This window comes from Agrobacterium sp. 20P9.1.2 (assembly GCF_057799395.1).
On sequence record NZ_JBYOKI010000002.1, the window covers coordinates 574,200 to 689,542 of the forward strand.

Sequence of the window (115,343 nt, forward strand, 5' to 3'; positions counted from 1 at the left end):
GGGATCGACAATGACTTCGGCAAGAACTTCCTGCGCCTTGGACTTGGCTTCATCCTTCAGCAGCGGGAAATAGAAAGCGTCGCCATTGGCCGTCAAATACTCATTGAGGCCTAGCCCTGGGAGGCAAGTATAGTCCGTGCCAGCTTTCTGGTTGGCAAGCTGAAACTCGCCCTGCGCCCAATCGCCCATGATCTGACCGCCGGCTTTACCGGTGATGACCATGTTGGTTGCCTGGTTCCAGTCCTGAACATTCGAACCCTTGGTCAGTTTACGGGCTTCATCGGCAGCAGCGAAGATTTTCTGCATGTCCGCGCCAGCGGCGACGTCAGCGTCTTTATCCTTATAGACTTTTTCGTAAAGATCTTTACCACCCAGCGAAATCATCAGCGTGTCGAACAGACCGTTGGCCTGCCAAGCCTGCCCACCCAGGGCGAGCGGCTGAATGCCAGCCTTTTGAAGCGCTGGAGCTGCGGCAATGAATTCAGTCCAGTTTTTCGGAACTTCAACGCCAGCCTTTTTGAATGCAGCATTGGAAAGCCACAACCACTGCCAGGAGTGAATATTGACAGGCGCACAGTAAATCTTGCCATCTATAGTGCAGCTATCCAGCAAACTGGCCGGCTTGATGACCTCTTTCCAGTTACCTTTTTCCGCAACATCCGTGAGATCCCGCATCAGACCCGACTGAACGAGTTCTTCTGCCTGACGCCCATGGTTGAATTGGGTTGCACCCATTGGGTCACCGCCGGTGATGCGGCTGATCATAATTGGCCTTGCGGTACCACCGGAACCAGCAATTGCGCCATCGATCCATTTATTTCCAGTTGCATCAAACGCCTTGGCCAGTTCTCCCACCGCTGCGGCTTCACCACCCGATGTCCACCAGTGCGTCACTTCAAGGTCAGTGGCTCCGGCTATACCTGCCGGAAGCATGACACCAGCCGCCAGGGCGGCCAAAATAGAACGAATGCGCATGAGTCTCCTCCCTCACTGAAACGTTGCCGTAAAAACCTATGCGAAACACCATGGTTCTGCAACAGCATGATCGATAAAAAAACCGTGCGCTCAATAAGTAAATTAAATCAACATTTTAGATGCATGCTTTGGCCCGGCATTGCTATAGCAGTGGTGGCAAGAAGGCGAATTCGAGCCGAGATCACAACAAACACGATGAGAGGTCGCTGGTTCTAAAATTCCATCATCGTGCGCCCATCTATTTTAAGAGGAGTTCAAATTGAAAACATGTATTGCAGCAGATTTCACCGCATTGGAGCGGCTGTAAAAACCCGACAATACAAATCAAATTTAAACAACCAAACTCAGACTTGATGTATATCAAAAGTAGTGAAAAACATATTTTTAAAAGATTTCAATAAATTAAGGCAATATCGCCACAACTCTTAAAATACGTGCGACTAATCGCAACCGCAATTAACCTTGCCTTAACCAATCGAACGATATCAATAAGCTAATATGATAGCTATGCAAAACACATAATGACGACGGTCATGAGTGTGCCGCTATCGTGACGAGTTGCATGACGCCAACTCGAATTTCAAAAAATGTATCGATTTGGAACGCTTTCTTGCTTTGGCAGGGACGGCGAAGTCGTGGACGTTTCTGAATTTCATTGGGCTCTACCAAAGACTTACTTTGGTGGCGAAAGACTTGTCTTTCACTTCGTGCTCGCCGCCCCGTGCCATTCCGCTTGAGACCCGACCTACCGCCGCAAGGCCTCCAGAATGCAGCCATTGCAGGATCGCCGGACCGCGTCCGGCGTCAAGCAGCATGCACGCGAAAATAGAATCGAAGACGATCGAGGATGTTTAGGAAAAACTGATGACACCAGAACTGCTCTCTTTACCTCCCTCGCTTTCCATACGCGGCGCGGCTGCCGTGCATGAAAGCCTCCTCGACGCTTTGAAGACGAACAAAGCCATCACCGTCGATATTCCTGACGATGCTCAGGCCGATCTGAGCTTCATCCAGCTCATCGAGGCATCCAGAGTCTATGCCCGGACGGAAGGCAAATACATCACACTGACGAAACCAGCCTCTCCCGGCATTGTCGATACGCTTCGGCGCGGTGGTTTCCTCACGAATATGGATGAGGCGTCTCGCCTCTTCTGGCTGCATGGAAAGGAAATTCAATGAGCGCCAACATTCTTACCGTCGATGATTCTGCAAGCATCAGAATGACAACGAAGATCGCCCTGACGAATGCCGGATATCAGATCACGGAAGCGGTCGATGGTGCAGATGGTCTGACCAAGGCAAAAGGCGGCTCGTTCGACCTCATCGTTACCGATCTCAACATGCCGAACATGAACGGCCTGGAAATGATCGAGGCACTGCGCCAATCGCCTGCGCATACGGGTATTCCTATCATCTTCCTGACCACGGAATCCGATGCGGATATGAAAGCGCGCGCCAAAGCCGCCGGTGCCACTGGCTGGGTTACCAAGCCTTTCGATCCGGAAAATCTCGTCAAAATCGTCAGGAAGGTTCTTGGTAGATGACCATACTGGACCCCATTCAGGTTTTCAGAACAGAAGCAGCCGAGCTTTTCGAACAGATCGAAAGCGGCCTGCTCGACCTGTTGCATGACCTGTCCAATCAAGGGCAGATCGACGCCGTATTCCGCGGCCTGCATACCCTAAAGGGGTCCGGAGCCATGTTCGGTTTCGAGGCATTGGCCGCCTTTACCCACCATTGCGAAACCGCATTCGACCGCGTGCGCAAAGGCGAAGTTCCTGCGACCAGTGAACTGATCGCAGCCGTCCTTGAGGCGCAGGATCACATGCGCCGCCTCGTCGACAATCCTGCAACCGCTTTTCCTGAGACGGGTGATCGCCTGCTCGCAAAGCTGGAAGCAGCAGTCGGCACTGGCGCAAGCACTGTCCAGCATACGTCCCAGAAAGTCACAATCGCCAAGGCTGACGAACCATCCGTCGCTACATGGCAGATCGACTTCAGCCTGCCTGCCAATGCCATGGCCAACGGCACCAACCCGCTAGGCCTTCTAGACGAACTGGCAGAGCTTGGAGAGTGCACGATTGCTGCGAACACGGCAGGCATTCCCGCGCTTGATACGATCGACCCGACCAACCTCTATCTGTCCTGGTCGGTTACGCTGACGACGGATCAGCCGCGCTCGGCCATCGACGACGTTTTCATCTTCGTCATGGACGACATGGAAATCGACGTCAAAAAAATCTCGAGCGAGCCTGCACCCTCCACCGAGATCGTGCCGCCACCGGCACCGGTTGAAGAAGCAGCCAAGGCAAACCCTGCCGCCGCGCAGGCCAACGCCGATGGCAAGCAGAATAAGAGCGCCGAAAACGTTCGTGTTCCCGCCGAGCGCCTTGATGAATTGATGGACCGCGTCGGCGAACTCGTCATTGCCCAGTCGCGTCTGTCGCAGCTGGCCAACACCAGCGTCGATATTCAGCTTCGCTCCGTCTCGGAAGATGTGGAACGCCTTTCGGGCGAGCTTCGCGACACGATGATGGTGCTTCGCATGGTGCCCATCACGCAGCTGTTCGGACGCTTCCGCCGCCTCGTCCACGATCTTGCACGCGAAACCGGCAAGCAGATCGAGCTTGTGACCGAAGGTGAAAGCACCGAAGTCGACAAGGCCGTCATTGAACGTCTCGCCGATCCGCTCGTGCATCTCGTGCGCAATTCCTGCGACCATGGTCTTGAGACACCGGATGAACGTATTGCAGCGGGCAAGAGCCCTGCCGGTCAGGTAACCCTGATCGCACGGCAGACCGGCGGCGATGTGACCATCACCATTCGTGACGACGGTCGCGGGATTGATCGCCAGCGGGTACGGGCAAAGGCAGAATCCTCCGGCCTCGTTGCAGCGGGCGCCACACTGACGGATCAGGAACTTCTGCAAATGATTTTCGAGCCCGGTTTTTCAACCGCTGCACAGGTCACCAATCTGTCCGGCCGCGGCGTTGGTATGGATGTGGTGAAGAAGACCATCGAAGCCCTGCGCGGAACGATCAACGTCACCAGCACGCCCGGCGCAGGTTCGGAAATCACGCTTGCCATTCCGCTTACGCTGGCGATCATCGACGGCCTCCTCGTGCGGGTGGGCTCCGGCTGCTACGTCATTCCGCTGTCTGCGGTGGAAGAATGCCTTGAGCTTTCTCCTGAAAATGACGTCAAGTCGCGTGGCCGGTCGTTCATTTCGCTGCGGGAAAGTCTCGTTCCATTCATTCGCCTTCGCGAGCTTTTCCATACGGGTACCAAGCCCGACCAGTTCCAGAAAGTCGTCGTCATCTCCACCGGATCGGAGCGTGTCGGTCTCGTCGTCGATCAGATCATCGGCGACCACCAGACGGTCATCAAGGCGATGTCGAAACTGCACCACGATGTCGCGACCTTCTCGGGCGCAACCATTCTGGGTGATGGCAGCGTCGCCCTCATTCTCGATGTCGGACACCTCGTGGCCGCAGGCCAGCACCAGGAGGCGCAAATGCGTATTGCCGGATGAACCAGCCCCTTTTGAAACAGCCCGAAGACGTGTGGGGCAGCAGCGACGATCTTGAAGTCCTGACCTTCAGCATCGAAGGCGAAACCTTTGCCATCGAAGCCGTGCAGGTTCAGGAAATCCTCGATCTCCTGCCTGAAACCGCCGTTCCAGGCAGCAAGCCATTCGTGGCCAGCGTCATCAATTTCCGTGGCAAGGTCATTCCACTGGCCGATATCCGTCTGGCCTTTGGCATGGGCGCTGCTGAAAAAACCATCGACAGCCGCATCATCGTCATCGAACTCCCGATTGAAGGCGAACGGACGCTGGTCGGCCTGCGCACGGACAAGGTTTACGAGGTCACGACCTTCTCCAAATCCGCCAGCGAGCAGCCGCCAAGCGTCGGCATGCGGTGGAGGCCGGACTACATCAAATGCCTCGTCAAACGCGGAAGCGAATTTGTCATCCTTCCCAATCTCAATGCGATCTTCACGTCACAGCCCGACACATCCGTGAAAGGCACTTCCCGCAACAACATCGTAGAACTCTAAGGAATTCTGAAATGCGATTCACCATCAAAATGAAACTAGCCGTCGCGTTCGGATTCCTGATCTTGATGCTTGCGGGAACTGCAACTTACGGCATTCTCAGCTTGGGCGCCTCCAAAGCGGCCATGGATCAGGTTGTCGAACGCACCGTTGTTCGCCTCGACAAGGCCCACCAGATGAACGCCTTGTCTCTGGTTACAGTACGCGCTCAGAAAAACCTGATCCTTTCCAAAACACCTGCCGAAGCACAGACAGTCAAGCAAGTCGGCGACGAAAGCCGCGCGCGCCTGCATCAGATTATGGATGACATGGAGGCGACTGCCAGCGAAAACACACGTAGAGACTGGGCCGAACTGCAGTCTGCTGCCAAGGCTTTCGATGCCAGTGATGATCGCGTCCGGGCCTATATGGAACAGGGCGACACAGCCGCAGCGGCAGCCTATTCCTCTGGTGAAGGTCGTGCCGCAGCAAACCTGCTGACGGAAAAACTGGACGGGCGCGTGCAATTGAACCGCGACCTTCTCAATCAAGCCAAGCAGGCAGCCAATAACGACTACGAGCAAACCCGCTTGCTGCTGACGTCCTTATCTGTAGCAGCCGTCATTATTGCTATCGGCACGGCACTCTGGATCGCTGTCGGCATCAGCAATGGCCTGCGCAAGATCATGGTTGTTGCCGAAGCCGTCGCAGTTGGTGACCTCAATCAGGATGTCGATATCAAGACCAATGACGAGATCAAGGATCTGGTCAATCGCATCAACATCATGACCGGAAATCTGCGCAATACCGCAAGTGTTGCCAACGAAATCGCAGACGGCAATCTGACGATCACGCCGAAGCCGCTCTCCGACAAGGACACACTCGGCATTTCCCTGGAGCGAATGGTCGAACGTCTGCGTGGCGTTGTAGGCGATGCACTCGCAGCCGCCGATAACGTCTCCTCGGGTAGCCAGGAACTGTCTGCAAGCTCTGAACAGCTTTCGCAGGGTGCGACCGAACAGGCATCGTCCGCCGAAGAAGCATCCGCTTCGATGGAGCAGATGGCTGCCAACATCAAGCAGAACGCCGATAACGCCGCCCAGACCGAGAAGATTGCTCGCCAGTCTTCCAAGGACGCGGAAGCCAGTGGCGAAGCCGTGGGTCGTGCTGTTTCGGCCATGCGCACCATTGCCGAGAAGATTTCCATCGTTCAGGAAATCGCACGCCAGACCGACCTTCTCGCTCTGAATGCTGCCGTGGAAGCCGCACGCGCCGGTGAACATGGTAAGGGCTTTGCGGTCGTCGCATCTGAAGTTCGTAAGCTTGCCGAACGCAGTCAGGCTGCCGCCGCAGAAATCTCCTCGCTTTCTGGCGAAACCGTTCAGGTCGCGACCGAAGCTGGCGAAATGCTGAATCGTCTGGTTCCAGACATCCGCAAGACTGCCGAACTCGTATCGGAAATTTCTGCCGCATGCCGCGAGCAGGATATCGGTGCCAGCCAGATCAACGAAGCGATCCAGCAGCTCGATCTCGTCACGCAGCAGAACTCCGGTGCATCTGAAGAAATGTCTGCAACATCCGAAGAACTGGCTGCACAGGCAGAAGAGCTTCAGGCAAGCATCGCCTTCTTCAAGGTGGACCGTGCTGGCGCGAGCCATGCTCCAAGGGCACAGGCTCCTGCACGCTCTGCGGCTCCCGCACCTCGCCCCGTCGCAAAGTCGGCTCCAGTGCGTCGCCCGGCTCCAGATCATTCTGTTCAGTCACAGCAGGCACGCGCCAAGGGTTTCGCGCTTGATATGTCGATGGGCGGACCGGATGCCGGCGACGCTGACTTCCGCGAAAGCGCGTAACGCCCAAATAATCCCCGCTTCGTATTCATTTTTACGAAGCGGGTTCCCAATCGGCAGCCAAATTATGATGAGGGCTGTATTTTAGATAGTATTATAAAGGATCTGTTTCATGCGCCTTACCATCAAACTTAAGCTAGCAATTGCATTTGGTGTCATCATTTTAATGATGGCCGGAACGTCAGTTTACTCGTTAAACAGCCTCAACAACCTCAACAACGCGATCACCGATCTTATCGCTGGCCCAGCCGCTCGCCTTGAGGCGGCTCAAGAGGTGGGCAGAATTCAGCTTCGCCTGACCCGTTCGCAAATGAACATGACAACGGCCGACAACCTGACCATCGCTGAAAAGTCCATTCAAAACAGCGATATATATCGCAAGGGATTCCTCGAAAAAGTTGAATGGCTTGAAAAGGCAGCATCGACAGACGAGGGTCGGGCGCAATGGCGCGAAGTTGAAGCCCTTGGAAACAATCTTTTCCAGATCGATGACCAGATCCGCAAACTTGTCCGTGCTGGCGATATGCAGGCTGGCTTGACCATGGCGAAAAATGAAGGCCGCCAGGCCAGCGACAAGATCGGCGGCATCATCGATCAGCGGGTGGAAGCTAACAAGGGCCAGATGAGAAAGGCCGATACCGACACCAACACCCTTTACAGCGACACCTGGACGATGATCACGACGATCTCTGGAGTAGCCATCGTCATCGCAATTGTAGCCGCATTCTTCATTGCCTTTGGTATCAACCGCGGCCTTTCCAAGGCAATCTTCGCCTCACGCAATATTGCCATTGGCGATCTGGATCAGAATATCGAAATCAAAACGAATGACGAAATCAAAGATCTCGTCGATAGCATGAACGTCATGACCGCCAATCTGCGCGCTACCGCCAACGTCGCCAACACGATTGCTGCTGGCGATTTGTCGGAAGATGTCAAGCCATTGTCCGACAAGGACACCCTCGGCCTGGCGATGCGCAGCATGGTCGTTAATCTGCGGAAAACCTCTGAGGTTGCCGACCTCATCGCAAATGGCGATCTGACGATTACGCCAAAGCCACTTTCCGACAGGGATACACTGGGAATGGCGCTCCAGCGTATGGTCGAACGCCTGCGTGGTGTAGTTGCCGATGCGCTGTCGGCAGCCGACAATGTTTCTTCCGGCAGCCAGGAACTGTCTGCCAGCTCTGAACAGCTTTCACATGGTGCAACCGAACAGGCGTCCTCTGCCGAAGAAGCATCCGCTTCGATGGAACAGATGGCCGCCAACATCAAACAGAACGCCGACAACGCCGCCCAGACAGAAAAGATTGCGCGTCAGTCTTCCAAGGACGCCGAAGCCAGCGGCGAGGCTGTTGGCCGCGCCGTCCACGCCATGCGCACCATTGCCGAGAAGATTTCCATCGTTCAGGAAATCGCCCGCCAGACCGACCTTCTCGCTCTGAATGCTGCCGTTGAAGCCGCACGCGCCGGTGAACATGGTAAGGGCTTTGCGGTCGTCGCATCTGAAGTCCGCAAGCTGGCAGAACGCAGCCAGGCCGCAGCCGCTGAAATTTCTTCGCTCTCTGGCGAAACGGTTCAGGTTGCGACCGAAGCCGGTGAAATGCTGAACCGTCTGGTTCCGGACATCCGCAAGACTGCCGAACTCGTATCGGAAATTTCTGCCGCATGCCGCGAACAGGATATTGGCGCAAGCCAGATCAACGAAGCCATCCAGCAGCTCGATCAGGTGACTCAGCAGAACTCTGGCGCTTCAGAAGAAATGTCCGCAACATCGGAAGAACTGGCAGCGCAGGCAGAAGAACTTCAGGCAAGCATTGCATTCTTCAGGGTGGAGCGCAGCGACGCGCGCCAGGCACAAAACACCTATGCTGCCCCACGCGCCGCTGCTCCTGCACATCGTGCCGTAGCAAAGCCCACAGCCGCCGCGAGCCGTCCAGATCAGTCCATTCAAGCACAACAGGCCCGCGCGAAGGGTTTCGCGCTTGATATGTCGATGGGCGGCCCGGATGCTAGCGACGCCGACTTCCGCGAAAGCGCGTGACAACAACTAAAAAAAAGGGTTCGGAGAGCTTTTCCGAACCCTTGGAAACAATGCGACGATGACTGTCGTGCAACCTGTCGCGGAGAGTGAGTGTATCACTTAAGCCGCGATTTCGGGGTGGCAAACACCCGGATGTTCATCGTCTCAATCGTTGCATAGAGGACCTACCATGCGGCTCACAATCAAACTGAAACTCGGCCTGATATTTGGACTTCTCGTCCTTCTTATGGGCGCATGTGCTGTCTTCGGCATTAACGGCTTAAGACAGATGGACGGTCTCAAGGACAGCATGATCAGTGGCCCGATCCGTCAGGATGACATCGCCAATGATATTGCAGGCGCGTTCGACGGCCTTGGTCTTGCCGAAAGCGATTTGCTTCTTTCGACATCGTCTGAGCGCATGCAAAACGCGTTGAAGATGATCGAAACCGAGCGCAAAAACTTTACAGACGCCCTTACAGCTGGCGAGCAGAGCGCGTCTGACGAGTTCAAACCGAAATGGGCTGAGATCCGCGATTTTTGGGGTGACTTCACAGCCCTTCAGGACCGCGTCATCAATTTGGTGAAAGCCAACAATCGTGAGCAGGCACTGGAACTCAACCAGAACGACGGAACTGTTGCGTCAGAAAAGCTCGATGCCATGACCGAAAACCTCGCCGTCTTGACGGAAGAAGGTATTACGGCATCTGACAAGCTGAGCGAAGACGCTTACAACAACACCTTCACGACACTTCTCAGCCTCGCTGTCGTCGCCGCCATCATCTCTGTGATTTCAGCAGTCCTGATTTCCATCTCCATCAGCCGCGGCCTTAACAAAGCGATCACGTCCGTTCGCAATGTTTCCGAAGGCGATCTTACGAACATGGCCGTTATCACCACGCGCGATGAAATCGGCACGCTTCTTGAACACGTCAACACGATGATCGAGCGTCTGCGCGGCGTCGTTTCAGACTCCATCTCGGCTGCAGAGAACGTTTCCACCGGTAGCCAGGAACTGTCTGCAAGCTCCGAACAGGTCTCCCAGGGTGCAACCGAACAGGCATCCTCCACGGAAGAAGCATCCGCTTCGATGGAACAGATGGCCGCCAATATTCGCCAGAACGCTGAAAACGCTGCACAGACGGAAAAGATCGCTCGTCAGTCCTCCACGGACGCGGAAGCCAGTGGCGCCGCCGTTGGACGGGCCGTTGTCGCCATGCGCACGATTGCTGAAAAGATTTCTATCGTTCAGGAAATTGCGCGCCAGACAGACCTTCTCGCCCTGAACGCAGCCGTTGAAGCCGCACGCGCCGGTGAACATGGCAAGGGCTTTGCGGTCGTTGCTTCAGAAGTTCGCAAGCTTGCCGAGCGCAGCCAGTCAGCCGCTGCGGAAATCAGCTCCATGTCCAGCGACACGGTAAAGGCTGCCGCCGATGCCGGTGAAATGCTGAACCGTCTGGTGCCGGATATTCGCAAGACCGCAGAACTGGTTGCCGAGATTTCTGCAGCCTGCCGCGAGCAAGACATTGGTGCTGGCCAGATCAACGAAGCGATCCAGCAGCTGGACAAGGTGACACAGCAGAACACCAGCGCGTCTGAAGAAATGTCCGCGACATCCGAGGAACTGGCAGCACAGGCCGAAGAGTTGCAGACGAGCATCGCCTTCTTCAAGGTCGAGCGTAGCAATGGTCGTGCAACACCACCTGCTGCAAAGCAGGCTGCATTCCAGCAGCATAGAGCGCCTCAGAAGGCACCAGCTCGCAAGGCTACCTACGATCATACCGTGAGGACACAACAGGAACGCGCAAAGGGTTTCGCACTGGACATGTCCATGGGCGGTCCTGATGCCAACGACGCGGATTTCCGGGAAAGCGCTTAAACCATGGCTATCACATCTTCTGACACCCAGTATGTAACGTTCAGTCTCGGCGAGGAGGTCTTCGCCGTCCCCGTCGATGTCGTGCGAGAAATTCTCGACCATGAAGAGGCGTTCAAAATCCCCCATGGGCCGGATTACCTGCTGGGTCTCAGGGATGTGCGCGGACACGGCGTGCCCGTCATCGACCTGCGCCTGCGTCTTGGCATGAGCAGAACGGTCAAGACGCCGCATACCCGCATTCTGGTGCTGGACATTCCCGTGGGTGGCAAATTTCTGGCACTGGGGCTGGTGGCCGACAAGGTCTTTGAAGTCACCCCCTTCCGGCACGAAAACATCGAAACCGCGCCTGACATCGGTGTGCGCTGGAATTCGGCCTACATCGCTGGCGTGGTACGGCGCGAAGGTGACTTTGTCGTCATCATCGACCTTGCCGAGCTTTTCTCCAGCGAGGCCGGTAGCCTTGCCCAAATCAACAATGGCCCTGTTCGCGCTGCTTAATGGAGTAAAGACATTTGAATGCCCCCGCTTACAGTATGTTCGACGACAATCTGAGTTCGCGAGATTTTCGTCAGCTTGCCGAGTTCATTTACAATTATTGCGGCATCAAAATGCCGGACAGCAAGCGCTCCATGCTGGAAGGCCGCTTGCGCAAACGGCTGAGGGCCACTGGCTGCCCAAGTTTCAGCGCCTATTGCGATTTTCTCTTTCGCCATGGCGGTATGGAAACGGAATCCGTATTCCTCATCGATGTGGTGACGACCAATAAAACCGACTTTTTCCGCGAACCGAACCATTTCGACTTTATGGAACAGGTCGCCATGCCCGCCTTGGCGGACAAGGGGCATCAGCGCATTCGGGCCTGGAGTGCCGCCTGTTCGACCGGAGCGGAACCCTATACCATGGCCATGGTCATGGCTGAGGCTGTCGAGAAAAAAGTAATTTCTGATTACAGCATTCTCGCAACCGACCTTTCCACAGATGTGCTGAAAAAGGCGCATAGCGGCATCTATGCCAGAGATCTGGTCGAACCCGTCCCCTCGGATCTCGCACGAAAATACGTGATGTCTGCGAGAGACAAGCAGCGCGACGAGGTGCGCATAACACCGAAGCTGCGTTCGAAAGTCGGTTTCGCCAGGCTCAACCTCATGAACCCCAGCTATGATGTGGGCGATGCTTATCAGATCATTTTCTGCCGAAACGTATTGATCTACTTTGACAAGAAGACGCAGGCGCATGTGCTGACCCAGCTGTGCAAATGCCTGATGCCCGGCGGCTATCTTCTGATCGGCCATTCCGAAAGCGTGACCGGCATCAGTCTTCCCGTCAAGCAGGTTGCCAATACCGTATTTATGAAACAGTAATGGCGTAACATGGTGAAAAAAACGCGTGTCCTGATTGTCGATGATTCTGCCAGTGTGCGTCAGACACTGACGGCAGTGCTTCAGGCCGACCCTGCCATAGAGGTGATCGGCGCAGCATCCGATCCCTATATGGCCGCCAAGAAGATACAGGAAGATCTGCCTGATGTGATCACGCTGGATGTGGAAATGCCGCGAATGGACGGCATTACCTTTCTGCGAAAAATCATGTCGCAACATCCAATCCCCGTGGTCATGTGTTCGTCACTGACAGAAGCGGGCTCGGAAACCCTGCTTCAGGCACTGGAAGCCGGGGCCGTAGACATCATTCTGAAACCACGCATCGGCGCTGCCGATCATCTAGCAGAATCGGCCCTGCGCATTTGCGAAGTCGTGAAAAGTGCTGCCCATGCGCGGGTAACGGGTGTCAAGGCCGCCCGGTCTGCGGCTGCGAGCGGCCCGCAGGCCAAACTGACCGCAGATGCCGTTCTGCCCCCGCCCTCGGGCCGAGCTATGGCGCGAACGACAGAAATGGTCGTCTGCGTTGGGGCCTCTACCGGCGGAACGGAAGCCTTGCGTGAGATGCTGGAAAAACTGCCTGCCAATTCGCCGGGCATGGTCATCGTCCAGCATATGCCGGAAAAATTCACCGCCGCTTTTGCCAGACGCCTGAACACGCTTTGTGAAGTCGAAATCAAGGAAGCGGAGGATGGCGATCCAGTTCTGCGCGGTCATGTGCTAATCGCTCCCGGCGACAAGCACATGCTGCTGGAACGGCAGGGCGCGCGCTATTATGTTTCCGTTCGAAACGGCCCCCTGGTCTCCCGTCACCGCCCATCGGTGGATGTGCTTTTCCGTTCGGCTGCTCGCTCCGCAGGCTCCAACGCTATGGGTGTGATCATGACGGGAATGGGTGATGATGGCGCGCGTGGGATGCTTGAAATGCATCAGGCTGGTGCTTTCACCGTCGCGCAGGACGAGGCTTCGTCCGTTGTCTTTGGCATGCCCAAGGAAGCGATTGCGCACGGCGGCGTCGATAAAACCGTTCCGCTAGATCATATCGCCCGTGAAATCCTCTCGGAAGACCGCCGCCGCTGACCGGAAGTAGCCCTGCAATCTTCAGTCCCTGTTAACCATATTGGTTAATGATTGATGAGCGCCATGATTCTGGCGCATCACATGGGCGATGAGCGCCGCACCCATTACGGGATATGGTTATGGCGGTTATTACTTTCGCAAATACTAAGGGCGGCGCTGGCAAAACGACGGCAGTTCTGCTGCTGGCTTCGGAACTGGCACGTCGCGGGCTGAAGATTTGCGTTATCGATACCGATCCGCAGCGCTGGCTTTCCAAATGGCGGGAAGCAGCCGACTATCGTGTCGATCTCTCCGTCATCACCTATGTTTCCGCATCCAGCCTGCAGCAGCATGTTCTGGACAACCGCAGAAAATTCGACCACGTCATCATCGATCTCCCCGGCGCCCAGTCTCCCCTTCTCGCAACAGCGGTCGGCCTTTCAAACCATGTGCTGATACCCGTTCAGGGAAGCACCATGGATGCACAGGGCGGCGCACAGGTTCTTGAACTCCTCCGCTATCTCGACGACCGCGCCTCCATCAAAATCCCCCACTCCGTCGTCCTTTCCCGCGTCAACTCCATGGTCACGACACGGGCGCTACTGGCTGCAAAGGCACTCTTGGCAAAACGCGACGTGAATGTGCTGAACACCCCCATCATCGAACGCGCCGCCTTCCGGGACATGTTCGAATTCGGCGGCTACCTTCACATGATGAGCCCTTCTCAGGTCAGCAACCTCGACAAAGCCCTGCAAAATGCAAACGCATTTGCCGAAGACGTTCTGAGGCTTCTGCCATCGCAGTCAATCGCGAGATATTCCTCGGCGGCTTGAGGTTCGCCGGATCGGGCACACCCTTTGCTGGCTAGACTTAAGCGTCGACTAGAACCGGCTCGTCTTTTCCAGAACTTTCGGGAAGTTCAAATTCGCCTGTATCGATAATCGATTTCAGGAGAAACCGCGCGTGTTCGGCAAGGTGTTTTCCACGCCGCGTGATGACCTGCGTGTGGGATGTGATCTTTGCGGGGTAATCCAGTGGAAGAAACGTCAACTCGTCACTCAGTTCGCGCTGCGGGGACGGCCTGTAAGGCATGAGAAAAACGCCTTGCCCAAGCGCGACGAACGAACAGGCCACCCCGTAGGAATTGGCAATAAGGGCAGGCCTCAACGTGATTTGCTCAGAACGGGCAATCATGTCGATGATCTGCCGCCCTCCAAAACTCGGCAGCAGCATTGCATGCGGATATTGGATCGTGTCACTCAACCGCGGTGATCGCTGAAGACGGGTGAGCTCATGATCGCGCTGCACCACAACGCAAATCGGCACTTCCGAGCGGGCATGAAACACCAGCGACCTATCATTCGGAGCGAAATAAGTGACGGCGATATCGGCCGCATTCTCCAGCAGGGCATGAACGGCTTCCTGAGTGGGATGGATCATCACTTCCAAATCAATATGGGGATAGGTTTCATTGAACTGACGCATCGGCGCTTCCATCAGCCAGTGTGCGAAGCCCTCCCCTATGGAAATTCTAAGACGTGTGCGGCGTGAGTGGCGAAAGCTCTCCAGGCGCTCCTGCAACTCCATTTCCGCGGATTGCTGTTGCCGGTAATATTCACACAGGCTGAGGCCAATCTCGTTCATCACCACGTTGCGACCGCGCTTTTCAAGCAATGTTAGGCCAATATCCGATTCCAGTTGGGCGATCTGACGACTGACCGTAGACGGTGAAACATCCAGCCGCTCTGACGCAGGGCGGATACCGCCATAAAGGTGCGTTAAGAACAAATAGCGTAGCCGGGCTGCGTCAATCATCTCAAATCTTTCCAATGTGCCGAATTCAGCGACATATTGTTGCGCCAATTGCTATTGATTGCAACATTCCAGTTAAGGATAGCTTGCGTGTCCGGCGCCGCACGTCGATGCCTTCAGGACCAATAAGCCAATTACCTTCAGAGGAGGTTCGCGTGAAACTGAAATCCCTGCTTGCCAGTGCAGTCGTCGTTGCAGGTGCAACGTTTTTATCATTGCCAGCCCAAAGCTTTGCCGCAGACAATGTCTTTCGCTTTGCCAACCAGAGCGACCTGAAATCCCTTGATCCTTATGCGCTTTCCGAAACCTTCTCGCTCGCCATGATCGGCAGCATGTATGAAGGTCTTGTCGCGCGTGACCCCGATCTGAAACTTGTGCCAGCGCTTGCCGAAAGCTGGGATGTTTCCGAAGACGCCCGCATCTGGACCTTCCACCTGCGCAAGGGTGTGACGTTCCAGGATGGTTCACCCTTCACCGCAGACGACGTCATTTTCTCCGCCGATCGCGTTCGCTCGTCGGGGTCCGACCTCAAGAGCCGCGTTCCTGCTGATGCCGTTTTCACCAAGGTCGATGACCACACGGTTACCGTAACCACGCCCGAGCCTTCGCCGCTGCTCGATGCAGTGTGGGATACGTGGTACATCGTTTCCAAATCCTGGGCAGAAGCTCACGACGGCAAGGACGTCAAAGTCGGCGGCACCGCACCATCCTACATGGCTCTGAATGCCAACGGGACAGGCCCATTCAAGCTGGTTTCCCACCTGCCGGGCGTAAAGACCGAATGGGTTCCGAATCCGAATTGGTGGGGCAAGCCGGTCCACAATCTGGATCAGGTCGTGTTTACACCTATCAGCTCCGGCGCTACGCGAGTGGCCGCACTCCTCTCGGGCGAAGTCGATATGATCGAACCCGCGCCGCTTCAGGATGTTGACCGGATCAACAACAGCGGCAAGGCAACCGCCCTGCAAGGCCCTGAAGTCCGCGTCATCTATCTCGGCTTCGACCAGCATTCCGATGTATTGCCGCGATCTTCGCTGACGAAGGGCAATCCCTTCAAGGATTCGCGGGTCAAGATGGCCGTCTACAAGGCGATCAATGAAGACGCTATCGTTCAGAAAGTCATGCGCGGAGCCGCAGCTCCAGCATCGCTGATGGTTGCCAAGGAGTTGTTCCCGCTTGCCGATCAGTTCAAGCGCCCCGCCTATGACGTTGACGGTGCCAAGGCGCTGCTGACCGAGGCAGGTTATCCCGATGGCTTTACGGTTCAGCTCGATTGCCCCAATGACCGCTATGTCAACGACGAGAAGATCTGCCAGTCTATTGTGCCGATGCTGTCCAAGATCGGAATCAAGGTCAATCTCAACGCAGAACCAAAGGCCACCTATTTCAGCCGCATCTTCGCAAGCGGTGGATACGACACGTCCTTCTATCTGCTTGGTTGGCAGACCAATGGCTCTGGCAGTGTCGGCGTTCTGCGTGACCTCTTCCGTTGCCGGGATGAAAAGGGCAACGGCGGCGGCAACAATGTCGGCAATTATTGCAATCCGAAGGTCGATGCTCTGATCGAAAAAATCAGCAGCGAGCCGAACGAGACCAAGCGCAACGACATGATCGCCGAAGCCTACAAAATTGGCCAGGAACAGGAAGTGGCCTATGTGCCGCTTCACCAGCAGACGCTGGCCTGGGGTGTTGCCAAGAACGTGAAGGTGGTTCAGCGCGCCGATAACGACTTCCGCTTCTACTGGGTCACCAAGACCGCTGGCCAATAAGGCCTTCCGAACCAAGAAGAGAGCGCGTGACCAACAGTGTCGCGCGCTCGTCGGGAGCGTAAAATGTTAAGTTTGATTATTCGCAGACTGATACAGTCATTCCTCGTGATGCTGGCGGTCACTCTGATCGCGTTCATCATGTTCCGTTTCGCAGGCGATCCCGTCAACCAGATGGTTGGCGTCGAGACGACACAGGCCGAACGACAGACATTGCGAGAAGACCTAGGACTGGATCAGCCGACCATCGTTCAATTCGCCCACTATATCGGTCGCGTGGTGCAGCTGGACTTCGGCATGTCCTTCCAGTTTCGACGTCCGGTGATGGATCTTCTGGCAGAGCGCCTGCCTGCAACTCTGGAACTGGCCTTCGTGGCAACGCTGTTGTCGCTGAGTGCAGGTATCGTGCTTGGCGTCTATTGCGCGCTGAAACCGCGCGGCATTCTGTCATCACTGTTGCAGTCGGTATCGCTCGTCGGTGTCAGCCTGCCGACGTTCTTGATCGGCATTTTGTTGATCTATGTGTTCTCGGTGACGTTAGGCTGGCTGCCCTCTTTTGGTCGAAACGGGCTGGTTCCGGTGACAGATCATTGGTCAACGGGGCTTCTGACCAGCGATGGCTGGAAATCCTTGATATTGCCAGCCGTCACCCTCGGAATGTTCCAGATGACCCTGATCATGCGTCTTGTCCGCTCCGAAATGCTGGAGGTTCTGCGTGCGGATTTCATTCGTTTTGCGGTAGCCAGAGGACTACCGAAGTCACGCATCTATTTTCGCCATGCCCTGCGCAACACGCTGATCCCGGTCATCACGGTGGTTGGCTTGCAGATTGGCTCGATCATCGCTTTCTCGGTCATCACCGAAACGGTGTTCCAGTGGCCCGGCGTTGGACTTCTGTTTTTGCAGTCGGTGCAAACCGCCGATGTGCCGATCATGTCCACCTACCTGCTGCTCATCGCCTTTCTTTTCGTCATGATCAATCTCGCCGTCGATCTGATTTACAACGCCGTCGACCCTCGGCTTAAGCAGAAGAATAGAACATGACGCCTCTCTCAAATCCTTCGAAAACCCCGAGGTTTCCAAGGCTGGCAGCCCTGTTGGAAAGCGATCTTGGCTATGATTTCCGCCACAGCCGTCTCGTGATGATCGCAACCGTGATCTTTTTCCTGTTGATCCTTGCGGCTTTGATTGCACCGTGGATCGCGCCCATGAACCCTTATGATCCGGCTTCGCTGGACATCATGAATTCCAGTCTGCCGCCCGCCTGGTATCAGGATGGGTCCGTTGCGTTCCCATTCGGCACGGACGATCAAGGACGCGATATGCTGTCTGCAACGCTCTACGGGCTGCGCACGTCCATCATCATCAGCATTCTGGGCGTGGCTCTCGCCTCGGTCATCGGCATCACACTTGGCGTCATTGCCGGCTACTTCGGTGGTATCATCGACACGATCATCATGCGTGTTGCAGATGTCCAGCTGAGTTTTCCGGCCATTCTCGTCGCGTTGCTGATCGACGGTATCGTTCACACGATCATCCCGTCCGCCACGCGTGAATACAGTGCCGCTGCGATCATCGTCCTTGCCATCGGAGCATCGTTCTGGGTGCAGTATGCCCGCACCATTCGGTCTTCGACCATGGTGGAAAAGAACAAGGACTATGTGAGCGCTGCCAGACTGTTCGCTCTTCCCAGCACAACGATCATGGTGCGTCACATCATTCCGAATGTCATGGGTCCGGTGCTGGTCATTCTGACCATCAATTTCGGTCTCGCCATCATCACGGAAGCCACGCTTTCCTATCTGGGCGTCGGTCTGCCGCCCATGCAGCCATCACTCGGCACACTCATTCGCATCGGTCAGGAATATCTGTTTTCCGGGCAATGGTGGATCGTTGCCGTTCCGAGCATCGCACTTGGTGTGCTGGTGCTGACGATCAACCTTTTGGGCGACTGGCTGCGTGACGCTCTCAACCCGAAACTGCGCTAGGAGGAGACCATTGTGACAGAGACAATTCTTTCCGTGCGAAATCTGCGCGTCGAGTTTCCGACACGCCGGGGCCTGCTTGTCGGCCTTGATGACGTGTCTTTCGATATCCGGGCCGGAGAAGTTCTGGGCGTCGTCGGTGAATCCGGTGCCGGCAAATCGATGACCGGCGCTGCCATCATGCAGCAGATCGCAAAACCCGGTCGCATCGCGGGTGGCGAAATCCTGCTGAAGGGAAAGAGGATCGACAATCTTTCCCCAAAGGCGATGGAGAAGGTCCGTGGACGCCACATCGGCATGGTCTTTCAGGACCCTCTGACGAGCCTCAATCCCCTCATGACAGTTGGCGATCATCTTGTCGAAACGATCCGCATTCATACGGATCTGTCGCGCGATTCCGCGCGCAAACGCGCTATTGAGCTTCTCGATGAGGTTGGAATACCCGATCCGCAATCCCGTATGCTGCGGTATCCGCATGAGTTTTCCGGTGGACAGCGGCAGCGCGTGGTGATCGCTCTGGCACTGTGTGCAGAACCTGCGCTCGTCATCGCTGACGAACCAACGACGGCATTGGATGTTTCGATCCAAGCACAGATTATCGCTCTGATCAGACGCCTTTGCGATGATCACGGCACCGCCTTCATGCTGATCACCCATGATATGGGCATGATTGCCGAGACAGCCGACCGTGTGGCTGTTCTCTATGCTGGCCGTGTCGCCGAGATCGGAACGGTGAAAGACGTCGTCACGCAGCCGAAGCATCCCTATACACAAGGTTTGATGGCGGCCATTCCAACACTGGAAGCCGATGTCGACAGATTGCGTCAGATTCCCGGATCGATGCCGGGTCTCTCGGCCATACCTTCCGGCTGCGCCTTCAGACCACGTTGCGATTTCGCGATGGACATCTGTTCCACCTCTCGCCCGCCCTTGAGTGGCGATGCGGCGCATGTTGCTGCCTGCCATCTTATGCAGAAGGAAATGGCATTTTGACCGAGCAAACAAAAGCCTTTGTCGAAGTTCGCAATCTTTCGCGCAGGTTCGATGTATCCAAGCCATGGCTGAACCGCATGATCGAGCGTGAACCGCGCAAGTTCCTGAACGCAGCCAGCGACATTTCCTTCTCAGTCGAGAAGGGAAAAACCTTCGCGCTCGTCGGCGAAAGCGGTTCCGGCAAATCGACCGTTGCACGCATGCTCGTCGGCCTCCTAACGCCGGACGGCGGCACCGTCACGATTGACGGGCGATCAATCACCCAACCGAAGGGCCGGGCAGAATTGCGTGCCATTCGTAGCCGGATTCAAATGATTTTTCAGGACCCCTATGCCAGCCTCAATCCGCGCTGGCGCGTCGGGCGGATCGTGGCGGAGCCGATGCTTGCACTCAAACTCGTCGAAGACGTTTCTGAGGCGGAAACGGAAACCGCCAAGCTTCTGGAGTTGGTGGGGCTTTCACAAGCGGATATGAGAAAATTCCCGCACGAATTTTCCGGAGGCCAGCGGCAACGCATCGCCATTGCCAGGGCTCTGGCGGCCAAAGCGGAGTTCATCGTCTGTGACGAACCAACCTCGGCGCTGGACGTCTCCGTTCAGGCACAAATCCTCAACCTGATGCGCGACCTGCAGAAAGAACTTTCGCTGACCTATGTGCTCATCAGCCACAATCTGGCGGTAGTGCGTTACATGGCCGATACGATCGGCGTCATGCATTACGGCAAAATGGTCGAGATGCAGCCACCTTCGCTTTTGTTTGCCTCACCCAAAGACGACTACACGCGGATGTTGATCGATGCTGTGCCCCAGATGTCTGCGGCCGTGCGCCGTTCTGGCACCAACTGACGATCTATCAAGCGTCCAGCCTATTCATACTTAAGGAGAATCCTAATGCCCGTTCTGGATCAAGAGCGTCTCGAAGCCATGCTCCCCGATCTCATCGCAATCCGTCGCGATTTTCATGCACATCCCGAGACAGCTTTCGAGGAGGTCAGAACCGCTGGCATAGTCGCCAAGCTGCTGCGTGAGTGGGGACTGGAGGTGCATGAAGGCATCGGACGCACGGGCGTCGTCGGTGTGTTGCGCGGAAAGCGGCAAGGGCAGCGCGCCATCGGCTTGCGGGCAGACATGGATGCCTTGCATATCACTGAGGCCAATGAGGTCGATTATGCCTCACAGGTTCCCGGTAAGATGCATGCCTGTGGTCATGACGGTCATACGGCCATGTTGCTGGGTGCGGCGCGCTATCTCTCGCAAGACCCCGATTTCGCAGGCACCATCAACTTCATTTTCCAGCCCGCCGAAGAAGGCGCTGGTGGCGCCAAGGCAATGATGGATGACGGCCTTTTCGAGCGTTTTCCCTGCGAAAACGTGTTTGGCCTGCACACAGACCCTTTGCAGCCGGTTGGCAATTTGGCAACGCGCAAGGGTGTGGCATTGGGCGGCACCATGACGTTCCGGGTAGATTTCAAGGGCTCGGGCGGCCACGGCGGCGCATCCCCGCATGCGGGCACTGATCTTACCATTCCGGCAGCCCAATTCGTTCTGGGCCTTCAATTGATCGTAGGCCGCAATATTCCGGCTCAGAAAGTCGGCGTAATTTCAGTCGGCCATATCGCCGGTGGTTCAAGCAGTTCACCCAATGTGATGCCGACCCATATGACCGTCTCCGGTACGGCACGCTACTTCGAGAATGAGGTCGCCGATATCATCAGCGAGCGGATACGAGAACACGCTGTGGCTGCAGCACAGACCGCACATTGCACCGTCGATATACACATCAGCCGCAACACGCCCCCGCTCGTCAACGAAGCATCCGCTGTCGATGCAGCGCTCAGCGCTGCCAGGAAAACGCTGGGTGACGACAAAATATCTGACCAACGGGCGCAATCCACGGGCGGTGAAGACTTCGCTTTCTTCAGCACGGACCGCCCCGGAGCTTACTGCTGGCTGGGTGCAGGTGCCGGACCAGACGGCAAAATCCATGATGTTCATACTGATAGGTTCAACTTCAACGATGAGACGCTGGGTTACGGCACGTCCTACTGGATCAATCTTGCATTTCAGGAACTGACGACCGCCTGATTCAAAAGCCTATGCTCGGAAACCGGCAAGCCCTTCGGGGCTTGCGACCATCTTAACCTGCGCACCGTGACCCCCTTGTGTATCTCACACGTGTCGAATCACTGACCTCGTTGGGTGAACGAGATCAGTGCAGTTTTCACTGCTTGGTTGGTACATGGTGGATCACTCTTACCATTCCTCATCCGATGTTGCTTACGAGCCACGTTTTCTCTAGCCTACCGTTACATAGCGTTACATTTGCTACGAACGAAAAAATCGCTTTTTTCAATGACTTGGGCAAAAATAACCGTATAGCGCGAAGGGACTCGCGCATGGCGGCGGGTGCCGTCTGGGCTTTGTATCAGGGGACATAAATGCTTGAGAATTTGATTGCGCCGACCAATGGGTCGCAGCGGGTAAAAGATGTGGCTGCGGTAAGCCGAGGCATCCTGCTGGCCTCTACAATGCTGTTGACTTCGCCGCATTTCGCTTGGGCGGAGCCAGCGTTCAGCGTCTACGATGGTCCAGGTAATGTCGTTAATACGAACACCACCGCAGTTGGAAATGGCAGCATCTATGTAGGCTACGGTTCGAACGGCGAACTAACGATTTCCGAGGGTGCATTATTAAGCGGCGTAGAAGGCTACGTTGGAGAAGTGAGCGGCATTACTGGCGAGGTTACAGTCACAGGCCCTGAAACGACATGGAATAATTCGAACAATTTCTATGTGGGCAACAGTGGCAAAGGCACGCTCAACATCGAAAATGGCGGGCTGGTCGAAAGTCAAATCGCTTATGTGGGCTATAATGCCGATAGCGAGGGCACTGTGAAAGTGACGGGTAATGGCGCCCTGCTACAGACCACGAATGAACTCTATCTTGGATATCACGGCACAGGCACACTCATTATCGAAAATGGTGGCGTTGTAACAAACAAGAACGGGTATGTAGGAGAGAATGCCGGCCAAACGAGCACCGTCAGTGTAGCAGGTTCTGGCTCCAAATGGACCAACACGAATACTCTGCATATCGGTTCAAATGGTGATGGTACGTTAGACATTAAAAATAGCGGCCTTGTCGAAAGCAAATACGGCTACATCGGAACCAACGTTGATGGCCGGGGCACAGCAACGGTTACAGGTGCTGAATCCACATGGCGAAACAGCATGGGTCTTTATGTCGGCTTCGACGGTATCGGCACACTCAACATTGAAGATGGCGGAGTTGTGGAAAGTCAAGAAGGCGATATTGGCGTTTTTGCAAGTAGCACAGGCACAGTAAATTTATCCGGCGCAGAATCTGCATGGAAAAACACCTTTCTATATGTCGGGACGAGCGGAAACGGCACGTTGAATGTCCTAAGCGGTGCCACTGTGGAAGATTCGCAGGGCTACGTCGGATACAATCTTGGCAGCACCGGTAAGGCGACGGTTTCCGGTTATGATTCAAGCGTTGCCGGTTCTAGATCGACGTGGCGCAATAGCACCAATTTGACAATCGGCGAGAGCGGCAATGCCATGTTGACGATTTCCGACGGCGGCGTGGTTTCTGTCGGATCACAGAAGGAAAACGGTTTTTATGATGGCACCACCTTTATTGCCACGAACGCAAGCGCGATAGGCACGCTCAATATCGGCTCTGCCGCGGGCGAACGTGCCACATCGGCAGGCAGGCTGGACGCCGCCGCGATCCAGTTCGGTAATGGAACGGGCAGCATTGTCTTTAACCATACAGATTTCAACCATGATTTTTCAGCCAATATCAGCGGTTTTGGTCATATCCATCAGTATGCTGGTGTCACAACTTTGTCCGGTGACAGCTCCGAATTTACCGGCACAACCAATGTTAGTGGCGGCACACTCAAAGTGACCGGCACGCTCGGTGGCACACTTAACGCTTATGATGGGGGTACCATTGCCGGCACGGGCACTATTGGCACGACGACAATTGGCAACGGCGGGATTTTGTCACCGGGCGGGTTGAACCAAATTATTTATAGCCGGTCTCCCTATTCCATGATGGGCGCTTCAGGCGTGGTCGGAACTCTTAAGATCGACGGCGATCTCGTTTTGAACGCTGGTTCGACCTATGCGGTCGATCTGAGCAGCGAAGTTGCGGATACATCAGCCAATGTTTCGTCTCTGTTTAAGAGCGACATGACCATCGTCAACGGGCTAGCAACCATAAACAAGGACGCTGCCGTACAGGTCACCGCCATTGATGCTGAAACAAGCTACAAAAAAACCCAGACGTACAAAATTTTGACGTCCGAAGGGCTTACAGATGGTGGCTTCTCCATCGTAAACAATAACTCCGCCTTTCTGAACGTCGGAACATATACCGAGGGCGACGACGTCTATCTCAAGGTAGGACTGAAGTCGGATGCTCCTTTTACGCCCATAGCCAATACCCCGAACCAGCGTTCGCTCGCTTCGGCGCTTGAAACGCTCGATCAGACCTCCGGTAGCGCGTCGCTCGAGTTGTATAACAGCCTACTGAACCTAGACGAAGCGCAGGCACAGCAAACCTACCAGCAGCTTTCCGGCGATGTCTACGCCACAGCCCAAGGGGCCTTCGTCCAGACCAACCGTGCCGTCAACACGGCGCTCAACAGCCGTGTGCGGGCAGTGACGGACGGCGTTGCCGCCCCGTCTTCCATGGCACTCGGTTATGCCGAAGAAAAGGAAAGCCCCAAGGACGGGCAATTTGCTGCCTTCGAGCCAAAGAAATCCTTCGATCCCGACCGTTTCGCAACGTGGATCAACGGCTTCGGATCCTGGGGTAAGGTCAGCGGCGTCAATGGCGAGTCCGATACCGACATTTCCAATGGCGGTGTGCTTGTCGGTGGCGATGTCGCTGTTGGCAATGACTGGCGCGTCGGCGTTCTGGGTGGTTACAGCCGCTCCTTCTTCGATACCGACAGCAGCAATGGCAACAGCACCAATTATCATATCGGCGCCTATTCCGGCACCAAATGGGGTCCTGTCGCCTTCCGCTCCGGCATGAACTACACATGGCACAATGTGGAAACGACGCGTAATGTCACCGCTCTCGGCCAGACGCTGTATGGCGATTACGACGCCTCCAGCTTCAATGCCTATGGCGAACTGGCCTATCGTCTGGATGTCGGCAAATCCGCGCTCGAGCCTTTTGCCGCACTGGCGCATTCCCGCACCAAGACAGATGGCTTTAGCGAAACCGGTGGCAGCGCGGCTCTGACGGTGGATTCGTCCGCGATGAACACGACGTTTACGACCGTTGGTCTGCGCACCTCCACAGACTTCGATCTGGCGGGCGTTGCCTCCGTGGCGCGCGGCACCATTGGCTGGATGCATGCTTATGGCGATGTTGATCCCGTCTCATCAGCGCGCTTCCTGACCGGCGACAGCTTTGCCGTGTCCTCGACGCCGATCGACCGCAATGCGGCTCTTCTGGAAGCCGGTGTGGACTTCACCATCACCCCGGCCTCGACGCTGAGCTTCACCTACAACGGCCAGATCGGCTCCAACGCCTATGACCACGGCGCAAACGCCAAACTGCGCGTGAAGTTCTGATCAGTCGATGCAACAATGAGAGCGGCGGGTTCCGCCGCTCTTCCTTCACATGCCCATTCGAAGTATGCCGCTGCCAGAAGCAGGCTGCTTGACAAGATGAGAAACCAGAGCGACGTGAGCCAGCCCGCATCTGCCATGACTTGCGAGAAGTTGGGTGGGAATGCAGTGAAAAGGCCTTTTTAGCTTATGTCCGTACTGAAGCTTTTTTTGTCCCTTGTGACAGCGCTGGTTATCAGCACCACATCTGTGAATGCCGCTGATGCCAACTCCGAAATGCGGGTGCAGCAGGTGTCCTCCGGGCTCTATGGTTCCGTCCTGCTCGATGGCTTCATCGATGTCGCGCGCATCGATGGTACGACGACGAAAACGCTGCAGGATATGCTTCAGCAGCCCACCTTGTTTGCCCCCATTAAAGGGCACGACATCAATCTTGGCTTCGTGCGGACATCCGTCTGGATGCGATTTGCTCTCACCCCGTCTCCAGACACAGCAAAGCCGCAGGATTTGCTTCTATCGATCATGCCAAATTTCACGGATGAACTCGAAGCCTATGTCGGTGTGCTGAAGAGTGAAATGAATGCGGGAGATTTCGAGCGTTATGAGATGGGCGACCATTCGCCGCGTTCTAACGCCAATCTGAACACCTCAGCGAATATTTTGCCAATCGAACTGCATCCAGGCCAGACGACTATCATCTACATTCGCGCGCATAATCAGGATGCCAGCCTCAACGTTTCCGCCGAGTTGCTGTCGCCGGCCTATTACGAATACAGGTCTATCGTTCAGAACATTGTCAGAGGACTGTGGTTCGGAGGAATGAGCGTTCTGCTCGTTATCCAGTTCTTCTTTTTCTATTTCGACCGAAAGAAGTTCTACATATTTCTGATGCTGGACATATTGGCGGTCAGTTCGACCTATTTCGGCAGTCTCGGTTTGGCGAGACTACTGTTTTTCAACAATGGCGGCCTCGGCAACGACTATTTGACCAGCATGTCCTCCTGGTTCGGGCTAACAGCCGGCGCCTTGTCGATTGCTGCCATCCTCGATCTGCGGACGCGGTTCCCAAAGCTAAACCTCTATTTCCAGTTTGCAGCGACAATCGGCATTCTTGGCGTTTTCTGTGTCTTACTTGGTATAAACCGCTACTTCGTACTTCTGGCCGGCCCGGTCATCCTGGTCCTCACCACATTGGCAGCGACGGTCGCCCTTCTGGATTTCAGTCGCAAACCCAATGCGCAGACTGGCCTCAACTTCGCGGCATTCGGTCTGCTCTGGGCTGGGCTGATTGCCACAAACGGGCAGCGTTACGGCATATTCCCGCTCCCAAGCTGGGTCGCGGGCTCTTACGCTGCAACGAGCATTATTCATTTCACCTTGCTAACGGGCTCTCTGGCCGTGCGGCTCCGGAATGCGGAAACAGCCGCCCGCAATGCCGACCGCCGCGCTTTACTGGCCGCCAATGCTGCCGAACAGCATGCCAATGATCTCGTGCTGGAAAGAACCCGAGAACTCGTGGAAGCCAAGCGCGTAGCCGAAAATGCCCTTTGTGCGGAATTGCAGGCGCAGGAACAACAGGTTCGGTTCATGGAGGTCATTTCCCACCAGTACCGCACACCTCTCGGCGTCATCCGCACGAACCTACAAAGCATTCGGCTCACACTGCCAAAGGGAGATGAGGCCAATCGCGAAAGGCTGGATCGTGCACATGTCGGCATCTCCCGCCTTGTCGAAGTGCTTGAGGTCAACCTGACGCGCAGCAAGCTTCAGGGCCCAGCCTTTCAGCCGTCATTCTCCAACATTTGCATGGCCGATATCGTTGGCCATGCAACCAAGAGCGCGCGCGATCTCCTGAACGGCATCACATTGAATGTTGCAATGGCCCCTGATGTCGAGCAGATCATCATTCGTGCAGATACTGAGATGCTGCGACTGGCCATCATCAATCTTCTGGAAAATGCCTTCAAGTTCTCAGCCCCCGTCGGATCGACCTCGGTGTGGCTGGATGTGTTTGAGCAGCAGGATGAGGCGCATTTGCGGGTGAGAGACAAGGGCATCGGTATCGCCACGGAATCCGTCGAGACCCTCATCGCAAACCATATGCGCGGTGCCAACTCTGCACATATCGAAGGTACCGGCGTGGGTCTTTCGCTCGTCAAACGAACGACAGATGCTCACGGAGGACGTTTCACACTCGTAAGCGGCGCAGAGGGCGGCACCGAAGCGACGATCATTCTGCCGATTTCACGATCAGTCTGATCATCCAATCCGACACGTTTTAAGTGTCAGCGGTTGCGGTTAAAATCCGTGCGGGTTAATTGTTGCGGTGTCCGCTTCGCACGGTTGCAGAGTTAGAAGTCAGTTCAATGCCCCATCAATCCACCTCACGATCCCCCGCCCAACGGCAGAGCGCACATGCGCCGGTTCGCGTGATCCTCGTGGAAGACGATCTCGACCTGAGACAAGGCTTGACGGATTTTCTGCGCCTCAACGCCTTCGCAGTGACTGCGGTTGGAAGTGGCAAGGAATTCGACCTGGCATTTGGCACAGAAGTCTTCGACATCGCCATTATCGACGTCAACCTGCCAGATGTCAGCGGATTTGAGATCGTGCAGCAGGTCAAGAAAACCACGAATCTGGGCATCATCATGCTGACGGCCAGAACGTTGCGGGACGACAAGCTTCGCGGTTACGCTGAGGGGGCCAACCTCTATCTCACCAAGCCGGTCGACGGCGACGAGCTTGTTTTTGCCATTAAAAATCTGGCGGAGCGTCTGAAGCCAACAGGCAAACTGTCCCAAGCCCCACTCCAGCCGACACGCAATTGGTCACTAGACCGCATCGGGCAACGCCTCATCTCTCCGCAGGGAGCGGCCGTCAAACTCTCAGGCCGTGAGGCGGCGCTGATTTCCAAATTGGCGGAGGATAGCAAGCGTATCATTTCCCGGGCCGACCTCGGGCTTGCTCTGGGCTACGAGACGGTGTCCGACACCCGGAGTCTCGATGCCGTCCTACAGCGGCTGCGGGTAAAAGCGCGGGAAGCCGGGAGTGAATTGCCCATCCAGGTCATTCATGGCTCCGGTTTTCAGCTTTCCAGCGATATCGTCATACGGTGATTTCGAAAATGACTGTTGGCCGCCATCTCGATCATCCCCCGGGCTTGAATTGAGCTGTGACCACATGGCGATTGCCCGGATAGGTCAGTTGCACATAGGTCACCGGGCCGTTCGGGCCCCAGGTCAAACGCTCGATCAGAAGGCACGCATCTTTTGGGGAAATGTCGAGGTTCTTCGTCTCTTTTGGTCCTGCTGTAATTGCCTGAATGCGATGTTCTGCTGTTGTCCAGGGGATTTGCGACAACAGCCAGGGCCCTGGCGCCTGGCTTTCGAAATCGAAATCGGCGGCTTGCGGCACCGCTGCCAGACTGATGAGGCGCTCCTCCAGGCAAAATGGCTGTTCACCTGCATAGTGCAGGCATGTCACCTCAATCACGGCATGCGGCTTGGACAGGGTCAGGCGGGTGCTGTCCTCTGCGCTTGCCTGCCTCTTTTTCAAAGACAGCACCTTGTAGCGATAGGCCAGATTGAGGGTCCGGACTTCCTCCTTGATATCATGGATATCGAGAATGGCAGATTGGGCGCGTGGCTGCGTTACGAAGCTACCGGATTTCTTGCGTCGCTCGATCAGTCCGGATTTGGCAAGCTGGCTCATGACCTTGTTGACGGTCATGCGGGAGCAGGAATAGGCCGCAGCCATGTCCACCTCAAACGGAAGCCTGTGGCCGGGCTGCCATTCGCCGGACATGATGCGACCTTCGATGTCGTTCAATATGCGCTGGTGAAGGGTTTCATCCCTGCCTGTGTCTTTTGTCACGCGTGGTCGCTCTCAATGAAATCCAAGCGATAGACCTAACTCACATCGGGTGAAACGGGAACATCAGCGCGACAGAAGATCAGCCATTGCCGCATGAAACCGGCGGGAAATTTCGGCGCGGCGAACATGCTGCCCGCCTTCGACCTGTTTGCGCCCCGCAGACCAGACGGCATCCACCATCACACCGCCCGCAAACACCCAGTGGTCGAGCAACTGGTCCTCGAAGAGATAAGGTACAGCAATCGTGTCCAATGCCACGATATCGGCTGCACCGCCTTCTACGAGACCGCATTTGGATTGAAGCGCGGCATTGCCGCCCAAGAGCGCCTGTTCGAACAGCTTGCGCCCTGTGGAGCCGCCCGCATCGGCCACCAGATTGCGCGCTCGCAGTGCCAGACGCTGTGAATATTCCAGCATTCGCAACTCTTCCGGCACAGAGATCAGGATGTTCGAATCCGACCCGATACCGTAACGGCCGCCGTCTGCAAGGAAGGACGGCGCAGGGAAAACGCCGTCGCCAAGATTGGCTTCGGTTATGGGGCACAGCCCGGCAATAGCGCCACTTCTTGCCATTCTGCGCGTTTCGTCGGCGGTCATGTGTGTTGCGTGGATTAGGCACCAGCGATCATCGACAGGTGCATTGTCGAAAAGCCATTCGACCGGTCGAGAGCCCGACCATGCGACGCAATCTTCAACCTCTTTCACTTGCTCGGCGACGTGAATATGGATCGGCCCATTGGCAGCGAGCGGAAGGATGGCCTGAAGTTCTGCACCCGTTACTGCGCGCAGGCTGTGTGGGGCTATGCCCAGAACGCCGCCCTGCAAGCCTGCCACCACACTGGCAGCGCCCTCCATCAGCCGCCCATAGCTTTCGACGGAATGAATGAAGCGCCGTTGCCCCTCGATAGGTGCCTGACCGCCAAACCCGGAATGGGCGTACAAGACCGGCAGTAACGTCAGACCGATACCGGTGGCAGCACTAGCAGCGCCGATGCGTTCCGCCATCTCGGCGATATTGGCGTAGTGAGAACCGTCTTGATCATTGTGCAGATAATGAAACTCGCCGACACGGCAGAATCCGGCTTCGAGCATTTCCATATAAAGCTGTGCTGCGACCGCCTCGACGTGATCGGGCGTCATAGACAGGGCAAACTTGTACATAACGGTGCGCCAGCTCCAGAAGCTGTCGTCGGCAGGCCCACGGATTTCGGCTAGGCCCGCCATCGCCCTCTGGAAGGCGTGGCTGTGCAGGTTGGGCATGGCCGGCAGCAACACGGATTTTCGGTCATCGCCGGGTTGCGGCTCAACACCCGCCGTCAGCGAATGGATCGTTCCGTCCATGATCTCAAGACGCACGTCGCGCGCCCAGCCGCTGGTCAACAGCGCGGATTTTGCATGGATCGCGTTCATTCAGCCTTCTCCCGATTGCGAGACATCCAGACCATCATCTCGTGGCGATTTCAAATTTTGTCTTGCCAAGACGCTTATTATGTATAGACATGTTATCGGCAAATGAAAGGCGTAAATCTGATGCCCGGAAATAATTTTTCGAAAACCAGGACCGCTGATGCGCCGCCCAGCCTGTGGCTCAACGCCCGCATCGCGACACTCGACGCCACGAAAACAGGCCTCGGCGTGGTTGAAAATGGCGCTATCGCCGTGAGAGACGGACGGATTGCCTGGGTGGGCGAAGCGGATGCAGTCCCAGCCGACATGACTCAGGGCGTGACCGTTCACGATCTCGGAGGACGCTGGCTGACACCCGGCCTGATCGACTGCCACACCCACCTCGTCTATGGCGGCAATCGCGCCCGCGAATTTGAAATGCGCCTTGAGGGTGCGACCTATGAAGAGGTGGCGCGCGCCGGTGGAGGCATCGTTTCGTCCGTTAAGGCAACGAATGCACTTTCGGTGGAAGAACTTGTCGAGGCCGCATTGCCCCGTCTCGATACGCTGCTTGCGGAAGGTGTAACGACCATCGAGATCAAATCCGGTTACGGTCTCAACATCGCTGCCGAACTGCGCATGCTGAAAGCCGCCCGCATGCTGGAAACGATCCGGCCAGTCCGCGTCGTCACCTCCTATCTGGCTACCCACGCTGTGCCGGTCGAGTACACAGGCCGCAACGCTGATTATATCGATGAAGTCGTGCTTCCTGGGCTGCGGCAGGGTCGCGCGGAAGGGCTGATCGATGCGGTCGATGGCTTCTGCGAAGGAATTGCGTTTTCGCCGGATGAGATCGCTCGCGTGTTTGATGAAGCCAAGGCTTTGGGTCTTCCCGTCAAACTCCACGCGGAGCAGCTTTCCGATCTCGGTGGTGCAAAGCTCGCCGCCTCCTATGGCGCGCTCTCGGCGGATCATCTGGAATATCTGGATGAGGACGGCGCGCATGCGATGGCAGAAGCCGGAACGGTTGCGGTGCTGCTGCCCGGTGCTTTCTACGCCATCAACGAAACGCGCAAGCCGCCAGTCGTTGCCCTTCGTGCAGCGGGTACGCGCATTGCAATTGCCACCGACAGCAACCCCGGAACATCCCCACTCACCTCGCTGCTGTTGACGATGAACATGTCAGCAACGCTGTTTCGCCTCACCGTCGAAGAGTGCGTCGCCGGTGCGACACGCGAAGCCGCCCGCGCGCTTGGCCTGCTGGACGAGACCGGCACGATCGAGGTCGGAAAGTCTGCGGACTTCGCCGTCTGGTCGATCGAAAGTCCCGCCGAGCTGGTCTATCGCATCGGCTTCAACCCGCTTTTCACACATGTTTTCAAGGGAAAGAGAATAGACCGATGACCATCACCCTCACGCCCGGCCAGGTTTCCCTGAAAGAGCTGGAACAGATTTACTGGACGGGCGAGCCCGCCCGTCTCGACCGCTCCTTCGACGCGGGCATCGAAAAGGCCGCAGCCCGGATTGCCGAGATTGCCGCTGGCAACGCGCCTGTCTACGGCATCAACACGGGCTTCGGCAAACTGGCGAGCATCAAGATCGATGCTGCCGACGTCGCCACCCTGCAGCGCAATCTCATCCTTTCCCATTGCTGCGGTGTCGGCCAGCCGCTGGCGGACAACATCGTGCGTCTGATCATGGCGTTGAAGCTGATCTCGCTGGGGCGCGGTGCATCCGGTACGCGGCTTGAACTGGTGCGGCTGATCGAAGCCATGCTGGAAAACGGCGTGATCCCGGTCATCCCGGAAAAGGGCTCGGTCGGCGCGTCCGGTGACCTAGCGCCGCTGGCCCATATGGCTGCCGTGATGATGGGCGAAGGGGAAGCGTTCTTCGGTGGCGAGCGGCTGAATGGCCGCACAGCGCTGGAGCGGGCCGGTCTCACACCCGTCATTCTGGCCGCCAAGGAAGGCCTCGCGCTCATCAACGGCACGCAGGTCTCCACAGCGCTTGCGCTGGCTGGGTTGTTCCGCGCCCACCGCGCCGCGCAATCGGCTCTGATCACCGGTGCTCTTTCCACCGATGCCGCAATGGGTTCATCTGCGCCGTTCCACCCCGATATCCACACGCTCCGCGGCCACAAGGGTCAGATCGATGCGGCATCTGCCTTGCGCGGCCTGCTCAAAGGCTCGGTCATCCGCGACAGCCATATCGAAGGCGACGAGCGCGTTCAGGACCCCTATTGCATCCGTTGCCAGCCGCAGGTCGATGGCGCCTGCCTCGATCTTCTGCGCTCGGTTGCCCGCACGCTCGAAATCGAAGCCAATGCGGTGACGGACAATCCGCTGGTGCTTTCAGACAATTCCGTCGTTTCCGGTGGCAATTTCCACGCCGAACCGGTGGCCTTTGCCGCTGACCAGATCGCGCTCGCCATCTGCGAAATCGGTGCGATTGCACAGCGCCGTATTGCGCTGCTGGTTGATCCCGCGCTCAGCTACGGGCTGCCCGCCTTTCTCGCCAAGAAGCCCGGCCTTAACTCCGGCCTGATGATTGCCGAGGTGACGTCTGCCGCGCTGATGTCTGAAAACAAGCAGATGTCGCATCCGGCCTCCGTCGATTCCACACCGACATCGGCCAATCAGGAAGACCATGTCTCCATGGCCTGCCACGGTGCCCGCCGCCTGTTGCAGATGACCGACAATCTCTTCTCCATCATCGGCATCGAAGCGCTGACGGCGGCGCAAGGGATCGATTTCCGTGCGCCGCTTACCACCAGCCCGGAACTGACCAATGCCATCGCTGCAATCCGCAAGGTCGTACCGACACTGGAAATAGACCGCTACATGGCAAACGACCTGAAGGCGGCAAGCGATCTGATCGCCACTGGTGCGCTCAACGCTGCGGTTTCTTCGGGCATTCTTCCGGTTCTGGAGGCTTGAATGAGTGTCTTTGAAGTCAAACAGGGTTCATCGCCCGTTATTCTCGGTTTTCCACACACCGGCACCAATATACCGCCTGCGATCTGGGAGCGTCTGAACGACACCGGTCGCCTGCTTGCCGATACCGACTGGCATATCCATCATCTTTATGAAGGCCTGCTGCCTGACGTGACGACTGTGCGCGCCACATTCCACCGTTATGTCATCGATGCCAATCGCGACCCTGAAGGCGCGAGCCTTTATCCCGGCCAGAACACCACGGGTCTTATTCCAGATACGGATTTCGATGGCCTACCGATCTGGAAAGACAATCAGGAGCCGACGGAAGCGGATATCGCCGCCCGCCTGGCCGAGTTCCATGCGCCCTATCACGCGGCGTTTTTGGCAGAGGTAGAGCGGGTCAAGGCAATTCATGGGGTAGCCATTATCTATGATTGCCACTCCATTCGCTCGCATATCCCGTTCCTCTTTGAAGGCAAGCTGCCGGATTTTAATGTCGGCACGGATATGGGCCAGACCTGTGATCCCGCTATCGAAGCGGCAACATTCGATGTGGCCTCCAAGGCGCAAGGTTACACCAGCATTCTGAACGGTCGCTTCAAGGGCGGTTGGACGACACGTCATTACGGCAGGCCGGAAACTGGCGTTCACGCCATCCAAATGGAACTGGCGCAGTCCACTCATTTGACGACCGAAGCTACGCCCTTTGATTATGACGAAGCCAAGGCCGAGAAGCTCCGTCTTCATCTCAAAGACATTCTTGCGCGCATCGAAGCCTTTGCGCTGACACTTTCTACACAAAAAGGGGAAACGAAATGACCAATCCTCGTCACAACATTCGCGACGTGCGCGCTGCTCGCGGCACCGAACTGACGGCGAAATCCTGGATGACCGAAGCGCCGCTGCGCATGCTGATGAACAATCTCGACCCCGAAGTGGCGGAAAACCCGCATGAGCTGGTAGTTTATGGCGGCATTGGCCGTGCCGCCCGCACCTGGGCGGATTTCGACAAGATTGTCGAAAAGCTACGTGACCTCAACGAAGACGAAACGCTGATGGTGCAGTCCGGCAAGCCGGTCGGCGTGTTCCGCACGCACAAGGATGCGCCGCGCGTTCTCATCGCCAACTCCAACCTCGTGCCGCATTGGGCAACCTGGGACCATTTCAACGAACTGGATAAAAAAGGTCTCGCCATGTACGGCCAGATGACCGCTGGCTCGTGGATTTACATTGGCAGCCAGGGTATCGTGCAGGGCACCTATGAGACCTTTGTTGAAGCCGGTCGGCAGCATTATGGCGGCAACCTCACGGGCAAGTGGGTGCTGACCGGTGGTCTCGGCGGCATGGGCGGTGCCCAGCCATTGGCCGCCGTCATGGCCGGTGCCTGCTGCCTTACCATCGAGTGCAATCCCGATTCCATCGATTTCCGCCTGCGCACCCGCTATGTCGATGCCCGCGCCGAAACGCTCGATGAAGCAATGGAGATGATCCAGCGCTGGACTGCCGCAGGTGAGGCCAAATCGGTCGGCCTTCTCGGCAACACCGCAGAAATCTTGCCGGAAATGGTCCGTCGCGGCATCCGTCCGGATATGGTCACAGACCAGACCTCGGCTCATGACCCGATCAACGGTTATCTGCCCAAGGGCTGGACGATGGCTGAGTGGAAGGACAAGCGCGAAAGCGATCCGAAAGCGGTTGAGACGGCGGCGCGTGCTTCCATGCGCGAACATGTCGAAGCGATGATCGCTTTCCAGGACATGGGCATCCCGACCTTCGACTACGGTAATAACATCCGCCAGGTTGCCAAGGATGAGGGCCTGGAAAATGCCTTCGCCTTTCCGGGCTTCGTACCGGCCTATATCCGCCCGCTGTTCTGCCGTGGTATTGGCCCGTTCCGCTGGGCTGCACTCTCCGGCGATCCGGAAGATATTCGCAAGACCGACGCCAAGGTCAAGGAACTGACGCCCGGCAATAAGCACCTGCACAACTGGCTGGACATGGCCGCCGAACGTATCGCGTTTCAGGGCCTGCCCGCGCGCATCTGCTGGGTCGGTCTGGGTGATCGCCACCGCCTTGGTCTGGCTTTCAACGAAATGGTCAAGAACGGAGAACTTTCCGCCCCCGTCGTCATTGGCCGCGACCACCTCGATTCAGGCTCCGTCGCCTCACCTAACCGCGAGACGGAAGCCATGAAGGATGGCTCGGACGCCGTGTCCGACTGGCCGCTTCTGAACGCGCTACTCAACACCGCGTCAGGCGCGACATGGGTTTCCTTGCACCATGGCGGCGGCGTCGGCATGGGCTTTTCGCAACACTCAGGTGTGGTCATCTGCTGTGATGGCTCGGACGATGCCGCCCGTCGTATCGAGCGGGTGCTGTGGAACGACCCCGCCACCGGCGTCATGCGCCATGCTGACGCGGGCTATGACATCGCCATTGATTGCGCCAAGGAAAAAGGTCTGCGCCTGCCCGGCATTCTGGGGAACTGAACCTCGATGAAAATACTGCGGGCCAGTGATTACAAGCGCATGCCGTGGAAAAACGGCAAGGGAGAGACGGTGGAGATCGCCGTCTTTCCTTCGAACGCATCCCTTGATGATTTCGACTGGCGTATCAGCATGGCTGCCGTTGTCGAGGACGGCGCCTTTTCCACCTTCGAAAACGTCGATCGAACTCTGATTGTCTTAGACGGAGAGGGCATTGTGCTTTCCGTCGAAGGATCAGACCCAGTTGAGTTGCGGCCAGACTCGCCACCCCACAGCTTCGCCGCCGACGCACCCACAACGGCAACGCTGCTGGGTGGGCCCATCACCGATCTCAACATTATGACACGCCGTGGTAAGTTGACATGTTCAGTTACACGTCAGCCATCGGGACCGGTCGAGGCAGTCAATATCGGCGTGACATTCGTCTTTGCGCTCAACGCCTGCAAAAAGGACGGGCTGGAATTTCTGGCTCCCACAGACTGCTTGCTTCTCACGGCAGGAGGCCTGCTGGAACTGGACCGCGATGACAGTGCCTCTACTCTGGTCATTCATCTCTCTTGAGCGTCGGAAACCGCCGTCCATAATTTAGCTTTCCTAAACTATGGAAAAGATTCCTGCCGATAGCTGCCCCTACGTTCTTTTACCGGCATGGCGATAGTCTCCGCATTCTTATATCCGATTGCTTCACCAAGGTAGTCTGATCTGCGTCTGCGGGTCGAAGAGGTTAACGCTGTCAGGATCGACGGTGAAAGCGATTGCGTCCCCTCTTTTTCCTGCAAAACGCGGCTCTATTCGCGCAATCACGGTTTGGCCGCCGATGAGGGTGGTGAGCATGGTGTCGGGACCTGTGGGCTCAACGACATCGATAGTGCCGCGGAAGACTGTGGCCTTGTCGGCGTGGGCAACTTTCAATTCTTCCGGGCGAACACCGAGGATAATGTCTTGTTCTGTCAGTTTCGTATCGCTGCGGCCAAGGTCAAGCAAAACGTCTTCTGCCTTGAATTGCCAACCAGACTGGCTACTCACCAGTCGCCCCTTCAAAAAATTCATCGCAGGTGAACCGATGAAACCGGCCACGAACATGTTGGCAGGACGCTCATAGATCGTGCGCGGATCGGCCAATTGCTGAATGTGGCCACCTTTCATGACGGCCACTTTGGTAGCGAGTGTCATGGCTTCGATCTGGTCATGGGTAACGTAGACGATGCTGGTTCCCAATCGTTCATGCAGCCGCTTGATCTCGGTCCGCATCTCCACACGCAGCTTGGCGTCGAGGTTGGAAAGCGGCTCGTCGAACAGAAACAGATCCGGGTCGCGGACGATTGCACGACCCATCGCCACACGCTGGCGCTGGCCGCCGGAGAGGTTTGCCGGTTTACGATCCAGCAGATGCGTGACCTGCAGCATGTCTGCCGCACGCGTGACAGCCTCGCGCCGTTGATCTGCGTTGATGCCGCGCATTTCAAGGCCGAAGCCGATGTTTCTCTCCACCGACATCGTCGGGTAAAGCGCGTAGGACTGAAACACCATTGCAATGTTGCGATCCTTCGGCGGCAAATTGGAAACCGAGCGCCCGCCTATGGAGATATCACCACTCGACGTTTCATCAAGACCGGCGATGATGTTAAGCAAGGTAGACTTTCCGCAGCCGGAAGGCCCCAGCAGCACAAGAAAACCGCCGTCTTCAAGCTCGATGTCGATGCCATGCAGCACTTCGAGTGCTCCATAGGACTTGCGAACGTTGTTGAGTGAAAGCGTAGCCATTTTATGTTGTTCCTTTAGCCCTTGATGGCTCCTGCGGTCAGCCCCTGGACCATTGCCCGCTGGACGATCGCAAAGAGAAGCATGACGGGAAGAATGCTGAGGATGCCGCCTGCGGCCAGAACGCCCCATGGAAGCTGGAACTCTCCCACCATCAACTGAAGCCCGACTGGCCATGTGCGAGAGCCTTGGCCTGTTGTCAGCATGAGAGCGAAGATGAACTCGTTCCACGCGGCGATGGCGATGAAGACGGAGCTTGCCACGAGCCCGTTTCTGGCCAAAGGCAGGACGATGCGCACCATGGCGCCGAGACGCGTCGATCCATCGATGCGCGCTGCACTCTCGAGTTCCTTGGGCGCTGCATCGAAAAAGCCCTTCAGCATCCAGACGAAAAGCGGCAGCAGGAAGCTGGTATAGGCGAGAGCCAGACCAAACCGGCTATCGACCAGCCCAACCGTTCTCATCATCACGTAGAGCGGAATGATCATCATCACCGCAGGGAACACGCGGATGAGCAAATATCCCAGCATGATGTTGTTCCGGCCACGAAACACCAGGCGCGAAAAGGCGTAAGCGGCGAGCGTGCCGGTGACGACGCAGATGGCAACCGTAACAGTGGTGACGATAAGGCTGTTGGTTATCAGCACCGGAAAGTTCGATTGGGTCCAGATCGCCACATAGTTTTCGAACGTGATGTGCTGTGGAATATATTGCATCTGGGAGGTGACGATATCGGCCTCTGTCTTCAAAGACGTCAGAAACATCCAGACCATGGGGCCAAGGCAGAAGGCCGCCAGAGTGCACAGGACGACATAGGTCAGAATGTCGGCGGCCATTCGCCTGCTGCGATTGCTTTTAAACATGGCTCATTCTTTCGTTATGCGCGACAGGCGGATGTAAATCGTTGCGAAGACCATCAGGATGAAGAACATCACAACGGAAAGTGCGCCTGCGTAACCGAAATTGAAGTCGCGATAAGCGGTTTGGAACGCATAGAGCGATAGGACCTGCGTGGCATTGCCGGGGCCACCGCCTGTCAGCACCAGCAAAAGATCCGGCGAGTTGACGAGACTGATGACGCGCAGGATGACCGCAGCAGTGATGACCGTTTTCAGCATGGGCACGGTGATCAGTCTGAACTTGGTAAAGGCGCCAGCACCATCGACGGCTGCGGCCTTATACAGATCCTCCGGTATGCCCTTGAGACCAGCCAGAAACAAAAGCGCGAAGAACGGAAAGCCGTGCCATGCCTCGACAAGAATGGTTGCGACGAGAGCCGTGTTGGGATCGGCAAACCAGGCTTTGTAGGAACTCAACAACCCAAGCCGAACGAGAATGTCGTTGATGACGCCAAGCCGTGGATCGAGAAGAAGCGCCCACATATGCCCCGCCACGACATTCGGCAGGAAATACGGAAGCAGAATGAGCACACCGAAAATCTTCGTTCCCGGCACATTACGGTTCAACGCAACGGCTGCGATGAAGCCGAGTGTCATCTCGATCGTCACTGCTGCGACAACCCAGATCGCGGTGTTCTTCAGCGAAATCCAGAAGACGCGATCCGACATCATCGCGACGTAATGCTTCATCCCGACCCAACCATTGAGAGCTGGTCGCGTCAGGCGCATTTCGCGCACGCTGATGAAGAACCCGTAGATCGTCGGGTAAGCCACCACGAGAAACAGCAACAGAAGGCTTGGCAGGAGAAGAAGATACACCCAGTAACGCGTTTCCGAGATTTCTCCGAGGCTGCTGAAAGGGTGGCGTCTTGAATGTGGGGTCATTGAAACGCGGCGCTGACGCCGTCCCTGCTTGGCGCGCGCGATGCGGTAAACCGCACCGCGCCTGAAACGAGATTAGCGAAGGGCAGCTTCAAGTCCCTCGATCATGCGATCAACGGCTTGCTCTGGCGTTAACTGACCTGTGAGAACCGATTGGAATGTCGGATTGACGACATTTTCCGACCAACCCGCTGCACCGACAAAATTGTTCGGCAAACGTCCAAATTCAAGCGTCTGCGTCGCAGCAGCGTAAATCGGATTTCCCGTGATCCGCTCGTCTTTCAATGCGGCAGTCGACGCCGGGAAATAACCGGTTGCCTCGAGAAGCGCGATAGCCGCATCGGTCTGCCCCCAGAAGCTAATCCATTTCCAAGCCGCCTCGACATTGTCTTCCTTGAAGATGCCATTACCGGCGTAGGAAACGCGGGCAATGTGGGCTTTGGGGCCGGCAGGCATGGGCGCCGTGGAGAATTGAACGCCGGGTTTCAGCGCCGTCGAAATTTCGATCAGCGAACCGGTATGGTGCCAGATCATCGCCGTCTGTCCGGTTCTGAAGCCTTCCATGATCTGGCGGTAGCTATCGTTTGGCGCGCTCGGTGGAACAACCTTTTCTTTGCGGAACAAGTCGGCATAGAAGGTAATCGCTTCGACTGCCGCCGCCTTGTCGATAGCGGCCTGCCCATCCTTGACGAGCGGCGAGCCGAAGGCCTCCATGACGTCGATAACGTATTTGAAAGCGCCCGCGCCACCGCGCATGCCAAATGCATAGCGGTTCTTGGCGGGATCAGTCAGCTTGCGGCAGACCGTCAGAAACTCGTCAAACGTTTTGGGCGGGGCCGAGATGCCCGCTTCTTCGAAATAATCTTTTCGATAATACATCCAGTCAACGAAGGCATAGGCGGGCACGGCGTAGATAGCGCCATCATGCGACATCCCGGCCCAGCGGTTGTCCGGTAGGTTGGCCTTGCCTTCCCACTTGTTAACCCGCTCGCTGATGTCGACAAGCGCACCCATCGCTGTCAGGTCGGCAAAACGCTCGGCGACCACCATCCCGGTATCGGGGCGGCCTCCTGCGACAACTGCAGACGAGACTTTCGCCATGTATTCCGAATTCGGTATGCTTTCCTGCGTTACGGAGATATCCGGATTTGCAGCTGCGAAGAGCTGAATGATTTTGGTCAGCCCTGCCATTTCCGACTGGCTGGCGAAATGGTGCCAATAATTGATTGCCGTCGCTGCGTTGGCGCTGCGCAGGCTCGCGGCAAAAGCCAGCACTGCACTTGCTGCCATAAATTCACGTTTGCTCAGATGCATCGAAACCTCCCAAGAGATCAGACTCCCAATCTGATCGATCAGTAAACGCTAACACCAATTCTCAGGCTCTGCAACAACGCACATCCACGCCCTCTGAATTTAATGATGCTAAATCATACAAGGCCGAGGTTACGCTGCATCGCAGCTTGAAAATGCGCCTGCAAGGCTTTCTCTGCCGCATCTGCATTTCTTGTGCCGCAGGCCTCCAGAATATCGAGATGCTCTTTCAGTGTCCGGATCAGAATCGGCGCCGTCACCTTCCGCTCCAACCGTAGCAATCGCAGGTAATTGTGCATGCGGCGGTAAGCGCTCTCTATCAGCGGATTGCGCAAAGCATGGATGATCTGGCCGTGCAGATCCAGCTCAAGCGCATCCATTTCAAGAAGCTGCTCAGGACCGATACCATCCCGCTCGACGCGCCGCAAAAGGCGTGAATGCCGCACTTCCAGGGCATTCGTGATGTTTTCGTCTGCCTCTTCGGCAAATACACGCACTGCTGCGCGCTCAACAATGGAGCGAAACTGATAGGTAGAGCGCGTGAGTTCGAGACCCGGACGAATGAACTGAATTCCCGAACGCGGATGAATGGTGAGAATGCCTTCCGCATCCAGCACCCGCAGGGCATCCCGCAACGGGGCAACCGGGACATCGACGATTGCCGAAAGTTCGCTTTGTGAGATGAACGCCCCGACGGGCACTTTCCGCTCGAAGAGACTTTCCAGAATTCTCTCGTAAGCGACATCGCTGAGGCGTTGCGCACTCGCTTCACTAACACCTGATTTCACACTTTGCCGCTCCGACGTTTTTTTCATGATGACAGAAAAATTCCTTTCTGATAGATCAGTATAAGTTTTTAAGCGATCAGAGAGCTTGTCATGACCATTACTCAATTCCGTATAACGCGATTTCAGTTTGCTCGCGACCGTGTAATTGGAGACAGCCAGGTTCGCGCCGACGATACCAATGTCGCTGCACTGGAGCTGATCTCTGAAACTGGTGATGTTGGGCTGGGATTCATCCAGACACTTTTCCATCCACTGCCCGACCAGGCCGAGATAGAGGCCGTTTTTGAGAACGAGGTTTGGCCAACGCTCAAAGGCCAAAAGGCCATTGGCCTCGTCCATAGTGTCAATCGACCGCGCGGGGGCAACCAGCGCGCATTTTCGCTGCCGTTCCACGAAGCACTGCAAGTTGCGCTGTGGGATCTCGCCGCCAAACAGGCCGGCATGCCGCTGCACCGGTTACTGGGAAGCAAACGTGATCGCGTCCGCGCCTATGCCAGCGGCCTCGATTTTCATCTGAGCGATGAGGCATTCTGCGCGCTCTTCTCTTATGCTGCCAGCATTGGATACACAGCGTTCAAAATCAAAGTCGGCCATCCCGACTTCAATCGCGACCTGAAGCGGCTCGATCTGCTTCAGCAATCAGTGCCGAGCGGGTCGCTTATCATGATCGATCCCAATGAGGCCTGGAACTCGAAAGAGGCGCTGGTCAAGCTGACCGCCATTCGCGACGCCGGACACGATCTGCTCTGGGTCGAAGACCCTATTCTGCGCCATGATTTCGAAGGCCTGCGCACTCTTCGTCACGCGGTCAACTGGACCCAGATCAACAGCGGCGAATATCTCGATATGCCCGGAAAGCGCATCCTTCTCGAAAACCACGGAACGGATCTCCTGAATGTCCACGGACAGGTGACAGATGTCATGCGCATCGGATGGCTTGCCGCAGAAATGGGCATCCCGATCAGCCTCGGCAATACCTTCCTCGAAGTTGGCGTCCATATGGCCACAGCGCTTCCAGAGGTCGAATGGCTGGAATATTCCTTCCAGAATTTCGATCATCTGGTGGAAACACCCATCGAAATTCGCGACGGCTATGCCTACGCGCCCGACAGACCCGGACATGGACTCGTACTTTCTGAAGAAGCCAGACAAGAATGGGCAAGACCCAAGCGCCTGGACAGATCACAACTTGGTGCTGCGCCAAAAAATAGTCGACTTCCGATTGATCCAAGGTTGCTTTGAAAAGCCAACCCAACGGGCACAATCATTAGCTGAACAGGCGCGCTTCACAGAGCCTTCGCCTTGATGGTTTGCGCTCTGGGCCGCCTGCCCTAACGACACATTTTTCTCGGAAATCGGTGTCGGTTTCGCGCGTGAATTCCACCGTCAGCACACGAACTACGGCATATTGAGCTAGTGGCGCCGCAAGATTTCGGCGCCACCGCTTTCGCAATGCTAAAATTACATAGGTGGCACTACGCCATTGGTGCCGACGACGACACGACCGCTCGACATGGAGCCATCGGCTGCCTTCTCAGATGGCACGAACACGGTGGCACCTGCCTTGAGATCGGCTTCGGTAGCCGGCGCGAATGTTACGACCGGCGTACCGTCAGGGATCGAAATCTTCTTTTCCTTGCCCTTATAGGTGACTGTCACGGTCCGACCATCGACCGACTTGACCGCATCTGCGACGGTGGCATTGGTCATGGAGCTGTTCGGCTTCAAATCCCAGGCATAGCTGCCTTCGCCGGTGCCTTTCATGGCGGCGGGGAAAATCAGCACTTCGAGCGCGCCATCACCACCGCTTGCCGTTGGCATCGAAGCAATGCCGACAAAATCGCCCGGCTTTATGTCATCGACCGAGGCCTTGGCAACGCTCGAAACTTTCCAATCATCCTTGAGCATGATCTTGGCGTCCGTGCCTTCGCGCGTCTTGACCGACAGGGTCTTGCCCTCGAAGCTTTCTACGGTACCGCGAACCCGCACCTGATCGGCGGCCTGCACAGCGAAGCCCGCAGACATGGCCAGCAGCGTGCCCGCGATGACCGATGTGCCGGTTCTCGAAACAATCTTGGAAATGGATAGCATATCTTCTTCCTTTCAGAGCCCTATCGTTTCAAACCACCGGCAGATGCGGGTTGGAAATCCGCCGGCTTTTCAGAAGGGACGGCATTTCTGCCGGCCTGTTGAACATCAGATGCCGGCGTACCATTCGTAGCCGCGGTCTTCCCAGAAGCCGCCATTACCGCCATAGATCCCCGAGAGATCGGCAACGGCTTCCATGCGCATGAGGTATTTTGCCTGCTTGTAACCCAACTGCCGTTCCACACGCAGCCTGAGCGGCGCGCCATGTGGCACTTCCAGATCGTGACCGTTCATGGAATGGGCAAGGATGGTCTGTGGGTGAAAAGCATCGACAAGATCGATGCTTTCGTAATACCATCCGCTGCCATCAAGGGACTTTTCGTATTCGTCGGCGCAGTGGAAGACGATGTAGCGGGCTTCCGGCTTCAAGCCCACCTTGTCCAGCAGTGCGCCAAGCGGCACGCCGGTCCACTGGCCAATGGCACTCCAACCCTCGACGCAGTCATGGCGGGTAATCTGCGTCCGCGATGGCATCGCCTTCAGCGATGCGAGCGACAATTTGGTTGGCCGCTCCACAAGGCCGCCGATGTCCAGCTGCCATTGCGAGAATGTCTGGGAGAGCAGGTCCTGATACTGCGGGCTATCGGGCATGCTGGTGCCGTTGGCGCGAAAAGTCGGTGAGATGTCCGCCACGGTGAATTCGCGGGCCAGAGTATTGTCGCCCAACAGCAAGCGCTGCGTGCGCATCGTCAGCCCCTCGGCCATGCGCAAAGCCTCCTGAACAGTAGGGTTCTCGACCAGCGCATCGCAACCGCTGAGGCCAAGCGCCGAGGCTGTCAATGTCGAGCCAATCAGAAAGCGGCGGCGGGTAATGAGGCGGCTCATGGCTTCGGCTCCACTTGAATGGCGTAACGGCCCGTGATCATCGAGCGCATGTTGTTGAAGACGCCGGAAACCAGCACCATGACGACATGGACGACAACGAAGGCGACAAGTGCGTTGGCGGTAATGAAATGCAGCGTGCGCGCCGATTGCCGACCGCCGAACAGATCGAGCAGCCACGGGGCGAAAGCAACGAACCCCGGCGACATGGTAAGACCTGTGCCAATCATCATCGGCAGCAGCAGAAAGATCACCAGCAGATAGGTTAGCTTCTGAAGCGCATTATAATGACGGGCCTGCTCACCTTTGGGAAAACGCAGTCGCGCATGGTCTGCAATCTCATGGCCGAGATGGCCAGGTGTCAGTTCGTCCCGACGCGGCAGCAGGTCACGGCGGAAATGCCGGGCGATGAAGCCGTAGGCCATATAGATCAGCCCGTTGATAACGAACAGCCATGCGAAGAAGAAGTGCCAACGGCGACCAGTGGCAAGGTCCTGATAACTCGGCAGGGTTGCCCAGGCGGGAAAACCGCGGGCCGTCGGCTCTCCATCAACATTGGAAACGCCAAGCACACCGGTCGTATTGAAGGAAAGGCTGCCGATACGAGTAACGCCTTTGACGGCGTCGCCATCCTGGACCGCCTCCATGGAGATGAAGGAGGGATCATTGTCTGCACCATACTGCCCCCAGTAAAGGCTTGGATGGGCATTGAATATTTGCAGGCCACTGAACAGGAGCACAGTCATGCACAGCACGTTGAGCCAGTGTGACAAGCGCACGGTCAGGCTATGGCGACGGATGAGCATGCGTGTTGTCGGGGCGGGCTTGGCGGAGGCGTCCATGACTATTCCTCATGACGACGGGGTCGGTCTTGACGCGGCGCCCTCGCAAATATGCGAGGGCGCCGAGAGGTTACTTCATCGCCTCGCACGACTTCATCATGTTGGATTTTTTCATGCTGTTCTTTTCCATGCCCGCTTTGTGCATGCAGTTAGCTTTGCGGCTGCTCATCTTCATGCCGTCGTTCTTCATGCTATTTTTGCTCATCGTGTCGGTTTTCATGGCATCGGGCTTCTTCATCGAATCCATGCTGGTCTGTGCCTGAGCTGCGCCGGTCGCCAGCGAGAGGCCGAGAAGGGCTGCAAAGGCAGCAGTACTGAAAAGACGAATGGTCATTGTTTTTCTCCCAGTTGATGTGCCCGCCGCACTCCACGGCTGTGGTTCACAGGAGAACATTCGGAATTCAGCCAAAGCGGTTACAGTCATCACGGCGATGTGATCGTGTTTTCTTGTCCCGCGTCTTCCTCGCTTTTATTTCGGCGGGCGTGTAACTGTTTTTATGCAGGCCCGTATGAGACAGAAACGACATGAAGCAGCTGACCGAGTCCGAACTGAAAGCGCTGATGCTCTTGTCTCTCGACGGAGACGAGGTCGCATATCGCTGTCTGCTCGATATGCTTCGGCATCTGCTGAGCAATTATTATGCCCGGCGGATTGGCCGTTCGGCTGCTGCCGATGTTGATGATCTGGTGCAGGATGCACTGCTTTCGCTGCACCAGCGACGCATTACATATGACAGAGACCGGCCGTTCACGGCATGGTTCTTCACCATCGCCCGCCACAAGCTGGTGGATCACCTTCGACGAAGCGGACGCCGTTCGCACATTGGGTTGGAGGCGGTGGAGGAGATTGAGGACAACTACAGCGAGGACGCGGTATCGGCCAACATGGATGTGAACCGGCTGCTGGCCAGTCTCCCGGCATGGCAAGGTACGATGATCAGGCAGGTGCGACTGGAAGGCCTTTCGGTCGCAGAAACGGCCGCCAGCGGTGGCAAGACAGAAGCGATGGTGAAGATCGGTGTCCACCGGGGTATCAAGGCACTGGCTGCGAGATTGAGAGGCGAACGTGGCTAAGATGGATGATTTCATGGGTGGCTTGGCGAGAGACCTGCGGCCCGTGCGCAAGGGCGCATTGGGCAGGTTGCTGGTGCTTGCTCTCCTGCCGGGCCTGGCACTATCAGCAGCATTCATCCTGCTCGGCCACGGTTTTAGGCCCGACATTTCCACCGCTATTTCGCGGCCCGTTTTTTGGGTGAAATCCGCCTATCCGCTGTTTCTGTCGATTGTTGGTGTCATTGCGTTGATGAAAGTGGCGCGGCCCGGTGGAAGACCAGTGGGTGCAGCATTCCCGGCGCTGATCATCTATGCTCTTGTCTTCGTAATCGGCATTATCCAGCTCAATACGGCATCCTCGCCTGAGGAGCATCGCAGGCTGATCATGGGAATTTCCTATTGGATTTGCCCGCTGATCATCCTGACGACCGGTGCACCTCTGATAGCAGCGACCTTCTGGTTCCTGCGACGCGGCGCCCCCACCCACCCGCGTCTCGCCGGTCTCATTGCCGGCATGACGGGAGGTTCAATCGGTGCCTGGGTCTACAGCTGGGGCTGCATTGAAAACGGCCTGACCTTCGTCTCCCTATGGTACACACTCGGTATTTTGCTCTGCGGACTTGTGGGCGGCCTTCTTGGACGACACCTGTTGCGGTGGTGACGGGGACCGCCAAGACACATAACGCTATTTCTACGAGCTACGCGTAAGCAGCGGAACTATCAGCAAATCCGGCGGTTAGGCTTGACACTTCACCCGAACCTCCGGAGCAATGATGTCAGAACTCACCCTAGATGACCTGTCGAAAAAGATGGCGAAGCTCGATTTCGCGATGCTGACGACGTCTTCCCACGCTGGAAGTCTTACATCTCGCCCCATGAGCAACAATGGCGACGTTGAGTATGACGGAGACAGCTATTTCTTCGCTTACAAGCAGTCGCGTAAGATTGCTGAAATCAACGAACATAGCGATGTAAGCCTGACCTATACAGGCGCGGTCGGCATGCTGGGCGGTTCGCCGCTGTTCCTCACTGTCGAGGGATCAGCAACGCTCATCGACGACAAATCCACATTCGCCGACCACTGGACAAAAGACCTCGACCGCTACTTCCCTGATGGTATCGAAACGCCGGGCGTTGTCATGATCTGTGTCAAAGCCAAGAATATTCGCTATTGGGACGGCGAGGATGAGGGGCAAATCTCTTTGTGAGATCTCGCTTGACCGTTCGAAACAGGCGACGACGTCTGTGTAAATTTGCCTCTAAAAAAGGGCATTTTTATCAAAAGTGCGCGGGCTGCAAGATTGCTCATACAGTGAGCCATTATGCGGCTTGCGCCTACTCCAAGTTGTGGTTACACCGTCGGAATGCGGCTTCTTCTGTGAGACACAGACGCACCCTATAGTCCACGTGAACTCGCTGAGCTCGTCGCGGCACGGGTAAAGGCCGTCCATCCTCTTACCTTCTCCCACGAAGATCAATCACTCCACTTCATTCTTCGAACGGTCGCCCTCATACGATCAGTGTGAAATGTGCTTGGACATAGGGTCATTTCGTTTGACCTGACAAGACGGAACGAACTTTCCAAAAGCGCCTTCTAAAACAAAAAATTGATCTAAAAAGCCCAATTATTGAGCAAAAATAATCATTGCATATTTTTCAGATCATGCAATATTTGAATTGATTAAAGCCAATGCTGCAAAATATGCATTATAGGTCGATATGGAAATCAAACAGCTTGAAGTGTTTCTGGCAGTTATGTCGGCAGGCAGCATTACAGCAGCTGGACGATTGCTCGACCGTTCTCAGTCTCAAGTCACGCGACTGATACAGGAGCTGGAAGCTTCAATTGGTTTCTCACTTTTCGAGCGTAACGGACCTAGAATTACGCCAACACCCAAAGCGATTTCCTTTCATTCTGAGGCCGAACGCTTTCTAAGCGGCATGGGCCAGCTGCAGGAACGGGCCAAGACAATTCTCGCCGAAGAACTGTCGCCAATCGAGATCGCTGCAATTCCGGCATTTGCAAGTGGCCTCGTGCCGTTGGCACTCGCAGAGCTGTCGCAGAACATCACCCCGCGCAACGTGCATTTGCGCAGTGTTTCCGCAGAGGCTGCGGTGCAATCGGTTCTTGGTCGTACCGCAGATTTTTGCGTCGCATCGCTTCCCGTCGAGCATCCCGGGCTGGAAGTTCATGGGCTTTTTCAGTCGCCTTGTGTTGCTGCTATATCGAGCAGTGACCCGCTGGCCCAAAAGCAGACGATTTCCATCAGCGATCTGGCAGAGCGCTGCGTCATTACCATGGCAAATCCTTTCCGGCTGCGGCGTCGCGTCAATCAGGCCTTGGCAGCCGCAAATGTCCGACCTGCTCGACTGGTCGACACGAACGCAGCGATCAACGCGCTGCAATTGGCCTCGACCGGTTTTGGCGTCGCGATCGTAGAGCCCGCGACAGCATATGGCGTGCAGTTGAAAAACATCGAGATCAAGCCTCTCGATGTCGATATCCCATTCCTCTGGGGCATTTTTTCTGCGGCATCGAAGCCACTGCCTGAAAGCGCTCGCGAGTTGATCCAACTGATTATCCGCATCTCATCCGCCCGCATGCCCGGTTTTGTTGCGCATGATCCGGCGCATCTCGAACGTGTTGCCGATGCCACTTTTGGTGTCGATGCTCATGAACAGGAGTTCTGACGTGAACGCGCAGCCCCGTCCGTCCGTCACTGGTCTTACCAATCTCGAACAGAGACTTGCCGAGGACTTGTCCTTGCTCGAACTGCCGCCCAAGGAATGGGTGCCGGTGACGACACATGACGGCCAGCGTGTGTACGATACTGTGGTGATAGGCGCAGGCATGTGCGGACTGGTCGCTACGGCCTCGCTGAGAATGCTGGGCATTCGAAACGTGATTTGTCTGGACCGCTCACCAGAAGGATTTGAAGGTCCATGGATTACCTATGCACGCATGGAGACGCTGCGCTCTCCAAAGCAGCTGACCGGCCCTGCCCTTGGCCTGCCGTCGCTGACCTTTCGTGCTTGGTATGTTGCACAGTTTGGTGCTGATGCCTGGGATGTGCTCGGCAAAATCCCCAAGGGCCAGTGGATGGATTATCTGATTTGGTACCGCAAGGTGCTCGGCCTTCCTGTCCGCAACCGCATTTCCGTGAGCGACCTCGAACCTATCGGCGACGCCCTGATCGCAGTGACCGCAAATGACATGGATAGTGGCTCGACAGAACGTCTGTACGCACGGCATGTTGTGCTGGCGACCGGCCGTGACGGTCTCGGCAGCGGTTACGTACCGCCCTTCGTAGAAAAGCTTGACCATCGCTTCTGGGCGCATTCGGCAGATGATATCGATTTTGCCGCGCTGAAGGGCAAGCGCATCGCTGTCGTTGGCGCAGGAGCCTCGGCGATGGACAACGCGGCGACCGCGCTTGAGGCGGGTGCAGCAGGCGTGGACATGATCATCCGCCGTAAGGATCTTCCGCGTATCAACAAGTTCACGGGAATTTCCAGCCAGGGTGTCGTGCACGGCTTTGCTGGCTTGAGCGATGACTGGAAGTGGAAGTTTCTGCAACACACACTCGGCGCCCAGACGCCACCGCCGCGCGACTCCACGCTGCGCGTGTCGCGTCATCCAAACGGCCGCTTCTTTCTCGGTACAGGCGTGAATGGTGCACGCGAAGACGGCGACCTCGTGGTTCTGGAAACCGCTCGCGGCGACATGCACTATGATTTTCTGATTTTCGCAACTGGCTTCAATGTCGATCTTGCCGAGCGACCTGAACTGAAGAATTTCGCTTCGCAGATACGCTTCTGGAGCGATGTGTTTGAGCCTGAAACCGGCATGGAAAATGGCGAACTGGCAACCTCGCCATATCTCGGTCCAGATTTTGAGTTCACCGAAAAAGTACCGGGAAGCAGCCCGGCTCTGCGCCTGCTTCATTGCTTCAATTACCCGGCTTCGCTTAGCCATGGCAAGCTGTCGGGCGATATTCCGGCGGTTAGCGATGGCGGACGCCGACTGGCGCGGGGTATTGCCCGCAGCCTCTTCGTTGCCGATCGTCAGACCCATTTTGATAATCTGGTCGCCTATCAGACACCGGAGTTGCAGGGTGACGAATGGACAGATTCCTCCGAACTGATCCCGACCTTGACGAAAGGTGCAGCGGAATGAGGTTAGCCAGAACCGCATCAGTGGGAGGAGCGCCGTGAGCCGTTACCTTCTCGTCAAGCTGGCTGAAGCAGCCCTTGCCATCTGGGGTGTGGTGACGATCGTGTTTTTCGTCAGTCGCGTTCTGGGTGATCCCGCAGTGTTGCTGGTGCCGGTCGGTGCCAGCCAGCAGGATATCGATACGATCCGCGCTTCGCTCGGCTTAGATAGACCGATCATCGAACAGTATTTCGTCTCGCTTCTGTCCATGCTGCGTGGCGATTTTGGCATGTCTTTTCAGCAGGGACGGCCAGCCCTGGAGATCGTGCTGGAACGTATGCCTGATACGGCGCTTTTGGCCAGTACCGCGTTGGTGTTCGGCTCGATTATCGGTGCGGTTTGCGGTGCAATCGCGGCGCTCAAGCGAGGGACGCTTTCGGAATTCATCGTCATGGTGGCTGCCTTGCTGGGTCAGGCAACGCCGGTCTTTTGGCTCGGCATCATGTTGATTCTGATCTTTTCAGTCGATCTTGGCTGGCTGCCGACCGGTGGTGCCGGAACGTGGGCTCATCTGGTTCTCCCAGGGGTGACGCTTTCCGTTTTCGTTTCCGCTTCTATCGCGCGTTTGCTGCGCTCCTCCCTGCTCGACATCATGCGCGAGGACTATGTCCGAACGGCAAGGGCGAAGGGCCTACTGCCAAGAACCGTGTTCTTCTGGCATATTGCCCGTAACGCGCTGATCCCGGTCGTCACGATGATCGGCATCATTGCCGGCGAGTTGCTCGGCGGCTCCGTGGTCATCGAAACGGTATTCGCGTGGCCAGGTGTTGGCCGCGTCATCATGCAGGCCATCCAGTCTCAGGACTTTCCGGTCATCCAGGCCGGTGTCGCGCTGATCGCCGCAATCTTCATCATCGTCAACCTGCTGGTCGATCTCCTTTACGGTGTTCTCGATCCGCGTATTCGTCGGCGATAGGGAGCGATGCCATGAAATCCTTTTTCTTCGCTCTCCTCAAAAGCCGCGCCGGTCTGTTCGGTTTCATACTGGTGGTCGTGTTCATACTGGCAGCGCTGTTTGCGCCTTATCTTGGCCTGCCGTCGCCGACGCGGTCAAATTTGGTCGCCCGCATGGCTGAACCCACATGGACGGGCATTTTCTCGCCTGGTGCCCACCCGCTCGGCACAGACGAACTTGGTCGCGATGTTCTGTCCCGCATCATTCACGGCAGTCGCATCACGCTGGCGATTGCTGCAGCTTCGGTCGTGCTTGGCGGCATCGTCGGAACGCTGCTCGGCATCGTTGCCGGTTATTATCGTGGCATTGTCGATCGCGTCCTGATGCGCGTCGTCGATATCCAGCTGGCTTTGCCGCTGATGCTGCTTGCGCTGTTGGTCGTGGCCGCACTCGGGCCATCGACACGGAACCTGATCATCGTTCTTGCGCTGACAAGTTGGCTCCGTTACGCCCGCATCATCCGCGGTCAGGTTCTGGCCCTGCGCGAGCGCGAATTTATTCTCTCCGCCCACGCGATTGGCGCTGGCACCTGGCGCATCATGATCAAGCATCTTTTGCCCAATGTCATGACGCCGGTACTGGTCATCGCCACTCTGGAACTTGCCCGTATCATCATCATGGACGCGGCACTTTCTTTCCTCGGTCTCGGCATACAGCCGCCCAATCCAAGCTGGGGCCGAATGCTCGCCGATGGCAGAGTCTATATCTCGACCGCTTGGTGGATCGTCACCTTCCCCGGTGTTGCCATCGTGCTGACCGTGCTCAGCATCAACCTTTTGGGTGACTGGCTGCGCGACTATTTTGATCCGAAATTGAGGACTATGCGATGACCCAAACTTCCGCCCTGCCACCGCGCCTCGGTCGTCTGAAAGCTGAGATGGCGAAACACGACATCGACGTGATCGTGTCCTTCAAGCCTGAAAACAGCTTTTATTTCACAGGCTTCAACCCGATCATTTATTCACATCCGGTTATCGCCATCCTGACGCGCGATCATGATCCGATCATGCTCGTCCATGCACTTCGCGACGACCATGGCCGCGCCAGCGCCTGGGTTCCAGATATTCGTCTTTACGGCTCCTGGTCCACCAAGGTGACGATGGGGCCGAACTGGCAGGACGCGCTGGCCTCCATTCTCGGTGACCTCGGGCTTACCGGAAAAACTGTTGGCATTGAGGAGGAATTCATCTCGATCCAGCGCATGAAGCAGTTGCGGTCTGCTCTGCCAAATGCGAATTTCGCCGATGCCAGCCACCTGATCGACCATTGCCGCCTGATCAAGGACCCGGACGAGATTGCCAATGCGCGCATTGCCGCGCGTGTCGCTGACCACGGCATGGATACGGCGGTGTCCGTTCTGGCCGCAGGTGGAAACGAGCGCGAAGTCGCCATCGCTTCCATGCACGAGATGAACAAGCTCTGGGCTGCGGAATATCCGGATGTCGAGGTTGCCGATTTTGGTTCACTGGAAGGCGGCGTCCAGAACGGCATGGCCACATGGGTTCTGTCCGGCCCTCGCATGTTCTTTAACTGTGATAATCCCACTCAACGCAAGCCACAGCGCGGTGAAGCAGTCTCCGTTCTGATCTGGACGATTGCCAACGGCATCCATGCGGAGAATGAGCGGACCATTGCCATTGGTTCACTGCCGGATGCTAACCGTCGTGCGCTCGACGCCATTCTGGAAATTCGCGAGGAGGTCGATCAGCTGATCAGACCGGGCACGCCTTACAAGGAATTGTTTGAAAAGACCCGCGAAGGTCTAAAGGCGCGGGGTTACGGTGCCAATATTCCAGGCCGCATCGGTCACGGAATAGGTCTTGGCGCGCATGAGCATTCCTCGCTCGATGCCGCTTCGACGCTGGTGCTTGCGCCCGGCATGCTTTTCACATTCGAGCCGAATATCCGCGTTCCCGGCGTTTGCGCCACGCAGATTTCCGACACCGTTCTCATCACCAACGACGGACGCGAATATCTGACGCGCTCCGCTGGCGGTTATCTGGAGGTCTGAGGGGCACACATGGCGCCATTGCTCGAAGTCCGCAATCTGACTGTCGCATTCGACACACCATCAGGCACGGTGCATGCCGTCAATGACGTCTCCTATACGCTGGAAGAAGGCGAGACGCTGGGCATTGTCGGCGAGTCCGGTTCGGGCAAAAGCGTGCATGCGCTATCCATGGTCGGGCTGATTGCCTCGCCACCCGGCCGCATCGTTGGTGGAGAGGTTCTGTTTAAAGGCCGCAACCTGCTGACGCTGTCGAAACGCGAACTGTTCGAAGTGCGCGGGCGAGAGATCGGCTTTGTTTTTCAGGACCCGATGACGTCGCTCAACCCGGTGCTGACCATTGAGCGACAGATCGCCGAGCCGTTGCGACGGCATTTTGGAATGTCGGGAAAGACTGCACGCGACCGCGTGGTCGAACTGCTCGAACTGGTCGGCATTCCCGATGCCGCGCGCCGGGCGAAACAGTACCCGCACGAGTTTTCAGGCGGTATGCGGCAGCGGGTGATGATCGCTATCGGCATATCCTGCAATCCGAAACTGCTGATCGCCGACGAGGCAACGACCGCTCTGGATGTCACCGTACAGGCGCAGATCCTCGATCTGGTGCGGGATCTAAAGCGCCGCATCGGTACGACCGTCATCTGGATCACGCATGACATGGGGGTCGTTGCCGGCCTCGCAGATACGGTTCAGGTCATGTATGGAGGCCGCATCATGGAACGCGGCCCGGTTCGTCCGGTCTTCCACGATCCGCGCAGCGCCTATACCTGGGGCCTTTTGAGATCACTGCCGCATGGCGGTAAGCGCGGCGTCAACAGGCTCTATCAAATTCCCGGCAATCCGCCTGACATGAGCAAACCACCGGTCGGCGATCCGTTTGCACCGCGCAATCCCTTCTCCACGCCACGCTGCTTCGAACAGGTGCCACCGTTGGTCGATGTTGTCGGCAGTGTGCCGGGCCATAAGGTCGCAGCCTGGTACGATCTGAGAGCTGAGCTAGCCAAGCAGGAGGCCCAGCCATGACGGACATGCAGGTTTTTTCGCCCGCCGCGCAGCCGCTCGTCTCCGTTCATAATCTGAGCAAGATCTATGGCGGCGAAAAACGTTTTCTGGGTGGTAATGCGCCGTTATTGAAGGCGGTGAACAATGTCAGCTTCGACATAGCTCCGGGCGAAACGCTTGGTCTCGTCGGCGAATCCGGTTCCGGCAAAAGCACGACCGGCCGCGTTCTCCTCCAACTGGAAGCGCCAAGCGGCGGTGACATTCTTTTCAAAGGCCAGAACATTACAGGCCTTTCCAAGTCGATGCTGAAGCCTTACCGGCGTGACATGCAGATCATCTTTCAGGATCCGTATGCCTCGCTCAATCCGCGCATGACGGTGGGCGAATTCGTGGCCGAACCTCTCGACGTGCATCGCCTAAGCGGCAATCGTAGCGAGAGGCAGGATCGAGTTGCAAATCTCTTCAGGAAAGTCGGCCTTGATCCGTCTTTCATGAAACGCTACCCACACGAATTTTCCGGCGGGCAGCGCCAGCGCGTGAATATCGCTCGCGCAATCGCGCTAGACCCGGCTTTCATCGTTGCCGATGAGCCGATTACGGCGCTCGATGTGTCGATCCAGGCGCAGATCGTCAATCTGTTTCAGGATCTGCAGGATGAGTTGGGTCTGACGTATCTGTTCATCGCCCATGATCTATCGATGATCCGTTATCTTTGCCACCGCGTCGCCGTCATGCTGCGTGGCCGTATTGTCGAGATCGGGCCGTGTGAAGCGATCTTCGAGAACCCGCAACATCCGTACACGCAGGCGCTGCTGTCAGCTATTCCGGTGCCTGATCCCGATATCGAGCGCGGTCGCAAGCCTCTGGCTTTCGACGTCAGCACTCACCTGCCCTCCGAAACCGAAGAACTGCAGCCACTCGGCGGCGGTCACTTTGTGTTGCGGGGCTAAGCGATGCACCTGTTCGCTACGCATTTCGGTACTTATGAAGTCGGCCCGGATGCGCTTGGCAAACCCTGCCTTTTACCCTTCCGGCATGATCCCGACCCATCGGAAATGGGCTTTGGCTATCTGGCGCTGGCTGATCATCCGCAGCGGGTTCGCACACCAATGGTACGCAAGTCATGGTTGGAACACGGCCCGCTGGCGGGCACTGGGCAACTGCGCGGCGATGATGAATTCGTAGAGGTTGGCTGGGATAAGGCGGCGTCTCTGGTCGCCGACGAGGTCCGACGCGTATCATCGACTCAAGGCAATCAGGCGATCTTTGGCGGTTCCTACGGCTGGGCAAGTGCTGGCCGTTTCCACCATGCGCAAAGCCAGCTCAAACGCCTGCTCAATCTTGCCGGTGGCTTCACTTCCTCGGTCAATACCTATTCCTATGGAGCAGCCGGTGTGCTGCTGCCACATGTGCTTGGCGCCGATTACAAGGATGCCTGCGATACTTCGCCGTCCTGGAATGACATTGCCGACCATTGCGACCTGCTGGTCGCGTTCGGCGGTTTCCGCCTGACCAATGCACAGGTGGAAGCGGGCGGGACTGGCAGCCACCGTGCCACGGAATGGCTGAAGCGCGCCCAGGAGAAGGGCGTCGAGTTCGTCATCTTCAGCCCCGTAGCAAGCGATGCACCGGCCGGGATAAACGTGCGGCATATCCCGCTTCGCCCCAATACCGATGCGGCGGTCATGCTCGGCATGTGCCATACGCTGCTCACGCAAGGTCTGTTGGACCGGGCTTTCCTGAGACGCTGCACGGTCGGGTTTTCGGAACTTGAAACATATCTGACCGGCGAAATCGATGGCGTCACCAAGGATGCCGCATGGGCCTCGTCAATTTCGGGCGTGCCCACTGACACGATTGTGGCAATCGCCCAAAGCCTGCATGCTCGACCGAGCCTCGTCAATGTCGCGTGGTCGCTGCAGCGGGCGCAGTCCGGCGAGCAACCGTTCTGGTCGGCAATTGCACTTGCTTGCATGTCGGGCCATGTCGGCAAGGCTGGCTGCGGCTTTTCCTTCGGTTTAACGGCCGTAAACTCCGTCGGCCAGCCTGTCCGGCGGCTGAAAGGTCCGGCTTTCGATCAGGGCCGTAATCCGGTCGGCCACTATATCCCCGTTGCGCGGATAACCGAGCTTCTCGAAAATCCCGGCGGAACAATGGATTATGACGGGCAGGTTCTCTCTCTGCCGGATATCAGGTTGGTCTGGTGGGCGGGGGGCAACCCCTTCCATCATCATCAGGATCTCAACCGGCTGAAAAGGGCATTCCGCAGACCAGAAACGATCATCGTTTCCGAACCGATGTGGACAGCGACAGCGAAGATGGCCGATATCGTATTGCCATCCGCCTTTCCGTTCGAACGCGACGACATCGCCGCATCCTCGCGCGATAATTGGCTGATCTACAGTCGCCGGGTGATGGACCCACCCGCCGACGTTCTCAGCGATCATGAATTCCATTGCCTCGTTGCCGATCAGCTTGGTTTTCGCCAGCAGTTCGATTGCGGACTGATCATCAACGAATGGCTGGCAAAAATCTACGAAGGGTATCGGGATCGTTATCCGGAACTCCCTGATTTCCCAAGCTTCCGTATGCGTGGCTTTGCTGCCCTCGACGAGGGGGAGGATGCACCGGCTCCAGCAGATCATTTCCGTCGCTTCACCCGCGATCCCGGCTCGGCACCGCTGAAGACGCCGAGTGGTCGTATCGAGATTGGCTCGGAGGCGATTGCAGCATTTGGATATAATGACATGCCGGGCCATCCGGTGTGGATGCCGCCTGCGGAATGGCTTGGTGCACCGCTTGCCACAAAGCACGGATTGCATCTGCTATCACCGCAGCCAACGCACCGTCTTCACAGCCAGTTAGAATATGGATCGGTCAGTCAGAACGCAAAACGCCATGGTTTCGAGCCGTTTTCACTAAGCGCTGCCGATGCCGCCAGCTTGGGTTTGCGTGATGGCGACCTTTGCGAGCTGTATAATGACCGCGGTCGGGTGATCGCTGCGCTGGTCGTGGATGCCGGGTTGATGCAAGGCGTGGCCCTACTACCAACTGGTAGTTGGTATTCTCCCGATGCCGATGGCATCGACCAGGGTGGAAATCCCAATACGCTCACCGACATCGCGCCTGCCTCTACTTTGTCGCAGGCTACCGCGCCCAATTCCTGTCTGATCTCGGTTCGTCTGTGGAGACGGATCGGACAGGTGGCAACATGAGGACTGAGAACATGGATCAGATCGATCGTTTATCCGGTATCACGCCGGACTTGGAACTGTATCAAATTCGCCGGGAACGGCCGGATTTCGTTGATGGCACCGAGCTTTGCCGTCAAACGGTTTTAACACCGGTACACGGTTTCGATCTAGGCCACGCGCTGCGCGCAGCACTTGCTGCCCGAATGGCCCGTTTCCTGGGGCACAACGATCTGGGAAAAGCCTATGATGAAATGTTGATGCAGACTGGTGCCACGCCACTTCTGTCTGGCATCGCCGGTGGCGCAGACCTCCCAGTCGATGCTGATGGTTTTCTGCGGGCTGTTCTACGTCACGTCGATCTCGTCACCAAGACACCGCGCGAAAACACCAGAGCAGATATCGAAGCGCTGAAAGCAGCAGGCATGAGCAATCCGCAGATCATCGCGCTTTCCGAGTTGATTGCCTTCGTCAATTTTGAAGCCCGCGTCATCGTGGGTCTCGAAGCCTTGGGAGAGGTCGCATGAGTGGGGCGCGTTTCAAGGTCAAAGCGCTATCGTGGTCGCCTTATATCGAGCCGGTCGATGTCGCGACGGCAACGGAAGAACAGCTGGCTGCCATGCAGGTGACGCCATCCAACACCAAGGTATCGCCTTATGTCCGTACCTTGGCACATGATCCGGAATCCTACGTTGCACGGACAAAACTATTCAATGCCATCATGTATGCCAAGGGCGGTCTCGACCGCGCGGAACGGGAATTGGGAGCGCTGGTAGCCTCAGCCGTCAACCGTTGCGTCTATTGCGCTTCGGTTCATGCGCGGCGTTACGTCGAACTTTCGAACCGCGAAGAAGTGGTCGAGGAAATCTATGTCCGGGGCCTTGGTGGGTCGTTTGACGAGAAGACAAAAGCCATCGTCGATTTCTGCAAAACGCTGTCGCAAACGCCGTCGCACGTGACGAAGGAACAAATCCAGAAACTGCGCGAGCACGGCATGTCGAAATCCGAAATTGTCGATCTTATTCACTCGGCTGCGATTTTTGGCTGGGCCAACCGGCTGATGCATACGCTCGGTCATTCGGTGCCGGTGGACACCAAGTGACGGGAAAGACGTGGCAATGGCATAGCCGCCGCCGCGATATCAGAAAATGCGAAATACTTATTCTCAAGGAGACGAGCAAGGGAAAACCGGTTCCTTGTGAAGGCACGACTGGCATGAAAAAGACAAGATAATTCAAGGTCATTAGGAGACGGAACATGATACGTAAACTGCCTTTGGCGGCGATTGCCGCCTTGTCTATCAGCACATTGATTTCATCCACGGCGCTGGCGCAGGAAAAGACGCTGACGATTGCCGTGACGAATATGATGAACACGTTCGATCCGCATATGACGGCTTCGGTCGGCACGGATCTGAGCCTGCTCAGCCACATCTATCCGTCGCTGGTTCTCCGTGGTCCCGATCTGAAGATCGCGCCTTCGCTTGCCACGGAATGGAGCAATGTTGATGACCTGACCTGGCGCATCAAGCTACGTTCCGACGCCAGCTTCAACGACGGTGAGAAGATCGATGCGGAAGCAGTGAAGTGGAATTTCGACCGCGTCCGCGACCCGGCTGTCAATGCTCGCATCAAGGCATGGTTCACGCTGATCAGCGACGTCAAGGTCGTCAGTCCGACAGAAATCGAGATCAAAACCAGCTCGCCTTACCCGGCATTGATCGACCAACTGTCGATGTTCTTCCTGCTGCCGCCCAAATGGGCAGCCGAACACAAACCGGCGACAGAGACCACGTCGGGCGGACCTTATGTGATATCGTCGGTCAAGGCCGGTGACAGCATCACGCTCGAAGCCAATCCCAAATACTGGGGCGAAAAGCCAGCCTTCGACAAATACGTCATTCGTGTCATTCCAGATGCGGCAAGTCGTGTTGCAGCCCTTTTGGCCGGTGAAGTCGATTTCATCAATTCAATCCCGACCACCGAGATTGAGCGCATCAAGACCAGTGGTAACGCACAGGCAGGTGCTGTGCCGAGCACGCGCACCGTGTTCATCAAATTCAACACGCTGAAAGCCCCGCTTGATAACAAGCTGTTGCGCCAGGCGCTGAACTACGCCGTCGATAAGGAAGGCATCGTCAAGGCTATTTTCAACGATCAGGCGGAAGTCGCACATTGCCAGGTGACGTCGAAAAGCTATTTCGGCTTCAATCCAGACCTAAAGGCCTATCCGTATGACCCCGACAAGGCAGCTGAGCTGCTGGAAAAAGCAGGCGGGGCGCCAGCAGAGCCAATCGAATTGGAAGTCCCAACAGGCACATATTTGAACGGTGAAGAAGTTGTTCAGGCGGTTGCGAGCCAGTTGGAAGAGATTGGCGTGAAGACTAAAATCACCGAGATGCGGTTCAGCACCTATATGGACAAATATCTAAAGGCAAAGGACCTGGGCCGAATGAGCCTGCTGAGCCAGGCATGGCCGACCATTGATGCCGATGGCCTTCTGACGCTTTTTGCACCGGGTAACATGTACGCCTATTGGAACAACGCCGATTTTGGCAAAGCGCTGGCCGATGGCCGCTCGACCATGGACAAGACCAAGCGGCTGGAAGCCTATAAAAAGGCGACCGAAATCATGTGTGATGACGCGCCTGCGCTCTTCCTTTACACGCAACCGACCACCTACGGCCTGTCGAAAAAGATTACCTGGGCAGCCCGTGGCGACGATTGGGTTCGCGCCTTCGACATGAAGCCAGCGGCAAACTAACGGAACCGGCACTTCGCGCCCTGCTGTGCGAAGTGCCGCCTCACCGCCAAATTTTAGGCCTCTCTATTTTCCCGAGAATGCCATGCCGACTGTCGATTTTCCCGCCGACCGGACACTTGCCGATATCGCTGCGCGCGAATGGTCGTTCCGGCGTCAGCATGTGGTGCGCGAACTTGGCGCCTATGTGCCGCTGAGAAGCAGCCTTCCCAAAATGGACCCAGTAAGCCAAGCCGAAAAGCTGGCATTCTGGACGACGGTTCTCCGCGAACTTGATGAACTGGATGTCAGTACGCTGTCGCCAACCGGGCGCGAGGACCGGCTTGTGCTGCGCCAGCAGGTGGAGGCTCTGCGGCTTTCTCAAATATTTCGAGAATACGAGCGTCCATTCAACGCTTTCACCAGTTTTTGGGATGACACCACCGCCGCCATCCGCGAGGAGAGCTTCGACCACGAGCAAAAATATCGTGATGCCATCAGCATGATGCGCGAGATGCCACGGTATTTCGACGAGGCGATCGCCAATATGGAGACCGGGTTGGCGCGCGGGTTTAGCCAGCCAAAGATTGTTCTGCCAGCGGCTATTCGCACCATCCAAGCCGTCCTTGCGCAGAGCCCGGAGGAGACTGATTACTTTCGGCCTTATCACACGTTTCCGGAAGCAGTGCCGGTTAATGTGCGGCCTGAACTTTTGCAGGAGGCGAAGGCAGCGATAATAGAAGCCGTTCTGCCTGCCCATGCGCGGCTTCTCGCTTTCATGCGAGATGTTTACGCTCCGAGCGCAATCACGAGCATCGCCGCGATAGATTTCCCAGACGGGCCTGCTTATTATAATGCCAAAGTGAAGGAATTCACGACGCTCGAAATGCCCGCTGAAGACATTTATGAGCTCGGGCTTGCCGAAGTCGAAACTTGCAGCGCTTACATGCTTGCCGCTGTTCGCGACAGTGGTTTCGGGGGGACGCTTGAGGAATTCCTGACCTTCCTGAAATCTGAACCGCAATTTTATCCAACGTCAACGGAAGACCTACTGATGCGTGCCGCATGGATAACCAAAAAGGTTGAGGCCAAGCTCGGCTGCTTTTTTGGCCTATTGCCGCGCCGCCGCTTTGCCATTGAGCCGGTGCCGGAAAATATTGCACCAAATTACCCGATGGGCACCGGCGCGCCGGGCCTATACCTGCTCAACACGTTCAATCTGGCATCACGACCGCTCTATATCCTGCCTGTGCTAACGCTGCACGAGGCGGTGCCCGGTCATTGCTTCCAAATGTCGCTTGCTGCCGAAAACGAGGCACGACCACCTTTCCGGGCGCAGACGTATGGCATTGCTTATGGCAATGCCTGGGCGCTGTATTGCGAAAAGCGGCTAGGCGTGGAAATGGGCATCTACGAGACGCCCTATGACATCTTTGGCATGTGGAGCCTGCTGACCCTCAGGGCCGTGCGCATGGTCGTGGATGTCAGTGTTCATGCCAAGGGCTGGAGCTACGACCGCGCTCGCGACTATATGAGCGAAAAGACTGGCTTGCCGCTGTTGATCGTCGAAGCCGAACTCCAGCGCTACATCAGCTGGCCTGGTCAAGCACTGGGCTATTATCTCGGCATGATGGCCATTGAGCGCGCACGCGAAAAGGCGGAGAGAAAGCTCGGGCCGGCTTTCGATATCCGCGCTTTCCATGACCGCATTCTGGCGCTTGGCCCGGTTCCGATGACAGTGGTCGAAGACAGCATCGACCAGATGATAACCGAGCAGCTTGATGAGCAAGCAAAGCGCGTATGAAACTGCAAAGAGGAGATATTCTATGCCGACCGTGACCCTCAATGACGCCACTTTCGTCTATGACGAGGCCGGTGACCCGGACGCCGAAACAATCATCGCCCTGCATGGTGGCCGGGGCATTGGCGATCGCAAAGGCGAGTTCAACGCCTATAAGGTGCTTTCAGACAACTACAGGGTCATCGCCTATGACCAGCGCGGCTGCGGCGAAACCAGCCTGACGCCGCCCTACACGTTCGAGCAACTGGCAGACGATGTCGAGGCATTCCGCGTCAATCTCTGCGGAGGCAGGAAGATCATTCTCGAAGGCGGCTCGTTCGGCGGCATGATCGCGCTGACCTACGCGGTCAAATATGGCCACAATCTCTCGCGCCTCATTCTGCGCGGTACGGCAGCAAGTTATCATCACGAGGACGATGCGATGGTTGTCTTCAAGGAACGCATCTACAAGGCGCCGAGCGCATCGCTGGACATGCTCGACAAGATGTTCTCCGACCGGGTCATCGACGATACCGAGCTGCGGCTGATCTGGCTGGCGCTGCAGCCCCTCTATTACGAAAACTTCGATCCCGACGCGGCACTTGAGCGCACCCGCACCATGCATCTACACGCAGAGACGCATAACGCCTTGTTCAAGGAGCGGCTCTACGATTTGCGTGACCGTTTGAAGGATATTTCAGTACCGACGCTTGTCATCTGCGGCGCCGAAGACTGGATTTGCCCACCCAACCATTCTCGCCTGATTGCCGAGAGCGTTCAAAACGGCGAGTTCTTCGAAGTTCCGGGCGCCAATCACGCCGTCCATGCGGAAGCGCCCGATAAGGTCATTGCTGCCATTCGTAGTTTCTTAGACAGAACTAAAACTGACGGATAAGAATTGCCTTTGTCGAATTGCACGAGATGGTTACGACCGGGACTGACAAGCGGCGCCTCCTTTGCCGGAATGACCGCAAATGATCCCGCTTTGTCCGCCGTTTCCATTATCTAGCCGAGAGCGGCCACAGCAACATGTGCACCGTGCCGGATTTAGGAGATCGAAGCCTTGGTTCGCCAACTCAATAATGCTGGATCTACCACCGTAGACATCACTACCCCGGCACAGCCATCAGGGCAGTGATCTCACCGCAAACATAGCCAAGTCCTTTTAGCGTGAAATCCTCACCGCTTATTCGGTCTGATCTGCTGGCGCAACTCTACCAGCCGGTCGAGCGCGGCGAGTGTCTTGTCTCTGTTTCTGGCGGCGAGGCCAAGGGTCAATACTTCCACGCAGACCAGTGAAGCGCCGTGCATGGCGACCTTTTCAGTCTTCGCACGCGGTAAAACGATTGCTGCTGCAGCATGTGCGGCGAGCGCCGTCTCTTGTTTTCCAACGATGGCGACGATCGGTATCGAGAGACGCTCCGCCTCCGAAATCGCCGTCATGACCTCGCGGTGCGGGCGACCTTGAGCAAGGATCAACAGGACATCGCCAGTCTCCATCTCGAGAAGCTGTTCAGCCAGCATGATGCCTGTTCGGTTCAGCGAATAGGAAGGAAAGCCCGATCTGACGAAGTTGCGCGACGCGTAAGTTCCAATGATACCCGAGGCGCCAATTCCGAATACGCCGATCTTTCTGGCATCCGATAACAAGCTCACCGCGAGTGCAACTGCGCCCCTGTTTTCCTCCGAAGACAAGGCTGCCATGGCGTGCCCCATATCGGCCACCACGAAGTCGATTGCAGAATTGGTGTCATCCAGCAGTTCGTTGGTGGTCGCCGCCATTTTCTCGGACGGTGAATCCGTTTCTCCGAGGTGGCTTTCCAGCGTGTCTTTAAGGTCTACAAGGCCTTCGAAACCGAGTGCCTGTATCGCCCTGATGACGGTGGCGTCCGACGTTCCAATCTCGCGGCCAATTTCCAGCGCGGATTGCGCCAGCACCGCATGTCGATGCTTGTCGATATATTTGGCCACTGCCAGAAGCCCGGGCGATAGAGCGTCTCTCTTCTTCTTCAATCGCTCTCCGAAGCGATCTATATGGCGTTTCTTCTGAACGGAATGACCTATCGATACCATGCTTGTGACTTTAAAAGGGTCGGTTCAGGCACACTGCCTGACGCACCGCAGTTTTTAAAGTCGAAAGCTCTACCTCATTCCTGGCCGTGGTGCGATTGCAGATTTTACGACGGCTGTCATCAGAGCCATGGCAGCATAACTGTTTGAAATCGCTTCTTCTCTGGAAACCATGATGTAGCGCCCCTGAATACAGGCTTTCAGGAAACTGCAAAAATCCGGCACGACCTTCTCCATCGCGTCGATTTCCTGTTTTGACGTGCCACCAGTATCCGAGCGGTACGGGTCGAATATGAAGTCTGCATCGACATCTGGAAGACGCTCGCCGCTGACCTCAATGCGTCCGCCTTCAGGGATATCATCGATGATCTTGGGAAATTTGAAGCCTGCATCCCGCAGAACCTGACCCAGCGCCCGGTAGGTGTGATAGATATTGATCTTTCCGTTGAGCGGCTGGATGACGGACACGGAGATGTTTCCGGTGTCGATGGCAGTTTTGAGCTCCTCAATTCCCGCCCGATACCTCTGGTCGAGAATGGCGAGCCTGTTTTCGGTCCCCGTTAATTCGGCCAGTTTTCGATAGGCATGCGCTGTTCCAAATCTGGTCGGGTCGATCACCACGGTTGGCGCGATTTTTTCCAGCGTCGCGATGGGCGTGGGTCGGCCAGCAGCCGTTATGATCAGGTCCGGCTTCTGTTCGGCCAGCGCCTCGAGGTCTAGGTCCACTGCACCAAGAAAAGCCATGCCAGAATTGCCGAAATCGACGCCGGTCAGGATCGCGCTAGAGCGCAGATAAGGTTTGCCGTCGAGACCGACCCTGCCATGGCTGGCAATGGGCGTGATGCCGAGTTCGATCAGCGGAATGGTGACGTCGATATCGTGGAGCGATGCGATGCGATGCGGCAAGCTCGGAATGATAACCGTGTGCCCCGTATCGTCCTGAAACGTTCGCCTATCCTGCGCTGATACAACACTTGGAACAACGAGAAGCAAAAGCATAAAAACAAGCATGCGCAGCATGGAAAACCTTTCACAATTGATCGCGACGGCGCCAGAGGAGCAGGAGTAAAACCGGAACACCGACGAGTGCGAGGACGATGCCAGCAGGAATTTGCAGGGGCGCGAAGGCGGTGCGGCCAATGGTGTCGGCGAGAACAACGAGCGATGCACCGATCAGCATGCTTGCCGTCAACAGTGCAGTCTGGCCACCGCCAATTGTCATTCTTGCCGCGTGCGGAGCGATAAGCCCGACGAAGCCAATACTTCCAACGCAGGAAACGGCAGTTGCGGTCATCAGAACCGGGGCCGAAAGGCTTATGATTGCAAGTGCCTTGGCGCGAACACCCAGCCCTATGCTTGCGCTGTCTCCAAGTGTGGCCACGTCCGCTGCGCGTGCTGTGGCAAACAGCAGTGTGGCCCCGACGCATAGGCCCGCAAGCGCAATCGGGAGCATGTCCGGCGTGACTGTTGCCAGGCTTCCCGCCATCCATGTCAGGGCGATCTGAATGCGGTCGATATCCGACACCGTCAGTAACAGCGAGATGGCGGCGGACAAAGCCCAAGAAAATCCGATACCGATCAAGACGAAGCGCAGACGGGAAAACGATCCCGCCAGGATCGCGACTGCGGCAGCAACCGCAAACCCACCCGCCATGCCGATGAAGGGTCGCAACACCAGAGGTGTCTGCGGAGACGCGATGATGACGGTGACAATAGCAAGGGCTGCGCCCTCTTTCACACCCAGCAGACCCGGATCGGCCAGCCCGTTTCGCGTCAGGGATTGCAACGCCGCACCCGCAAGCCCCAGCATGGCTCCGCAACTCAGTGCCATAACGGTACGAGGCAGCCGCAGATCACCGATGATGGATAAATCCCCCGGCGTTGCGGAGCCGTTGATGAATGCCACGAGGTCGCCAATCCCGGCGCGCCCGCTTCCTGAAACAAGCGCCACAAGAACGAGAAGCACAAGGACTGTCAGAAACACCGTGGTCACAGCCAACCTTTTCGGATGCAGCTTCACGCTCAATGCTTGGAATTGAACAAGGCGATAGCCGCCGCCCAGCTTTTTCACACTCATCGCAGCACCCGCGTAACGACTGCGATGAAGACAGGAGCGCCGATGAAGGCCGTCAGCACCCCCGTTGCCAGATCCTGAGGTGCGGCAATGGTTCTGGCGGCGATATCGGCAGCGATCATCAGGTTGGCGCCGAGCAATGCCGATAGCGGGACGGAAACCATGTGTCGCCCACCAGTCATGCGATGGGCGACACCGCCAACGATGAGGCCGACGAAGCCGATGGGACCGGACAGCGAGACGGATGAGCCGCAAAAGAGCGCGGTGGCTATCAGCCCGATCAGTCTGGTTTGGCGCACCGGCACGCCAAGGCTTGTCGCGGCCTTGTCTCCCAACGCCATAATATCCAATCGCAAGGTAATCCAGGCCGTAGCTATTGCGGCAACAGTTACGATGGGGAGAACGGTCTGAATATCGGAGAGGGAAATTCCAGAGAGATCGCCTGCCAGCCAGAACCGCATTTGTTCGAGCGTTTCCTGATCGAGAATGAGAATAGCCGATACGCAGGCCGAGGCCAGGGCCGATAGCGCTATGCCGCAGAATGTGACCTTGGTCATCGTCAGCCCGCTACGTCCTGCGGATGACAGAAACAGAACGAGCGCAAAAAGAACGCCGCTGCCAGCCGCAGCAATCAGCGGGCGGCTGGCCGGAAACATCATCATGCTTGCAGGCAAAGCCGTGCTTGCCACCAAGGCAAGGCTTGCTCCCGCATTCAGTCCAAGAATATGCGGTTCAGCAATTGGGTTTCGCAGGATCGATTGAAGCAGGCGGCCTGCGATGCCCAGCGATGCACCGCACAAAATAGCGGCCAGAAGGCGCGGCAGACGGAGCTTGAGAAGGATTTGTTGCTCGAAACTTGTATGGTCTTGGGCCGTCAACGCGTCGATGATCAGCTGCGGTGATACGGGTCTTGCACCGACGCTCAGATGCATGAAGCCAAGAGCCAGCAGCACAACAAGGCCGCAGGGGAGCCAGAGACCGTAAGGCGCGGTTTTTGAACTCCGTATGTTATAGGCCTCCGTCACAACACGGATGCTCCGGAATGCGGATCGGGCAGGAAGACAGGCTTGCCGGTCGTCGGATGCCTGACAGCGATGACCTTCGTCTCGAAGACGCTTTCTATATGGTCGACGCGGCATTGATCGACGGTTTCGGCAACATGATGAATTGCACCGCCCTTGAGGAAAACGATGCGATCCGCATATTGAAGGGCGGCATTCAAATCATGCAGAACGGCAACGACGGTTCGATTGGCCTTGCGGCTAAGGCTTGACAGAAGCTCCATGACCTCGACCTGATACCGCAGGTCGAGAAACGTCGTCGGCTCATCGAACAGGATCGTCGCCGTATCCTGCGCCATAGCAAGCGCGATAAAGCAACGCTGGCGCTGCCCGCCGGACAAACTGTCCACTGGCCGTGCTGAGAGCTCGCTGATGCCGGTTATATGCAAGGCTTGGGTGACGGCCTCTTCATCCCCTTCATCCCAGGATTTGAGAATACCGCGATGCGGATAACGGCCACGCGACACCAGATCATAGACGCTGAGACCTTCAGGCACGATGGGGGCCTGAGGAAGCAAGGCAAGCTTGCGCGCTACCTCTTTTGTGGGTAGCCGGTTCACATCCTGTCCGTCAATAAGGACCGTTCCGCCTGATGGTTTAAGAATGCGCGCCAGTACGGCCAGCAACGTTGATTTGCCCGATCCGTTTGGGCCTGCAAGAGCGGTGAACTTTCCCTTGGGAATGATAACAGAGACATCGGCAAGAACATTCAGGCGTCCATAACCTGCCGTCACCCGCTGGGTATCCAGCGCATTGTCAGTGTTATCGGATTGCATCAATTCAGCCGTTTTCTTTCCTCAAGCATGCGCTTGATCTGTAATTTATGAATGTAGTAGTCAACAATTATCCTGTTCGAATTTTCTTTTCCAGACACGTTCCAAAGCCATGTAAGCGGATTTTTGGCCGCCAAACTCTCCTTTAAAGACTGAGAATCGAGCCTCCCGAAAGCTTTGCTACACAGAACAAAGTTGACTACTACATTCATGAAATACAGAAGGCCAGCATTCTGATGACAAGACGAGCGTTGGTGGGGACTGATGACGATGAGATTTCATGGACTTGATCGATCGACGGCTTTGGCCGTGATTGCCATTGCCGGAGCAATGGTTGCCTTGCCCGTGCAGGCGCAAGAACGTGCTGAAATCAAAAAGACGTCGCGCCAGTCGGAGACCGTCAAACCCGACACGTCAGAACCCACAACCGTACTCGCGCCTATCGTCGTCACCGGTGCCGGTGCGACGCAGGGTTATCAGCCGAAATCGACCAGCACGGCAACACGAACGGACACGCCACTCATCGACATTCCGCAGGCGGTCAATGTCGTCAGCGAACAGGTCCTCGAAGACCAGAATGCAAGCAACCTAGATGAAGCGCTGAGCAACATCAGCGGCGTGACCCAGACGAATACGCTGGGTGGCACTCAGGATTCTGTTATCCGCCGTGGCTTTGGCGACAATCGCGACGGGTCGATCCTGACGAACGGGCTGAAGACCGCGCTGCCGCGCTCGTTCAACGCAATGACTGACCGGGTGGAGGTTCTCAAAGGCCCCTCCTCCACGCTCTATGGCATTCTTGATCCAGGCGGCATGGTCAACGTGGTTACAAAGAAACCGCAAGACACGTTTGGTGGCGAAATCTACGGCAGTCTTTCCAGTTTTGGCGGCGGCACGACGGGGCTGGATTTTACCGGCCCGATTGAGGGCACCGACTTTTCCTATCGTCTGATCGGGGAATATAAGGACATCGATTATTGGCGCAACTTCGGCGAAACCAAGAACTGGCTGATTTCTCCATCGCTGACATGGACCGGCGAAGACACGGAAATTACGGCCACCTACATGCACGAGGATTACAGCGTGCCGTTTGATCGCGGCACAATCTTCGATGTCACGACAGGCCGTCCAGTCAATGTGGACCGGAAAATTCGCTTCGATGAGCCCTATAACATCACCGACGGGAAATCGGATCTGTTTCAGGTCGAGATCGATCACGAATTGTCGGAAAACTGGAAGCTGGGCATCGATTACAGCTACAGCCGGAATGTTTACTCGGACAATCAGGCGCGTGTCACCGAATATATCGCCGCCACTGGCGATTTGCGACGCAGGTCAGACGCGACAGACTATTCCACAATCTACAACCACGCGCTTCGAGCAGACCTAACTGGCGACGTCGAGATCGGCGGAATGCAGCACGATATATTGATCGGAGCATCCTATGATTACAGCGACACGCTTCGCACGAATATGATCCGGTGCAATCCGTCGATAAATTTCAACATCTACAACCCTGTCTACGGCAACCTGCCTGAATGCACGACTGTTTCCACCAACGAAAGTGATCAGACCGAGAAACTGTCTACTGCGTCATTGTATGTACAGGACTCGGTTCACCTTAGTGATCAGTGGATCGTGGTCGGTGGACTGCGTTATCAATATTACGATTTGTTGGCTGGCAGAGGCCGGCCCTTAAAAAACAATACTGATAGCTTCGGCGATGCTATCGTTCCCAACGCGGGTATTGTTTACAAGCTAGCGCCTGATGTTTCGCTTTACGCGAATGCTGCCAAGACGTTCCGCCCCCAATCTTCCATTGCGAGCCTGTATGGCAACTTGAAGCCGGAAGAAGGCGTATCCTACGAAGTCGGTTCGAAATTTGAGCTCCCATCTGGACTGACCGCCAACCTCGCGCTCTACACATCCGACAAGGAGAATGTCGCCTATAACGACGGAACCGTTGTCAAAACCGCAGGGTTGGTCAGAGCACGAGGCGTGGAAGTGGATGTCGCCGGGTCGTTGACGGACAATCTGGATTTCATCGCAAGTTACGCTTTTACCGATGCGAAGGTTTTGGAAGGTGAAAATGCTGGCAAACGCCCCGTGAACGTAGCGCGCCATACAGGGTCACTTTACCTTGCCTATGATGTGGGAGAAGTCAGCTCGTCTGGCAATACTCTGAAAATTGGTGGCGGCATCAGAGCGGTCGGCGATCGGGCCGGTATCAACAGTAACTCCTATTTCTTACCCGGCTATGCAGTTGTCGATGCCTTTGCTGCCTATACGTTCGAGCTTGAACGCCCAATCACCGTTCAACTCAACCTCAAGAATATTTTTGATCGCACCTATTACACGTCCTCAATTGGCGGGACCGCCTTCGGGAACCAGATCGGTGAGCCCTTCAACGCAACGCTGACAGCGCGCGTAAAATTCTGATGCAGTTAAGTCGAGACGTCGGCGGACTAGACTAGACGTTATGACGATAGCCTCAGCCCAATCGATCATCGATGAAATTCGTCATATCGATTGGGCGCCTTCGATCAAGCCTCTCCATGAAGCTCTGGTTTTCTGGGCACGCTGAAGTGTCCGGTTATAATCGAACGGAAAGTTACCAATAGTTCTACGGCTATGCCTGTGGCCATCGGACAAGGGCGTCGCGACCAGCATCGGTCAGGCCATAGACGCCTCTGTCCAGACGCTCGAACCAGCCATAAACATTCGACAACAGGATCTTACCTGCTTCAGGAACGCTCGCCCTAATATCGCGTACACGCAGCGGTCCGTTCAAAAGAGCCGCAGCGCAGCCCAGTGCCTGTTGGCGATAGGCGGTCATGACAGGCACACGCGTGCTGCCGCCAAGAACAGGATCGCCGCGTCTTTTCCGGTGTTCTCGCACAAGCCTTGATCGCCGCTTCGGATTGGTCCTCGGCATTGGCGTGACGGAGGCGACGATAACGCTGACATCTCCACGGTCGGAAATGCCGAGCATCCCTATGCCGAGCCGACGACAGAGATCGCGATAGCGCTTGTCGGCCTCCCGCCCCCTGCCCTTGGCGGATATTTTTGCGGCAATCCAGACCTCGTCCGCGATTGCAGCCCTATCGACGGCCTGAAGAATGACCTCCAGATTGAAGCTCATTTTCAACTCGCAGATCACGACGACAGGCGGCTCGTCGCCGCTGATCCCCACAAGATCGCAACCGCCAATCTCACCCTTCACCGAATAGCCCGCGGACTCCAGAAAGGCTTTTACAGGAAGGTATAGGGAAGTTTCCATATAACGCGCTGATCCACAACCGAGTGAAGAAACCGTGGATAGTCCTGTTCATCGAAGATGATCAATATTGCTGAATACCCGACATCGACAAAAGGCTTAGGACCCTGAGAATTTCACCGTCACGCCGCGTTGCCGGAAATAAGCCTGCATTAGCTTCCTGCCGGAACGATTGTTCTGAACCAGCCTCGTCGGGTCGAACACGGCCTCTTTTAAACCTGCCTGCATCAACGCAGCCTTAAGCGTTGCGATATGAGCGTCGATATCGGCATTATCCGCCTGAAGCGATTCATAGATGCGGTTGGTTGCATCTGCTACGGTAAGTTCGCTCACAAAATTCTCCTGCTGTTGTTTGGCTGGCGCTTACCACATTTTTTGTCTTTACCCCATGACTGGGCAACATTTTCTGAAAATGAGTTGCAACGTCCCTCCAAGACCTGAACGGGGACATGTCGCCTGAGCGTTCCCGGTCGCATGGTTCTGCCTCATTCCATTATCGGTTGCAGCCATCTGTGGCGTAATGGTATTTGGATATTTACATCGCGGCCTTCGCGTCGCGGCAAGACGGAATTAACGGAGCAAGTCTTTGAACGACAGCGGCCAAGAGCAGATTTATCTTCACACGATGCTGACGCAACAGCGGCAAGCTTTTGAGCAAGAGCCGTCTCCGTCTCTGGCGGTACGACGTGACAGGCTCGACCGGATCGGCCGATTACTGAAGGAACATCGCAACGAATTGTGTGAAGTGGTTTCCAGAGACTTTGGACACCGCTCCTCGCACGAAACGACGATGTTGGAAATCGTGCCGATGATGGGCTCACTGCGTCACACCCGTTCCCATCTGCGCAGCTGGATGCGGCCGGAACGGCGCGGTCGCTCGATTGAATTCTTGCAAATGTCCAACTGGGTGCAGCACCAGCCACTCGGTGTCGTCGGCATCATGGCGCCCTGGAACTATCCGCTGCTGCTCGCGCTCGGCCCACTCATCGATATTCTGGCCGCTGGAAACCGGGCGATGATCAAACCATCGGAGCTTGTTCCGGAAACATCGGCATTGATGGCAAAACTCGTTGCCGAGTATTTCAAGCCGGAAGAGGTGACCGTTGTCGAAGGTGGGGTGGAGGTAGCGGCTGCATTTTCCGCCCTGCCATTCGACCATCTTCTGTTTACCGGCTCCACCAATATCGCAAAGAAAGTCATGGCGGCAGCGGCGGCCAATCTGACGCCGCTCACGCTGGAACTCGGAGGAAAATCGCCGACAATCATTGCGCCGGACTATCCAGTCGCCAGCGCCACGCAGGATATCGTTTTCGGCAAGCTGATGAATGCAGGACAGACCTGCATCGCCCCCGACTACGTCCTTGTCAAAAAAGAAAAACTCGACTCCTTTGTCGATGCGTTTTTTGAACAGGTCCAACGCTTCTACCCGAGCGCTACGGGATCAGCACATTTTACCAGCCTTGTCGGCGCAAGGGCTCATGAACGCCTCCTCAAGGGGCTGAATGAGTGCCGGGAGCGCGGCGTCGATATCCGCACGGTTGACATACCGCTGCCAAAATCAGGCCTTGGCCTCCAGCCAACCCTGCTGATCAATCCTCCGGCGGATTGCCTGTTGATGGAGGAAGAGATTTTCGGACCGGTTCTTCCTGTCATTCCCTACGAAACGCTGGACGATGCCATCGCTTTCGTCCGCTCGCGCCCCCGCCCGCTGGCGCTTTACATTTTCACGCACGAGTCCGAGACACAGCAAAAGGTTCTCGAAAAAACGATCTCCGGCAATGTGACCATTAATGGGACACTGTTGCACATCGCACAAAACGACCTGCCCTTCGGCGGTGTCGGCCCCAGCGGCCTTGGCGCTTATCACGGCTATGAAGGCTTCAAGCGATTTTCCCATGCAAGGGGTATCGCCAAAGTCAGGCTGTTCAACCCCGCCCGCCTGGCCACTCCGCCCTATGGGCGCTTCACGGCACTTCTTGCGCGGTTTATGGGACGATAGGCGGCGCAAAGAAAAAGGGCGGTCAAGCCGCCCCTGTTTCAGCATATCCAGAAAAATCACTTATGCCGGAACCGATGCCAATGCGCGGGCGACGGCCTTGCGGATATCCGGCAGGGCGAAGGGCTTCGGCACCACATCGATGATTTTTTCCATCAGATCGTCGGCGCGCTCGCGCTGCTCGGCATAGCCCGTCATCAGCAGAATTTTGAGGCTTGGAAATTGCGATGCGGCGCGGTGCGCCAGCTCGATGCCATCCATAACCGGCATACGGATATCGGACAGGAGAAGGTCGAACTTGTGTTCGCTCAACTTCTCAAATCCCTGCTCGCCATCGGCGGCTTCATAGGTTTCGTGCCCATCCAGACGTAACGCACGCGCTACAAAGGTGCGCAACGCATCTTCGTCTTCAGTAATCAGAATCTTCGCCATTTTCCATCGCTCCTGGTATTCATTCCAGCGAGCAACAAACTCGGTCATTTCCCTTTGCAAGAGGTAAATGGCCGAGGCTATCCGGGTGGCATGGTTAACAATCCATGGCTGTAACCACCCGGCGTCGTCTCAGATTGAGACGGGCGTTCTACTCCGCGTCACCCGTAACGACGCCGACGAAAGGCAGTTCGCGGAAGGCGTAAGCCACGTCCATTCCATAGCCGACGACGAAGTAATCCGGGCATTCAAAGCCGACATAATCCGCTTCGAGCTGTTCCTTGCGCTTCACTTTCTTGTCCAGGAGAACAGCAATCGAAACGCTGCGCGCGCCGCGTTCGTAGAGCAGTTCCTTTGCGAAAAGCAGCGTGCGACCGGATTCGAGAATGTCGTCGATCAACAGAACGTCGCGGTCCTTCACATCGCTGTCGATATCTTTCACGATTCTCACACCTTGAGACACCGTGCCGGTGCCATAGCTGGAGAGCGTGATGAATTCGACTTCCGGAGCCAGACCGCTGTCATGTAGGGCGCGAATGAGATCGGCTGCGAAGATGAAGGAGCCCTTCAGAACCGCAATGACCAGCAAGTCATTCGTCGGACCGCTTGCAATACGCTTTGCAAGATCGCGATTACGCTCGGCAATCTGTTCGGCAGTATAAAGCGGCTCGATATTTTTTCCACGAACGACGGGCATGTCTTCTCCTGCGCTTATCCGGCGCCAGCATCAAAGAATACGGGCATCAGGGACGGAACGAAGGGCGTCCGGTAGCACAGTCAGCGCTCGGAAACACCCGTTTGCGCGAAAGAAAGCTTGATTTCCGGCGTTTTTCCACCGGGATGGCGCAATTTTGCTGAGAAGCCATGGCTCAGACCCGGCTCGATCTCCGTCACTGGCGGCTCAATCAGCATGCTTGCCACCTTCTCACCCTTGGCCGCGAACAAATCCGCGCGGATGGCCGGTATGGTCTCGACCTCAGCGCCATTGTTTTCAACGATACCGTTGATGACAAGCACTTCCATGCCGCCCGCGTCCTGCGGCGTGACGGTGATGTGGCTGATGCCCAGCGGGGAAACCGGCGCCGCGGTGGCGGATTTTTCCTGCATCATCACGGTAAAGCCGCCCGACAGAAAGAACACGCCGACAACGGCGGCTGCCACGATGGCCGAATAACCATCGACGGAAAGGCCCGACAGCTTTCTGTCCAGCCAGTCGATGAAAGACCGCAGCGCGCTCAAGGCCGAAACGGGTTTCGACTCGTTCTGTTGATAAGCTTTGTGGCGATTGTCGTTTCCGTAGTCACGAAACGGCGTTTCCTTTATCGTGACAAACTCGGCATCTACGATGTCATCACCGTTGCGCGTTCGCCATGTCTGGCGAAGCGGCGTTTCCGGCATCAAAAGGTCCAAATCGAGTGCCGCGTGCCGGCGAGATGAACGGAACATACCCATGAAGTTCCCTCGGTCAGGTTTTCGGCCCGATAAAAACTGGGCATTGAATGAAATCCTGCCTAGTCGTAAATTTAATTGGTTAATGCTTTGCAAAGATCGTTCGATGAGCCGCCCGCAGGGCCGCGTTGCGTGTAAAAGGCTCCAACGATGACGCAAATCACGCGCCACGAAAGCAAAAGACTGGAAGTTCGTTGATCCATTTCGAAAATGTCGGGTTGCGGTACGGCATGGGCCCGGAAATCCTGCGGGATATGACCTTCGATATCCCCAAGGGCTCGTTCCAGTTTCTGACCGGCCCTTCAGGCGCTGGCAAAACCACGCTTCTGCGCCTGTTGTTGATGTCGCTGCAGCCGACGCGTGGTCATATCCGCATGTTCAGCCGGGACGTGTCGCGCATTCCGCGCAGCGAATTGCCGCTGTTGCGTCGTCGCGTCGGCATCGTGTTCCAGGATTTCCGCCTTCTCGACCATCTCACCACCTATGAGAATGTCGCGTTGCCGCTGCGTGTGCGCGGCAAGGAGGAAAGCGCTTATCGCAATGATGTGATCGAGCTGTTGAAATGGGTTGGCCTTGGCGAGCGCATCAATGTTCTTCCGCCGATCCTGTCCGGCGGGGAAAAGCAGCGTGCCGCCATTGCCCGCGCGCTGATGGACCAGCCCGAAATTCTTCTGGCCGACGAGCCGACGGGTAACGTCGATCCGCCCATGGCAAAACGGCTGCTGAACCTGTTTCTGGAATTGAACCGGCTGGGCACGGCTGTCGTCATCGCTACCCATGATTTCGGACTGATGGATCAGATCGATGCGCGGCGCATGATCCTGACGGAAGGACGGCTTGACGTTTATGAATGAGATAAGCCGCAAACCGCTTAAAGCCGAACAGAAGCCAGCTCCCAAGCTGCCGCAGATGCGCATCCGGCCCATGGCACCCATTCTGCCGCCATCCAATATTCAGGGTAACGCGCTGATCGTGGTTATCGCCATCATGGCGTTTCTGGCCTGTCTGACGCTGGGCGCGGTCAGCATGGTACGCGCCACCGCCGCCACATGGCAGAGCCAGATTTCGCGTGAAATCACCATTCAGATCAAGCCGGAGGAAGGGCTGGATATGAATGCGGCGCTGAACAAGGCGCGTAATCTGGCGCTGAGCTTCGTCGGCACGCGTGAAGGCACGATCATGGATGATGCGGCCACCGCGCGCCTGCTGGAACCCTGGCTCGGCACCGGCCTTGACCTGTCGGAACTGCCTGTACCCCGCCTCGTCATCATCACAATCGATGAAAGCAATCCGCCAGACTTCGAGGCGATGCGCGCCATACTGAAGACCGAAATTCCACAAGCGTTTCTGGATGATCACCGCACATGGGTGGATCGCCTAGTCTCCATGGCACACACCACGGTCATGATCGGCCTTGGCGTGCTGATCCTCGTTTTCAGCGCCATGGTCTTGACGGTGGTCTTTGCCACACGCGGTGCACTTTCAGGCAACCGACACATCGTTGAGGTTCTGCATTTCGTCGGTGCGGAAAGCAGCTTTGTCGCCCGCGAATTTCAAAAGCATTTCCTAAAGATCAGTCTCAAGGGTTCGGGCGCCGGAAGTGCCTTGGCGGCTTTGGTTTTTCTCGCCGCCGGCTTCTGGCAGTCCCGTACGCTGGCGACGCCGCAGAGCGATCAGGCCAGCGCTCTGTTCGGCTCGTTTTCTGTCGGAGTGGATGGTTATCTCGGGATTTTCGCGACCATGATGATCATCGCTTTGTTGACCACCATCACCGCCCGCGTCACCGTCATCCGCACGATTGATGACATCGACCGCGTGCGTTCCGATCCGTCGAAAAGTGAGGGCGTTTGAAGTTGAATAAGCGCGCCGCAGAGCCGTCACAACCGCCTGTTCCTTGCCTTAATCCAAGCTTATGGATAACTCATGGCAATGACTCGCACAGACCCTGATGACCAGTCGACACAGACGCCGCGAAACCGCTGGTTCTCGCGACGTGGGCGTTTGCGCCGGTTCGTGCGGGCCGCCATCCTGATTTTCGTAGTCATCGTGGGGGCTATTTTCGGCGGCTTTTTGTGGTTCGCTGATTCGGTTGCTTCGATGCGCCCGCCATCTTCAACCAAGGCCGATGGCATTATCGTCCTGACCGGTGGCTATCTCAGGATTGATCAGGCCGTTGGTCTATTGCGCGATGGTGTTGGCAAACGTCTTTTGATTTCCGGCGTCAATCCATCCACCACCCGCGCACAAATTCGAAAAATGACGCAGAGTTCGTCCGATCTTTTCGCCTGCTGCGTGGACATGGGCTATCAGGCGGTCGATACAATTGGCAACGCGAGTGAAGCGGCGCAGTGGATCAAGGATCGGGGTTACGCAACGGTCGTTGTCGTCACCAACAATTACCACATGCACCGCAGCCTGCATGAATTGCGCAGTTCCAGCCCGGACACGAACTTCATTGCCTATCCGGTTATCAATTCTGATCTGGCCCGCACCAACTGGTTTTCCAACCCGGATGTGGTGCGCACAATGATCTCCGAATATATCAAATTCGTTGCCGCTGCCGCCCGCGATCTGACCGGACTTGGCAAGGGCAACGGCCTGCGCAACGGCTCATCCGCGACGTGACCGCTGCCAGTACATTGGCCTTGCTGAAACACCCTGTTTTCGTGTAGGCGTTCAGCCCTGCGCACGACATCGGAGATTGCTTCCTTTCGTTGACACGGATGCGCCTGGAGAAGCTTTTTTCATGCTCAGACTGCGTTCCATTCTCTTCAACACGCTGTTCTATCTCAACCTCATCCTGCGGATGATCGTGCTGACGCCGATCTATTTCCTTGTGCCGCGCAAGATGGCGTTTGAGATACCGAAGGCGTGGGCGCGCTCCAATCACTGGCTGATGAAAGTCATCGTCGGCACCACCTTCGAGATCGAAGGTCTGGAAAACATACCTGAATCCGGCTGCATCTTTGCGCCGAAACACCAGTCCTTCTGGGATACCTATGCGCTGCTGCCGAACCTCAAGGACCCCGTCTACATTTTGAAGCGGGAGCTGATGTGGATACCGCTTTTTGGCTGGTATGTGGCCAAGCAGCGGATGATCCCGGTCAACCGCGCCGCGCGCGGCAAAGTCATGCTCAAGGTCATGGAGCGCGCCAAGGGAGAAATGGCCAAGGGGCGCGAACTCATCATCTATCCGGAAGGCACGCGCCGCCCACCCGGTGCCGAACCGGAATATCGCTATGGCATCGCCCGGCTCTACCGCGACCTGAAAGTCCCCGTCGTGCCTGTCGCCATGCATCCCGGCCTGTTCTGGCCGCGGCGCTCGACAATGCGCTACCCTGGTCACTTCAAGGTCCGCATCCTGCCCGCCATCCAGCCCGGTCTCGACCCGGATGTCTTCTTCAAGCAGCTGATCGAAGTGACGGAGAAGGCAAGCGACGAGCTTTTGCTGGAGACCGCACGCAATAACCCGGATCTCCCCATGCCGCCAACCGCCGTCAAACGGCTGGCAGAACTTCAGGGCACGGCGGCAGACTGAGCCTTCACATTGGAGACGACACGCTCCAGAAGCGCATCCCGGATACCCATGTCTTTCAGGTGTTCAACGGTGTTGAACACGTAATCGACATTGGGGCCGGAGCGGCCGGACGCATGGCGCACGATGGTTGCGGCATCCTCCAGCGCCAGATCACCGATATATTGCGGGTGCTTGCAGTCTGCCACATAGGTCAGCGCCATCTGCCGCCTGCCGTCTGAAAGGCCGACGGACAAAACCCGTTCCTTATAGACATTGCTGACAAGCTCGCGCTCGCGCAGATAATCGACAACGGGTTCACGGTCCGCGCTCGATACGCGAAATGCAACGCCAAGGCAGGAGCCACCGCGTTCCAGTCCCAGAACCAATCCCGGATTTTCATCCGTTCCGCGATACACATTCGAGCGTATGCACAGCGAACGCCGGTATCCATATAAGCGCGCCTGCTGGCGCTCCTCAAACGGGAAGCCGGGGTTCCACATCAACGAACCGTAGCCAAAGACCCAAAAATCGTCCATATCGCAAGCCAAACCAAATCACCTGTGTGTACCATTGGAGATCATCATGGCAGCGTCAAGCCAATCCCGAACCGGTAGAAAATTCCTTTTTCTCGGTCTTGGGATAATAGTTTTCGTTGCCATTTACACTGCGGGCTGGTTTTACGCCGCGCACAGACTTCAGGAAACCGTTATTCGCACACTGGCCCCCGGCGGTTCTGCCGGCGTCACCGGTGAGTGCCGCGATATCGCCTTCAGGGGTTACCCCTTCCGCATCGGCTTATTCTGCTCCAAGGTCGATGTCCAGAATACCCGCAACGACATGACCGCCTCCTTTGGCGCGCTTCGCTCGGCAGCGCAGCTTTATGCGCCCGGCCACATCGTCTGGGAACTGGATTCGCCAGCCACCATCAAGACCGGCCATGGCCTCGACATTTCCGCGCAATGGACCAGCCTTCAATCCAGCCTCGTGACGAAGCTGAAAGGCATTGACCGCACATCGCTGGTTATCGACGGGCTGAAGGCAACCGCCGTGTCCTCGGTCACCAGCCAGACAATCGATTTCGATGCCGCCAAGACGGAGGTTCACCTGCGCCAGAATGGTCCAGACCTCGATGGTGCCGTGACGCTGACCGACGCATCCACGGTCATCAAGGACTGGCCACAGCTTCTGCCGCGTCTGAATGCGATTGCCGATGTGACGCTTGCCGGCAAGGCTGGCATGATCGACGGCAGTGATCGCACCGGACTATATGGTGCCAGCGGTGAATTGCGTCGTGTCATGCTGGATATCGGAGATGGTCGCACCATGCGCATCACGGGCCCGTTCTCCTTCGATGATCAGGGCTATCTCTCGGGCCAGTTCAAGCTGGAGATCGAAAAGCTGGGGGACTGGGCCAACAATGCCAAACAGGCCTTCCCGCAACTGCGCTCGACAATCGACACCGCGCGCAAACTGCTCGGCGCTTTGGCCGGGGGCGGCGATAGAACCTCGGTCGATCTGGTGGTCGATCGCGGTCGTGCCACCGTCAGCGGCTTCATTCCACTCGGAAAGATACCGCCGATCTGATGTTGAGCGCGGAACGAAGGCCTCGGCCTTCGTTCCCCATTTTTTGAAGCAGATTACTTCTTCTGATCCAGCGTATGGCGTCCGAAGTCGGGCGCATCAACGTCCTGCCTTGCCTGAACGATGGAACGGCGGATGGTGCGCGTGCGGGTGAAGAGTTCGAACAGCTTGTCGCCCTCTCCCCAGCGAATGGCCCGCTGTAGATAGGCCAAATCCTCGGAGAAACGCGCCAGCATTTCCAGAATGGCATCCTTGTTGTGCAGGCAGATATCCCGCCACATGGTGGGGTCGGATGCGGCCAGACGAGTGAAGTCACGGAAACCGGACGCGGAATATTTGATGACTTCCGATTCCGTCACCGTGCCAAGGTCATCCGCTGTGCCGACGATATTGTACGCAATGATGTGCGGCAGATGCGAAACGATGGCCAGAACCTTGTCGTGGTGCTCCGGCTCCATCTCATCGACGCGTGAACCGAGCTTTTCCCAGAACGCCTTGAGCTTGCCGAGTGCTATCGCATCCGTGCCCGGCAAAGGCGTGAAGATGCACCAACGGTCATGAAACAGGCCTTCAAAACCGGCGTCGGGGCCGGATTTTTCCGTACCCGCCAGCGGATGGCCCGGAATGAAGTGGACATTCTCAGGCATATGCGGTGCCATCTGGGCAATCACCGATGCCTTGGTAGAGCCCACATCGGTCACGATAGAACCGGCTTTGAGATGCGGCGCGATCTGCTGTGCCACGCTTTCGGACGCGCCGACCGGCACGGACACGATCACCAGATCGGCATCCTTCACCGCATCCGCTGCGGAGACGGTATAGGACGTTCCGAGCTTAAGCTCTTCTGCCCGCTTCAGCGTCGCTTCGCTACGCGTAGAAATCACCACCTCGCGGGCGAGCCCCAATGCCTTGATATCGCGCGCGATGGATGAGCCAATCAGGCCAATGCCGATCAGGGCAATGCGTTCAAACAAAATATTGCTCATTACGCCTGCCCCATAAATTCGGTGAGAGCAGCGATAACGCCGAGATTTGCTTCTTCCGAGCCGACCGTCATGCGCAGCGCGTTGGCAAAACCATAACCGCGCACGGCACGCAGAATATAGCCACGGCGCGTCAAAAATTCGTCAGCATCAGCTGCACGCTTTCCATCGACCTCGGGGAAATGAATAAGGACGAAATTGGCAACCGACGGTGTGACGGTGAGACCAAGTTCGGTGAATGCGCTGATTAGCCTTTCGGACCATTCGAGATTATGCGCCACAGCCTGCTGCATGAACGCCTGATCACGTATCGCAGCTGCACCGGCAGCGATGGCGGGCGCATTCATGTTGAAAGGTCCGCGCACACGGTTCAGCGCATCGATAATGGCGGCAGGACCATACATCCAGCCAACACGCAGCGCCGCCAGACCGTAAACCTTTGAGAAGGTGCGTGTCATGACGACATTGGCGTTGCCGGAAACGAGTTCAAGCCCTGCCTCGTAATCGTTCTTGCGAACATATTCTGCATAGGCAGCATCCAACACCAGCAAGACATGCTTGGGCAGGCTTGCCTGCAAACGACGGATTTCCGAAACCGGTACATAGGTTCCTGTCGGGTTGCCGGGATTGGCGATGAAGACCATTTTGGTCTTTGATGTCACGGCGGCCAGAATTGCATCCACATCAACGACGCAATCCTTCTCCTTGACGGTAATGGCCGAGGCACCTGCGCCCATGATCTGGATTTTGTAAACTAGAAACCCATGTTCGGTGATGATCGCCTCATCATCTGCACCCAGATAGACGTGGCAAAGCAGGCCCAGCAGCTCATCCGAACCGTTGCCGCAAATGATATTGGCAATATTCAACCCATGAACATCGGCAATGGCCTGACGCAGCGCGGTTGCCTGCCCATCCGGATAGATTTGCAGATTGGAAGCGGCGGCCTTGAAGGCCTCTATGGCTTTCGGGCTTGCACCGAGCGGCGTTTCATTGGAGGAGAGCTTATAGACCTTGGCGACACCTTCCGCGTGCTCCTTACCCGGAACGTAAGCGGCGATATCCAGAATACCTGGACGCGGAACAGGTTGGTTAAGCTCTGCACTCATTTCATCGACCTTCGGAAAAACGCCAGTGACCCGGCAAGACAATGCCGCAGGCATTAGACCGGAATGTGCTATTTGTCGAGTGTCAGCGAGGCTTTCCCGGTTCCGTCGACGTCCTTGTGGTTGGAACACCCTGAGGCGCTAAAACCGGAACGAAAACGCGGCGTGACGCCCTCTGGCTGACGGGCAAGCCCTGATAGAGCCGCTTCTGCGCTTCCACGATAATCACACCGGAAAAAACCGGCCACAGCTTGCGGCCTGTCGTTTCCAGATACCGCCGAAACCGCAGGATGGACCGCACCTTCGAGGGCGGAAAAAACAGCGCTTCAGCCGTGGCACCGGGGGTAAAGTTCGTTTCGCGCAGAAGCGATGTCAGCTGGCTGCGGGAATAGGGGCGACCGGAACCGAAAGGCGTGTGTTCCATTCGCGCCCAAACGCCGCGCCGGTTCGGCACCACGATCACCAGCCGCCCACCGGGGGCCAGAACCCGCCAGAACTCTTTCAAAGTCTCGCGCGGATTTTCCGCGAATTCCAGCGAATGGACCATCAAAACCCGGTCAATCGAGGAATCGGGCAGCGGCAATTCCTCATCGAAAACAAGCGCCGTCGATGAAAGTTCGCCAGCCGGCCAATTCACCGCCCCCTGCCCGGCGGGCATGAAAGCGAAGGTCCGCTCGGTGTCACGCCGAAAACGCTCCAGAAACGGCACCACATAGCCGACACCCACCAGCCGCTCGTCCGGCAAGGGAGGCCAAAGCGTCGATAGCGCCATGGTAATCGCCTGCTCGGCGGAGCGGCCAAGCGGAGAATGGTAAAATTCGCGCAGATCGACAATATCGGTGTTCATGGTCAGAATGTAGCAGTCCCCGGTTGGACTTCAAGGCTGACGGGTCTACATAGAACATAGTCATGGTCTGAAAGCGCGAAGATGGAGAGGAAACATGAAGCCGTTGGAAATAGAGGTCTTTTCTTGTCGCAGCGATAATTTCGGCGTTCTGCTGCATGATAGCGAAACTGGCGTCACCATTTCGATAGACGCGCCCGAGGAAGCCCCCATCATCGATGCGCTCAACCGACGCGGATGGACGCTGACCCATATTTTCACCACGCATCATCACATGGATCACGTCGAGGCCAATCTTTCGCTGAAGGAAAAATTCGGCTGCGAAATCCATGGACCTTATGAAGAGGCAGTCGCTATACCCGGGCTGGATAAATCTGCCGCTGATGGCGACGAGTTCGAACTTGCCGGACGCCGCGTGCAGATCATCGCCACGCCCGGCCACACCGCCGGACACATCTGCTATTATCTGCCGGATGACGCCCTGCTGTTTGCCGCCGACACGCTGTTTGCCATGGGCTGTGGCCGCCTGTTCGAACGTCCCGCTGCCGACATGTGGCAATCCTTCCAGAAACTCATGGCGCTTCCCGACGAGACCAAGGTCTATTTCGGCCACGAATATACGCTCTCCAACGCCCGTTTCGCTTTGACAGTCGATCCAGACAACGCCGCGCTTCAGCAACGCGCGCGCGAAGTGGAAGACCTGCGGAGCCGGGGAGAGTTCACCATTCCCACGACAATCGGCCTTGAGAAACAGACAAACCCTTACATGCGCGTGGCCGATGCCAGCATCCGCGCCCATCTCAACCTTGAGAGTGCAACGGATGCGGACGTGTTTGCGGAAATCAGAACCCGCAAGGACAATTTCTGATGGCTGGCAGCGTCCTGTCCGCTGAGGCTATCATTGCTGAACTGAAACTGGAGCCGCACCCGGAAGGCGGCTTTTACCGCCAGACCTTTCGCGATGCACCAGATGGTGGACGCGGCCATTCCACAGCCATCTATTATCTGCTGGAGAAGGGCCAACGCTCTCACTGGCACCGGGTCATCGACGCTGCCGAAATCTGGCACCATTATGCCGGTGCGCCGCTTGCGCTGCACTTGAGCATGGATGGGAAATCCGTGGAGACGGTGAAGCTCGGCCCTTCCCTCTTCGACGGAGAAAGACCGCAGGCTATCGTCCCCGCCAATTGCTGGCAGGCCGCCGAAAGCCTTGGCGATTTCACGCTCGTCGGCTGCTCCGTGTCACCGGGCTTCGTCTTTGAAAGCTTCGTCATGGCAGAGCCCGGCTGGTCACCGGGCTGAACGCGCCAGTCTACCCACCGTATTTGGTTGCGGTAATGTAGACCTGCCCCACCTTGGTCGGGATACGTGCATAAACCGGCGCATAGACATCCATATTGCTTGCCTTGGCAAACCAGATTTCCATGGAAATCGACTTCAGATATTCGATGTCCTTGCGACCCTTGCGGAAGCCGGACTTCGGCACGTAGCGCGCGTTGCAAACGATTGCGTCACCGGTAAATCCATTGGTCGCGAAAGGCTTGGTGCCGCCGGAGCTCAAGACCAGATCCAGACGTGATTCCCCGTCATAGATCGGCAGGCGGCTGGGGCAGATGCGGCCACCAACGGGAAAGATCAGCCCCGAAATCGGATCGAGCACCGAGCGCAGATCGCGGTCCTTCACATCGACCCAATTATCGGGCCGCGTTTTCGGCGCGGGATCAACCGTCGTGGAGGTTACATTACCGTTGCGGTACTGCACATCATAAGTGCGGGTACGCTTGCCATCCTTGTAAACCAGCGAATATTCGTTGGCCTGCATGCGGTTTCCACGCTTGGCACCGGAGACATTTGTGCGCCCGGAAATATCCTTCAGCACGCTGGCGATGCCTGCGGAACTGAACGAGCCCGAGATGGAATAGGTCGTGCCTTCCATGCGAGTCGAAAAATTCGCGCGCGCAATGGGCAGAAGACCCAGATTGATGCTGTATTCGCTATCGTGGCGTGTTTCCGCGGCCATGGCTGGCGACAGGCTTGCAAGCGTGATGGCAAGGGCTGCGAAAAACCTTTGTGCTTTGACATTCATTCAGGTAACACCTCGACAGACAGGAAAAGCTGCCCTCTGCCGCGATGATATACGCCGACTTATGGCAATAAAAAAGCAGAGTGACGTGGAAAACCGGCGAAATCGCTCACAAAAAAGAGCGAGCGGCTTGACTGGAAGTTCCTGTCTGACTATAGAACCGCAACTTTCCAATCATTGCCAGTTGGATTGCTCACCGGATTTTGCCGGGTAGCGAGCCGTTGGTGAAACAGACGATAACAAATAGGTGTACCCATGTCCCGTGTATGCGAATTGACCGGCAAGGGCGTCCAGACGGGCAACAACGTCAGCCACGCCAACAACAGAACCAAGCGCCGGTTCCTTCCGAACCTCTGCCAGGTTACGTTGATCTCCGATTCTCTCGGCCAGCGCTTCCGTCTGCGCGTTTCTGCAGCTGCTCTGCGTTCCGTTGAGCATCGTGGTGGCCTCGACGCGTTCCTGCTGAAGGCCAGCGAAAACGACCTTTCGATGCGCGCTCGTCTGCTGCGTCGTCAGATCGCAAAGAAGACTGTTGAAGCCGCTTAATAGCCGTTTCAATATCACGTACTTTCAGAAGGCTTGACTGGCAGCTGCCGCTCAAGCCTTTTGCTTGTTTTAATTTGGCTCGAACTGGTGGCATCACCCAGGATAAAAAAATGCCCTACCTGCGCTCTACCCTCATTTACGTTCTCCTGATGACCCTCGTTGTCGTCGCATCGAACATTCTCGTTCAGCACCCGCTTTCCGGAACCTTGTTCGGCATCAATCTCGGCGATCTGCTGACCTGGGGTGCGTTCACATATCCCATCGCCTTTCTGATCACCGATCTGACCAACCGGCAATTCGGGCCATCCATCGCCCGCCGAGTCGTGCTGGCAGGCTTCGTCGTCGGCGTGACGCTGTCTTTCTGGACATCCATACCGCGCATCGCGATTGCGTCAGGCACCGCCTATCTCATCGGTCAATTGCTGGATATCTCGGTCTTCAATCGCCTGCGCCGTCAAAGCTGGTGGCGGGCACCGCTGGCTGGCTCCATGCTCGGCTCAGTGCTGGATACCGCCCTGTTCTTCTCGATTGCCTTTGCGGCCACCTTCTCCTTCGTCGGTCCCAATGATGCTTTCGCCATCGAACAGGCGCCGATCCTCGGGATTTTCGCAAGCGAGGCTCCGCGCTGGATTTCTTGGGCCCTGGGCGATCTCTCCGTAAAGGTGCTTGTAGGCATCGTCATGCTGCTGCCCTACGGCGCATTGATGAACACGCTAAAGCCAATGCCACCTGCCAAGGCGCAGTAACGGGCGAGAGCTGAAATTTAGGCGGGAATATCGGATGCGAATCGAGACGTTTTTAAAGTCAAAACGAGCATTCGCCATACCGCCCAACCTCAGATTAAGCTATAACTGAAATACACCTGTGATTCCTTCTACCGACCCGTTGCGGTCGCCTGAAGTTTACGGCAATCATGCGTTAAGTTTTACGTTTTTGGAGTCTTGCATCATCATGAAAAAGTCACCCAATTCGACCGATATACATGTTGGCTCACGGATTCGGCTGCGCCGCGTGATGCTGGGCCTCAGCCAGGAAAAGCTTGGCGACGGGCTGGGCATTACTTTCCAGCAGGTCCAGAAATACGAGAAGGGCACGAACCGGGTTGGCGCAAGCCGCCTGCAGCACATTTCGGAATTGCTGGATGTTCACATCTCCTACTTCTTCGAAGGTGGACCTGATGCGACCGAGGACAAAGCCCTCGCCGTTCCAAGCGTGCTGTCGCAGTTCATGAACTCGAAGGAAGGCGTGTCGCTCGCAAAGGCATTCTCGGCCATCGAAGACAGCCGTGTCCGTCGTCGCGTTCTGGAACTGGTTCAGTCCCTGGGCGGCAGCGCTTCAGCCGAGACACAGAAGAACACAGAAACCTCCGTATCCACGACACATTGACCGATATGCCATTCAGACTGGCTACATGGTATATCTTTCAACGCCGCCGCGTTCACGAAGGTAATGAGTAATCATGCAGCTCGAAAACCACCGGGCGTGTTCTGCGGGCGAAACCTTGGAAAGGGTTTCGCCTTTTCTTCGTCGCCTCGGCATTACACGGCTCGCCCGGCAGACTGATCTGGATGATATCGGCATCGCCGTTTGGTGCGCTTATGCGCCCAATGCTAAGGCTATCGTCATTGCCCAGGGCAAAGGGATGGATGACGATGCGGCCAAAACATCGGCCGTCATGGAGGCAATCGAACGCTCGGTTGCTACCAATCCCGCCTGCGTCTTGCGTGTCACCAGCAGGCTGAAGCTCGAGGAAGAAGGACAGATTGTCCATACGCTCGATAGCCTGCTTTCCCCTCATGCAAAAGCTTTGGCACCGACGGAAGATTTGAACTGGGTCCGCGCCGACCATCTTCTGACCGATAAATCCTTATGGTTGCCCTATGATGCGGTCCATCTTGACCGCACTGTCTCATCGCCACGTTATTGGCAATCTTCCGATGGGCTTGCCTCCGGTAATACGAGGGAAGAGGCTCTGTTGCATGGCTTGCTGGAACGGGTGGAGCGCGATGCGCTGACCCTGTGGCAGGTAACCCCCGCAGCCAAACGATACAGATCAGCCATTTACGCCAAGACAATCACCCAGCCCGCCCTTCGCGAAGCTCTGGACAAGATAGATCGTGCCGGTCTCGATATCGTGCTGTTCGATATCACCACGGACTTGGCGATACCCTGCATCGTCGCGCTTCTGGGTCCGAAAAACCGCACAAATCCACGCGCCATCCGCCATGTCGATATAACGCTCGGCGCTGGCGCCTCCACCATGCCCGAAGTCGCTGCCATGAGGGCCATCACAGAGGCTGTGCAATCTCGAATGACATTCATTGCCGGGGCCAGAGACGATCTTTTGCCGGATATTTTTTCACAAAGCGCGGAGATCGCATCGGTCGAAGCGTTGAATGCAGAAGCCTGCAAGGACCTGAACGATCTTCCTTCGCTGGATTCGACATCAACAAAAGCCTCGCTTCAAACTGTTCTGACCCGTCTGGAAAATTGCGGCATCCACGAACTGTTCGCGGTCAATCTCTCGCCTGAATGGCTGCCCGCCTCCGTTGTCAAGGTCATCGCGCCGCAGCTTGAAAATCCGGACGGCGACCGCCATCGCCGCTTCGGCAGCCGCGCACTTTCCAAGGCTTTGTAATGAAGATCGTCTTTGTCGGGCCGAGCTTGCCGAACGCTCAAGATTTCGCCGCGCCGGACATCGAACTGCGTCCACCCGCCTGTCAGGGAGATGTCATGCGAGCCTTGGCAGATGGCGCAACCGCCATTGGCTTGATCGACGGCCAGTTCGCCATGGCGGCCCCCGTCTGGCACAAGGAATTGCTGTTTGCCCTGTCGAAAGACATTCCCGTTTTCGGTGCCGCCAGCATGGGCGCATTGCGGGCTGCGGAATGCTCGGCCTTTGGTATGATCGGCATCGGCAAAATCTTCGAGGATTTCGCCTCTGGTAAACGTGTTGATGATGCGGATGTCGCCCTGACCTATGGCCCCGCCGAGCTTGGATATCCGGCCTTGAGCATTCCGCTTGTGAATGTAGACGCCACCATCGATAAAATATCCGATCTCGAATTGTTAAGCGAAGCCAATTGCCAGACATTACGAGATGCGGCCCGCAAGATTTTCTTCAAAAGGCGCAGCTGGAAGAGCATCGCAGAGCTGTCCGGTATCGAATTCGAGGTGCTAAAACCTATTCTTGCAACGTGCCAGGTCGATCAGAAAAAGCTGGACGCGATAGCACTCTTGCAAGTGATGCAGCGAGAGTTGCCGCTGAGAAACGTAAGAGACTGGGAATTCAACGCGACGCCACTATTTCGGCAGATGTACCTATAGTTTCCGCATAAAGCGAATATGATTTTATCGAAATCTAGCACTGCGTGTGCAACGCTTTTGCAACGCGCTAAATGCAACGTCTGCGCATAGGATGACTCATCGCAACCGAAATTTGATGAGCTTACCGATGACATCCATTCATACTGACGCCCAGATCAATGAACGCCAGGAAGATTTCCTCACCCTCATCAACATGCTGACCTACGCAGAAGGCGTAGCAGAATCACTGGGTGCCCCTTCCGCCAGCTGGTATATCGACGTCGCCAAACAGGCTCTTCAGTCTGCCTTGAGCAGCGAAATGGAAATTGAACTTTCCAACGCTGAGATCGTCAATCTGGCCTCTGTTCGCGCCGGTCACTGCTGATTATTATTTCTTTTCAAGAAATCTCCCACGCCAGGATGAGGTTTACTCCTTATTCTGGCGTTTCTTTGCGTAGCATCTGGATGATGGCGGAAAAGTCGTTTGGCCCAGCCCCGGCATCGCTGAAGCGTTGATAAAGGGCCGCGGCCTCATGGCCAAGTGGTGTTTGCGCCCCTGCCATTTTGGCCGCATCTTGCGACAGCAGCAGATCCTTCAGCATCAACACCGTGGCGAAACCAGGCTGATAATCCTGATTGGCAGGCGAGGATGGAACGGGGCCCGGCACCGGGCAATAGGTCGTCAGGGACCAACATTGGCCTGACGAAACCGACGCGACCTCGAACAGCGACTGTTGCGAAAGGCCAAGCTTCTCCGCCAGTACAAAGGCTTCCGAAACGGCAATCATCGATATCCCGAGGATCATATTGTTGCAAATCTTAGCGGCCTGCCCCATCGACGCGCCGCCACAATGCACGATCCGCTTGCCCATAATCTGCAAGATAGATTCCGCCTTAGCGTAGGTTTCGGCTTCGCCACCAACCATGAAGGTCAAGGTGCCGGCCTGTGCGCCCGTGGTTCCGCCCGATACGGGCGCATCCAGTGACGGGCAGCCTTTCTCCTTGGCCATTTCATGCGCATTCCGGGAGCTTTCAATATCGATGGTCGAGCAGTCGATCAGCAACGTTCCTGATGGTACGAGATGCACGAGTTCGCTCCAGACGGCCATCACATGTTTGCCCGCGGGCAGCATGGTGATAACGACATCGCAGCCTTGCACAGCCTCTTCCATCGAGCCGCAGGCGACGACACCACGCCCTGCGGCTTCGGCTAGCAACTCATCCACCAGATCAAAGCCTCGGACCGTGTGCCCGGCTTTGACGAGATTGGCGGCCATGGGCCCGCCCATATGACCAAGACCGATAAATACGATGGATGTCATGTCCGCCTCCCTCCTAAACCCTGCCACGCCTAACCATGCAGACCATGGCCTAGCGCCTTGAACGCCGCTTCCTGAAATGCCTCGCTTCGCGTCGGGTGTGTGTGGATCGTGCCCGCAATGTCTTCGAGGCGAGCGCCCATTTCGACAGCGAGAGAAAATGCGCCAGACAGTTCGGAGGCACCAGAACCAACCGCCTGTATGCCCAGCACGAGATGATTATCCGCGCGCGCGACAATTCGCACGAAACCGCCTTCATCCCCCATGGTCATGGCCCGACCATTGGCACTGAACGGAAATTGCCCGACTGTCACTTCGTTACCCTGCGCTCTCGCTTCGGCAGGCGAAAGACCGACACTGACCACTTCCGGATCTGTAAAACAGACAGCCGGAATGCAACGCTTGTCCCACACGCGCTTTGCGCCGGACACAATCTCGGCCACCATCTCACCCTGAGCCGAAGCGTGATGCGCCAGCATCGGCTCACCCGTAACATCGCCTATGGCAAACACACCGCGCATGGAGGTGCGGCAGCCTTCATCGATGCGAATGAAGCGTCCTGCCATATCGAGACCAAGTTCTTCGAGGCCAAGCCCATCCGTGCGCGGTCTTCTGCCGACCGTCACCAGAAGCTTGTCGGCGGGCAGCGTTTGTTGTTTCCCATCGGGATCAGCAATCACCAACCCCTCGTTATCGACGCCTTTGGCTTTCATATTCGTCAGCACGGTCACGCCGAGTTCCGAAAGCCGCTTTGCGACCGGCTTCACTAGATCGGCATCATATTGCGGAAGAATTTGCCCGGTCGCCTCCACAATCGTGACGTCCGAGCCCATTTTGGCAAAGGCCGTTCCCAGTTCGAGCCCGATATAGCCGCCACCGACGACAACCAGCCTGCGCGGCACCTCTTGCAATGAAAGTGCCTCTGCCGAGGAAAGCACATCGCCGCCGAAGGGCAGATCAGGCAGCTCCATCGGTGCTGACCCGGTGGCAATGACAATGTTTTCCGCCCGCACGATTTGCGAGCCCGTTTCGGTTTCGACCAGCACGGTTTTACCGTCGCGAAATCTTGCCGTGCCTTCCAGCACCTTCACCCTGGCCTTTTGCAGCAGGCCCACGATGCCGTTGTTCAGGCGGCTGACAATTCCGCTTTTCCACAGCATCGTCTCGGCCAGATCAAGTGTCGGCTGTTGTACCCGAATGCCGAACAGGGCCTTCTCCCCGGCCATCTGACGAACCTTATGAAACTCTTCGCCCGCATGAATCAGCGCCTTTGACGGAATGCAGCCGACATTGAGGCATGTGCCGCCAGACTTTGCCTGTTCAACGATCACAGTATCGATACCGTGTTGCCCCGCGCGAATGGCGCAGACATAACCACCCGGTCCCGCGCCAATGATGAGAAGTCTGCAATTTATCTCTTTCATGTCGGCCTCAGCTTTCAATGAAAATCAGGGCTGGCGTTTCGAGCAGCGCTTTGATGCGCTGAATGAAATTCGCCGCATCCCAGCCATCGACAATGCGGTGATCGAAGCTGGAAGACAGGTTCATCATCTTGCGTGGAATGAACTGGCTGCCATCCCAAACCGGCCGCGTCACGATCTTGTTCACGCCAATGATCGCCACCTCGGGGTGATTGATGACGGGCGTCGAGGCAATTCCGCCCATGGCACCCAGCGAACTGACGGTGATGGTGGAGCCGGACAGTTCCTCCCGTTGCGCGCTGCCGTTGCGGGCGGCATCGGCAACGCGGGCAAGTTCGGTTGCGCAGTCCCATATGCCCCGCGCCTCGGCGTGGCGTAAGACAGGAACGACAAGCCCCGCCGGTGTCTGGGTTGCGATGCCGATATGGACGGCGCTGTAACGGCTGATCACACCCGCCGCATCATCAAACGTCGCATTCATCGCCGGTAGCTCAGCAACAGTTTTGACGATTGCCTGCATCAGAAACGGCAAAATCGTCAGCTTGGGTTGCTCCGGCTTGCGACCGACATTCATCTTCGCCCGCAATTCCTCGAGATCGCTGACATCCACCTCCTCGACATAGGTAATGTGCGGAATGCGCGAGACGGACAGTGCCATCTTCTCCGCGATTTTTCGCCGCAAGCCAGTGATCTTGATCTCTTCGACCGCTGTCTTTCTGGCGGGTCCGGCAGGTTTCGCTTCAAGCGCACCGGAGCCTGAAAATGCGTCAATATCCTCATGTATGATCCGGCCTGCCGGACCGCTGCCTTGCACCTGGCGAAGGTCAATCCCCGCGTCCAGAGCCCGGCGACGAACGGCGGGTGAGGCCAGAGGTTTTTGCGCGGATAGCGTTGCAGAGCCGAAAGCCTGCTGAGCCGTTGGAATTGCGGCCTTCAACGGTTCAGCAATTGGTGCAGCGGCAGGCTTCTCCGGCTCCGCTGTCTTTTCCGCTGCAGCAGTCTCATCACTGCCCTCCGTTTCAATGCGCACCAATGGCGCCTTGACGGCAACCGTTTCCCCCACCTCCACGGCGATCCATGTCACCATGCCAGCCACGGGCGCAGGTATCTCAATCGTCGCCTTATCCGTCATCACGGCGGCGAGTACCATGTCCTCGCGCACCGGATCGCCCGGTTTCACATGCCATTCCACCACTTCGGCTTCCGCGACGCCTTCACCCACGTCAGGCATTTTCAGAACATATTCCGTCATGCTCACGCCTCCATCAGTTCGGTCAGCGCGCGGCCAACGCGGGCGGGGCCGGGGAAATAATCCCATTCCTGCGCATGCGGATAAGGTGTGTCCCAACCGGCGACGCGGATGACCGGTGCTTCCAAATGGTAAAAGCAATGTTCCTGCACCAGCGAAACAACCTCAGCACCGAAACCTGAGGTCAACGTCGCTTCATGCACCATCAGACAGCGACCCGTTTTGGAGACGGATTGCACAATCGTATCGAGATCAAGCGGAAGCAAGCTGCGTAGATCGATCACCTCGGCATCGATACCCGTCTCTTCGGCGGCGGCCAGCGCCACATGCACCATTGTGCCATAAGCGATGACGGTAACCTGAGCGCCTGCCCGGCGGATTTCCGCCTTGCCGATGGGGATCGTGTAATGCTCTTCCGGCACCTCCCCCAGATCATGCTTGGACCATGGAATGACTGGCCGATCATGGTGACCGTCGAAGGGGCCGTTGTAGAGCCGCTTCGGCTCCAGAAACATCACCGGGTCCGGATCTTCGATGGCAGAGATCAGCAGACCCTTGGCATCGTAAGGATTGGAGGGCACAACGACTTTCAGCCCGCAAACATGGGTGAAAAGCGCTTCCGGGCTCTGGCTGTGTGTCTGCCCGCCAAAAATGCCACCGCCCGTCGGCATACGAATGACGATGGGGCAGGTGAAATCGCCATTGGAGCGATAACGGATGCGTGCCGCTTCCTGCGTGATCTGATCATAAGCCGGGTACATATAATCCGCGAACTGGATTTCGATGCAAGGTTTCAGCCCATAAGCCGCCATCCCGATGGCGGTACCGACGATGCCGGATTCGCTGATCGGCGCATCGAAGCAACGCGTCCTGCCATATTTGGCCTGAAGCCCCTGGGTCGCGCGAAACACACCGCCAAAATAACCGACATCTTCGCCAAACACGACGACATCGTCATCCCGGCCCATCGAGACATCCATGGCGCTGCGCACCGCTTCGATCATGGTCATTCTGCTCATGTCAGTACCCTGCCTTCTGGCGCTGGCGGCGAATATGGGGCGGCATTTCGGCGTAGACGCCTTCGAAAATATCTCGAACGGAAGGTTTGCCCCCGGCATGCAGCGTGCCATGGCTTTCCGCCTCCTTCTGTGCCTCGATCACCTCATCCATGATTTCGGCTTCCGCCTGTTCATGCCGCTCTTCAGACCAGACACCGCGAACGATGAGATGGTTTTTCAGCCGCAGAATAGGATCGCCCAGCGGCCAAGCCTCGGATTCCGTCTTCGGGCGGTAGGCACTTGGATCATCGGAGGTGGAATGTGCGCCCGCGCGGTAGGTGACATATTCCACCAGCGTCGGCCCCAGATTGCGCCGCGCGCGCTCCAACGCCCACTTCGCCACCGCATGGACAGCCAGGTAATCATTGCCATCGACACGCAGTGCCGGAATGCCGAAGCCAAGGCCACGCGCAGCAAAAGTGCCCGATCCACCCCGGGCAATGCCCTGAAAGGTGGAAATGGCCCATTGGTTGTTGACGATGTTGAGAACGATGGGTGCCTTATAGGTAGAGGCAAAGACCAGCGCCGAATGAAAGTCCGATTCCGCCGTCGAACCATCACCGATCCACGCCGCCGCGATCTTGGTATCACCCTTGATGGCGGATGCCATGGCCCAGCCCACGGCCTGCACATATTGCGTGGCCAGATTGCCGGAGACCGTGAAGAACCCATGTTCCTTGGAGGAGTGTAGAACCGGCATCTGCCGCCCATGCAGCGGGTCTTTTTCGTTGGAGAAAATCTGGTTCATCATGGTGACGAGCGGGTAATCGTCGGCGATCAGAAGCCCGGCCTGCCGGTAGGTCGGAAAGTTCATGTCACCCTTGGACAGCGCCTTTCGGAAGGCGCAACTGACCGCTTCTTCGCCCAGATGCTGCATATAGAAGGATGTCTTGCCCTGCCGCTGCGCCATCAGCATACGGGCATCAAACGCTCTCAGCCGCATCATATTGCGCAGCCCGACCAGAAGCTCGTCATCCGAAAGCGTGCCCGCCCATGGCCCGACGGCTTCCCCGTGGCGGTTCAGAACCCGGATAATCGAGTAAGCGAGATCGCGCATTGTCTCGGGCGCGGCATCTACCTCCGGTCTCGGCACGGCACCGGCTGCGGGTATTTTGACATTGGAGAAATCCGGCTGCCCACCGGGCCGCACCGCAGGTTCCGGCACATGCAGGCTCAAAGGCGTGGTTTCCGTCATCGCTGTCCGCTCCTCCTCAGAACATCCGCCTCCTCAAGCGGTCGACAAACTTCATAAATTGCGCGCGATCACCATCCGCTGCACATCGCTCGTTCCTTCGTAAATCTGGCAAATCCGCACATCGCGATAGATACGCTCGAGCGGGTAATCGGCCATGTAGCCGTAACCGCCGTGAATCTGGATGGCGTCGGAACAGACCCGTTCGGCCATTTCGGATGCAAAGAGCTTGGCCATGGAAGCCTGCATGAGACAGGGCTCGCCCGCCTCCTTCAAAGCAGCGGCGTGTAAAACCAATTGCCGCGCCGCCTCGATCTGCGTTGCCATATCCGCAAGCCGGAAGGCCACGGCCTGATGTTCGCCAATCGGCTTTCCAAAAGCCTTTCGTTCCCCGGCGTAGTCCTTTGCAGCTTCGAAAGCCGCCCGCGCCATGCCAACGGCTTGCGCCGCAATGCCAATGCGCCCGCCCTCGAGATTGGCAAGCGCGATCCTGTATCCCTCGCCCTCTTCACCCAATCGCAACGCAGAGGAAACGCGCATATCCGTAAAGGCAATCTGACAGGTATCGGAGGAATGAAGCCCCAGCTTTTCCTCCACCCTCACCACCTCATAGCCAGTCGTATCCGTTGGAACGATGAAGGCCGTTATGCCCTTCTTGCCCGCGTCCGGGTCCGTCACAGCAAAAACTATGATGACATTGCCGTTTTTGCCTGACGTGATGAATTGTTTCGAACCGTTGATGACGTAATCGTCCCCATCGCGCACGGCGCGCGTTTTGAGATTGGAAGCATCCGATCCGGCCTGCGGCTCCGTCAGTGCAAAACCGCCGATCCATTCGCCGCTGCTGAGCTTCGGCAGGAAACGCTGCTTTTGAGCCTCTGACCCGAATTTCAGAATCGGCACACAGCCGACCGAATTGTGCACGCTCATGATCGTGGAACAGGCACCATCGGCAACGGCAATTTCCTCCAGCGCCAAAGCATAGGCAACCGCACCGGTGTCAGAGCCGCCATAATCTTCCGAAACCAGCATGCCGAGAAAGCCCAGCTGCCCCATGTCCTGCAATTCGTCGCGTGGAAAGCGGCTTTGCTTGTCCCGCTCGGCAGCGCCGGGCGACAAGCGTTCCTGCGCGAAGGACCGCGCCATATCTCTGATCTGTTGCTGGGATTCGCTCAGGATCATGCTGCCTCCCAAACGAAGGCTGGCGTGACATTGCCGATAGCAATGCTGTCTGATGCAGTCACTTTCCACCTCCTTGGAAAGAGCCCTGATGTCGCACCCACCCTCCTCCAAGGGTCAATGCGTGGCAACGCTTGAACGCCCGCCATTCATGAACGGTAACACCACAAGGACGAGGATACAAAGCCAATTTGATTGACATTTATTGCCAATAACGTAGGTTTGATCCAACATTCTCCAAAACATTAGATCAATTGATCCAATATGGAACTCGACAGCTTCGATCAGAAAATTCTGCATGTTTTAGGCGAAGATGGCCGCATCAGCTGGCGCGATCTCGCCGACCGCATCGGGCTGTCTTTTTCGCCGACATTGCGGCGCGTGCGCAAGCTGGAAGAGCAAGGCATCATCAGAGGCTATACCGCCGTTTTCGATGAAAACCGCCTGCTCGGCACCATGGGCGTTTTCATTTCCGTCACGCTGGAACGGCAGATTAAGGATGCACTCGTCACCTTCGAACACAGCGTCGCCTCCATGCCGGAGGTGGTCGGGGGATATCAGACCAGCGGCAGCTCGGATTATCTGATCCACGCCATGGTACGGGATTTGCCACACTATCAGCAGCTGCTGGATTTTCTGACGACAGTACCCGGCGTCGCGCGCATCCAGACCAACTTTGCAACGAAAACCTTCGTCAGACGATCTGCGGCTTTTACGGGTGAACCGTAAACCCTATCGAGATGGTGGAAACTGCATCGCAATCGCCCTGACCTCATCAGCCCAGGCGTGACGCGCTTCGGCGGTCGTAAGATTGTGATCGGCGTTGGCAATGTAAACGATGCGCGGATTGCCATAGCGGCTGGTCAGCAGCCGACCACGCGGGCCGAAATTCGTCTCCAGCATTGCAGCCCCGACATCGCCATCCGTGTAGACGATCGACATGCGCGTATCATTGGCAGCAATCGCAGTAAAATCCCGAGACAGCTGATGGAAACGGGCAGACAGAAACGGGAAACGCACCATGATCGGCGTCGTGAAGGACACGACTTTGCTGACGATCATGGCCCAGAGATTGACGATACCGTTTCTGACGCGAACTTCCCCACTCAAAACCCTGCGCCAGAACTTGCCGGACATCAGCTTCGCGCCATAGCTTGAAAGAGGCTGGCGCGAAGAAATCAGCAATGCTTCGACGTCAGCATCGTCAGGGATATAAAAATCAAACACATTGACCGGCACGACACCACTGAAGCGTTTGTCTCTCACCCCACTTCGAAATGCCGCCCAACCGCCGCTGCATCGCCCGGTGGCGACCACGGGAAAGAGGTTCCGCTCTTCCAGAAAGTCCATGGCGTCGTCTATATCCGCCATTTGCCCATCGCCATAGATGATCTGATCCGGCTGACCGGGCACAGGCGGGCTATCGGCAATATTGGCCATGTCGAAACGCAGGCTGGCGATTCCAGATTTTGCCAGATCTCTGCAAAGTCGGGCGGTAATGCGACCCCAGCCAGAGGCACGCTCATAACCCGTTGGCAGCACCAGCACGGTCGCACCGGTACGCGGTCCCGTCGGCTCTGACAAGACGCCATAGAGGCGGTTTTCCTCACCGAAGCGAACCGGCGTTTCCTTGAAGCCCAAGCCTTCCAGCGCCGCAGGCAACGGAACCCGCCGCTTGGCTTGAAGTTCTGGCGTAACTGGGCCTCGCCCGGCAATGCCACTGGCCCAATCGGCCAGAGTTTCAATGGCGGCCGTGGGCGGGACGGAAAACAGGACATCGCGGATAAAGCGATCATATCCTTCAAACAGCAGAGACCGGGTCGTTACACCCAATGTCTGGATATGCTCTGCAAACTCCGCATCCGCGTGGCGGTTTTCCTGTTGCAGCAACAGAATATCAGGTGCAGGCGCACGGGTGGCGGACGCTATGGTCAGCTTTCGCAATCCGGCAGCCACCGGGTCGGGAATGATCTGCTCGCCCATGGCTGGGCCAGCCGAGGTTGTCATGGGCAGCGCGCCTTGATTGGCGATGCGGCTCAAGGCCACGAATTCGCGTAGCCAATGGCGACCGGATAGCGCAGGCGCTGCCAGTGCCAGACCTGAAACATCGTCCATCGCCTCTGCCACGCGCCATGCCAAAGCACCGCCAATGCCATGGCCGATCAGCAGAACCCGTTCCGCGCCCGACAATTCCTTCAGCGTATTTGCGGCGACCCTTGTCGTGTCGAGCCAGACATCGAGGCCCGTGCTGTAATCTGGATGGTCAAGCGCATCGCCCGTACCGGGATAATCGAAACGCATGCTCGCCATGCCCCGCTTCGACAATTCGACTGCGAGCCTTTGCCAGAACTTGCGTGCGCAGAGTTCTTCAAAACCCCATGAGCCGACAAAAAGAACAGCCGTATTCGTTGCTGGCGACACGCCTTCCAGCTGAGACAGATTTCCGAATGCGATGGAGTCAGCAGGCCGGAAAAGGCCAACCGTATCTGCAAAGGTAACGGGATAGTCAGCAGCGATTTGCGCGCTATGTCCCTTCATCTGATGCAGACCAAAACCGGCATTCATATTCCACCCTCCAATGGATGCTCCAAGTAAAAACAACGCAACAATGCGCCACCCAGGTTAAGTAATCTTGAAAACCTGCTCTCAATAATGACACGTTATTATCTGCTCAAACAATGATCAGGCTGAATCTACATTCCTGGCAGCAAGTGCTGTTTCCAGAATGCCATTAAGCCGCTGGTAATAATGGGAGACTTCCGATGTTCCCTGAAAGCCCACAATGCCCGGAAAATGTGTGTCCCGTTCCAGCCACCAGCGCTCATGCCCGATGGAAAGCGCTTTTTCCAAAGTCTCGACAAGAGAGTTCTCCCGGTCGGGATCGTAACACCAGCCCGTTCCCAGGTCGCGCAAAATCTCCGGCGTACCGCCGCGCTCCGTTCCGATGACAGGCACGCCGTAGGTCGCCGCCTCCATCAGGATCAGGCTTTGCGGCTCGTGCCAGCGTGATGGCACGACCACGACATCCGCGATCTTATAGACCTCTTCCGGCGGCACAAAACCAAGGAACTGGATGGGGGCGTTTCCGACCAGTGATTTCAAATGTCGGACATAGTCTTCACGACCGCGCCCGGCAATCAGCAACGTCGCGGGCTCAGGGTGCGATTGTTTCAAGAATGCCCGAATCAAATCCTCGACACCCTTTTCCTCAGCCAGAGCGCCCAGATATCCAAATGTGAAACGCTCGCTCGTACCGCTTTTACGACCAACCATTGGCGCGTGAAACAGCGTCTCGCTGCGATTGGCGTTCAAAAGCACATGCCAATCGGCTTTCGGCAGCACACCATTGCGCAAAAATCTCTGGCGCAGCGCATCGCTGACCGAAATGGCTGTCACGCCTTCGCCATCGCTGGATTTGATGCGAGCGGTCAGAACGCGACATTCCAGACATGGCTTTTCGCAATTGCCGGAACTGCGGAACATGCTCGATTTCGGGCACAGCAGGGCATAATCATGCAGATGCAGACAGAGCGGAATGTTGAGCGCGCTGGTAGCCTCGAAAATAGCGGGCTGCATGCGTGCGGAATTATGGGCGTAAACGAGGTCAACCTTCTCGCGCAGCAGCAGATCCTTGACCTCTTTTGCAGATGTCGCACCCAATGCGCTGCGAATATGCCATGCCAGTTTGCCAAGCTTGCTGACCGCCGGTTTGCGTGGACCCGGCAGATAGCTATTGTGCCAGTTGACGCGCAGAACCCTGATGCCATCGCTATTGATGCTCTCACCCGGAGGCGCAACCTTGTCGCCCTCAAGGCCCAGGGAAAGAATGATGACATCGTGATAGCGCGCTAGCTCTGCCGCGCACATGCGTGCCACGATCTCTGCACCGCCCTCCTCCTGGGGAGCAAATGTCTGTGCGACGATACAGATTTTCATGGGTTTCGTTTCTTCTCCATCACGCACTCATCATCCGGCGGGGCCGGGAGTGACGCTGATCTCATATTATTTCAGCAAGTGTAAACATAGCATCAAAGATCGGAGACAGCTTTCAGCAAGGCGCTTGCACTTCTGTCCCAGGAAAATGCCGCCGCCCTTGCATGTCCGCGCGCAATCATCTCACCACGCAGATCGGGATTTGCGGTCAAATGATCAATAGCCTTGACGATGTCCTGAGCATCTTTGGGGTCGAAATAAATGGCCGCGTCGCCACAGACTTCACGCGCCGGCTCGATATTGGAGGACAGAACCGAACAGCCGAGGAACATCGCCTCCAGCGGCGGAATTCCAAATCCTTCATAGAGACTGGGAAACAGCAACGCCCCGGCATGGGCATAAAGCGCAACGATTTCCTCGTCGGACAGGCGACCGGTAAAGACGACCCGCTCGTTTTTCGGGCGTCCAGCCTCCGCATCCCCCTTGAAAACACTGGCGGCTGCGGCCCCAACGACTACGAATTGCGGCGCTCTCTGACCCATCATGTCGATGGCCTCGACACCGCGCAGAATATTCTTGTTCGGCGTCGGAGAGCCGACAAACAGCAGATAGGTGTTCAGCGTCAGACCAAGACGATGCAGCACCGTCTCATCCGGCGTAATGGATGCCATGTGCTCACAGCTGTTGGGAATGATCGAAACGTTTTTTGCACCGATGGTCTGCGCCAGTTCCCGCCGCGAAAATTCCGACACGGTCGCAATCCGGCCGCGACGTGCCAGAATTTTCCCAAGCGCGCCGTGCACCATACGGTAGGCAGCTGAGAAATTCTCCGGCGTGCGAAAAATCATCGCATCATGAATGACCGTCAAGCTTTTGCCATGCAGAACAGGACCGCTATTGCAGAGATTGACCAGCCTGCCTTTGCGGGAAGCAGCAAAAAGCTGGGTCTGCTCCCAAAGATGTCCAGACAGGGTACCCACATGCTGCTGTTTGATCGAAGAAAGCTGCATATCCAGCACAGCACCCTTCGGCGCCAACAGAACCCATTCATCCGTGCTTTGGGTGGAAACCAAGTGCCGGTCGAGCGCCTTGACGATCTCTCGCGCAAACCGCTGAACACCGCTGGTCTTCTGAGTCAAAAACCGGCCATTGATGAAATTCGTCATGCGATTTTTCGTCTCTCAACGCGCTCCACACCCACCGAGACATCGTTGAAATAGGTCACAGTCCCACCGGGTATCGTCTCAAAAACGCGCAGAATCATCATGATCCACCTCATTCACAGCATCGCATCGAATGACGACCTGCCATTTCGCAAATAACTTAAATCGTAAATTCCTTAATCAAGATGGAACAGAAGGAGCGAAATATTCTTCCCCCTATGTAATTTCGCAAGCAGCGTGGACACAACATTAAGAGTGTTTCGAAGTTCTGCGCTCCGCTCATTCTATTGTGATGGGACGTCTCAAGACTATGATTTTTGCTGTGCTGCCATTCAATATATTTAAATAGTTGAGCGGGCATAAGTACGGGTAAGCAAAAACACGACGCATTTCGCGGAAAAAGGGAAGCGGATTTGAAAATCTGCATCGTATCGCAAACTTTCGCTCCACAAGAGGAGGGCGGCGCAGAGATTTCAGCGCGTCTGGGTGCGATGGAGCTTGGGCAGCGTCACGATGTCACCGTACTGGCGCTGGGAAAGGAAGGCGATGCCATTGCCCCACCGGGTGAAAGCCGGCTGCAAGGCGGCATCCGCGTCGTTCGTCTTCCCTGGAACAATAGCTATCTGCCGCTGCCCCGTAAATCTTCCGCCGGTTTGCTGCGACGTGCCAGCTGGCACCTGCGCACGGCATTCGGGGCGATCTGTCCTGAACAGCTAACCCAGTTCCTGGTCAAAGAAAAGTTCGACCTGATCTATGCCCAGAATTCCGCCTATATGCAGCCGGCGCTCTTCATTGCCGCACGGACGGCAAACATCCCGATTTGCCTGCATCTCAGGGACTATGGCCTGCTCTGTCCCAAAACCAGCATGTTTCGCAATGGCGACAATTGCAAACGCCCCTGCCTCGACTGCTCACTGCTGAAGCGCCGGACGCGGGAATTGACCGGCAGCGATATGACCGTGATCGCCGTCAGCGATGCCCTGCGGGAAAGATTTCTCAGCAATGGCGTGTTGCAGGATGCCGACTGGCACGTCATGCACAACACCAACGCGACCGAAAGCAGTTTCGAAACGGCACTGATGGGCAGACAAGCGCCTGCTGCACCGGTTTTCACCTTCGGTTATCTTGGTTCTCTTGCAGATGAGAAGGGCGTAAAAGACCTGATCAACGCCTTCCTGTCGCTGCCAAAACATAACGAAGCAAGGCTGATCATCGCCGGTCGCGGTCGTCCGCGCGATCTGGAAAAGCTGAAGCAACTGTCGCAAGATGCCTCCGTCGATTTCAAGGGTTTCGTCCGACCGGAAGAAATCTACCGCGTTGCAGATGTCGTCATCGTGCCGTCCCGCTGGCACGAGCCGCAGAGCCGCATTCTCGTGGAAGCACCCATCTACGGAATTCCCGTTATCGGCACCGCGCGCGGCGGCACGACGGAAATCATCCGCAAACATCAGACGGGCTGGTTCTACGATCCCGACAAGCCAAACGCCTTGTCCGAACTCATGGCGAATGCCCTCTCCATCGGCCAAAGGCAGTGGTGGGAAAAACGCGACGAAATTTTTCCGGGTCTGGCAAACTTCAAGGGTACTGCCGAACAATCCGGCTATTACGGACAGCTCGAAACCATATTGGTCGCAGCAGCAACGCGTTAAGCATCACTCCTGCCCGGTGCGAAACGTCCCCGTCGGCTTGTCCTTCCAGAAGGTGCCGAGCCATGCATCCGTCGATGGCGGTCTGAATGCACCGAAGCTCGATGTCGGGCTGAAGGTCATCTCACCGAAGAGCGGGCCGGATGGCTTGTCATAAAAATCGATGCGGACGAATTCAAAGCCCTGTGCCAGCGTGCGTGCAGCCGCCAGAATGTCCTCCAGATGCGGCGGGCGCGGCAACTCGCCGGTTTCGAGCGGATAATAATGTCCAAAATCGAGCTTGTTCCAATGCTCGTCATAAAAGCAGCGACGGTGATCGGTAAAGCGCGCCGTATCGATCTGGATGCAAGGAATATCGTTTTCAAAGCAGAACAGCTTGTAATCGACAGGCGCTTCGCCATCGTCACCGATGAAAGGCTCGATGAAGATTTCGGGGTCGATGTGGTTGTACCACTCTTCCGCCAAGCGCCAAGCGGTACGCCCCGCCAGCCAAGCGTCGCATTTTTCCTTGGCGCCGACCAGATCCTCAGGACCATAGACGAAGATATTGCGGTCCGAGCCGTGATTGACCTTGATGACATAGGGAAACGGCAGCGGCGGGCAGTCATTAAGGTTCTTGCCGCGCCACAGAATGGGCGTCACCCATTTTTCACCCAGAACCTTCGCAACATGCGCCTTCACTGCAATCTTGTCGCTCAGCATGACAAGACGCGGATCGGACTCTGGACCGGTCCAGGCAATCTTGCGCGCAGCCAGATGCTCGTTCAGCGTCCTCGGATTGTCGAGGTTCGCCCATAATTTGTGGTAGCGGTAATATTGCAGCTGCGTCGCCTGCTTGATCGGCAGGCTTTGAATGACGGCGTGATAAAGTTTTTTGAAAATGCGACGTCCGAGAGAATGCTGTGGCTGATCCGATGCCATGGTTTCAATCACCCCTGATAAAATGGTTCTTCAATATGAAATGTCTGGTCGTCCTTAAGATCGCGAGGCCCGCCACAGCAGAGTGCTGGAAATCGTCGCGGTCACAAGTGCTGTGAAAAATGCGGAAAGTCCGGCGCCGATGAAGCCAAACGTGCTGATCAACAAGACGCTCATGCCGATCGACAAAAGCACGCTGGACAGGTTCACGAAGGCGTAATGGCTGTCTTTGCGCAAGCTGTTGAGGCCAAGCCCCATAAGATCGGTACAGGAGCGCACAACCGCCGTCAGCAGCAGAAGCGCAAAGATACCCTGATGCTGACCCAGCTCCGGCATGTTCATCAGATGCACGAGAATATTACCGCTGACGAAAATCGCCACGCCGAGCCCGAATGCGACAGCAGCCGTCTTGGTAAACTGCCAGATCATCACATCCCGCCACTCTTTCATGGAGCCGGTATTACAGGCTTTGAAAAGCGCGGGGATCGCCACTTGCAGCACTGCGGTCGAAATCAGCGTCTGCAACGCATTCGCCAACGACCAGTAGAAGGTGTAAACGCCGGTCAGGGAGAGCGTCAGCAAAAGCGACACGATGTAACGGTCGGCGTAGACGAGCCCAACATTGCTCATGTCGCTGATATAAATGAGCCATGCCTTGCGCATACGCTTCTTGACCCAGCGATAGCGCATTTTTGTCTGAAAAATACGCCGGAACGGCCAGTTGCGCAGGAAAAATGCAAGGCACACAAACATCGGAATATAGCCCAGCGCCCAGGCTGCCATGATCGTTTCGATGTTTCGGAAAAACGGAAAGGCTAGTCCGAGACCAACAACGGGCACGATCCACGATGATGTTCTAAGGAAAAACAGAACATTGGCCTGGCTGGACATTTCCTGCGCAATCAGAGGCACATGGATGTCGCAGGATATGGTCTCGAGCCAGACGACCAGCAGAATGAGGAAATAGAGCGGTATCACGGGCTGACCCATGAAATAGGCCGCAATCAGACCGATGGCGGTCATTGCGGCCAGTGACGTCACCGTCACCATCAGCCGCGTCTTCATGTAAAGACCGGCTATTCCCGAGGTTTTACCGCTGATGTCACGAGAGATGAAGTAGTTCAGCCCCCAGCCCAGAATGGCCGGTGCCGCACTGACGACGCCGAGCGCCAGGCCATAAACGCCCGCCGCTTCAAGGCCAATGAATTTGACGATGTAGAACGACAGCGCAAAACGCAGAACAAGCGTGGAGCCGCGAAGGCCCATATTGAAGATGACATTCAGGCCCGTGACGGAACGTCCCTGCAGAAAAGGGATGCGCATGGCCGCCCGTTCGTTGTTCTCAGCCAAAGTCAGCCCTCAATATTGCAGACCGGAACGCGTCATGCGTAACACTTTGATGTCGTCCATTCCGCTTTCTTCCAACGTGACGAGCGCGATGACGACACTGCCGGTATCGTCTTCGTGCTGCATGAGGAACACTTCATCCAGATCACGGCGAAGGCTTGGGCGAATGCGCGATTTCGCCGCCACACCACCATCGACAACGATCAGATCGAAAGCGTCGCCATTCTTGTCCTTCGGGTCGCGAATCGCGATCTCGCCCTGCGGATCTGCCGGTGCGAAATGAAGAAAGGGAACGGCTTCCACGCCGTAAAAGTCATCTGCGTCCGCTTCACCGGCACTTTGCTCAGGTAAAAGCATTGCCGTCAACAACGGATCGTGGGTTGCTCCATCCACCAGAAGAACCCGCCGTCCCAGTTTCGACACTTCGACGGCAAGGTTGAATGCGGAATAGGGCGCGCGATTTTTAGGGCCCGTGGAAACGACCAGAATGGCATGATTGGCCGCAGGTTTGATATGGGAAGATACGAACGCGGCAAGCCCGCCGAAATCCTCGACGGTGGGTGCATTCAATGCCTTGGTATCGGCTTCCCGAATGAGGCGCGGTTGGTGAGCGACAGGTGGTGCGGCAACCGCCTCGACCTTATCGGATGCCGGTAACAGCGTGACCGTGCCATTGCCATCTCCGCCTGCAACGAAAGGCGTGCGCACGAGCTGTTTCGGCTCGTCCTGCTGCCCGCGAAACTGGTCACGCAAAATCAGAAGTCCGGCGGCGAGAATAAGGCCCAGAATGCCACCACCCGCCGTTATCAGCGCGCGCGGCGGGCCAGCGGCACGCAATGGCGGTTCTGCACTGGAAATGATCTGCGGATTTTCGCTGGATGTGCCCTGCTGCTCGGAAAGCTGCTTGGTTCTCAACAGAAATGCTTCATAAACCGCCCTGTCGCTTTCCAGCTTGCGCTGCAATTCGCGCAGGCGAACCATGGTCTGCTCGTCGCTGTTGAGCGTGGTCTTCAAGGTATTGGCGTTGGTTCTGAGCAGTGTCAGCTGGTTCTTCAACCGCTCCAGATTGCCTGAAGTCGCGGTTGCGAAATTGCGCAGTTGTTCATCGAGAATATTGGCAAGCGATTGCGTTCTTGCGCGCGCCGCCTGCAAGGACGGATGCTGTGCGCCGAGCGAATTTGCCTGAACGGATTCCTCTTCACGGCTTTCCTGATACCGCGCGCGCAGGGAAATAATCGCTGGTGTCAGCGATGTGTCGGGAATGGAACGCAGATATTGCCGGTCGTTTCTCGCACGGTTGAGTTCCGCGACAAGCGCTTCGCTTTCGGCAACCGTCGCAGACAGTCGGGAAATCTCGGTATTGGCGTCTGCAATACGCTGCTCGACGTCAGGGCGGCCCTGAATATCTGCCAGATTATGCTCTGCCCTATAGGCCTGAACCGCGCGGTCACCATCTTCCACGGCTTTGCGCAGCTGATCGAGTTGTGCAGCGAGCCCGCCACCGGTGCGGCGCAGAACATCGCTGTTCATTTCGACGCGCACCTGCGTGTAGGTGTTGGCAATGAGGTTGGCGAGGTCGGCGGCCCGTTGCGGGCTGTCGGACCTGACAATCACGTTGACGACGTAGCTTCGGCCTGCAGCATCGACGGATATGACCTTGCGCAACGCATCGAGCGCCAGATTGCTGCGGCTTTCTTTGTCCGGATAAAAAGGCTTGGCCGCGCCGAACTTCGGGTCGTCATAGAGTTTTTCACTCTCCACGATGCGGGAAAGCACCTGCGCGGATGTGATGATGTATTGCTGATTGAGGACATGCGAATCCACGGACCTCGGCTGGCCCGGCAGATCGCTTTCCAGAACGCGCGAACCTTCCGGGTCGAGCAGAATTTGCGAAGTGGCAACGTAATAGTTCGGGATCAGCAGAGACACGCCGAATGCCAACGCCGCGCAGATAATGCCGATAAGGACGATGAACAGGATGTTGCGCCACAGCAGGGCCGCCAGGCGCAGGAGATTTTTCGGTCCACTGGCTTGCTCACGGTAATGCGGCTCGTAAGACGTGGTGTCGTTAATCGCCATATCGGTTTACGATCCCATATTCTTGCGGAAGCTGCCGTGTGCGATGTCCTGGTATCGCCATGCTCTTCAACGTTTGCTCACTGTGTTCTGGCATTCGAAACATCGGGGCTGACACGCCAAAGGCGGAGCCTTTCAGTCTCACCTGCCGACACCGGACAGAACGATTGCCCGGCATTTGGCCAGCCCGCAGTTTAGGGGTGACGTGTTAATATACCGTTTTGCGAAAACACTCCGCCCTAACTCCACCGCCACCGGATGTGGGCGCATCGACCGGCGCAAGCTCAGTAATTGACGGTCACCACCACCGTATCGGAATAGAGCCCCGGTGCTGGCGTATTTTGCGCCGGAACACGACCATAAACCGTCAGCGTCTGCGCGCTGCCATTTCCGGTGCCGGAAGCGATCTGCCCCGCAGCGCTTCCCCAGACATTGGCCCGGTTTGTGTCACGATAAAGACCATAGGTCACGCCAGCGCCCGAGCGTGTCATTCGCCGCGCCGCCGGCGGGCTGTTGCTCAGGCCGCCATTGAGCGAAACAGTGTAGGGCAGATTGGCTGTGCAGGTGAGCGAGATGGAGCCCGTTGCATCCACGTCCGTCCTCAGAACGCCGTGACTGCCAAAATTGATCGACTGCGCGGACACGATACAGGTCGGCTCGACCGCCGCCGTGACAGTAAAGGGCACACGGGTCAAGCCTTGCGTCATCCCCGTGCAGCTCGGAGCCCCAAGAGTATATGCGGCGTAGTTGAACCTGGTTTCCATGCCAGCAAAACTGGATGTGTATTGGCCCTTCGCTGCCGAGGCCTGTGAGGCGGAAATCCTGCCATAAACCGTATGAGTTGCAGTGTTGATCAATGCTGGCAGCGGCATATCGATCACCAGAGGTGATCCAATTGCCGTCAGATCCACCGAGCCCCAGGGCGTTAAACGCAAAGCATCTTGATACAATTGATAATTGAGGGCGGTGGACGTACTGCCAAACTTCATCTGCCGGACACCGCTCACCTGCCCTCCACTGCCCGCATTGATGTTAGCGCAAATGCGAATGAACAGACTGCTGCCGGAGTTATTGTTGCAGGTGACGTTCAGCGTAGCCGTACTGTTGGGTGTGGCGCCGCCAGCGAGATTGACGAAGCCAAAATTCATGTCGGACATGCTGAAACTGCAACTTTGCGCCCAGACCGGCGAGCCACAAAAAATTGCGCCGAGAGCAATGGCGGAATGGCGAAACCTGATCATGGAATACTCCTGCAAATGGCGTCCAGCGTCACGCGTTTTTCATCACTCGCCGCCGCAACCACGTCAGCCTGGCATTTTCCCTTGGTCGGTTGGATGATGGTGAGACGCTGCCTGTCTGCGACATCATCGAGATAAGCCTGCCCGTCATAACCCACGACGAAATCGTTCTTTGCGTCGGTAACGCCCGTTGATCCCGCTTCAACGAACTCTCCGCTTTCGTCCCTCAGCGTAATCAGCGCCACGCGCCCCTGCGTTTCCACCTGAAAATCGACAACGGCCCCTGCCCTGTCGGCCGGAACGACAACTTGCTTGGTCCTGTCTATTTTTGCGTCCAGAGGAAGATTGCTCGGGTCCAGCGTAATATTGTTGGCATCATAGGATCTGAGATTGGGCAGCAAGATTTTGCCGCGACGGTTGGTCTGGCCGATGGGACGGTTTTCCAGCAGGATTTCTACACCCGGCGCTCCCGCATCCACCACAGCAAAGGCGTCGTCGATCCGGTTTCCAACGAATATGTCACCACCTGCCACGGCAATCGAGCCCTCGATCTGCCCATAGGCCTGCGTCGAGCCGTTGAACTGATCGACCCCCGCTGAAACACGCGCGACGCTGCCGCGATAGCTGCCCGCTGCCGATATAATATCATTGGCACCCCGGGAACCGCGCATCCGCCAGCCGTAACTTCCCTCTGTCTGCTCTTCGGATTTGGCAATGTCAGCCGTCATCGAGTACCCGTTGGCATCACCCGACAGAGCCGCCGAAGTCGAGATGCCGCCGCCGAAAGCCCAGGAAAGACCGGCAAAAATACCGTAGGAATTCTTATCTTCGAGGTCCTTATAGGCGGTGACATAGATATTGCCGTTTTCGCCCAAAGGACGCGTAGCCGACAATCCCAGCAACCGGGATTTTTGCCCATCAGCGCTTTCGAACTGGGTGTAGGAAAAATTCAAGCTCGTTTCATCGAAGACGAGCGGGGTAGAAACCGATATCTGGTCCACGGCACGCGGCGCACGGGCGCTCAGCAATCCCGATGGTGTTTGGATTTTGCTCGTGTCTGCGGAAACGGACGCCAGATCATTGTAGTCGCCAAAGGTCCGCTGGGATCGCGCGAAGAAATTCATGCCAAACAATTCGGCTTCGGCACTTGCGGCAAGCTGATAGCCGCTTTCACCGCCAAACCGGCTGGAGGAACCGGACAGCGTCCCTAGGCCGTAGGTGCCAATCGAAAAGACGCCCCCGACGCCGAAATTGTAGAAATCCTCTCCCCCTTCCGCGTGCCCTTCGACTGTCAGCGTGTCGGAATATCCATATCTGACCGTTGCCGAGCCGAGCGGTCTTTCATCATAATCGAAAGACTCAAGACCATAATTGCGCCGCGCAAAACCAAGCTCGGCGGAAAAATCCAGCAGGCCCAGAGCCAGAAGACTGGTGGAGGCAAAGAACGGTGTTTCCGACACGGTCTCGCGGCCCAGCGCATCCCGCACGACCAGCCTTGCATTGCCCGACCCGTTGATGACCGGAAGGTTTGTGATGGAGAACGGCCCCTCGGGCACTTTTTGAGAAATGCGCTTCACATTATCTATATAGACATCCACGGTCGAAGGCACCGCCGCCGAACCTGCAAATTCGGGCAGCGGCATGGTCACGATATCGGACCGCAAATCGAAGTTGCGCCTAATCTGTATGCCGCCAAGCCTTGCCGGTCGCGTCCAGGAAAGCCCGCCGGTGATCATGTCGCCCGCCCGGTAGGTCGTCAGGCTTTCCTCATCCGAATAGGTCCAGTAGCTATCCAGACGCTTGGTATCGAATTGTTCGTTCTGAGACGTGCTCAGGATTTGGGAGGACGAGATTACCCCCAGCGGCCCGAACACGCGGCTTTCCAGAAGAGCGGATGCCCCGTTGAAATCCGTCAGATCAGACCAGCGATTTCCACCAGAGGCACCATAGAGCGTGTAGTTGACGAGCCCACCCATGTCCTTCGCCACTCTCTGTTTGCTCTCGCCGTCCTCATCCTCCTCGGCTGGCTTCGGACGGCCCGAGACATCGATCACCTTACTGGCGCGAGCTTCCATCGGTAGGTCGAAATAGATGGACTGGCTGCCTTCATCGTAGCGTGACGTCACACCGGGCAACTTGGAAATATCGATCCAGCCGTCATTGGCCTTCGCAGTTTCCACCGGCGTGATCCCGACATTGGTCAGCTGTTGTGGCTCGATCAGCAGCGACCCGGCACTGTCTTGACGAAATGTAGCGATCAGTTCCGTGGACATAGTGTTGATGTACACTTCGAGCTGCAACTGTCCGGCCTGTTCGGCGGCAACAGAGACGGGCGGTGCCGCAGGAACATCCTGCGCCATGGAAAAACGGCTCGATGAAAGGATCGTCAAACTTGCAATCGCCAAAACAGCGAGGCTATCCGCCTGTAACGCGCGCCGTCGCATTGACGGGGCCGCCTTCGCTGTCTGCCGAAATCTTCAATGCGCCGCCGGATCGCTTGCCGCCTGCCGCCGGGACCAGCCAGCTGGCACCGGATTTGCCCAGCACATAACCCACCAGCCCATCCTGCCCCGCCACGGGTTTGCCGCTGTCATTCAGCAGTTTCAGATTGGCGACGCGCAGTCGCTTGGTGCCATTGTTGAAAACCGACACCCGGTAGCCATTCGCCTGTGGCGTTACCGACCAGACCGTCTGCGCTTCACTGGCCGTATTCTCGGAGAAGAAAACCGGGATCGAGTGGCGAAGAACGAGATTGATCGTGCCTGACGGTTGCTGGCCCGTTGGCGGCAGTTCATCGACAATGATGCGGTAGCTCTCTTCGGCCTTCACCGGTTTTTTGGAAAGCCGGACAATGCGCACGACATTTTCCGCGCCCGGCTTCAGAAGCGTCATCGGCGGACTGGCAACCACATCATTTGCAGGGGTGAGAACATCCGAGCCGTTCTCCTGGGTCCAACGGAAGATGCGCACCTGAACATTGATCGGCGTTTTGGCATCGTTCCATACGCGCAAAGTAGACGATGCGGTCGGTGCCTTGAGGTCGAGAATGACGGGCGAGACCCGCAGCGACGCAGCATTGACCGGCGACACGGACAAACCGGCAAGTAACACAGCCGCTAAGGTTAAAAGACGCATAGGCAATCCTCCCTTGAGCGTTAGTAGTTGATGGTAGCCCTGACAGTGTCGCTATACGCACCGGCGGCAGGCGTGGTCTGGGCCGCTACCCGTCCATAGACATTGAAGGTCTGAGGTGCACCCGTTCCTGTCCCGGTCTGTCGATCTGTACCGACAGTATTTCCCCATACGCTCGTATGTGTAGAATCGGTGTAGAGCGAGTAAGCGATTGTTGCGCCGGCACCTGACGCCATTAAACGGGTAGCCACCGTTGCTCCAGCCGTACTGCCTTGTCCCAATCCCAAAGAGAAAGGCGTGTTGTTCGTGCATTGCACGATGATCTGGCTTTGCGCATCCACATTGCCAGCGAGAACGCCGCGTGTTCCAAAATCCAGTGTGCTTGCCGAGTTGATCCGGCATTCGGCCTGAATGGTGATCTGAACGTTGAAATCCGTTGTCGCGACCTGCGCAACTGTCATACTCGGCGCTAAGATCAAGGCTGCAACGACCATTGCATAGCCTGTTGTGGTGAACTTCATGCTCGCTCCCTCCCGGCTGATGCATCGCCGATGCTAACCCACAGGCGGCAAAAAGTCACGCCGATAGCGGGTAATAAGAATATGCTAATGCTCGCTTGAGGAGGGTTAACGGTGTATTAACGTGGCAATAGGAAGAATTAACAGGCGAAATACAACAGCGGATACAACCAGTTTTAGAATAAAACTTTTCTGGCATCGGTGGCTTCATGGCCACCGATATGATCTCTTAATAAACCACACAAAATAATTCGTCGGCTACCTTTTTATACTACCACGATCAGAAGCTCGGAGGCGTGCAGGCACTGATCACCTCGCACGGCACCGGCCCCACGCATCGAAACGTATGGGGTCGCCTGCTCTCGAAATAATAGGCATCGCCCGGTCCCAGAATGCGGCGCTCGTCATCCACGGTAACCTCCAGCCGCCCGGACAGCACGATGCCGCCCTCCTCTCCCTCATGCACCAGGGGCACGCGCCCGGTCCCGGCGCCGGGTTGGTAGCACTCCTTCAAAATCTGCAGGCTTCGGCCAAACAGATTGTCACCGATCTGGCGGTAGGAAATCGGTCCCTTGCCAATCTCCACCAGCTCTTCGGCGGCGTAAAAAGCCTTGCGCGGTTTGTCCGGTTCGAAGGCAAAGAATTCCGCAAGCCCGATGGGAATGCCGTCCAGGATGCGTTTCAATGCCCCAACCGAAGGGTTGGCCGAGTTGGACTCGATCAGCGAAATCGTGGAGTTCGTCACGCCCGCACGTCGTGCCAATTCGCGTTGTGAGAGTTTGTGAATGGAGCGCAGATGGCGCAACCTGTTACCAATATCAACGACCACCTGACGCTCCGCGATTTGCATATGTTCGATATATCGCAAATCTTACAGATCACCTCAATGTTTACAATGAATTAGAGGACAAAAGAAAAAGACTTGTTCGATCGGGAGAAGTCAGGATTGATACGTCATCTCAAAGAGGGAAATTCGATGGACCACAGCAGCAAACCCAACATGCCAAACCTTGCCAATTTCTGGATGCCGTTCACGGCTAACCGGCAGTTCAAGGCCTCGCCGCGCCTTCTGGCGAGCGCGGAAGGCATGTATTACACCGATGTCGATGGCAACAAGGTTCTGGATGGCACGGCGGGCCTGTGGTGCGTTAATGCCGGGCATGGTCGTCGCCGCATTGCGGAGGCTGTAGAGCGTCAGCTTTCGACCATGGATTTTGCCCCGACCTTCCAAATGGGTCACCCCATCGCTTTCGAATTTGCCGAGAAGCTTGCAGCCAATGCGCCCGGCGGCGCAGAGGCGCAGCTGGACCGCGTCTTCTTCACGGGCTCCGGTTCCGAGTCGGTCGATACGGCGTTGAAGATTGCAATTGCCTATCAGCGTGCCATCGGTCAGGGAACGCGCAGCCGCATCATCGGTCGTGAAAAGGGCTATCACGGTGTCGGTTTTGGTGGCATTTCTGTCGGCGGTCTCGTCAACAACCGCCGCGTCTTTCCGCAAATTCCCGCTGACCATATGCGCCACACGCTGGACGTGGAGCGCAACGCCTTTTCGAAAGGCCTGCCGGAACATGGTCTGGAACTGGCGGAAGATCTGGAACGGCTGGTCGCTCTCCACGGCGCAGAAACCATTGCCGCCGTTATCGTCGAACCCATGTCGGGCTCAGCCGGTGTCATCCTGCCGCCGAAGGGTTATCTCGAGCGCCTGCGCGCCATTGCCGACAAGCACGGCATCTTGCTGATTTTTGATGAAGTCATCACCGGCTTCGGTCGCCTCGGCAAACCCTTCGCTACGGATTACTTCGGCGTCGTTCCCGATCTCATCACCACAGCAAAGGGCATCACCAACGGCGCAATCCCCATGGGCGCCGTCTTCGCCAAGCGCGCTGTTTACGATGCCCTCATGCAGGGACCAGAAAACCAGATCGAGCTTTTCCACGGCTACACCTATTCCGGCCATCCGGTCGCCTGTGCCGCTGGTATTGCAACACTGGAAATCTACGAGGAAGAAGGCCTTCTCACCCGCGCTGCCGATCTGGCCGAAGCCTGGCAGAATGCCCTCCACTCCCTCAAGGGTCTGCCGCATGTTGTCGATATCCGCAACCTCGGCCTGGTCGGAGCTATCGAACTGGCGCCGCGTGATGGCGCGCCGGGCACCCGCGCCTATGACGTCTTTGTGGACTGCTTCCAGAAGGGTCTGCTGATCCGCGTCACTGGCGACATCATTGCGCTATCGCCTCCTCTCATCGTCGAGGAAAGCCAGATTGGCGATATTGTTTCGATCATCGCCGACGCTCTCAAGCGCGTGGCCTGATACATACGAATGTGGGGAGCGATGGTGGTCGCTCCCCACATAAATTCATTGACTTTGACTTAATTTTTTATAAATTTACGCCGTTGTTTTCGTTGACGAAAAACCGCCA

General features: G+C 56.6%; 104 protein-coding genes and 2 pseudogenes (1 of these 106 only partly in view). 61 read left to right on the top strand and 45 right to left on the bottom strand.

All coding sequences use genetic code 11. From position 1 onward, the window contains the following. On the bottom strand, positions 1-975 hold the 5' portion of the coding sequence (locus tag AC27VJ_RS08490) for an ABC transporter substrate-binding protein (protein WP_113086658.1). The gene continues 261 nt to the left of window position 1, outside the view; the window shows 975 of its 1,236 coding nt (coding positions 1-975); the start codon lies at positions 973-975; its stop codon lies beyond the left edge, outside the window. An 864-nt stretch (positions 976-1,839) separates the two neighbouring features. On the opposite strand from AC27VJ_RS08490, the gene AC27VJ_RS08495 reads away from it, so the two are divergent. From AC27VJ_RS08495 to AC27VJ_RS08550, 12 genes and pseudogenes are all read left to right on the top strand, one after another. Continuing rightward, on the top strand, positions 1,840-2,154 hold the full coding sequence (locus AC27VJ_RS08495; protein ID WP_113086659.1) for an STAS domain-containing protein: 315 nt from the start codon (positions 1,840-1,842) through the stop codon (positions 2,152-2,154). After that, positions 2,151-2,519, top strand: coding sequence for a response regulator (locus AC27VJ_RS08500; RefSeq protein ID WP_113086660.1), 369 nt, complete (start codon positions 2,151-2,153; stop codon positions 2,517-2,519). The genes AC27VJ_RS08495 and AC27VJ_RS08500 overlap by 4 nt, the downstream gene beginning before the upstream one ends. After that, positions 2,516-4,507, top strand: a complete 1,992-nt coding sequence (locus AC27VJ_RS08505) for a chemotaxis protein CheA (RefSeq protein ID WP_488683640.1) — start codon at positions 2,516-2,518, stop codon at positions 4,505-4,507. The genes AC27VJ_RS08500 and AC27VJ_RS08505 overlap by 4 nt, the downstream gene beginning before the upstream one ends. Next, positions 4,504-5,034: a chemotaxis protein CheW gene (locus AC27VJ_RS08510; protein WP_353577142.1), complete on the top strand. Its 531-nt coding sequence runs from the start codon at positions 4,504-4,506 to the stop codon at positions 5,032-5,034. Before AC27VJ_RS08505 ends, AC27VJ_RS08510 begins: the two co-directional genes overlap by 4 nt. A gap of 11 nt (positions 5,035-5,045) precedes the next feature. Then, on the top strand, positions 5,046-6,860 hold the full coding sequence (locus AC27VJ_RS08515) for a methyl-accepting chemotaxis protein (protein ID WP_488683641.1): 1,815 nt from the start codon (positions 5,046-5,048) through the stop codon (positions 6,858-6,860). A 166-nt stretch (positions 6,861-7,026) separates the two neighbouring features. Beyond that, positions 7,027-7,455, top strand: a pseudogene (locus AC27VJ_RS08520) (MCP four helix bundle domain-containing protein); the annotation flags it as partial. An 84-nt stretch (positions 7,456-7,539) separates the two neighbouring features. Beyond that, positions 7,540-8,692, top strand: a pseudogene (locus AC27VJ_RS08525) (methyl-accepting chemotaxis protein); the annotation flags it as partial. 378 nt (positions 8,693-9,070) lie between these two features. Further along, positions 9,071-10,759 carry a methyl-accepting chemotaxis protein gene (locus tag AC27VJ_RS08530; protein ID WP_488683642.1) on the top strand — a complete coding sequence of 563 codons (1,689 nt, stop codon included), beginning with the start codon at positions 9,071-9,073 and terminating at the stop codon, positions 10,757-10,759. A gap of 3 nt (positions 10,760-10,762) precedes the next feature. After that, complete coding sequence (locus tag AC27VJ_RS08535; protein ID WP_113086666.1) at positions 10,763-11,257, top strand: chemotaxis protein CheW; 495 nt, start codon at positions 10,763-10,765, stop codon at positions 11,255-11,257. Between the two features lie 35 nt (positions 11,258-11,292). Continuing rightward, the gene (locus AC27VJ_RS08540; protein WP_488683807.1) at positions 11,293-12,120 is read left to right on the top strand and encodes a CheR family methyltransferase; all 828 of its coding nucleotides are present in this window, start codon (positions 11,293-11,295) and stop codon (positions 12,118-12,120) included. 9 nt (positions 12,121-12,129) lie between these two features. Further along, positions 12,130-13,215: a protein-glutamate methylesterase/protein-glutamine glutaminase gene (locus AC27VJ_RS08545; RefSeq protein WP_488683643.1), complete on the top strand. Its 1,086-nt coding sequence runs from the start codon at positions 12,130-12,132 to the stop codon at positions 13,213-13,215. A 119-nt stretch (positions 13,216-13,334) separates the two neighbouring features. Further along, the gene (locus tag AC27VJ_RS08550) at positions 13,335-14,027 is read left to right on the top strand and encodes a ParA family protein (RefSeq protein ID WP_488683644.1); all 693 of its coding nucleotides are present in this window, start codon (positions 13,335-13,337) and stop codon (positions 14,025-14,027) included. Between the two features lie 37 nt (positions 14,028-14,064). On the opposite strand, the gene AC27VJ_RS08555 is transcribed toward AC27VJ_RS08550, so the two are convergent. Then, positions 14,065-15,057, bottom strand: a complete 993-nt coding sequence (locus AC27VJ_RS08555; RefSeq protein ID WP_488683645.1) for a LysR family transcriptional regulator — start codon at positions 15,055-15,057, stop codon at positions 14,065-14,067. Between the two features lie 104 nt (positions 15,058-15,161). On the opposite strand from AC27VJ_RS08555, the gene AC27VJ_RS08560 reads away from it, so the two are divergent. The 9 genes from AC27VJ_RS08560 to AC27VJ_RS08600 all read left to right on the top strand — a co-directional run bounded on the left by AC27VJ_RS08560 (position 15,162) and on the right by AC27VJ_RS08600 (position 28,480). Continuing rightward, positions 15,162-16,775: an ABC transporter substrate-binding protein gene (locus tag AC27VJ_RS08560; RefSeq protein WP_488683646.1), complete on the top strand. Its 1,614-nt coding sequence runs from the start codon at positions 15,162-15,164 to the stop codon at positions 16,773-16,775. A gap of 63 nt (positions 16,776-16,838) precedes the next feature. After that, a complete protein-coding gene (locus tag AC27VJ_RS08565) occupies positions 16,839-17,816 on the top strand; it encodes an ABC transporter permease (RefSeq protein ID WP_488683647.1) in 978 nt (325 codons plus the stop codon). Next, entirely contained in the window at positions 17,813-18,760 is a 948-nt protein-coding gene (locus AC27VJ_RS08570) for an ABC transporter permease (protein WP_488683648.1), read from the top strand. The genes AC27VJ_RS08565 and AC27VJ_RS08570 overlap by 4 nt, the downstream gene beginning before the upstream one ends. 12 nt (positions 18,761-18,772) lie before the next feature. Next, a complete protein-coding gene (locus AC27VJ_RS08575) occupies positions 18,773-19,750 on the top strand; it encodes an ABC transporter ATP-binding protein (RefSeq protein ID WP_488683650.1) in 978 nt (325 codons plus the stop codon). Continuing rightward, positions 19,747-20,595 carry an ATP-binding cassette domain-containing protein gene (locus AC27VJ_RS08580; RefSeq protein WP_488683651.1) on the top strand — a complete coding sequence of 283 codons (849 nt, stop codon included), beginning with the start codon at positions 19,747-19,749 and terminating at the stop codon, positions 20,593-20,595. The genes AC27VJ_RS08575 and AC27VJ_RS08580 overlap by 4 nt, the downstream gene beginning before the upstream one ends. A 45-nt stretch (positions 20,596-20,640) precedes the next feature. Further along, on the top strand, positions 20,641-21,834 hold the full coding sequence (locus tag AC27VJ_RS08585) for an amidohydrolase (RefSeq protein WP_488683652.1): 1,194 nt from the start codon (positions 20,641-20,643) through the stop codon (positions 21,832-21,834). 353 nt (positions 21,835-22,187) lie between these two features. Further along, positions 22,188-25,367: an autotransporter domain-containing protein gene (locus tag AC27VJ_RS08590; RefSeq protein ID WP_488683653.1), complete on the top strand. Its 3,180-nt coding sequence runs from the start codon at positions 22,188-22,190 to the stop codon at positions 25,365-25,367. A 216-nt stretch (positions 25,368-25,583) separates the two neighbouring features. Then, entirely contained in the window at positions 25,584-27,623 is a 2,040-nt protein-coding gene (locus AC27VJ_RS08595) for a sensor histidine kinase (protein ID WP_488683808.1), read from the top strand. 107 nt (positions 27,624-27,730) lie between these two features. Then, positions 27,731-28,480: a response regulator transcription factor gene (locus AC27VJ_RS08600; RefSeq protein ID WP_488683654.1), complete on the top strand. Its 750-nt coding sequence runs from the start codon at positions 27,731-27,733 to the stop codon at positions 28,478-28,480. Between the two features lie 31 nt (positions 28,481-28,511). Here AC27VJ_RS08600 and hutC read toward each other — a convergent pair whose 3' ends face one another. Next, positions 28,512-29,237 (bottom strand): histidine utilization transcriptional repressor HutC, encoded by a 726-nt coding sequence (gene hutC / locus AC27VJ_RS08605; protein ID WP_488683655.1) that lies wholly within the window; start codon positions 29,235-29,237, stop codon positions 28,512-28,514. Between the two features lie 63 nt (positions 29,238-29,300). After that, positions 29,301-30,647: a formimidoylglutamate deiminase gene (locus tag AC27VJ_RS08610; RefSeq protein WP_488683656.1), complete on the bottom strand. Its 1,347-nt coding sequence runs from the start codon at positions 30,645-30,647 to the stop codon at positions 29,301-29,303. 120 nt (positions 30,648-30,767) lie between these two features. Here AC27VJ_RS08610 and hutI point away from each other — a divergent pair, with 120 nt between their 5' ends. The 5 genes from hutI to AC27VJ_RS08635 are packed head-to-tail and all read left to right on the top strand — an operon-like array spanning position 30,768 to position 36,606. Then, positions 30,768-32,027, top strand: coding sequence for an imidazolonepropionase (gene hutI, locus AC27VJ_RS08615; protein ID WP_488683657.1), 1,260 nt, complete (start codon positions 30,768-30,770; stop codon positions 32,025-32,027). Beyond that, the gene (hutH, locus tag AC27VJ_RS08620) at positions 32,024-33,559 is read left to right on the top strand and encodes a histidine ammonia-lyase (protein WP_488683658.1); all 1,536 of its coding nucleotides are present in this window, start codon (positions 32,024-32,026) and stop codon (positions 33,557-33,559) included. Before hutI ends, hutH begins: the two co-directional genes overlap by 4 nt. Next, positions 33,560-34,378, top strand: a complete 819-nt coding sequence (gene hutG / locus AC27VJ_RS08625) for an N-formylglutamate deformylase (RefSeq protein ID WP_488683659.1) — start codon at positions 33,560-33,562, stop codon at positions 34,376-34,378. After that, a complete protein-coding gene (hutU, locus tag AC27VJ_RS08630; protein ID WP_488683660.1) occupies positions 34,375-36,048 on the top strand; it encodes a urocanate hydratase in 1,674 nt (557 codons plus the stop codon). Before hutG ends, hutU begins: the two co-directional genes overlap by 4 nt. 6 nt (positions 36,049-36,054) lie before the next feature. Beyond that, on the top strand, positions 36,055-36,606 hold the full coding sequence (locus AC27VJ_RS08635) for a HutD/Ves family protein (protein WP_488683661.1): 552 nt from the start codon (positions 36,055-36,057) through the stop codon (positions 36,604-36,606). Positions 36,607-36,729: 123 nt separating this feature from the next. On the opposite strand, the gene AC27VJ_RS08640 is transcribed toward AC27VJ_RS08635, so the two are convergent. The 5 genes from AC27VJ_RS08640 to AC27VJ_RS08660 all read right to left on the bottom strand — a co-directional run bounded on the left by AC27VJ_RS08640 (position 36,730) and on the right by AC27VJ_RS08660 (position 41,713). Beyond that, the gene (locus tag AC27VJ_RS08640; protein WP_488683662.1) at positions 36,730-37,809 is read right to left on the bottom strand and encodes an ABC transporter ATP-binding protein; all 1,080 of its coding nucleotides are present in this window, start codon (positions 37,807-37,809) and stop codon (positions 36,730-36,732) included. Positions 37,810-37,823: 14 nt separating this feature from the next. Then, positions 37,824-38,669, bottom strand: a complete 846-nt coding sequence (locus tag AC27VJ_RS08645) for a carbohydrate ABC transporter permease (protein ID WP_488683663.1) — start codon at positions 38,667-38,669, stop codon at positions 37,824-37,826. Between the two features lie 3 nt (positions 38,670-38,672). Next, positions 38,673-39,590, bottom strand: coding sequence for a carbohydrate ABC transporter permease (locus AC27VJ_RS08650; protein ID WP_488683664.1), 918 nt, complete (start codon positions 39,588-39,590; stop codon positions 38,673-38,675). A 72-nt stretch (positions 39,591-39,662) separates the two neighbouring features. Further along, the gene (locus tag AC27VJ_RS08655) at positions 39,663-40,901 is read right to left on the bottom strand and encodes an ABC transporter substrate-binding protein (protein WP_488683665.1); all 1,239 of its coding nucleotides are present in this window, start codon (positions 40,899-40,901) and stop codon (positions 39,663-39,665) included. Positions 40,902-41,014: 113 nt separating this feature from the next. Continuing rightward, positions 41,015-41,713 (bottom strand): GntR family transcriptional regulator, encoded by a 699-nt coding sequence (locus AC27VJ_RS08660; protein ID WP_488683809.1) that lies wholly within the window; start codon positions 41,711-41,713, stop codon positions 41,015-41,017. A 63-nt stretch (positions 41,714-41,776) separates the two neighbouring features. On the opposite strand from AC27VJ_RS08660, the gene AC27VJ_RS08665 reads away from it, so the two are divergent. Next, entirely contained in the window at positions 41,777-42,928 is a 1,152-nt protein-coding gene (locus AC27VJ_RS08665; RefSeq protein ID WP_488683666.1) for a mandelate racemase/muconate lactonizing enzyme family protein, read from the top strand. Between the two features lie 219 nt (positions 42,929-43,147). Here the strand turns inward: AC27VJ_RS08665 and AC27VJ_RS08670 are convergent, their stop codons facing one another. The 4 genes from AC27VJ_RS08670 to AC27VJ_RS08685 form a co-directional block, all read right to left on the bottom strand. Next, complete coding sequence (locus AC27VJ_RS08670) at positions 43,148-43,777, bottom strand: hypothetical protein (protein ID WP_488683667.1); 630 nt, start codon at positions 43,775-43,777, stop codon at positions 43,148-43,150. A gap of 105 nt (positions 43,778-43,882) precedes the next feature. Then, positions 43,883-44,659: a molybdopterin-binding protein gene (locus AC27VJ_RS08675; RefSeq protein ID WP_488683669.1), complete on the bottom strand. Its 777-nt coding sequence runs from the start codon at positions 44,657-44,659 to the stop codon at positions 43,883-43,885. Next, positions 44,656-45,498 carry a cytochrome b/b6 domain-containing protein gene (locus AC27VJ_RS08680; RefSeq protein WP_488683670.1) on the bottom strand — a complete coding sequence of 281 codons (843 nt, stop codon included), beginning with the start codon at positions 45,496-45,498 and terminating at the stop codon, positions 44,656-44,658. The genes AC27VJ_RS08675 and AC27VJ_RS08680 overlap by 4 nt, the downstream gene beginning before the upstream one ends. A 70-nt stretch (positions 45,499-45,568) precedes the next feature. Then, on the bottom strand, positions 45,569-45,832 hold the full coding sequence (locus AC27VJ_RS08685) for a pentapeptide MXKDX repeat protein (RefSeq protein WP_353577162.1): 264 nt from the start codon (positions 45,830-45,832) through the stop codon (positions 45,569-45,571). A 191-nt stretch (positions 45,833-46,023) separates the two neighbouring features. On the opposite strand from AC27VJ_RS08685, the gene AC27VJ_RS08690 reads away from it, so the two are divergent. The 16 genes from AC27VJ_RS08690 to AC27VJ_RS08765 all read left to right on the top strand — a co-directional run bounded on the left by AC27VJ_RS08690 (position 46,024) and on the right by AC27VJ_RS08765 (position 63,334). Then, entirely contained in the window at positions 46,024-46,572 is a 549-nt protein-coding gene (locus AC27VJ_RS08690) for a sigma-70 family RNA polymerase sigma factor (RefSeq protein ID WP_488683672.1), read from the top strand. A gap of 1 nt (position 46,573) precedes the next feature. Next, on the top strand, positions 46,574-47,212 hold the full coding sequence (locus tag AC27VJ_RS08695) for a DUF1109 domain-containing protein (protein WP_488683810.1): 639 nt from the start codon (positions 46,574-46,576) through the stop codon (positions 47,210-47,212). Between the two features lie 112 nt (positions 47,213-47,324). Continuing rightward, on the top strand, positions 47,325-47,759 hold the full coding sequence (locus tag AC27VJ_RS08700) for a pyridoxamine 5'-phosphate oxidase family protein (RefSeq protein ID WP_488683673.1): 435 nt from the start codon (positions 47,325-47,327) through the stop codon (positions 47,757-47,759). A 511-nt stretch (positions 47,760-48,270) separates the two neighbouring features. Continuing rightward, positions 48,271-49,242 (top strand): LysR family transcriptional regulator, encoded by a 972-nt coding sequence (locus tag AC27VJ_RS08705; protein WP_488683674.1) that lies wholly within the window; start codon positions 48,271-48,273, stop codon positions 49,240-49,242. After that, positions 49,226-50,728 carry an FAD-dependent oxidoreductase gene (locus AC27VJ_RS08710; protein WP_488683675.1) on the top strand — a complete coding sequence of 501 codons (1,503 nt, stop codon included), beginning with the start codon at positions 49,226-49,228 and terminating at the stop codon, positions 50,726-50,728. The genes AC27VJ_RS08705 and AC27VJ_RS08710 overlap by 17 nt, the downstream gene beginning before the upstream one ends. 34 nt (positions 50,729-50,762) lie before the next feature. Next, entirely contained in the window at positions 50,763-51,680 is a 918-nt protein-coding gene (locus tag AC27VJ_RS08715) for an ABC transporter permease (RefSeq protein WP_488683676.1), read from the top strand. 11 nt (positions 51,681-51,691) lie between these two features. Beyond that, positions 51,692-52,549 carry an ABC transporter permease gene (locus tag AC27VJ_RS08720; RefSeq protein WP_488683678.1) on the top strand — a complete coding sequence of 286 codons (858 nt, stop codon included), beginning with the start codon at positions 51,692-51,694 and terminating at the stop codon, positions 52,547-52,549. Then, positions 52,546-53,730, top strand: coding sequence for a M24 family metallopeptidase (locus tag AC27VJ_RS08725; protein WP_488683679.1), 1,185 nt, complete (start codon positions 52,546-52,548; stop codon positions 53,728-53,730). The genes AC27VJ_RS08720 and AC27VJ_RS08725 overlap by 4 nt, the downstream gene beginning before the upstream one ends. 9 nt (positions 53,731-53,739) lie before the next feature. Continuing rightward, positions 53,740-54,750, top strand: a complete 1,011-nt coding sequence (locus tag AC27VJ_RS08730) for an ABC transporter ATP-binding protein (protein WP_488683680.1) — start codon at positions 53,740-53,742, stop codon at positions 54,748-54,750. After that, complete coding sequence (locus tag AC27VJ_RS08735) at positions 54,747-55,679, top strand: ABC transporter ATP-binding protein (RefSeq protein ID WP_488683681.1); 933 nt, start codon at positions 54,747-54,749, stop codon at positions 55,677-55,679. Before AC27VJ_RS08730 ends, AC27VJ_RS08735 begins: the two co-directional genes overlap by 4 nt. A gap of 3 nt (positions 55,680-55,682) precedes the next feature. Continuing rightward, complete coding sequence (locus AC27VJ_RS08740) at positions 55,683-57,944, top strand: molybdopterin-dependent oxidoreductase (protein ID WP_488683682.1); 2,262 nt, start codon at positions 55,683-55,685, stop codon at positions 57,942-57,944. Positions 57,945-57,955: 11 nt separating this feature from the next. Beyond that, positions 57,956-58,447, top strand: a complete 492-nt coding sequence (locus tag AC27VJ_RS08745; RefSeq protein WP_488683683.1) for a CMD domain-containing protein — start codon at positions 57,956-57,958, stop codon at positions 58,445-58,447. Continuing rightward, positions 58,444-59,022 carry a peroxidase-related enzyme gene (locus tag AC27VJ_RS08750; RefSeq protein ID WP_488683684.1) on the top strand — a complete coding sequence of 193 codons (579 nt, stop codon included), beginning with the start codon at positions 58,444-58,446 and terminating at the stop codon, positions 59,020-59,022. The genes AC27VJ_RS08745 and AC27VJ_RS08750 overlap by 4 nt, the downstream gene beginning before the upstream one ends. Positions 59,023-59,177: 155 nt before the next feature. Continuing rightward, positions 59,178-60,683 (top strand): ABC transporter substrate-binding protein, encoded by a 1,506-nt coding sequence (locus tag AC27VJ_RS08755; protein ID WP_488683686.1) that lies wholly within the window; start codon positions 59,178-59,180, stop codon positions 60,681-60,683. A gap of 82 nt (positions 60,684-60,765) precedes the next feature. Beyond that, positions 60,766-62,463, top strand: coding sequence for a DUF885 domain-containing protein (locus AC27VJ_RS08760; RefSeq protein WP_488683687.1), 1,698 nt, complete (start codon positions 60,766-60,768; stop codon positions 62,461-62,463). Between the two features lie 22 nt (positions 62,464-62,485). Further along, positions 62,486-63,334 (top strand): alpha/beta fold hydrolase, encoded by an 849-nt coding sequence (locus AC27VJ_RS08765; RefSeq protein ID WP_488683688.1) that lies wholly within the window; start codon positions 62,486-62,488, stop codon positions 63,332-63,334. A 284-nt stretch (positions 63,335-63,618) separates the two neighbouring features. On the opposite strand, the gene AC27VJ_RS08770 is transcribed toward AC27VJ_RS08765, so the two are convergent. The 5 genes from AC27VJ_RS08770 to AC27VJ_RS08790 all read right to left on the bottom strand — a co-directional run bounded on the left by AC27VJ_RS08770 (position 63,619) and on the right by AC27VJ_RS08790 (position 68,420). Then, positions 63,619-64,452 (bottom strand): MurR/RpiR family transcriptional regulator, encoded by an 834-nt coding sequence (locus tag AC27VJ_RS08770; protein WP_488683689.1) that lies wholly within the window; start codon positions 64,450-64,452, stop codon positions 63,619-63,621. A gap of 129 nt (positions 64,453-64,581) precedes the next feature. Continuing rightward, complete coding sequence (locus tag AC27VJ_RS08775; RefSeq protein ID WP_488683690.1) at positions 64,582-65,508, bottom strand: ABC transporter substrate-binding protein; 927 nt, start codon at positions 65,506-65,508, stop codon at positions 64,582-64,584. A 31-nt stretch (positions 65,509-65,539) separates the two neighbouring features. Further along, complete coding sequence (locus AC27VJ_RS08780) at positions 65,540-66,586, bottom strand: FecCD family ABC transporter permease (protein WP_488683691.1); 1,047 nt, start codon at positions 66,584-66,586, stop codon at positions 65,540-65,542. Then, a complete protein-coding gene (locus AC27VJ_RS08785; RefSeq protein WP_488683692.1) occupies positions 66,583-67,608 on the bottom strand; it encodes a FecCD family ABC transporter permease in 1,026 nt (341 codons plus the stop codon). Before AC27VJ_RS08785 ends, AC27VJ_RS08780 begins: the two co-directional genes overlap by 4 nt. Then, positions 67,605-68,420 carry an ABC transporter ATP-binding protein gene (locus AC27VJ_RS08790; protein ID WP_488683693.1) on the bottom strand — a complete coding sequence of 272 codons (816 nt, stop codon included), beginning with the start codon at positions 68,418-68,420 and terminating at the stop codon, positions 67,605-67,607. Before AC27VJ_RS08790 ends, AC27VJ_RS08785 begins: the two co-directional genes overlap by 4 nt. Before the next feature lie 261 nt (positions 68,421-68,681). Between AC27VJ_RS08790 and AC27VJ_RS08795 the strand changes: the two genes are divergently transcribed. Beyond that, positions 68,682-70,856, top strand: a complete 2,175-nt coding sequence (locus AC27VJ_RS08795; RefSeq protein ID WP_488683694.1) for a TonB-dependent siderophore receptor — start codon at positions 68,682-68,684, stop codon at positions 70,854-70,856. Between the two features lie 190 nt (positions 70,857-71,046). Here AC27VJ_RS08795 and AC27VJ_RS08800 read toward each other — a convergent pair whose 3' ends face one another. After that, positions 71,047-71,697 (bottom strand): DUF2161 domain-containing phosphodiesterase, encoded by a 651-nt coding sequence (locus AC27VJ_RS08800; RefSeq protein ID WP_488683695.1) that lies wholly within the window; start codon positions 71,695-71,697, stop codon positions 71,047-71,049. Between the two features lie 96 nt (positions 71,698-71,793). Further along, positions 71,794-72,027, bottom strand: coding sequence for a hypothetical protein (locus AC27VJ_RS08805; protein WP_488683696.1), 234 nt, complete (start codon positions 72,025-72,027; stop codon positions 71,794-71,796). A gap of 253 nt (positions 72,028-72,280) precedes the next feature. On the opposite strand from AC27VJ_RS08805, the gene AC27VJ_RS08810 reads away from it, so the two are divergent. Then, positions 72,281-73,693, top strand: a complete 1,413-nt coding sequence (locus tag AC27VJ_RS08810) for a coniferyl aldehyde dehydrogenase (protein WP_488683697.1) — start codon at positions 72,281-72,283, stop codon at positions 73,691-73,693. Between the two features lie 60 nt (positions 73,694-73,753). Here AC27VJ_RS08810 and AC27VJ_RS08815 read toward each other — a convergent pair whose 3' ends face one another. From AC27VJ_RS08815 to AC27VJ_RS08825, 3 genes are all read right to left on the bottom strand, one after another. Next, positions 73,754-74,122: a response regulator gene (locus AC27VJ_RS08815; protein ID WP_113086831.1), complete on the bottom strand. Its 369-nt coding sequence runs from the start codon at positions 74,120-74,122 to the stop codon at positions 73,754-73,756. A 148-nt stretch (positions 74,123-74,270) separates the two neighbouring features. Then, positions 74,271-74,816: a hypoxanthine phosphoribosyltransferase gene (gene hpt / locus AC27VJ_RS08820; RefSeq protein ID WP_488683698.1), complete on the bottom strand. Its 546-nt coding sequence runs from the start codon at positions 74,814-74,816 to the stop codon at positions 74,271-74,273. An 80-nt stretch (positions 74,817-74,896) separates the two neighbouring features. Beyond that, the gene (locus tag AC27VJ_RS08825; RefSeq protein WP_488683699.1) at positions 74,897-75,565 is read right to left on the bottom strand and encodes a hypothetical protein; all 669 of its coding nucleotides are present in this window, start codon (positions 75,563-75,565) and stop codon (positions 74,897-74,899) included. 197 nt (positions 75,566-75,762) lie between these two features. Here AC27VJ_RS08825 and ftsE point away from each other — a divergent pair, with 197 nt between their 5' ends. The 4 genes from ftsE (at position 75,763) to AC27VJ_RS08845 (ending at position 79,106) form a co-directional block, all read left to right on the top strand. Continuing rightward, positions 75,763-76,422 carry a cell division ATP-binding protein FtsE gene (gene ftsE / locus AC27VJ_RS08830; RefSeq protein WP_113086702.1) on the top strand — a complete coding sequence of 220 codons (660 nt, stop codon included), beginning with the start codon at positions 75,763-75,765 and terminating at the stop codon, positions 76,420-76,422. Beyond that, positions 76,415-77,419 carry a cell division protein FtsX gene (locus tag AC27VJ_RS08835; protein ID WP_488683811.1) on the top strand — a complete coding sequence of 335 codons (1,005 nt, stop codon included), beginning with the start codon at positions 76,415-76,417 and terminating at the stop codon, positions 77,417-77,419. Before ftsE ends, AC27VJ_RS08835 begins: the two co-directional genes overlap by 8 nt. 72 nt (positions 77,420-77,491) lie before the next feature. Continuing rightward, entirely contained in the window at positions 77,492-78,193 is a 702-nt protein-coding gene (locus AC27VJ_RS08840; RefSeq protein WP_488683700.1) for a YdcF family protein, read from the top strand. Positions 78,194-78,314: 121 nt separating this feature from the next. Next, on the top strand, positions 78,315-79,106 hold the full coding sequence (locus AC27VJ_RS08845; protein WP_488683701.1) for a lysophospholipid acyltransferase family protein: 792 nt from the start codon (positions 78,315-78,317) through the stop codon (positions 79,104-79,106). On the opposite strand, the gene AC27VJ_RS08850 is transcribed toward AC27VJ_RS08845, so the two are convergent. Further along, complete coding sequence (locus AC27VJ_RS08850; RefSeq protein WP_488683702.1) at positions 79,085-79,621, bottom strand: gamma-glutamylcyclotransferase; 537 nt, start codon at positions 79,619-79,621, stop codon at positions 79,085-79,087. The genes AC27VJ_RS08845 and AC27VJ_RS08850 overlap by 22 nt on opposite strands. A gap of 46 nt (positions 79,622-79,667) precedes the next feature. Here AC27VJ_RS08850 and AC27VJ_RS08855 point away from each other — a divergent pair, with 46 nt between their 5' ends. Next, a complete protein-coding gene (locus AC27VJ_RS08855) occupies positions 79,668-80,669 on the top strand; it encodes a DUF2125 domain-containing protein (protein WP_488683703.1) in 1,002 nt (333 codons plus the stop codon). 53 nt (positions 80,670-80,722) lie between these two features. Here the strand turns inward: AC27VJ_RS08855 and AC27VJ_RS08860 are convergent, their stop codons facing one another. From AC27VJ_RS08860 to AC27VJ_RS08870, 3 genes are all read right to left on the bottom strand, one after another. Then, positions 80,723-81,652: a prephenate/arogenate dehydrogenase family protein gene (locus tag AC27VJ_RS08860; protein ID WP_488683704.1), complete on the bottom strand. Its 930-nt coding sequence runs from the start codon at positions 81,650-81,652 to the stop codon at positions 80,723-80,725. Next, complete coding sequence (gene hisC, locus AC27VJ_RS08865) at positions 81,652-82,758, bottom strand: histidinol-phosphate transaminase (RefSeq protein WP_488683705.1); 1,107 nt, start codon at positions 82,756-82,758, stop codon at positions 81,652-81,654. The genes AC27VJ_RS08860 and hisC overlap by 1 nt, the downstream gene beginning before the upstream one ends. An 82-nt stretch (positions 82,759-82,840) precedes the next feature. Beyond that, positions 82,841-83,602, bottom strand: a complete 762-nt coding sequence (locus tag AC27VJ_RS08870; RefSeq protein WP_488683706.1) for a class I SAM-dependent methyltransferase — start codon at positions 83,600-83,602, stop codon at positions 82,841-82,843. A gap of 94 nt (positions 83,603-83,696) precedes the next feature. Between AC27VJ_RS08870 and gloB the strand changes: the two genes are divergently transcribed. Further along, positions 83,697-84,467 (top strand): hydroxyacylglutathione hydrolase, encoded by a 771-nt coding sequence (gloB, locus tag AC27VJ_RS08875; protein WP_488683707.1) that lies wholly within the window; start codon positions 83,697-83,699, stop codon positions 84,465-84,467. After that, positions 84,467-84,901, top strand: coding sequence for a cupin domain-containing protein (locus AC27VJ_RS08880; RefSeq protein WP_488683708.1), 435 nt, complete (start codon positions 84,467-84,469; stop codon positions 84,899-84,901). The genes gloB and AC27VJ_RS08880 overlap by 1 nt, the downstream gene beginning before the upstream one ends. A gap of 10 nt (positions 84,902-84,911) precedes the next feature. Here the strand turns inward: AC27VJ_RS08880 and AC27VJ_RS08885 are convergent, their stop codons facing one another. Further along, on the bottom strand, positions 84,912-85,685 hold the full coding sequence (locus tag AC27VJ_RS08885; protein ID WP_353577195.1) for a DUF3108 domain-containing protein: 774 nt from the start codon (positions 85,683-85,685) through the stop codon (positions 84,912-84,914). A 252-nt stretch (positions 85,686-85,937) separates the two neighbouring features. On the opposite strand from AC27VJ_RS08885, the gene rpmB reads away from it, so the two are divergent. From rpmB to AC27VJ_RS08915, 6 genes are all read left to right on the top strand, one after another. Next, the gene (gene rpmB, locus AC27VJ_RS08890; protein ID WP_353577196.1) at positions 85,938-86,228 is read left to right on the top strand and encodes a 50S ribosomal protein L28; all 291 of its coding nucleotides are present in this window, start codon (positions 85,938-85,940) and stop codon (positions 86,226-86,228) included. Positions 86,229-86,338: 110 nt separating this feature from the next. Beyond that, the gene (locus AC27VJ_RS08895) at positions 86,339-86,974 is read left to right on the top strand and encodes a queuosine precursor transporter (protein ID WP_488683709.1); all 636 of its coding nucleotides are present in this window, start codon (positions 86,339-86,341) and stop codon (positions 86,972-86,974) included. Between the two features lie 205 nt (positions 86,975-87,179). Next, positions 87,180-87,614, top strand: a complete 435-nt coding sequence (locus tag AC27VJ_RS08900; RefSeq protein ID WP_113086835.1) for a helix-turn-helix domain-containing protein — start codon at positions 87,180-87,182, stop codon at positions 87,612-87,614. A gap of 73 nt (positions 87,615-87,687) precedes the next feature. Beyond that, positions 87,688-88,866 carry a YcaO-like family protein gene (locus tag AC27VJ_RS08905; protein ID WP_488683710.1) on the top strand — a complete coding sequence of 393 codons (1,179 nt, stop codon included), beginning with the start codon at positions 87,688-87,690 and terminating at the stop codon, positions 88,864-88,866. After that, a complete protein-coding gene (locus AC27VJ_RS08910; protein ID WP_488683711.1) occupies positions 88,866-89,555 on the top strand; it encodes a TfuA-like protein in 690 nt (229 codons plus the stop codon). The genes AC27VJ_RS08905 and AC27VJ_RS08910 overlap by 1 nt, the downstream gene beginning before the upstream one ends. Positions 89,556-89,682: 127 nt before the next feature. After that, complete coding sequence (locus AC27VJ_RS08915) at positions 89,683-89,919, top strand: hypothetical protein (protein ID WP_113086720.1); 237 nt, start codon at positions 89,683-89,685, stop codon at positions 89,917-89,919. A 49-nt stretch (positions 89,920-89,968) separates the two neighbouring features. On the opposite strand, the gene mmsB is transcribed toward AC27VJ_RS08915, so the two are convergent. Genes mmsB through AC27VJ_RS08945 form a run of 6 tightly spaced genes read right to left on the bottom strand, consistent with a single transcriptional unit; the run spans position 89,969 to position 96,955 of the window. Then, positions 89,969-90,856 carry a 3-hydroxyisobutyrate dehydrogenase gene (mmsB, locus tag AC27VJ_RS08920; protein ID WP_488683713.1) on the bottom strand — a complete coding sequence of 296 codons (888 nt, stop codon included), beginning with the start codon at positions 90,854-90,856 and terminating at the stop codon, positions 89,969-89,971. Between the two features lie 29 nt (positions 90,857-90,885). After that, a complete protein-coding gene (gene lpdA / locus AC27VJ_RS08925; RefSeq protein WP_488683714.1) occupies positions 90,886-92,277 on the bottom strand; it encodes a dihydrolipoyl dehydrogenase in 1,392 nt (463 codons plus the stop codon). Between the two features lie 7 nt (positions 92,278-92,284). After that, positions 92,285-93,526 (bottom strand): dihydrolipoamide acetyltransferase family protein, encoded by a 1,242-nt coding sequence (locus AC27VJ_RS08930; protein WP_488683715.1) that lies wholly within the window; start codon positions 93,524-93,526, stop codon positions 92,285-92,287. 2 nt (positions 93,527-93,528) lie between these two features. Next, positions 93,529-94,542 carry an alpha-ketoacid dehydrogenase subunit beta gene (locus AC27VJ_RS08935; RefSeq protein ID WP_488683716.1) on the bottom strand — a complete coding sequence of 338 codons (1,014 nt, stop codon included), beginning with the start codon at positions 94,540-94,542 and terminating at the stop codon, positions 93,529-93,531. A gap of 1 nt (position 94,543) precedes the next feature. Then, complete coding sequence (locus AC27VJ_RS08940) at positions 94,544-95,776, bottom strand: 3-methyl-2-oxobutanoate dehydrogenase (2-methylpropanoyl-transferring) subunit alpha (RefSeq protein WP_488683717.1); 1,233 nt, start codon at positions 95,774-95,776, stop codon at positions 94,544-94,546. 51 nt (positions 95,777-95,827) lie between these two features. Beyond that, complete coding sequence (locus tag AC27VJ_RS08945) at positions 95,828-96,955, bottom strand: acyl-CoA dehydrogenase family protein (protein ID WP_488683718.1); 1,128 nt, start codon at positions 96,953-96,955, stop codon at positions 95,828-95,830. A gap of 261 nt (positions 96,956-97,216) precedes the next feature. Here AC27VJ_RS08945 and AC27VJ_RS08950 point away from each other — a divergent pair, with 261 nt between their 5' ends. Then, complete coding sequence (locus tag AC27VJ_RS08950; RefSeq protein WP_113086727.1) at positions 97,217-97,681, top strand: Lrp/AsnC family transcriptional regulator; 465 nt, start codon at positions 97,217-97,219, stop codon at positions 97,679-97,681. Between the two features lie 3 nt (positions 97,682-97,684). On the opposite strand, the gene AC27VJ_RS08955 is transcribed toward AC27VJ_RS08950, so the two are convergent. The 3 genes from AC27VJ_RS08955 to AC27VJ_RS08965 all read right to left on the bottom strand — a co-directional run bounded on the left by AC27VJ_RS08955 (position 97,685) and on the right by AC27VJ_RS08965 (position 102,051). Then, positions 97,685-99,517: an alpha/beta fold hydrolase gene (locus tag AC27VJ_RS08955; protein WP_488683719.1), complete on the bottom strand. Its 1,833-nt coding sequence runs from the start codon at positions 99,515-99,517 to the stop codon at positions 97,685-97,687. Between the two features lie 117 nt (positions 99,518-99,634). Beyond that, complete coding sequence (locus tag AC27VJ_RS08960; RefSeq protein WP_488683720.1) at positions 99,635-100,888, bottom strand: glycosyltransferase; 1,254 nt, start codon at positions 100,886-100,888, stop codon at positions 99,635-99,637. Between the two features lie 92 nt (positions 100,889-100,980). After that, positions 100,981-102,051: a glycosyltransferase family 4 protein gene (locus tag AC27VJ_RS08965; protein WP_488683721.1), complete on the bottom strand. Its 1,071-nt coding sequence runs from the start codon at positions 102,049-102,051 to the stop codon at positions 100,981-100,983. Positions 102,052-102,461: 410 nt separating this feature from the next. Between AC27VJ_RS08965 and AC27VJ_RS08970 the strand changes: the two genes are divergently transcribed. Then, on the top strand, positions 102,462-103,697 hold the full coding sequence (locus AC27VJ_RS08970) for a glycosyltransferase (RefSeq protein ID WP_488683722.1): 1,236 nt from the start codon (positions 102,462-102,464) through the stop codon (positions 103,695-103,697). Between the two features lie 3 nt (positions 103,698-103,700). On the opposite strand, the gene AC27VJ_RS08975 is transcribed toward AC27VJ_RS08970, so the two are convergent. The 8 genes from AC27VJ_RS08975 to AC27VJ_RS09010 form a co-directional block, all read right to left on the bottom strand. After that, positions 103,701-104,615: an ATP-grasp fold amidoligase family protein gene (locus AC27VJ_RS08975; protein WP_488683723.1), complete on the bottom strand. Its 915-nt coding sequence runs from the start codon at positions 104,613-104,615 to the stop codon at positions 103,701-103,703. A gap of 54 nt (positions 104,616-104,669) precedes the next feature. Beyond that, positions 104,670-105,962 carry a lipopolysaccharide biosynthesis protein gene (locus AC27VJ_RS08980; RefSeq protein WP_488683724.1) on the bottom strand — a complete coding sequence of 431 codons (1,293 nt, stop codon included), beginning with the start codon at positions 105,960-105,962 and terminating at the stop codon, positions 104,670-104,672. A 9-nt stretch (positions 105,963-105,971) separates the two neighbouring features. Further along, positions 105,972-108,038 carry a Wzz/FepE/Etk N-terminal domain-containing protein gene (locus AC27VJ_RS08985; RefSeq protein WP_488683725.1) on the bottom strand — a complete coding sequence of 689 codons (2,067 nt, stop codon included), beginning with the start codon at positions 108,036-108,038 and terminating at the stop codon, positions 105,972-105,974. Positions 108,039-108,319: 281 nt separating this feature from the next. Beyond that, on the bottom strand, positions 108,320-109,276 hold the full coding sequence (locus AC27VJ_RS08990; protein ID WP_488683726.1) for a Csu type fimbrial protein: 957 nt from the start codon (positions 109,274-109,276) through the stop codon (positions 108,320-108,322). Continuing rightward, entirely contained in the window at positions 109,273-111,717 is a 2,445-nt protein-coding gene (locus AC27VJ_RS08995) for a fimbria/pilus outer membrane usher protein (protein ID WP_488683727.1), read from the bottom strand. The genes AC27VJ_RS08990 and AC27VJ_RS08995 overlap by 4 nt, the downstream gene beginning before the upstream one ends. Further along, positions 111,689-112,408: a fimbrial biogenesis chaperone gene (locus tag AC27VJ_RS09000; RefSeq protein ID WP_488683728.1), complete on the bottom strand. Its 720-nt coding sequence runs from the start codon at positions 112,406-112,408 to the stop codon at positions 111,689-111,691. The genes AC27VJ_RS08995 and AC27VJ_RS09000 overlap by 29 nt, the downstream gene beginning before the upstream one ends. Positions 112,409-112,428: 20 nt before the next feature. Beyond that, positions 112,429-112,926, bottom strand: a complete 498-nt coding sequence (locus AC27VJ_RS09005) for a Csu type fimbrial protein (RefSeq protein ID WP_488683729.1) — start codon at positions 112,924-112,926, stop codon at positions 112,429-112,431. A gap of 277 nt (positions 112,927-113,203) precedes the next feature. Continuing rightward, positions 113,204-113,752, bottom strand: a complete 549-nt coding sequence (locus AC27VJ_RS09010; protein WP_113086837.1) for a cupin domain-containing protein — start codon at positions 113,750-113,752, stop codon at positions 113,204-113,206. A gap of 147 nt (positions 113,753-113,899) precedes the next feature. Between AC27VJ_RS09010 and aptA the strand changes: the two genes are divergently transcribed. Then, a complete protein-coding gene (gene aptA, locus AC27VJ_RS09015) occupies positions 113,900-115,234 on the top strand; it encodes an omega-aminotransferase AptA (RefSeq protein WP_488683730.1) in 1,335 nt (444 codons plus the stop codon). Positions 115,235-115,343: the final 109 nt, after the last annotated feature.

What these genes read in the sequence shown, in the direction of transcription:
- AC27VJ_RS08495 (WP_113086659.1), top strand. Translation starts at nt 1,840, where the DNA reads ATGACACCAGAACTGCTCTCTTTACCTCCCTCGCTTTCCATACGCGGC.
- AC27VJ_RS08500 (WP_113086660.1), top strand. Translation starts at nt 2,151, where the DNA reads ATGAGCGCCAACATTCTTACCGTCGATGATTCTGCAAGCATCAGAATG.
- AC27VJ_RS08505 (WP_488683640.1), top strand. Translation starts at nt 2,516, where the DNA reads ATGACCATACTGGACCCCATTCAGGTTTTCAGAACAGAAGCAGCCGAG.
- AC27VJ_RS08510 (WP_353577142.1), top strand. Translation starts at nt 4,504, where the DNA reads ATGAACCAGCCCCTTTTGAAACAGCCCGAAGACGTGTGGGGCAGCAGC.
- AC27VJ_RS08515 (WP_488683641.1), top strand. Translation starts at nt 5,046, where the DNA reads ATGCGATTCACCATCAAAATGAAACTAGCCGTCGCGTTCGGATTCCTG.
- AC27VJ_RS08530 (WP_488683642.1), top strand. Translation starts at nt 9,071, where the DNA reads ATGCGGCTCACAATCAAACTGAAACTCGGCCTGATATTTGGACTTCTC.
- AC27VJ_RS08535 (WP_113086666.1), top strand. Translation starts at nt 10,763, where the DNA reads ATGGCTATCACATCTTCTGACACCCAGTATGTAACGTTCAGTCTCGGC.
- AC27VJ_RS08540 (WP_488683807.1), top strand. Translation starts at nt 11,293, where the DNA reads ATGTTCGACGACAATCTGAGTTCGCGAGATTTTCGTCAGCTTGCCGAG.
- AC27VJ_RS08545 (WP_488683643.1), top strand. Translation starts at nt 12,130, where the DNA reads ATGGTGAAAAAAACGCGTGTCCTGATTGTCGATGATTCTGCCAGTGTG.
- AC27VJ_RS08550 (WP_488683644.1), top strand. Translation starts at nt 13,335, where the DNA reads ATGGCGGTTATTACTTTCGCAAATACTAAGGGCGGCGCTGGCAAAACG.
- AC27VJ_RS08565 (WP_488683647.1), top strand. Translation starts at nt 16,839, where the DNA reads ATGTTAAGTTTGATTATTCGCAGACTGATACAGTCATTCCTCGTGATG.
- AC27VJ_RS08570 (WP_488683648.1), top strand. Translation starts at nt 17,813, where the DNA reads ATGACGCCTCTCTCAAATCCTTCGAAAACCCCGAGGTTTCCAAGGCTG.
- AC27VJ_RS08585 (WP_488683652.1), top strand. Translation starts at nt 20,641, where the DNA reads ATGCCCGTTCTGGATCAAGAGCGTCTCGAAGCCATGCTCCCCGATCTC.
- AC27VJ_RS08590 (WP_488683653.1), top strand. Translation starts at nt 22,188, where the DNA reads ATGCTTGAGAATTTGATTGCGCCGACCAATGGGTCGCAGCGGGTAAAA.
- AC27VJ_RS08600 (WP_488683654.1), top strand. Translation starts at nt 27,731, where the DNA reads ATGCCCCATCAATCCACCTCACGATCCCCCGCCCAACGGCAGAGCGCA.
- AC27VJ_RS08610 (WP_488683656.1), bottom strand. Translation starts at nt 30,647, where the DNA reads ATGAACGCGATCCATGCAAAATCCGCGCTGTTGACCAGCGGCTGGGCG.
- hutI (WP_488683657.1), top strand. Translation starts at nt 30,768, where the DNA reads ATGCCCGGAAATAATTTTTCGAAAACCAGGACCGCTGATGCGCCGCCC.
- hutH (WP_488683658.1), top strand. Translation starts at nt 32,024, where the DNA reads ATGACCATCACCCTCACGCCCGGCCAGGTTTCCCTGAAAGAGCTGGAA.
- hutG (WP_488683659.1), top strand. Translation starts at nt 33,560, where the DNA reads ATGAGTGTCTTTGAAGTCAAACAGGGTTCATCGCCCGTTATTCTCGGT.
- hutU (WP_488683660.1), top strand. Translation starts at nt 34,375, where the DNA reads ATGACCAATCCTCGTCACAACATTCGCGACGTGCGCGCTGCTCGCGGC.
- AC27VJ_RS08635 (WP_488683661.1), top strand. Translation starts at nt 36,055, where the DNA reads ATGAAAATACTGCGGGCCAGTGATTACAAGCGCATGCCGTGGAAAAAC.
- AC27VJ_RS08640 (WP_488683662.1), bottom strand. Translation starts at nt 37,809, where the DNA reads ATGGCTACGCTTTCACTCAACAACGTTCGCAAGTCCTATGGAGCACTC.
- AC27VJ_RS08645 (WP_488683663.1), bottom strand. Translation starts at nt 38,669, where the DNA reads ATGTTTAAAAGCAATCGCAGCAGGCGAATGGCCGCCGACATTCTGACC.
- AC27VJ_RS08650 (WP_488683664.1), bottom strand. Translation starts at nt 39,590, where the DNA reads ATGACCCCACATTCAAGACGCCACCCTTTCAGCAGCCTCGGAGAAATC.
- AC27VJ_RS08655 (WP_488683665.1), bottom strand. Translation starts at nt 40,901, where the DNA reads ATGCATCTGAGCAAACGTGAATTTATGGCAGCAAGTGCAGTGCTGGCT.
- AC27VJ_RS08660 (WP_488683809.1), bottom strand. Translation starts at nt 41,713, where the DNA reads ATGAAAAAAACGTCGGAGCGGCAAAGTGTGAAATCAGGTGTTAGTGAA.
- AC27VJ_RS08665 (WP_488683666.1), top strand. Translation starts at nt 41,777, where the DNA reads ATGACCATTACTCAATTCCGTATAACGCGATTTCAGTTTGCTCGCGAC.
- AC27VJ_RS08670 (WP_488683667.1), bottom strand. Translation starts at nt 43,777, where the DNA reads ATGCTATCCATTTCCAAGATTGTTTCGAGAACCGGCACATCGGTCATC.
- AC27VJ_RS08675 (WP_488683669.1), bottom strand. Translation starts at nt 44,659, where the DNA reads ATGAGCCGCCTCATTACCCGCCGCCGCTTTCTGATTGGCTCGACATTG.
- AC27VJ_RS08680 (WP_488683670.1), bottom strand. Translation starts at nt 45,498, where the DNA reads ATGGACGCCTCCGCCAAGCCCGCCCCGACAACACGCATGCTCATCCGT.
- AC27VJ_RS08685 (WP_353577162.1), bottom strand. Translation starts at nt 45,832, where the DNA reads ATGACCATTCGTCTTTTCAGTACTGCTGCCTTTGCAGCCCTTCTCGGC.
- AC27VJ_RS08690 (WP_488683672.1), top strand. Translation starts at nt 46,024, where the DNA reads ATGAAGCAGCTGACCGAGTCCGAACTGAAAGCGCTGATGCTCTTGTCT.
- AC27VJ_RS08695 (WP_488683810.1), top strand. Translation starts at nt 46,574, where the DNA reads ATGGATGATTTCATGGGTGGCTTGGCGAGAGACCTGCGGCCCGTGCGC.
- AC27VJ_RS08700 (WP_488683673.1), top strand. Translation starts at nt 47,325, where the DNA reads ATGTCAGAACTCACCCTAGATGACCTGTCGAAAAAGATGGCGAAGCTC.
- AC27VJ_RS08705 (WP_488683674.1), top strand. Translation starts at nt 48,271, where the DNA reads ATGGAAATCAAACAGCTTGAAGTGTTTCTGGCAGTTATGTCGGCAGGC.
- AC27VJ_RS08710 (WP_488683675.1), top strand. Translation starts at nt 49,226, where the DNA reads ATGAACAGGAGTTCTGACGTGAACGCGCAGCCCCGTCCGTCCGTCACT.
- AC27VJ_RS08720 (WP_488683678.1), top strand. Translation starts at nt 51,692, where the DNA reads ATGAAATCCTTTTTCTTCGCTCTCCTCAAAAGCCGCGCCGGTCTGTTC.
- AC27VJ_RS08725 (WP_488683679.1), top strand. Translation starts at nt 52,546, where the DNA reads ATGACCCAAACTTCCGCCCTGCCACCGCGCCTCGGTCGTCTGAAAGCT.
- AC27VJ_RS08730 (WP_488683680.1), top strand. Translation starts at nt 53,740, where the DNA reads ATGGCGCCATTGCTCGAAGTCCGCAATCTGACTGTCGCATTCGACACA.
- AC27VJ_RS08735 (WP_488683681.1), top strand. Translation starts at nt 54,747, where the DNA reads ATGACGGACATGCAGGTTTTTTCGCCCGCCGCGCAGCCGCTCGTCTCC.
- AC27VJ_RS08740 (WP_488683682.1), top strand. Translation starts at nt 55,683, where the DNA reads ATGCACCTGTTCGCTACGCATTTCGGTACTTATGAAGTCGGCCCGGAT.
- AC27VJ_RS08745 (WP_488683683.1), top strand. Translation starts at nt 57,956, where the DNA reads ATGGATCAGATCGATCGTTTATCCGGTATCACGCCGGACTTGGAACTG.
- AC27VJ_RS08750 (WP_488683684.1), top strand. Translation starts at nt 58,444, where the DNA reads ATGAGTGGGGCGCGTTTCAAGGTCAAAGCGCTATCGTGGTCGCCTTAT.
- AC27VJ_RS08755 (WP_488683686.1), top strand. Translation starts at nt 59,178, where the DNA reads ATGATACGTAAACTGCCTTTGGCGGCGATTGCCGCCTTGTCTATCAGC.
- AC27VJ_RS08760 (WP_488683687.1), top strand. Translation starts at nt 60,766, where the DNA reads ATGCCGACTGTCGATTTTCCCGCCGACCGGACACTTGCCGATATCGCT.
- AC27VJ_RS08765 (WP_488683688.1), top strand. Translation starts at nt 62,486, where the DNA reads ATGCCGACCGTGACCCTCAATGACGCCACTTTCGTCTATGACGAGGCC.
- AC27VJ_RS08775 (WP_488683690.1), bottom strand. Translation starts at nt 65,508, where the DNA reads ATGCTTTTGCTTCTCGTTGTTCCAAGTGTTGTATCAGCGCAGGATAGG.
- AC27VJ_RS08780 (WP_488683691.1), bottom strand. Translation starts at nt 66,586, where the DNA reads ATGAGTGTGAAAAAGCTGGGCGGCGGCTATCGCCTTGTTCAATTCCAA.
- AC27VJ_RS08790 (WP_488683693.1), bottom strand. Translation starts at nt 68,420, where the DNA reads ATGCAATCCGATAACACTGACAATGCGCTGGATACCCAGCGGGTGACG.
- AC27VJ_RS08795 (WP_488683694.1), top strand. Translation starts at nt 68,682, where the DNA reads ATGACGATGAGATTTCATGGACTTGATCGATCGACGGCTTTGGCCGTG.
- AC27VJ_RS08800 (WP_488683695.1), bottom strand. Translation starts at nt 71,697, where the DNA reads ATGGAAACTTCCCTATACCTTCCTGTAAAAGCCTTTCTGGAGTCCGCG.
- AC27VJ_RS08815 (WP_113086831.1), bottom strand. Translation starts at nt 74,122, where the DNA reads ATGGCGAAGATTCTGATTACTGAAGACGAAGATGCGTTGCGCACCTTT.
- hpt (WP_488683698.1), bottom strand. Translation starts at nt 74,816, where the DNA reads ATGCCCGTCGTTCGTGGAAAAAATATCGAGCCGCTTTATACTGCCGAA.
- AC27VJ_RS08825 (WP_488683699.1), bottom strand. Translation starts at nt 75,565, where the DNA reads ATGTTCCGTTCATCTCGCCGGCACGCGGCACTCGATTTGGACCTTTTG.
- AC27VJ_RS08835 (WP_488683811.1), top strand. Translation starts at nt 76,415, where the DNA reads ATGAATGAGATAAGCCGCAAACCGCTTAAAGCCGAACAGAAGCCAGCT.
- AC27VJ_RS08840 (WP_488683700.1), top strand. Translation starts at nt 77,492, where the DNA reads ATGGCAATGACTCGCACAGACCCTGATGACCAGTCGACACAGACGCCG.
- AC27VJ_RS08845 (WP_488683701.1), top strand. Translation starts at nt 78,315, where the DNA reads ATGCTCAGACTGCGTTCCATTCTCTTCAACACGCTGTTCTATCTCAAC.
- AC27VJ_RS08850 (WP_488683702.1), bottom strand. Translation starts at nt 79,621, where the DNA reads ATGGACGATTTTTGGGTCTTTGGCTACGGTTCGTTGATGTGGAACCCC.
- AC27VJ_RS08855 (WP_488683703.1), top strand. Translation starts at nt 79,668, where the DNA reads ATGGCAGCGTCAAGCCAATCCCGAACCGGTAGAAAATTCCTTTTTCTC.
- AC27VJ_RS08860 (WP_488683704.1), bottom strand. Translation starts at nt 81,652, where the DNA reads ATGAGCAATATTTTGTTTGAACGCATTGCCCTGATCGGCATTGGCCTG.
- hisC (WP_488683705.1), bottom strand. Translation starts at nt 82,758, where the DNA reads ATGAGTGCAGAGCTTAACCAACCTGTTCCGCGTCCAGGTATTCTGGAT.
- AC27VJ_RS08870 (WP_488683706.1), bottom strand. Translation starts at nt 83,602, where the DNA reads ATGAACACCGATATTGTCGATCTGCGCGAATTTTACCATTCTCCGCTT.
- gloB (WP_488683707.1), top strand. Translation starts at nt 83,697, where the DNA reads ATGAAGCCGTTGGAAATAGAGGTCTTTTCTTGTCGCAGCGATAATTTC.
- AC27VJ_RS08880 (WP_488683708.1), top strand. Translation starts at nt 84,467, where the DNA reads ATGGCTGGCAGCGTCCTGTCCGCTGAGGCTATCATTGCTGAACTGAAA.
- AC27VJ_RS08885 (WP_353577195.1), bottom strand. Translation starts at nt 85,685, where the DNA reads ATGAATGTCAAAGCACAAAGGTTTTTCGCAGCCCTTGCCATCACGCTT.
- rpmB (WP_353577196.1), top strand. Translation starts at nt 85,938, where the DNA reads ATGTCCCGTGTATGCGAATTGACCGGCAAGGGCGTCCAGACGGGCAAC.
- AC27VJ_RS08895 (WP_488683709.1), top strand. Translation starts at nt 86,339, where the DNA reads ATGCCCTACCTGCGCTCTACCCTCATTTACGTTCTCCTGATGACCCTC.
- AC27VJ_RS08900 (WP_113086835.1), top strand. Translation starts at nt 87,180, where the DNA reads ATGAAAAAGTCACCCAATTCGACCGATATACATGTTGGCTCACGGATT.
- AC27VJ_RS08905 (WP_488683710.1), top strand. Translation starts at nt 87,688, where the DNA reads ATGCAGCTCGAAAACCACCGGGCGTGTTCTGCGGGCGAAACCTTGGAA.
- AC27VJ_RS08910 (WP_488683711.1), top strand. Translation starts at nt 88,866, where the DNA reads ATGAAGATCGTCTTTGTCGGGCCGAGCTTGCCGAACGCTCAAGATTTC.
- AC27VJ_RS08915 (WP_113086720.1), top strand. Translation starts at nt 89,683, where the DNA reads ATGACATCCATTCATACTGACGCCCAGATCAATGAACGCCAGGAAGAT.
- mmsB (WP_488683713.1), bottom strand. Translation starts at nt 90,856, where the DNA reads ATGACATCCATCGTATTTATCGGTCTTGGTCATATGGGCGGGCCCATG.
- lpdA (WP_488683714.1), bottom strand. Translation starts at nt 92,277, where the DNA reads ATGAAAGAGATAAATTGCAGACTTCTCATCATTGGCGCGGGACCGGGT.
- AC27VJ_RS08930 (WP_488683715.1), bottom strand. Translation starts at nt 93,526, where the DNA reads ATGACGGAATATGTTCTGAAAATGCCTGACGTGGGTGAAGGCGTCGCG.
- AC27VJ_RS08935 (WP_488683716.1), bottom strand. Translation starts at nt 94,542, where the DNA reads ATGAGCAGAATGACCATGATCGAAGCGGTGCGCAGCGCCATGGATGTC.
- AC27VJ_RS08940 (WP_488683717.1), bottom strand. Translation starts at nt 95,776, where the DNA reads ATGACGGAAACCACGCCTTTGAGCCTGCATGTGCCGGAACCTGCGGTG.
- AC27VJ_RS08945 (WP_488683718.1), bottom strand. Translation starts at nt 96,955, where the DNA reads ATGATCCTGAGCGAATCCCAGCAACAGATCAGAGATATGGCGCGGTCC.
- AC27VJ_RS08950 (WP_113086727.1), top strand. Translation starts at nt 97,217, where the DNA reads ATGGAACTCGACAGCTTCGATCAGAAAATTCTGCATGTTTTAGGCGAA.
- AC27VJ_RS08955 (WP_488683719.1), bottom strand. Translation starts at nt 99,517, where the DNA reads ATGAATGCCGGTTTTGGTCTGCATCAGATGAAGGGACATAGCGCGCAA.
- AC27VJ_RS08960 (WP_488683720.1), bottom strand. Translation starts at nt 100,888, where the DNA reads ATGAAAATCTGTATCGTCGCACAGACATTTGCTCCCCAGGAGGAGGGC.
- AC27VJ_RS08965 (WP_488683721.1), bottom strand. Translation starts at nt 102,051, where the DNA reads ATGACGAATTTCATCAATGGCCGGTTTTTGACTCAGAAGACCAGCGGT.
- AC27VJ_RS08975 (WP_488683723.1), bottom strand. Translation starts at nt 104,615, where the DNA reads ATGGCATCGGATCAGCCACAGCATTCTCTCGGACGTCGCATTTTCAAA.
- AC27VJ_RS08985 (WP_488683725.1), bottom strand. Translation starts at nt 108,038, where the DNA reads ATGGCGATTAACGACACCACGTCTTACGAGCCGCATTACCGTGAGCAA.
- AC27VJ_RS08990 (WP_488683726.1), bottom strand. Translation starts at nt 109,276, where the DNA reads ATGATCAGGTTTCGCCATTCCGCCATTGCTCTCGGCGCAATTTTTTGT.
- AC27VJ_RS08995 (WP_488683727.1), bottom strand. Translation starts at nt 111,717, where the DNA reads ATGCGACGGCGCGCGTTACAGGCGGATAGCCTCGCTGTTTTGGCGATT.
- AC27VJ_RS09000 (WP_488683728.1), bottom strand. Translation starts at nt 112,408, where the DNA reads ATGCGTCTTTTAACCTTAGCGGCTGTGTTACTTGCCGGTTTGTCCGTG.
- AC27VJ_RS09005 (WP_488683729.1), bottom strand. Translation starts at nt 112,926, where the DNA reads ATGAAGTTCACCACAACAGGCTATGCAATGGTCGTTGCAGCCTTGATC.
- aptA (WP_488683730.1), top strand. Translation starts at nt 113,900, where the DNA reads ATGGACCACAGCAGCAAACCCAACATGCCAAACCTTGCCAATTTCTGG.